General features: G+C 65.6%; 104 protein-coding genes, 2 tRNA genes and 1 pseudogene (1 of these 107 only partly in view). 57 read left to right on the plus strand and 50 right to left on the minus strand.

Annotated features, from left to right (window positions below; all coding sequences use genetic code 11):
* Positions 1 to 292: 292 nt before the first annotated feature.
* Complete coding sequence (chpT, locus tag C7G42_RS10360) at positions 293 to 946, minus strand: histidine phosphotransferase ChpT (RefSeq protein WP_162308381.1); 654 nt, start codon at positions 944 to 946, stop codon at positions 293 to 295.
* A 244-nt stretch (positions 947 to 1190) separates the two neighbouring features.
* Here chpT and C7G42_RS10365 point away from each other — a divergent pair, with 244 nt between their 5' ends.
* On the plus strand, positions 1191 to 1973 hold the full coding sequence (locus C7G42_RS10365; RefSeq protein ID WP_106949664.1) for a 3'(2'),5'-bisphosphate nucleotidase CysQ family protein: 783 nt from the start codon (positions 1191 to 1193) through the stop codon (positions 1971 to 1973).
* A gap of 6 nt (positions 1974 to 1979) precedes the next feature.
* Here the strand turns inward: C7G42_RS10365 and C7G42_RS10370 are convergent, their stop codons facing one another.
* Positions 1980 to 2465, minus strand: a complete 486-nt coding sequence (locus C7G42_RS10370) for a YHS domain-containing (seleno)protein (RefSeq protein WP_106948930.1) — start codon at positions 2463 to 2465, stop codon at positions 1980 to 1982.
* 139 nt (positions 2466 to 2604) lie between these two features.
* Between C7G42_RS10370 and C7G42_RS10375 the strand changes: the two genes are divergently transcribed.
* The 3 genes from C7G42_RS10375 (at position 2605) to C7G42_RS10385 (ending at position 4856) form a co-directional block, all read left to right on the plus strand.
* Complete coding sequence (locus tag C7G42_RS10375; protein ID WP_106948931.1) at positions 2605 to 3210, plus strand: DUF1134 domain-containing protein; 606 nt, start codon at positions 2605 to 2607, stop codon at positions 3208 to 3210.
* A gap of 119 nt (positions 3211 to 3329) precedes the next feature.
* Complete coding sequence (locus tag C7G42_RS10380) at positions 3330 to 4622, plus strand: coiled-coil domain-containing protein (RefSeq protein WP_106948932.1); 1293 nt, start codon at positions 3330 to 3332, stop codon at positions 4620 to 4622.
* Between the two features lie 159 nt (positions 4623 to 4781).
* Positions 4782 to 4856 (plus strand) — tRNA-Val (locus C7G42_RS10385).
* Positions 4857 to 5076: 220 nt separating this feature from the next.
* Here C7G42_RS10385 and C7G42_RS10390 read toward each other — a convergent pair.
* A complete protein-coding gene (locus C7G42_RS10390; RefSeq protein WP_106948933.1) occupies positions 5077 to 5409 on the minus strand; it encodes a hypothetical protein in 333 nt (110 codons plus the stop codon).
* A gap of 155 nt (positions 5410 to 5564) precedes the next feature.
* Here C7G42_RS10390 and C7G42_RS10395 point away from each other — a divergent pair, with 155 nt between their 5' ends.
* Positions 5565 to 6338, plus strand: a complete 774-nt coding sequence (locus C7G42_RS10395) for an SDR family NAD(P)-dependent oxidoreductase (protein WP_106948934.1) — start codon at positions 5565 to 5567, stop codon at positions 6336 to 6338.
* Between the two features lie 109 nt (positions 6339 to 6447).
* Here C7G42_RS10395 and C7G42_RS10400 read toward each other — a convergent pair whose 3' ends face one another.
* The 4 genes from C7G42_RS10400 to C7G42_RS10415 form a co-directional block, all read right to left on the minus strand.
* Positions 6448 to 7125 carry a hypothetical protein gene (locus C7G42_RS10400; RefSeq protein WP_106948935.1) on the minus strand — a complete coding sequence of 226 codons (678 nt, stop codon included), beginning with the start codon at positions 7123 to 7125 and terminating at the stop codon, positions 6448 to 6450.
* A gap of 124 nt (positions 7126 to 7249) precedes the next feature.
* Entirely contained in the window at positions 7250 to 7732 is a 483-nt protein-coding gene (gene greA / locus C7G42_RS10405; protein ID WP_106949665.1) for a transcription elongation factor GreA, read from the minus strand.
* A 60-nt stretch (positions 7733 to 7792) separates the two neighbouring features.
* A complete protein-coding gene (locus tag C7G42_RS10410) occupies positions 7793 to 8278 on the minus strand; it encodes a hypothetical protein (protein ID WP_106949666.1) in 486 nt (161 codons plus the stop codon).
* A gap of 144 nt (positions 8279 to 8422) precedes the next feature.
* Positions 8423 to 8758 (minus strand): hypothetical protein, encoded by a 336-nt coding sequence (locus C7G42_RS10415; protein WP_106949667.1) that lies wholly within the window; start codon positions 8756 to 8758, stop codon positions 8423 to 8425.
* 284 nt (positions 8759 to 9042) lie between these two features.
* On the opposite strand from C7G42_RS10415, the gene C7G42_RS10420 reads away from it, so the two are divergent.
* Both C7G42_RS10420 and C7G42_RS10425 read left to right on the plus strand, forming a co-directional pair.
* Complete coding sequence (locus C7G42_RS10420) at positions 9043 to 9276, plus strand: DUF3551 domain-containing protein (protein ID WP_106948936.1); 234 nt, start codon at positions 9043 to 9045, stop codon at positions 9274 to 9276.
* A gap of 229 nt (positions 9277 to 9505) precedes the next feature.
* The gene (locus C7G42_RS10425; protein WP_106948937.1) at positions 9506 to 10453 is read left to right on the plus strand and encodes a hypothetical protein; all 948 of its coding nucleotides are present in this window, start codon (positions 9506 to 9508) and stop codon (positions 10451 to 10453) included.
* Between the two features lie 51 nt (positions 10454 to 10504).
* Here C7G42_RS10425 and C7G42_RS10430 read toward each other — a convergent pair whose 3' ends face one another.
* Together C7G42_RS10430 and C7G42_RS10435 are read right to left on the minus strand one after the other, a co-directional pair.
* Complete coding sequence (locus C7G42_RS10430) at positions 10505 to 11023, minus strand: hypothetical protein (protein WP_106948938.1); 519 nt, start codon at positions 11021 to 11023, stop codon at positions 10505 to 10507.
* Between the two features lie 187 nt (positions 11024 to 11210).
* The gene (locus C7G42_RS10435; protein WP_106948939.1) at positions 11211 to 12758 is read right to left on the minus strand and encodes an acetolactate synthase large subunit; all 1548 of its coding nucleotides are present in this window, start codon (positions 12756 to 12758) and stop codon (positions 11211 to 11213) included.
* A gap of 246 nt (positions 12759 to 13004) precedes the next feature.
* Here C7G42_RS10435 and C7G42_RS10440 point away from each other — a divergent pair, with 246 nt between their 5' ends.
* Positions 13005 to 13583, plus strand: coding sequence for a L,D-transpeptidase (locus tag C7G42_RS10440; protein WP_106948940.1), 579 nt, complete (start codon positions 13005 to 13007; stop codon positions 13581 to 13583).
* A 255-nt stretch (positions 13584 to 13838) separates the two neighbouring features.
* Positions 13839 to 14654, plus strand: a complete 816-nt coding sequence (locus C7G42_RS10445; protein WP_106948941.1) for a DUF2927 domain-containing protein — start codon at positions 13839 to 13841, stop codon at positions 14652 to 14654.
* 8 nt (positions 14655 to 14662) lie between these two features.
* Here C7G42_RS10445 and C7G42_RS10450 read toward each other — a convergent pair whose 3' ends face one another.
* The 3 genes from C7G42_RS10450 to C7G42_RS10460 are packed head-to-tail and all read right to left on the minus strand — an operon-like array spanning position 14663 to position 17582.
* Positions 14663 to 15808 carry a DSD1 family PLP-dependent enzyme gene (locus C7G42_RS10450; protein WP_199580821.1) on the minus strand — a complete coding sequence of 382 codons (1146 nt, stop codon included), beginning with the start codon at positions 15806 to 15808 and terminating at the stop codon, positions 14663 to 14665.
* Positions 15792 to 16445, minus strand: a complete 654-nt coding sequence (locus C7G42_RS10455; RefSeq protein WP_106948942.1) for a helix-turn-helix transcriptional regulator — start codon at positions 16443 to 16445, stop codon at positions 15792 to 15794. The genes C7G42_RS10450 and C7G42_RS10455 overlap by 17 nt, the downstream gene beginning before the upstream one ends.
* A 9-nt stretch (positions 16446 to 16454) precedes the next feature.
* The gene (locus C7G42_RS10460) at positions 16455 to 17582 is read right to left on the minus strand and encodes a threonine synthase (protein ID WP_106948943.1); all 1128 of its coding nucleotides are present in this window, start codon (positions 17580 to 17582) and stop codon (positions 16455 to 16457) included.
* A gap of 143 nt (positions 17583 to 17725) precedes the next feature.
* On the opposite strand from C7G42_RS10460, the gene C7G42_RS10465 reads away from it, so the two are divergent.
* The 5 genes from C7G42_RS10465 (at position 17726) to C7G42_RS10485 (ending at position 22190) form a co-directional block, all read left to right on the plus strand.
* Positions 17726 to 18361 carry a VOC family protein gene (locus C7G42_RS10465; protein WP_106949669.1) on the plus strand — a complete coding sequence of 212 codons (636 nt, stop codon included), beginning with the start codon at positions 17726 to 17728 and terminating at the stop codon, positions 18359 to 18361.
* A 259-nt stretch (positions 18362 to 18620) separates the two neighbouring features.
* Positions 18621 to 19877, plus strand: a complete 1257-nt coding sequence (locus tag C7G42_RS10470) for a GTP cyclohydrolase II (RefSeq protein ID WP_106948944.1) — start codon at positions 18621 to 18623, stop codon at positions 19875 to 19877.
* Positions 19878 to 19884: 7 nt separating this feature from the next.
* The gene (locus C7G42_RS10475; protein WP_106948945.1) at positions 19885 to 21123 is read left to right on the plus strand and encodes a URC4/urg3 family protein; all 1239 of its coding nucleotides are present in this window, start codon (positions 19885 to 19887) and stop codon (positions 21121 to 21123) included.
* 161 nt (positions 21124 to 21284) lie between these two features.
* Positions 21285 to 21914: a uracil phosphoribosyltransferase gene (gene upp / locus C7G42_RS10480; protein ID WP_094972845.1), complete on the plus strand. Its 630-nt coding sequence runs from the start codon at positions 21285 to 21287 to the stop codon at positions 21912 to 21914.
* A 63-nt stretch (positions 21915 to 21977) separates the two neighbouring features.
* Positions 21978 to 22190, plus strand: a complete 213-nt coding sequence (locus tag C7G42_RS10485; protein ID WP_106949670.1) for a hypothetical protein — start codon at positions 21978 to 21980, stop codon at positions 22188 to 22190.
* 18 nt (positions 22191 to 22208) lie between these two features.
* Here C7G42_RS10485 and C7G42_RS10490 read toward each other — a convergent pair whose 3' ends face one another.
* Together C7G42_RS10490 and C7G42_RS10495 are read right to left on the minus strand one after the other, a co-directional pair.
* A complete protein-coding gene (locus C7G42_RS10490) occupies positions 22209 to 23321 on the minus strand; it encodes a M48 family metallopeptidase (RefSeq protein ID WP_106948946.1) in 1113 nt (370 codons plus the stop codon).
* 3 nt (positions 23322 to 23324) lie between these two features.
* Entirely contained in the window at positions 23325 to 24470 is a 1146-nt protein-coding gene (locus tag C7G42_RS10495; protein ID WP_245427714.1) for a DUF898 family protein, read from the minus strand.
* 379 nt (positions 24471 to 24849) lie between these two features.
* Here C7G42_RS10495 and C7G42_RS10500 point away from each other — a divergent pair, with 379 nt between their 5' ends.
* Positions 24850 to 26115, plus strand: a complete 1266-nt coding sequence (locus C7G42_RS10500) for a cytochrome P450 (RefSeq protein ID WP_106948948.1) — start codon at positions 24850 to 24852, stop codon at positions 26113 to 26115.
* Between the two features lie 183 nt (positions 26116 to 26298).
* A complete protein-coding gene (locus C7G42_RS10505; protein ID WP_106948949.1) occupies positions 26299 to 27573 on the plus strand; it encodes a cytochrome P450 in 1275 nt (424 codons plus the stop codon).
* A gap of 218 nt (positions 27574 to 27791) precedes the next feature.
* Here the strand turns inward: C7G42_RS10505 and C7G42_RS10510 are convergent, their stop codons facing one another.
* Positions 27792 to 28712 carry a LysR substrate-binding domain-containing protein gene (locus tag C7G42_RS10510; protein WP_094972852.1) on the minus strand — a complete coding sequence of 307 codons (921 nt, stop codon included), beginning with the start codon at positions 28710 to 28712 and terminating at the stop codon, positions 27792 to 27794.
* A gap of 126 nt (positions 28713 to 28838) precedes the next feature.
* Between C7G42_RS10510 and C7G42_RS10515 the strand changes: the two genes are divergently transcribed.
* The 4 genes from C7G42_RS10515 (at position 28839) to mdlC (ending at position 33784) form a co-directional block, all read left to right on the plus strand.
* Positions 28839 to 30008, plus strand: coding sequence for an acyl-CoA dehydrogenase family protein (locus C7G42_RS10515; protein WP_106948950.1), 1170 nt, complete (start codon positions 28839 to 28841; stop codon positions 30006 to 30008).
* 10 nt (positions 30009 to 30018) lie between these two features.
* A complete protein-coding gene (locus C7G42_RS10520; protein ID WP_106948951.1) occupies positions 30019 to 31119 on the plus strand; it encodes a CaiB/BaiF CoA transferase family protein in 1101 nt (366 codons plus the stop codon).
* A gap of 14 nt (positions 31120 to 31133) precedes the next feature.
* A complete protein-coding gene (locus tag C7G42_RS10525; RefSeq protein ID WP_106948952.1) occupies positions 31134 to 31985 on the plus strand; it encodes an HTD2 family dehydratase in 852 nt (283 codons plus the stop codon).
* Positions 31986 to 32161: 176 nt separating this feature from the next.
* The gene (mdlC, locus tag C7G42_RS10530; protein WP_106948953.1) at positions 32162 to 33784 is read left to right on the plus strand and encodes a benzoylformate decarboxylase; all 1623 of its coding nucleotides are present in this window, start codon (positions 32162 to 32164) and stop codon (positions 33782 to 33784) included.
* A gap of 84 nt (positions 33785 to 33868) precedes the next feature.
* Here the strand turns inward: mdlC and C7G42_RS10535 are convergent, their stop codons facing one another.
* Positions 33869 to 34645 (minus strand): SDR family NAD(P)-dependent oxidoreductase, encoded by a 777-nt coding sequence (locus C7G42_RS10535; RefSeq protein WP_106948954.1) that lies wholly within the window; start codon positions 34643 to 34645, stop codon positions 33869 to 33871.
* A gap of 74 nt (positions 34646 to 34719) precedes the next feature.
* Between C7G42_RS10535 and C7G42_RS10540 the strand changes: the two genes are divergently transcribed.
* Positions 34720 to 35181 (plus strand): MarR family winged helix-turn-helix transcriptional regulator, encoded by a 462-nt coding sequence (locus C7G42_RS10540; RefSeq protein ID WP_199580823.1) that lies wholly within the window; start codon positions 34720 to 34722, stop codon positions 35179 to 35181.
* Between the two features lie 124 nt (positions 35182 to 35305).
* Here C7G42_RS10540 and C7G42_RS10545 read toward each other — a convergent pair whose 3' ends face one another.
* Both C7G42_RS10545 and trhA read right to left on the minus strand, forming a co-directional pair.
* Positions 35306 to 36100: an SDR family oxidoreductase gene (locus tag C7G42_RS10545; RefSeq protein WP_106948956.1), complete on the minus strand. Its 795-nt coding sequence runs from the start codon at positions 36098 to 36100 to the stop codon at positions 35306 to 35308.
* A gap of 60 nt (positions 36101 to 36160) precedes the next feature.
* Positions 36161 to 36856 (minus strand): PAQR family membrane homeostasis protein TrhA, encoded by a 696-nt coding sequence (trhA, locus tag C7G42_RS10550; protein ID WP_106948957.1) that lies wholly within the window; start codon positions 36854 to 36856, stop codon positions 36161 to 36163.
* Positions 36857 to 37034: 178 nt separating this feature from the next.
* Between trhA and C7G42_RS10555 the strand changes: the two genes are divergently transcribed.
* Positions 37035 to 38504, plus strand: coding sequence for a YcjX family GTP-binding protein (locus C7G42_RS10555; RefSeq protein WP_106948958.1), 1470 nt, complete (start codon positions 37035 to 37037; stop codon positions 38502 to 38504).
* On the plus strand, positions 38501 to 39529 hold the full coding sequence (locus tag C7G42_RS10560; protein ID WP_106948959.1) for a YcjF family protein: 1029 nt from the start codon (positions 38501 to 38503) through the stop codon (positions 39527 to 39529). The genes C7G42_RS10555 and C7G42_RS10560 overlap by 4 nt, the downstream gene beginning before the upstream one ends.
* A 201-nt stretch (positions 39530 to 39730) precedes the next feature.
* On the opposite strand, the gene C7G42_RS10565 is transcribed toward C7G42_RS10560, so the two are convergent.
* Complete coding sequence (locus tag C7G42_RS10565) at positions 39731 to 41236, minus strand: glycosyltransferase family 39 protein (RefSeq protein ID WP_106949671.1); 1506 nt, start codon at positions 41234 to 41236, stop codon at positions 39731 to 39733.
* Between the two features lie 367 nt (positions 41237 to 41603).
* Between C7G42_RS10565 and C7G42_RS10570 the strand changes: the two genes are divergently transcribed.
* From C7G42_RS10570 to C7G42_RS10590, 4 genes are all read left to right on the plus strand, one after another.
* Positions 41604 to 43337, plus strand: coding sequence for an adenylate/guanylate cyclase domain-containing protein (locus C7G42_RS10570; protein WP_106948960.1), 1734 nt, complete (start codon positions 41604 to 41606; stop codon positions 43335 to 43337).
* A gap of 332 nt (positions 43338 to 43669) precedes the next feature.
* A complete protein-coding gene (sorA, locus tag C7G42_RS10580) occupies positions 43670 to 44869 on the plus strand; it encodes a SorA family sulfite dehydrogenase catalytic subunit (RefSeq protein ID WP_106948961.1) in 1200 nt (399 codons plus the stop codon).
* A gap of 11 nt (positions 44870 to 44880) precedes the next feature.
* The gene (gene sorB, locus C7G42_RS10585) at positions 44881 to 45189 is read left to right on the plus strand and encodes a SorB family sulfite dehydrogenase c-type cytochrome subunit (protein ID WP_199580825.1); all 309 of its coding nucleotides are present in this window, start codon (positions 44881 to 44883) and stop codon (positions 45187 to 45189) included.
* 208 nt (positions 45190 to 45397) lie between these two features.
* Positions 45398 to 45598 (plus strand): cold-shock protein, encoded by a 201-nt coding sequence (locus C7G42_RS10590; RefSeq protein WP_008134691.1) that lies wholly within the window; start codon positions 45398 to 45400, stop codon positions 45596 to 45598.
* A gap of 169 nt (positions 45599 to 45767) precedes the next feature.
* Here the strand turns inward: C7G42_RS10590 and C7G42_RS10595 are convergent, their stop codons facing one another.
* Positions 45768 to 46229 carry an Lrp/AsnC ligand binding domain-containing protein gene (locus tag C7G42_RS10595; RefSeq protein WP_106948963.1) on the minus strand — a complete coding sequence of 154 codons (462 nt, stop codon included), beginning with the start codon at positions 46227 to 46229 and terminating at the stop codon, positions 45768 to 45770.
* A 114-nt stretch (positions 46230 to 46343) separates the two neighbouring features.
* Between C7G42_RS10595 and putA the strand changes: the two genes are divergently transcribed.
* Positions 46344 to 49343, plus strand: coding sequence for a bifunctional proline dehydrogenase/L-glutamate gamma-semialdehyde dehydrogenase PutA (putA, locus tag C7G42_RS10600; protein ID WP_106948964.1), 3000 nt, complete (start codon positions 46344 to 46346; stop codon positions 49341 to 49343).
* Positions 49344 to 49458: 115 nt separating this feature from the next.
* Positions 49459 to 50664, plus strand: a complete 1206-nt coding sequence (locus C7G42_RS10605; RefSeq protein ID WP_106948965.1) for a CaiB/BaiF CoA transferase family protein — start codon at positions 49459 to 49461, stop codon at positions 50662 to 50664.
* A 9-nt stretch (positions 50665 to 50673) separates the two neighbouring features.
* Here C7G42_RS10605 and C7G42_RS10610 read toward each other — a convergent pair whose 3' ends face one another.
* Positions 50674 to 51264 carry a TetR/AcrR family transcriptional regulator gene (locus C7G42_RS10610; protein WP_283809847.1) on the minus strand — a complete coding sequence of 197 codons (591 nt, stop codon included), beginning with the start codon at positions 51262 to 51264 and terminating at the stop codon, positions 50674 to 50676.
* A 96-nt stretch (positions 51265 to 51360) separates the two neighbouring features.
* Here C7G42_RS10610 and C7G42_RS10615 point away from each other — a divergent pair, with 96 nt between their 5' ends.
* Entirely contained in the window at positions 51361 to 52008 is a 648-nt protein-coding gene (locus C7G42_RS10615; RefSeq protein ID WP_106948967.1) for a glutathione S-transferase family protein, read from the plus strand.
* A gap of 10 nt (positions 52009 to 52018) precedes the next feature.
* Here the strand turns inward: C7G42_RS10615 and C7G42_RS35230 are convergent, their stop codons facing one another.
* From C7G42_RS35230 to C7G42_RS10645, 6 genes are all read right to left on the minus strand, one after another.
* Entirely contained in the window at positions 52019 to 52183 is a 165-nt protein-coding gene (locus tag C7G42_RS35230; protein ID WP_199580827.1) for a hypothetical protein, read from the minus strand.
* 35 nt (positions 52184 to 52218) lie between these two features.
* Positions 52219 to 53754 (minus strand): hypothetical protein, encoded by a 1536-nt coding sequence (locus tag C7G42_RS10620; RefSeq protein ID WP_106948968.1) that lies wholly within the window; start codon positions 53752 to 53754, stop codon positions 52219 to 52221.
* Between the two features lie 92 nt (positions 53755 to 53846).
* Complete coding sequence (locus C7G42_RS10625) at positions 53847 to 54848, minus strand: hypothetical protein (RefSeq protein WP_199580905.1); 1002 nt, start codon at positions 54846 to 54848, stop codon at positions 53847 to 53849.
* Between the two features lie 332 nt (positions 54849 to 55180).
* A complete protein-coding gene (locus C7G42_RS10630) occupies positions 55181 to 55678 on the minus strand; it encodes a TPM domain-containing protein (protein ID WP_106948970.1) in 498 nt (165 codons plus the stop codon).
* A 5-nt stretch (positions 55679 to 55683) separates the two neighbouring features.
* A complete protein-coding gene (locus C7G42_RS10635; RefSeq protein WP_199580829.1) occupies positions 55684 to 56574 on the minus strand; it encodes a TPM domain-containing protein in 891 nt (296 codons plus the stop codon).
* A gap of 132 nt (positions 56575 to 56706) precedes the next feature.
* Positions 56707 to 57315: a LemA family protein gene (locus tag C7G42_RS10645; protein ID WP_106948972.1), complete on the minus strand. Its 609-nt coding sequence runs from the start codon at positions 57313 to 57315 to the stop codon at positions 56707 to 56709.
* 180 nt (positions 57316 to 57495) lie between these two features.
* On the opposite strand from C7G42_RS10645, the gene C7G42_RS10650 reads away from it, so the two are divergent.
* The 3 genes from C7G42_RS10650 to C7G42_RS10660 are packed head-to-tail and all read left to right on the plus strand — an operon-like array spanning position 57496 to position 60706.
* A complete protein-coding gene (locus C7G42_RS10650) occupies positions 57496 to 58350 on the plus strand; it encodes an enoyl-CoA hydratase (RefSeq protein ID WP_106948973.1) in 855 nt (284 codons plus the stop codon).
* Between the two features lie 4 nt (positions 58351 to 58354).
* A complete protein-coding gene (locus C7G42_RS10655; RefSeq protein ID WP_106948974.1) occupies positions 58355 to 59494 on the plus strand; it encodes an acyl-CoA dehydrogenase family protein in 1140 nt (379 codons plus the stop codon).
* Positions 59495 to 59509: 15 nt separating this feature from the next.
* On the plus strand, positions 59510 to 60706 hold the full coding sequence (locus tag C7G42_RS10660; protein ID WP_106948975.1) for an acyl-CoA dehydrogenase family protein: 1197 nt from the start codon (positions 59510 to 59512) through the stop codon (positions 60704 to 60706).
* A gap of 165 nt (positions 60707 to 60871) precedes the next feature.
* Here C7G42_RS10660 and C7G42_RS10665 read toward each other — a convergent pair whose 3' ends face one another.
* Together C7G42_RS10665 and C7G42_RS10670 are read right to left on the minus strand one after the other, a co-directional pair.
* A complete protein-coding gene (locus tag C7G42_RS10665) occupies positions 60872 to 63196 on the minus strand; it encodes a xanthine dehydrogenase family protein molybdopterin-binding subunit (RefSeq protein WP_106948976.1) in 2325 nt (774 codons plus the stop codon).
* Positions 63197 to 63309: 113 nt separating this feature from the next.
* Complete coding sequence (locus C7G42_RS10670) at positions 63310 to 64185, minus strand: dihydrodipicolinate synthase family protein (RefSeq protein WP_106948977.1); 876 nt, start codon at positions 64183 to 64185, stop codon at positions 63310 to 63312.
* A 177-nt stretch (positions 64186 to 64362) separates the two neighbouring features.
* On the opposite strand from C7G42_RS10670, the gene C7G42_RS10675 reads away from it, so the two are divergent.
* Complete coding sequence (locus C7G42_RS10675; RefSeq protein WP_106948978.1) at positions 64363 to 65499, plus strand: GGDEF domain-containing protein; 1137 nt, start codon at positions 64363 to 64365, stop codon at positions 65497 to 65499.
* A gap of 16 nt (positions 65500 to 65515) precedes the next feature.
* Here the strand turns inward: C7G42_RS10675 and C7G42_RS10680 are convergent, their stop codons facing one another.
* Positions 65516 to 66481 carry a VOC family protein gene (locus C7G42_RS10680; RefSeq protein WP_106948979.1) on the minus strand — a complete coding sequence of 322 codons (966 nt, stop codon included), beginning with the start codon at positions 66479 to 66481 and terminating at the stop codon, positions 65516 to 65518.
* Positions 66482 to 66674: 193 nt separating this feature from the next.
* Here C7G42_RS10680 and C7G42_RS10685 point away from each other — a divergent pair, with 193 nt between their 5' ends.
* Both C7G42_RS10685 and C7G42_RS10690 read left to right on the plus strand, forming a co-directional pair.
* Entirely contained in the window at positions 66675 to 67532 is an 858-nt protein-coding gene (locus C7G42_RS10685) for a S1C family serine protease (RefSeq protein WP_106948980.1), read from the plus strand.
* Entirely contained in the window at positions 67529 to 67900 is a 372-nt protein-coding gene (locus tag C7G42_RS10690) for a response regulator transcription factor (protein ID WP_106948981.1), read from the plus strand. The genes C7G42_RS10685 and C7G42_RS10690 overlap by 4 nt, the downstream gene beginning before the upstream one ends.
* Positions 67901 to 67910: 10 nt before the next feature.
* Here the strand turns inward: C7G42_RS10690 and C7G42_RS10695 are convergent, their stop codons facing one another.
* Positions 67911 to 70250 (minus strand): Tex family protein, encoded by a 2340-nt coding sequence (locus C7G42_RS10695; RefSeq protein WP_106948982.1) that lies wholly within the window; start codon positions 70248 to 70250, stop codon positions 67911 to 67913.
* Positions 70251 to 70898: 648 nt separating this feature from the next.
* Between C7G42_RS10695 and atzD the strand changes: the two genes are divergently transcribed.
* Entirely contained in the window at positions 70899 to 72002 is a 1104-nt protein-coding gene (atzD, locus tag C7G42_RS10705) for a cyanuric acid amidohydrolase (protein WP_106948984.1), read from the plus strand.
* 107 nt (positions 72003 to 72109) lie between these two features.
* Positions 72110 to 73579: an amidase gene (locus tag C7G42_RS10710; protein ID WP_199580831.1), complete on the plus strand. Its 1470-nt coding sequence runs from the start codon at positions 72110 to 72112 to the stop codon at positions 73577 to 73579.
* A gap of 130 nt (positions 73580 to 73709) precedes the next feature.
* On the opposite strand, the gene C7G42_RS35235 is transcribed toward C7G42_RS10710, so the two are convergent.
* A complete protein-coding gene (locus tag C7G42_RS35235; protein ID WP_199580833.1) occupies positions 73710 to 74030 on the minus strand; it encodes a hypothetical protein in 321 nt (106 codons plus the stop codon).
* 135 nt (positions 74031 to 74165) lie between these two features.
* Between C7G42_RS35235 and C7G42_RS10720 the strand changes: the two genes are divergently transcribed.
* Both C7G42_RS10720 and C7G42_RS10725 read left to right on the plus strand, forming a co-directional pair.
* Positions 74166 to 75074, plus strand: coding sequence for a PaaI family thioesterase (locus tag C7G42_RS10720; protein WP_106948985.1), 909 nt, complete (start codon positions 74166 to 74168; stop codon positions 75072 to 75074).
* 67 nt (positions 75075 to 75141) lie between these two features.
* On the plus strand, positions 75142 to 75510 hold the full coding sequence (locus C7G42_RS10725; protein ID WP_199580834.1) for a hypothetical protein: 369 nt from the start codon (positions 75142 to 75144) through the stop codon (positions 75508 to 75510).
* Here the strand turns inward: C7G42_RS10725 and poxB are convergent.
* From poxB to C7G42_RS10740, 3 genes are all read right to left on the minus strand, one after another.
* Positions 75507 to 77243, minus strand: coding sequence for a ubiquinone-dependent pyruvate dehydrogenase (gene poxB / locus C7G42_RS10730; RefSeq protein WP_106948986.1), 1737 nt, complete (start codon positions 77241 to 77243; stop codon positions 75507 to 75509). The genes C7G42_RS10725 and poxB overlap by 4 nt on opposite strands.
* 107 nt (positions 77244 to 77350) lie before the next feature.
* The gene (locus C7G42_RS10735) at positions 77351 to 77983 is read right to left on the minus strand and encodes a 2-dehydro-3-deoxy-6-phosphogalactonate aldolase (RefSeq protein ID WP_106948987.1); all 633 of its coding nucleotides are present in this window, start codon (positions 77981 to 77983) and stop codon (positions 77351 to 77353) included.
* Position 77984: 1 nt separating this feature from the next.
* The gene (locus tag C7G42_RS10740; RefSeq protein WP_106948988.1) at positions 77985 to 78917 is read right to left on the minus strand and encodes a 2-dehydro-3-deoxygalactonokinase; all 933 of its coding nucleotides are present in this window, start codon (positions 78915 to 78917) and stop codon (positions 77985 to 77987) included.
* Between the two features lie 209 nt (positions 78918 to 79126).
* Here C7G42_RS10740 and C7G42_RS10745 point away from each other — a divergent pair, with 209 nt between their 5' ends.
* Together C7G42_RS10745 and C7G42_RS10750 are read left to right on the plus strand one after the other, a co-directional pair.
* Positions 79127 to 80224 carry an LLM class flavin-dependent oxidoreductase gene (locus tag C7G42_RS10745; protein ID WP_106948989.1) on the plus strand — a complete coding sequence of 366 codons (1098 nt, stop codon included), beginning with the start codon at positions 79127 to 79129 and terminating at the stop codon, positions 80222 to 80224.
* A gap of 58 nt (positions 80225 to 80282) precedes the next feature.
* Entirely contained in the window at positions 80283 to 80852 is a 570-nt protein-coding gene (locus C7G42_RS10750) for a flavin reductase family protein (RefSeq protein ID WP_162407037.1), read from the plus strand.
* Positions 80853 to 81057: 205 nt separating this feature from the next.
* Here the strand turns inward: C7G42_RS10750 and C7G42_RS10760 are convergent, their stop codons facing one another.
* The 4 genes from C7G42_RS10760 to C7G42_RS10775 form a co-directional block, all read right to left on the minus strand.
* A complete protein-coding gene (locus C7G42_RS10760; RefSeq protein WP_199580835.1) occupies positions 81058 to 82923 on the minus strand; it encodes a sigma-54-dependent Fis family transcriptional regulator in 1866 nt (621 codons plus the stop codon).
* A 97-nt stretch (positions 82924 to 83020) separates the two neighbouring features.
* The gene (locus C7G42_RS10765; protein WP_106948991.1) at positions 83021 to 86326 is read right to left on the minus strand and encodes an acetyl-CoA carboxylase family protein; all 3306 of its coding nucleotides are present in this window, start codon (positions 86324 to 86326) and stop codon (positions 83021 to 83023) included.
* A 124-nt stretch (positions 86327 to 86450) separates the two neighbouring features.
* Entirely contained in the window at positions 86451 to 87119 is a 669-nt protein-coding gene (locus C7G42_RS10770; protein ID WP_106948992.1) for an aspartate/glutamate racemase family protein, read from the minus strand.
* 1 nt (position 87120) lies between these two features.
* Complete coding sequence (locus tag C7G42_RS10775) at positions 87121 to 87891, minus strand: GntR family transcriptional regulator (protein WP_106948993.1); 771 nt, start codon at positions 87889 to 87891, stop codon at positions 87121 to 87123.
* A 200-nt stretch (positions 87892 to 88091) separates the two neighbouring features.
* Here C7G42_RS10775 and C7G42_RS10780 point away from each other — a divergent pair, with 200 nt between their 5' ends.
* The 7 genes from C7G42_RS10780 to C7G42_RS10810 all read left to right on the plus strand — a co-directional run bounded on the left by C7G42_RS10780 (position 88092) and on the right by C7G42_RS10810 (position 94033).
* A complete protein-coding gene (locus C7G42_RS10780; RefSeq protein WP_106948994.1) occupies positions 88092 to 89216 on the plus strand; it encodes an ABC transporter ATP-binding protein in 1125 nt (374 codons plus the stop codon).
* Position 89217: 1 nt separating this feature from the next.
* On the plus strand, positions 89218 to 90267 hold the full coding sequence (locus C7G42_RS10785) for an extracellular solute-binding protein (protein ID WP_106948995.1): 1050 nt from the start codon (positions 89218 to 89220) through the stop codon (positions 90265 to 90267).
* Complete coding sequence (locus C7G42_RS10790; RefSeq protein ID WP_106948996.1) at positions 90268 to 91125, plus strand: ABC transporter permease; 858 nt, start codon at positions 90268 to 90270, stop codon at positions 91123 to 91125.
* Positions 91115 to 91924: an ABC transporter permease gene (locus C7G42_RS10795; RefSeq protein ID WP_106948997.1), complete on the plus strand. Its 810-nt coding sequence runs from the start codon at positions 91115 to 91117 to the stop codon at positions 91922 to 91924. Before C7G42_RS10790 ends, C7G42_RS10795 begins: the two co-directional genes overlap by 11 nt.
* 2 nt (positions 91925 to 91926) lie before the next feature.
* The gene (locus tag C7G42_RS10800) at positions 91927 to 92826 is read left to right on the plus strand and encodes a polysaccharide deacetylase family protein (protein ID WP_106948998.1); all 900 of its coding nucleotides are present in this window, start codon (positions 91927 to 91929) and stop codon (positions 92824 to 92826) included.
* A gap of 227 nt (positions 92827 to 93053) precedes the next feature.
* The gene (locus C7G42_RS10805) at positions 93054 to 93554 is read left to right on the plus strand and encodes a hypothetical protein (RefSeq protein ID WP_106948999.1); all 501 of its coding nucleotides are present in this window, start codon (positions 93054 to 93056) and stop codon (positions 93552 to 93554) included.
* An 11-nt stretch (positions 93555 to 93565) separates the two neighbouring features.
* The gene (locus C7G42_RS10810; protein ID WP_106949000.1) at positions 93566 to 94033 is read left to right on the plus strand and encodes a hypothetical protein; all 468 of its coding nucleotides are present in this window, start codon (positions 93566 to 93568) and stop codon (positions 94031 to 94033) included.
* A gap of 34 nt (positions 94034 to 94067) precedes the next feature.
* Here the strand turns inward: C7G42_RS10810 and C7G42_RS10815 are convergent, their stop codons facing one another.
* From C7G42_RS10815 to C7G42_RS10825, 3 genes and pseudogenes are all read right to left on the minus strand, one after another.
* Entirely contained in the window at positions 94068 to 94997 is a 930-nt protein-coding gene (locus C7G42_RS10815; protein ID WP_106949001.1) for a CobW family GTP-binding protein, read from the minus strand.
* 3 nt (positions 94998 to 95000) lie between these two features.
* Positions 95001 to 96536 (minus strand): amidohydrolase family protein, encoded by a 1536-nt coding sequence (locus tag C7G42_RS10820; RefSeq protein ID WP_502694205.1) that lies wholly within the window; start codon positions 96534 to 96536, stop codon positions 95001 to 95003.
* A 119-nt stretch (positions 96537 to 96655) separates the two neighbouring features.
* Positions 96656 to 97773: pseudogene (locus C7G42_RS10825) on the minus strand (alpha/beta hydrolase family protein).
* A 1043-nt stretch (positions 97774 to 98816) separates the two neighbouring features.
* Between C7G42_RS10825 and C7G42_RS10830 the strand changes: the two are divergent.
* Positions 98817 to 99842, plus strand: coding sequence for an alpha/beta hydrolase (locus tag C7G42_RS10830; RefSeq protein WP_106949003.1), 1026 nt, complete (start codon positions 98817 to 98819; stop codon positions 99840 to 99842).
* Positions 99843 to 99858: 16 nt separating this feature from the next.
* On the opposite strand, the gene C7G42_RS10835 is transcribed toward C7G42_RS10830, so the two are convergent.
* The 3 genes from C7G42_RS10835 to C7G42_RS10845 form a co-directional block, all read right to left on the minus strand.
* On the minus strand, positions 99859 to 101676 hold the full coding sequence (locus tag C7G42_RS10835) for a UvrD-helicase domain-containing protein (RefSeq protein WP_106949004.1): 1818 nt from the start codon (positions 101674 to 101676) through the stop codon (positions 99859 to 99861).
* A 916-nt stretch (positions 101677 to 102592) separates the two neighbouring features.
* A tRNA-Glu gene (locus C7G42_RS10840) sits at positions 102593 to 102667 on the minus strand.
* A gap of 57 nt (positions 102668 to 102724) precedes the next feature.
* Complete coding sequence (locus C7G42_RS10845) at positions 102725 to 103069, minus strand: hypothetical protein (RefSeq protein ID WP_106949005.1); 345 nt, start codon at positions 103067 to 103069, stop codon at positions 102725 to 102727.
* On the opposite strand from C7G42_RS10845, the gene C7G42_RS10850 reads away from it, so the two are divergent.
* From C7G42_RS10850 to C7G42_RS10860, 3 genes are all read left to right on the plus strand, one after another.
* On the plus strand, positions 102960 to 104090 hold the full coding sequence (locus C7G42_RS10850) for an RluA family pseudouridine synthase (protein WP_502694206.1): 1131 nt from the start codon (positions 102960 to 102962) through the stop codon (positions 104088 to 104090). The genes C7G42_RS10845 and C7G42_RS10850 overlap by 110 nt on opposite strands.
* 219 nt (positions 104091 to 104309) lie before the next feature.
* Positions 104310 to 105209, plus strand: a complete 900-nt coding sequence (gene rpoH / locus C7G42_RS10855; RefSeq protein WP_106949007.1) for an RNA polymerase sigma factor RpoH — start codon at positions 104310 to 104312, stop codon at positions 105207 to 105209.
* Between the two features lie 184 nt (positions 105210 to 105393).
* Positions 105394 to 105735 (plus strand): hypothetical protein, encoded by a 342-nt coding sequence (locus C7G42_RS10860; RefSeq protein ID WP_106949008.1) that lies wholly within the window; start codon positions 105394 to 105396, stop codon positions 105733 to 105735.
* 9 nt (positions 105736 to 105744) lie between these two features.
* Here C7G42_RS10860 and C7G42_RS10865 read toward each other — a convergent pair whose 3' ends face one another.
* The 4 genes from C7G42_RS10865 to C7G42_RS10880 all read right to left on the minus strand — a co-directional run bounded on the left by C7G42_RS10865 (position 105745) and on the right by C7G42_RS10880 (position 109261).
* A complete protein-coding gene (locus C7G42_RS10865) occupies positions 105745 to 106371 on the minus strand; it encodes a peptidoglycan recognition protein family protein (RefSeq protein WP_106949009.1) in 627 nt (208 codons plus the stop codon).
* Positions 106372 to 106404: 33 nt separating this feature from the next.
* Positions 106405 to 107616, minus strand: a complete 1212-nt coding sequence (locus C7G42_RS10870) for a GGDEF domain-containing protein (protein ID WP_199580906.1) — start codon at positions 107614 to 107616, stop codon at positions 106405 to 106407.
* A gap of 592 nt (positions 107617 to 108208) precedes the next feature.
* Positions 108209 to 108820 (minus strand): LysE family translocator, encoded by a 612-nt coding sequence (locus C7G42_RS10875; protein ID WP_106949011.1) that lies wholly within the window; start codon positions 108818 to 108820, stop codon positions 108209 to 108211.
* A gap of 36 nt (positions 108821 to 108856) precedes the next feature.
* Entirely contained in the window at positions 108857 to 109261 is a 405-nt protein-coding gene (locus C7G42_RS10880; protein ID WP_106949012.1) for a response regulator, read from the minus strand.
* 120 nt (positions 109262 to 109381) lie between these two features.
* On the opposite strand from C7G42_RS10880, the gene C7G42_RS10885 reads away from it, so the two are divergent.
* Complete coding sequence (locus C7G42_RS10885; protein ID WP_106949013.1) at positions 109382 to 110212, plus strand: SDR family NAD(P)-dependent oxidoreductase; 831 nt, start codon at positions 109382 to 109384, stop codon at positions 110210 to 110212.
* A 121-nt stretch (positions 110213 to 110333) separates the two neighbouring features.
* Here C7G42_RS10885 and C7G42_RS10890 read toward each other — a convergent pair whose 3' ends face one another.
* A complete protein-coding gene (locus C7G42_RS10890; RefSeq protein ID WP_106949014.1) occupies positions 110334 to 111140 on the minus strand; it encodes a lytic murein transglycosylase in 807 nt (268 codons plus the stop codon).
* Between the two features lie 158 nt (positions 111141 to 111298).
* Here C7G42_RS10890 and C7G42_RS10895 point away from each other — a divergent pair, with 158 nt between their 5' ends.
* From C7G42_RS10895 to C7G42_RS10905, 3 genes are all read left to right on the plus strand, one after another.
* Positions 111299 to 111829, plus strand: a complete 531-nt coding sequence (locus tag C7G42_RS10895) for a hypothetical protein (RefSeq protein ID WP_106949015.1) — start codon at positions 111299 to 111301, stop codon at positions 111827 to 111829.
* Between the two features lie 202 nt (positions 111830 to 112031).
* A complete protein-coding gene (locus C7G42_RS10900) occupies positions 112032 to 112391 on the plus strand; it encodes a hypothetical protein (RefSeq protein WP_245427642.1) in 360 nt (119 codons plus the stop codon).
* A 465-nt stretch (positions 112392 to 112856) separates the two neighbouring features.
* Positions 112857 to 113013, plus strand: the 5' portion of a protein-coding gene (locus tag C7G42_RS10905) for a hypothetical protein (RefSeq protein ID WP_106949017.1). It continues 80 nt past the right edge of the window; only the first 157 of its 237 coding nucleotides appear in the window; it begins with the start codon at positions 112857 to 112859; the stop codon falls past the right edge of the window.

The following is a 113013-nucleotide window of genomic DNA, read 5'->3' on the forward strand; positions in this document are numbered from 1 at the left end:
CGTTGTTCGGCTCCTGCTCGAACTTCACCAACTGATTGTCCACGGTGTCCAGGCTCTCGCTGGTCTCCGTCAAAAACTCCCGCAACAGATCATCCATGAAAACAGGCCTTCATACAGCGAGGGCGCGCACGAATTGTGATGCGCCTATTCGGAATGGGGCCAGCTTCACCGCAAAGCGTTTAATATTGGTTGAGTATGTGCAAAAGAACGGAACCAACAAAAAGACAAGGCGCTCCGGACAAACCGAAGCGCCCCGTAAAGATTTGATTAAGATGCCGAGCGGTGCGCGCGTTTACGAAGCGGTAATGATGATGGCTTCGCCCTCCGGCTTGAGCGTCACGGTGAGACCGCAGGCCTGTGCCAGCAGCCGCGTATAATAAGGCTGGATCGCATGCGCGTCCGCGGCAGGGCCGCGCTCGCCGCTCAAGAGCTCGGAGATGTTCTGCGGCAGGCGCGCGTTATGTCCGGTCGCGGTGATGCGAAAGCTCATCGTTTCGCCCTCGCCGATCGGGTCGATCGTCAGCGTGCCGCCGCGCGGGATGGTATGCTGGGACACGACCAGCATGTTGAGCAGCAGCTTGACGCGGTTCTTCGGCAGCAGGAGCCGTGGCAGATTCCAGGTGATCGAGCACTTGCCGTCCTCGATGTGGCCGCGCGCCATGGTCTGGGCATCGCCGAGATCGATCTGCGCGCCGGAGGAACCGGCAGCGCCGAAGGCGAGACGGCAGAACTGGAGCCGGGCGGAGGCGGTCTTGGCGCTCTTGCGAATCAGGTCGAGCGCGAATTCGCGATCTTCCGGCTTGGGATCGTCGTCGAGCACTTCGAGCCCGTTGACGATGGCGCCGACGGGGCTGATGAGATCGTGACAGACCCGCGAGCACAGCAGCGCTGCGAGTTCGAGCATATCGGGAGCAGTGGCGGTCGCGGGCGACGAGGCGTCAGACATATAAAGGGGTCCTGGAGGGTTCCTGAAATTGCACGGCGCTGGACGCCGCGAATCACGCATGCTTGACGGATGCTGCGGGTTCTAACATTCGCCAGCCCGTGGCAGCTAGCTTGCGATAGGTTCGAAGCGGCCATAAAGCGCTGCGGGCGAATCAACCGAGGAGGCGAGACTTGCAGATTCCAGACTTGCTGACGAATGAGGCAAACGGGTGAGGATCATCGACGCCGAGGCCGCATCCCGATTGATGGAGCCGCTCACCGCGCTGGTGGTGAAGGCGGGCGAGGCGATCCTCGGCGTCAACCGCGCGGCGATGCGGATCGACGGCAAGCAGGACGGCTCGCCGGTAACCGAGGCGGACCTTGCCGCCGACCGCATCATCGCGGAGGGCCTCGCCCAGTTCGCGAGCGATATCCCGACGCTGTCGGAAGAGCGAACTGAGCTTGCCGCCCCGCCGTTCGAGGGCAGCTTCTTCCTGATCGACCCGCTCGACGGCACCAAGGAATTCGTCGCCGGTCGCGACGAATTCACCGTCAACCTCGCTCTGGTGACATCAGGCGTGCCGCTGCTGGGCATCGTCGCCGCGCCTGCGCTCGGCCTGCTCTGGCGCGGCATCGTCGGCCGCGGCGCCGAGCGGGTGAGTTTTGAAGGCGCTAACATCGGCGCGGCCGAGCCGATCCACACCCGCAAGCTGCCGGCGCAAGGGGAGCCCTGGATCGCGGCGGTGAGCCGCTCGCACGGCGATCCCAGGAGCGAAGCGTTCATCGACAACAGGCCCAACGCCGCCAGACGAACGGTCGGCTCGGCCGTGAAATTCGGTCGGATCGCGGAAGGCAGCGCCGACATCTACCCCCGCTTCGGGCCCACTTGTGAATGGGACGTGGGGGCCGGCGCCGCGGTCGTGACCGCGGCCGGCGGCCGGGTGACCGACGGCAAGGGCGGCGAGCTCCGTTTCGGCGAGCGATATGCCAGCGGCTTCATCATCCCGGAGTTCATCGCCTGGGGCGACCCGGAGGCGGCCAGACTCTGACGGCTGCTACCGACCCAGCTGTTCGTAAAGCGCCGGCCAGCGCTTGCCGACCTCATAGAGGAACCGCTCGGCGTTGGCAGCGAAGGCGTCGCGATTGGCTTCCCGGCTGAACAGGTAAAGCCGCTGCGCCACGATGGCGAAGAAGCGGGGATTGCCGGCGATGGTCACCCCGCGAGCGATATCGGCGGGATCGTAGCCGCCGAATTGCGGACCGTAGATTTCGGGGTGGGCCAGGAAGGAGGCGCGGTTGCCCTCGTTGCGGAAGCGCCAGACCGCGCCCCACAGGTTCGCCTCGAACTCCGCCGTGCCCTGCATGGCGGTGCCCTCGACGAAATAGGCGACGGGATCAAAACCCTCGATGGCAATGCCGGAGAAGCGGTTGACGACGACCCGCTCGGTGGTGGCGGCCCCGGCCGGCCGCACCGGGCCGGCGACCCCTATGCCCGACAGCAGGCAGACGAGGAGGCCGATCAAGGCGATTCCGGGGCGCAAAGGGCTATCTTCCTGCCGTTGTGCCGTCATAGTTGCTGCGGATAACATCCGAGTCGAGGGGACATCCGGCGCAACCTAGAGCCGCGCCTGTTGGCGTCAGGTTAAGGAAGCGACCGGTTTCGGTACCAGGGGTTCTTTTATGACTTTCGCATCACGCCTTGCTGCGCTCGCGCTTGCCGCGATGGTCGGCTGGATCGTGCCGGCCTCGGCCCAGACGGCGCCGCCCCCCGATCTGCCGCCGCCGCAGCGGACCCCGACGCCCAGCACCTACGGGCCGGACGAGTTGGTCGGCGCCGGGCACCGCTTCTTCGGCAACGTCTCGCGCGGCCTCGCCTCGATCATCGAGAAGGCGGTCAGCCAATGGGGCCTGCCGAACGGCTACATCCTGGGTGAGGAAGGCTCCGGCGCGTTCGTCGCCGGCCTGCGCTATGGCGAGGGCACGCTCTACACCAAGAACGCCGGCGACCTCCGTGTCTACTGGCAAGGTCCCTCGCTCGGCTTCGACTGGGGTGGCGACGGCGCGCGCACGATGACGCTCGTCTACAACCTGCCCGCCACCAACGCGATCTACCAGCGCTTCGCCGGCCTCGACGGCTCGGCCTACATCATCGGCGGCTTCGGCATGACGGCGCTCACGGCCAACAACATCGTGCTGGTGCCGATCCGCTCCGGGCTCGGCCTGCGGCTGGGCGCCAATATCGGCTATCTCAAATTCACGCCGCGAGCGACCTGGAACCCATTCTAGGCTGCTCTCCTGCCACCCGGGTACGATCAAGGTTAACGACAGAGCGGGGCTGGCTTTTTGCCGGCCCGCCATGGCATGGTCGTTGGTGAATTTTTCCTTAAGCTTGGGAGTTCTGGCCCATGGTCGAACCGATCATGTACCTGGCGATCGGTTTCCTGCTGTCGATGCTGTGCGGGCTCGCGATCGTGCCGCTGGTGCATAACCGCGCTGTGCGCCTGACCACGCGTCGGCTCGAGGCCGCAACGCCGCTGTCGATGGCGGAGATCCAGGCCGACAAGGACCAGCTTCGCGCCGAGTTCGCCATGTCGGCGCGGCGGCTCGAGATGAGCGTCGACCAGCTCAAGAACAAGACCACGAGCCAGCTGGCCGAGCTCGGCAAGAAGAGCGACGCCATCAACCGCATGAAGATCGAACTCGGCGAGAAGAACGCCACGATCTTCGCGCTGGAGGCGCGCGAGAAGGCGGTGAAGGAGCAGCTCCGCGCCACCGAAGAGGAATTCAACGCCAAGACGGAAGCCTTGCGCGCCGCCGAGAACGCGCTGACCGACAAGGAGAACGAGCTCGCCAAGATCAACACCGAACTGTCCGACCGCTCGATGATGGCGGAGAGCCGCCAGGTCGAATTGGTCGCCGTGCGCGCCCAGATCGAGGAATTGAAGAACCGCGTCGGCGACGCCGAGAAGGAATTTGCCGCCACCCAGGCGCGGCTGGCGCAGGAGCGGACCGAATCCGAGACCGCCTCGCGCGAGCTCGGCGATGCCCGCGGCCGGGTCGAGAATCTCAGCCAGCGCGTCACTGAGCTCGATCGCCAGCTGATCGGACAGGTGAAGGAGGCCGAGATGCTGTCCGGCCGCGTCGCCGACCTCGAGGGACGGCTCGCCACGCAGGGCAAGCTGCTGGCCGAGCGCGAGTACGAGAACAACCAGCTCCGCCAGCTCCATGAGGGCGACGAGCGCACCATCAAGCAGCTGCGCGTCGAGATCGCGGGCTTGAGCGGCGGCAAATCGTCGGCCGCCGCGGAGGCGCTGCGCGCGGAAAAGAGCACGCTGGAGGAACAGCTGCGCACCACCCGCGACGAGCGCGCCAAGCTGCAGCGCGACCTCAATGCGATCCAGCAGCAGGCGGAAAGCTCCTGGGCGACCGAGCGCATGGAGAATGCGCTCCTGCGCGAGCGCATCAACGACATCGCCGCCGAGGTGGCAAAGCTCGCGATGCAGCTCGAAGGCCCGAACTCGCCGATCGAGGCGCTGCTGGCGGCCGAGGCCGGCCAGCCGCCGAAGCCGGCGCCGCGCCCGGCCAACGACGCCGCGAGCAATGGCACGCCGAGCCTGCCCGAGGGCGGCGGAACGCTGGCCGAGCGGATCCGGGCGCTGCAAGCCCACGCCTCCCGCGCCCGCCAGCAGGGCGCGTAAGCGGCCCGAAATCCGGCCGGGCCACCGAATTGCGCCACCGGGGCCAAGGTTTTCCAGCCCCGCCGCGCCTGAAAACTTGACACCTCAAGCCCGCACTTCTAAATCGCGGGCTCCAATGCGCCGGCCGGCCGAAAGTCCGGCCGTCGGCATGATGGTCCCGGGCGCATAGCTCAGCGGGAGAGCGTTCCCTTCACACGGGAGAGGTCCAAGGTTCGATCCCTTGTGCGCCCACCACGCTTCGCCAAGAGGTTTCGCGTGGCGCAGCCACATCCAATCATGGCGAAGCTTGTCCGGCGTAGCTCGAAGAGCGAGGACGGATCGGGGCGTCTTGCTCCCGCTCAGGCAAAATTCTCGAAAACAACCCCATGCACAGTAGTCGACGTCAGTGGGATCAATGGGTTACGGCCTTGCCGAGATCATCGCTCTTCAGTGTCAGCGCATCATTGAGAGCGGCCTAATCGAAAGCCGGCTCGCTCCTCCGCCGACGCAATCGCCGTGCGACGACTTCGCCTAGCGGACGGTCCGGCGATTTGCGAAAGGCGCTGAGCTTCTTGATCCGACCTGTGCGCAAGACTTGCGAGTGGGCCTCGTCGGCGATTTTAACACGAACATCCCCTTGTGCAGGGATCAGAGCCTGGCGCACTGCGCGGCGCTCCTCCTGATGCGAGAGCTGCTTGCTGCGCGGAATGTTCTTCCGGCTGCTCTTCTGATTTTCTCCATAGGTGTTGCGCCGATCGCGCTCGTAGCTCAGCCGCTTCTTATCCTTGGGAGTTTTGACCTTGCTCACGGATGCCTCCAGATTTGGGCTGCGAACGCGGCGCGCTTCGCGGAACGCAGCGCAACACTAAGTGTTGAGCGCGGTGACCTTGGTTCGATAGGCCGTGTCAGACGTGACGAGCGGACGCACGGAATGGTACTCAGACATTCGCGAGGGAATAGCGCATGGCGACCATTTTCATCACCGGCAGCACCGATGGCCTTGGCCGGGCGGCGGCGCAATCTCTGCTCGATCAGGGACACCGCGTGGTGCTGCATGCGCGGTCGGCCGATCGTAGCAACGCGCTCGGCGAGCTGAGAGCACGAGCCCAGGGGATCGTGGTCGGCGATCTCAGCAGTGCCGTCGAGACCAAGGCGATCGCCGATCAGGTCAACGCGATCGGGCGCATGGACGCGATCATCCACAACGCCGGCGTCTACACCCGGCCCGGCCGCGGCGCGACGGCAGAAGGCCATGCCGAGACGCTCGCCATCAACACGCTTGCGCCGTACATGCTGACGGCGCTGATCGAGCGGCCCGGCCGCCTGGTGTATCTCAGCAGCGGATTGCACCGGGGCGGAGAAGGCTCGCTCGACGACATCGACTGGACCAGGCGTCCCTGGGATTCAGCCAAGGCCTATGCCGAGAGCAAGCTGCACGTGGTCGCGTTGGCCTTCGCAGTGGCGCGGCGGTGGCCCAATGTTCTCTGCAACGCTGTCGATCCCGGCTGGGTGCGCACGAAGATGGGCGGCGCGGGTGCGCCGGTCGATATCGAGACGGGAGCGCGGACACAGACATGGCTTGCCGCGAGCAAGGATCCTGCGGCCTTGGTCAGCGGGCGCTATTGGCATCATCTCAAGCAGCAGCAGCCGGCCCGCGAAGCAACGGACCCGAAATTTCAGGCCGAGCTCATCGACAGATTGAGCAAGCTGACGGGCGTTGAACTGCCGGAGGCGTGATTCTTCGTCATTGCGAGCGCAGCGAAGCAATCCAGAATCTTTCCACGGTGGCAGCCTGGATTGCTTCGTCGCAAGAGCTCCTCGCAATGACGGTGAAGAGGGCGCCGCGTCACGCCACCCGCCTCGTTCTCCACACCGTGTAGAGACCAGCAAGCGTGCCGATCGCCATCAGCGCTGCCGCGAGCAACAGTTGCAATTCCCCATCGTCAGTGGGGCCGACGGACGACACCAGCCTGGTCACGATGACGAACAATATCCCGACGGCGGCCGCAGCGCCCCCGCAGAGATAAGCGAGCTCTCGCGTCAAATTGCCGCCGAGCAGTCCGAGCGCGGTGAAGTACATCGCACTGGCGTTGGGATGAACGAACAGCGCAATGCGCGCGTAAGCGCCATAGGCGTCGAACAGGGACTCGCATCGGCGCAGGGCCGCCTTCGAGGCGACCCGCTGCAGGAACGGCCGGAAGAAACGCGCCTGTCCGTAGCTGAGGACGGCACCCACGATGATGGCGAGCCACGCCGCGACGAAGACGGAGCCATCCACGGCCTTCGGACTGAGCGCCACCGACATCAGGATCAGGGCCGTGCCGGGAAAATAGCCGAAATAGGGGAATACGGCTTCCAGCAGCACGCAGACGAACATGAAGGCCGGAAACCATGGCGACCCGGTCGCGCCATGGACGATGGCGTTCAGGTCGAAAAGGCTCGTCCTGTAAAGGACGAGGTACATGCACATGGCAAGGCCAGCCAGCGCGTAGAACGGCAACGCTCCAGTGAGAAACCGTCTCATCCAACCATCAGGCTTTGTTTGGCGGAGACGACGGCCTCGCGCTTGTCCGGATCATGCATTAGGCGAATGACACTGCTCCTGTCGATAGCGCCCTTTGCCACGCAATCCTCGCCGCCCCCGGCCATTACCCGATCGACAGGATCTCGATCTCCTGCGCGCCCGCGCCGACGACGTCACCCACAGCCTTCCCCATCAAAGACCGCGCCACCGGCGCGACGAACGAGATGGTCCCGGCCTTGGGGTCGGCTTCGTCCTCGCCGACGATGCGATATGTCTGCACGCGGCCATCGGCGCGGCTGAAGGTCACGGTGCTGCCGAAGGCGACGCTGTCGTTCGACGCCGGGCTGGGAACGAGCTGCGCGGTGCGCAAGCGTTCGGTGAGGTAGCGAGCGTCGCGCAACGGCACCGCCGATTGCCGGCGCTTTTCGTTGACGTCCTCGATCGCCTGCGCGGCTTCATAGGCCTCGCGGGCCTGCTGAAGCTGTGCCTGCAAGGCCTGCAGGCCGGCTTCCGTCACGAGGTTCGGATGCGGCGAGATCGGGCGATCCGGCAACAACGTCTCGGACGCGGTCTCGGCGCTTTCTTCCTTGGTAAAGGCGACGCTCACTTCAAAGATCCTGTCGAACTGTCCAAAAGGCAACGCCGCACGCCGCCGATTTGGTCCAGACTATATCTCAAGTTCGACGAAACGACGGAGCTTGAAGACAATATCCGGCATGGCCTGGCGGAATCGCGTCGCGTTCTGGAAATTGGTCGAGAACGGCGCGAAGGTGATCATGGCGTTCCAGTGCCGGTAACCGTAGACCGTGACCGAGGCCCCGGTCGCCGGAAAATCCTCCAGCTTGCGCAGCTCGCCAAGCACGAGATCGGCGATCGCTTCCGCCGGCAGCAGCTGTTTGCCATCCCGCGTCGTGACGACCTTTGCAGGCTGCTCCACCGGCTCCACGGCGGCCGGCGCAGCGTCGGAGGTTTCCTCCAGCTTGATCGCTTTCGGCTGGGCGGCAGGCGCCGCCTCCGCTTCCGCTCCGTTCGACGGCACCGTCGGCGGCCCCTCGGTGAGCGGCGGCGGTGCAACACTGTCTGCGCGCTTGTTGCCTCCAAGGATGCTGCTGATCATGGCCACGAGGCCAGCATCCTTCACGTCGTCACTCATCATTTCCCCCGGATTCGGCCCACTCTAGCATTGCATTCGCAGACCGCCACCGGGGATGTGACATCGGCAGCCGACCGGCCAGGGCCCGGTTCGGCAGGCGCCGGCGGCGCAACGGCTGATCGCGTCGCACCGCCGTGCGATCGGCTACTGCTTATCGAACGGGATGTATTGCTGGTACTGCTTGGGCACCGAACTGCGATAGCGCGCGGGCACGGTGCCGCTGTCGACCGAGTGGTCGATTTCCTGCTGCCGCGTCATCTTCTTCTTCGCCGGCTTCTTCGACGCGCTCTTCTTGGAGTCGGTCGGCTGGCTGGACGTGTCGGTGGTCGCAGCCGGCGCCGTCGTGGCGGCCGGCACAGCATTTGTCGCCGCGGGCGCGGCGGTTCCGCCGGCAGCCGGCGCGGTCTGGGCCGGCGCGAGCGATGTTTGCATGATGAGCGCCAGCGCCGCTGTCGCGGCCAGCAAATATGATTTTTGCATCAGAACCTCCAAAAATGACCTGACCCGAATGAGGAAAGCGTGAGCCTCAGGGAAAGCAACGCGGGCGAGTTCGATCACGATAGGCCAAGGGCCCTTCGCGAACTGTGGCCGAGATCACATTGCTCGCCGCGGCTTGGCGCATCATAGACGCATGTCGAACGCAATGCCCACTACGGACACCAAGACATATACGACAAAGTGTTGGGCACATTCCGGAACCCGCACATTGCGCTGCGTGTTCCCTCGTCAACTGCTCTTCCAACCGTCCTTGTATGGAGACTGAAATGCGTCGCACCATCCTCACCCTCGCCTCGTTCGCGGCCGTGATGGCCGCATTGGCCCCGACGGCCCAGGCTCACGCCACAAACGACAGGTACTGCCTGCAGGGCCGCATGTGGGGCTATCCCGGCAACTGCCAGTTCGCGAGCTATCAGCAGTGTCAGGCCTCCGCCTCCGGCACGTCGGCCTATTGCGGCATCAATCCGCGCTACGCCTATTCCCAGCAGCGCGCCTACTGACGAGACGACGGCTGAAGACCTGCGGCGTGGGTGAAGACGCACGCCGTGCGCCAGGCGGACCAAGCCTCAGGCTTGGGCCGTCGCGTGTGGTGCTCACTTGCCACAACTCGTCGCGAACAGGCTGCACGTTCGAGGCTTGCGATTGCCCCGTTTCGGCAAGTCATGACAATTGGCGCCAGGATGCCTATTCCGATTCGCAGGGCATCGTGACAGGCAGGCCGGGGACGTCGTGCACAAGGCAGCATTCATCGCATCCGGCCTTTTCATGCTCGCCGGTCCGGCAATCGCCGCCGATTTGCCTATCAAGGCCGTCAGGCCTGCCGAGCCGTTCAATCTCTGGCAGATCGAGGTCGGCGCAAGATACTGGTACAGCATCGGCCGCACTGCTTACGACTTGCACACCAGCGGCGCGCGATCCTCTCCGGTCATTTCGCGGCTCGACTATCACAACATGAGCACGCATTCGGGAGAGGTTTTCTTCCGGATCGACAGCCCCATGAAGTTTTTCGTGAAGGGCTATGGAGGCTTTGGAGGCATCACCGGCGGCACCATGAACGACGAGGATTTTCCGCCGTTCTTCAACGGGCCGTACACGAAGACGGAGAGCCAGACGCGCGGCTTCCTGGGTTACGCCAATCTCGATGTCGGCTATTCATTTTACGAGTCCCATCCCGTCAATGCGGAGCCGCGCCTTCGTCTGGGTGGTTTCGTCGGCTACCATTACCGCGGCGAACTGGCCGACGCATGGGGCTGCCGGCAGACCGTGACCGGCGGCCAGATCTGCGAAGGTGCCGGCGCCCTCGCCGGCAACGTCAAGGTCATCACCGAGCGCGACATCCTGCACACGGTGCGCGCGGGCGCCGTGGCCGATCTCTGGTTTACGCCGGCCCTCAAGCTGACCGTCGATGCCGCCTACACCTATTCCGACGTGAGAGCTTTCGACACGCACTACTTCACCTTCGGCACCGAGCCCTCTCGCGGGTACGGCCATGGCTTTCAGCTCGAGACGGTGATGTCCTACGCCGTTACGCCCAACGCAAATGTCGGAATCGGCGCCCGGTATTGGCACACCGGAATCAACGACTTCACGGAGCCTGCGAGCGGCGCAGCGGGGCAGGCGCAGACCTATCAGGTCGACCGATACGGCACTTTCATCCAGAGCAGCTTCAGGTTCTGAGCGAGGAACCTTCGCCAGGGCCGCTCGGGGAACCGCCGTTCGCCAGTGCCCTCACGACTTCCCGGCAAGGTCTGCCTCGTTCAGCCGATCGGCAAACCACATCGCCAAGACCCGGTCGGGAATGCCGCCGAAATAAACGTCCGACAACACGACGCCGGCTTTATCCAGCACCAGCAGCACGCCGATCGTGTAGGCGAACCAGACATGCGGATCGGTGAGCGCCCTCAGCTTGTGCTCGTCGTGCTCCAACGGTGTATGATTGCTGGCCTTGCGGATCTCCACGGTGAGCAGATTGTTCGGGATCTCCCGCTGGTGCACGGCGACGTCGGGATAGATCGACTTGCCGAGATGGTCGTCGGTCGAGATGATGGTGCCGTGCGGCAGATGCAGCGTGCGTTCGCCGAGCCGGTCGTAATTGCAGTCGACCGACCAGCCGGCGAACTGCTTCTCGAGATGCACGGCGAAGCGGTGCGTGACCGCGCGCTCGCCGACGTCCTTTTCGAACAGGAAGCCTTCGTGGGCATAGAAGTCCCGCAGCGCCGCGATCACCTTGTTCAGCTCGGTCTGCATGATGCCTCCGGGCTCACCACGCGCACGCCAAAGTCAGTAGCCCGGATGGAGCGTAGCGCAATCCGGGTTCTCGCAAAACGGCGTCCCGGATTACGCGGAGCCTGTCATCGGGCGGCGCTTTGCACCGACCCGTTGGCTCCATCCGGGCGACAAGAGGGCCTGAATTCGCGGCGCGATCGGCCAGACCTTACATCTGCACTTCGATCAGCCGCGGACCCGGCTCGGCGACGGCCTCGGCCAGCGCCTTGTTGAACTCGTCGGCATTGGTGACGGCGCGGCCGGGCACGCCCATGCCCTTGGCCAGTGCTACGAAATCCAGCGTCGGACGGTCGAGCCGGAGCATGTCGTTGGCGCGCTGGCCGGGTTCGCCGGCGCCGACATTGTCGAACTCGCCGCGCAGGATCTGGTAGATGCGGTTGGCGAACACGATGGTGACGATGTTGAGGTTCTCGCGGGCCTGCGTCCACAGCGACTGGATCGTGTACATCGCGCTGCCGTCGCCGACCATGCAGATCACCTTGCGGTCCGGGCAGGCGATCGCGGCGCCGATCGACAGTGGGGTCGAGAAGCCGATCGAGCCGCCCATGTTCTGCAGCCAGTCGTGCGGGGCGGCAGCGGCGGTCGGCGGGAAGAAGGCGCGGCCGGTGGTCAGGGATTCGTCGACCAGGATCGCATTCTCCGGGATCGCGTACGCAATCGACTGCGCGATCGAAGCGTGGGTCAGCGCGCCGGTCGGCTTGACCAGTTCCTGCAGCGCCTGCGGCTTGACGTCCTTGGCGCTGGCCTTCACCGCGCCGGCGAGCGCTTCGAGCGCGGCGACCGAGTTCTCGCCCCAGGCGGTCATGCGATGCACGTCGCAACCTTCGGGCCGCAGCACGCTCGGCTTGTTCGGATAGGCGAAGAACGCCACGGGATCGTCGGACTCGACCAGCACGATGTGACGGAACTTGGCCAGCATCGGCAGGGCCTGATCGATGACATAGTGGATGCGGTCGATCGAGTAACGGCCGCGGCCGCGCGCCATCCTGGGCCGGAAGGTCGGGCCCATCACGGTGCAGCCGGTCTTGGCGGCGATGCGCTCGGCCAGCGCCAGGCCCTGCTCGGAGAGCGCGCTGCCGGTCATCAGCAAGAGCGTGCCCTCGCCGTCGCCATGCAGGATCTTTGCGGCCTGCTCGACCGCCTGCGGCGAATAGCTCGCACGCTGCTGCTCGGCGGGCACCTCGGCGATGCCGTCGGCCTCGTTCCAGGCGGTGTCGGCCGGCAGGATCAGGGTCGCGATCTGCGGCGGCGCGCTCTTGGCGGCGGCGATCGCGGCGGCGCCGTCGGCGGCAACCGATTTGGCATCCGGCGAGGTGCGGACCCAGGACGACATCGGCCGGGCCAGGCCCTCGATGTCGGAGGTCAACGGCGCGTTGAAGCCGATGTGGTAGACGGCGTGCTGGCCGACGATGTTGACGATGCCGGAATTGGCCTTCTTGGCGTTATGCAGATTGGCAAGGCCGTTGGCGAGGCCGGGGCCGAGATGCAGCAGCGTCGAGGCGGGCGTGCCCTTCATGCGGAAATAGCCGTCGGCGGCGCCGGTCACCACGCCCTCGAACAGGCCGAGCACGCAGCGCATGCCGGGCACGCGGTCGAGGGCTGCGACAAAATGCATCTCGGAGGTACCTGGATTGGTGAAGCAGACATCCACCCCACCCTTGACCATCGTCCGCACCAGGCTTTCCGCACCGTTCATCCGCAAGCTCCCGCAACCGCCATATCCAGAGTTCCGTTTGATCAATCATTGTTCGCTCGTCCCGTCAAAGCAATAGGCGGCATCGCGGCCCTGCCCCGCGCGGGTTTGGCTAACGCTTTTCGGCAAATGCATGGTTGCGATTTGATAACGCCTGTGCCGGATGATCCCTCACGGGGCCGTGGCTTGCGAAAAGCCCGCAAATATGGCCTGTGGCCCTTGTTGAATCGATTTTTGCTGGGGGAAACAATGATCCGGTTTTTTGCCGCTCCGATTGCCGCCATCGCACTGCTGTCGGCCATGGCGGGCGGCGCACGCGCCGAGGAGTTCGACTCGCGTGACATCATGGGCGGCGGCCCGAATTTCTTCCGCGGCGGTTCCAGCCCGATCCCCCGCACCACCGTCATGTACAACGGCAATTACGCTCCCGGCACCATTGTCGTGAACACCACGGAGCGCCGGCTCTATTTGGTGCTCCAGAATGGCCAGGCCTTGCGCTACGGCATCGGCGTCGGCCGCGACGGCTTCCGCTGGGGCGGGGTCCACAAGATCACCGCCAAGAAGGAATGGCCGGACTGGACGCCGCCGTCGCAGATGCTGGCCCGCCGCCCCGATTTGCCGCGCCACATGAAGGGCGGCATCGACAATCCGCTCGGGGCGCGCGCGATGTATCTGGGCTCGACGCTGTACCGCATCCACGGCTCCAACGAGCCGGAGACGATCGGCCAGGCGGTCTCCTCCGGCTGTTTCCGCATGACCAATGACGACGTCAGCGATCTCTACGGCCGTGTCGGGGTCGGCACCACGGTGGTGGTGCTGAACAACTAGGGCGCACCGGCGGTGCGCTCCCTCTCCCGCTTGCGGGAGAGGGTCTGGGAGAGGGTGTCTCAGCAGTGGGACTCCCCAAGAGGAGAGAGCCCTCACCCCCGCCTTCGGCGCGACCTCTCCCGCAAGCGGGAGAGGTTTGAGCAAGACCGCGGCTCCAGCTGGATCACGACAAATCACGCTGCATGCCGGAACCCGCAGGCCGCGTGAATCTGCGGTCTTGTGCGCGCGATGTGAATACGGCAGCGTCGCACGACGATGAGCGCATTGAATCCGCCCTCGGCTTCCCTTCGCATCGCGCTGCTGGCGTTCGCCGCGCTCGCATGCGCGCCTGCCCCCGCAACCCCGGCGGCGGCGGGCGAATTGCCCGCGGTCGCCTCGCGCCAGCGCGTCGAGAAGAAGAATTTTACCGACGGCGAGATCGTGGAGGGCTTCCTGAAGACGGCATTCGGCGCCGAATATCATCTCGCCGGCCGCGTCGACCGCATCCGCAAATTCGACGGACCGGTGCGCGTGTTCGCCGAGAGCGACCGCGCCGACCGCAAGACGCAGCTCGCCAAGGTCGTGGCCGACATCGGCAAGCGCGTGCAGCATCTCGACATCGCCATGATCGACAGCAACGAAGCGGCCAACGTGCGGGTGAAGCTGGTGCGCGACCGCGACCTGTTCCGCACCCTCACCAGCTTCTACGGTGCCGAGAAGGCGCGCGAGATCCGCACCTCGCTCGACCCCCAATGCCTGTCCGGCTTCCGCAAGAACGACAATTTCGAGATCGAGCATTCCGACGTCATCCTCACCGTCGACAACGGCGATTTCGTCTTCCTCGACTGCGCCTATGAGGAGCTGTTGCAATCGCTCGGGCCCATCAACGACACCGCGAGCGTGCCCTGGACCATGTTCAACGACAACGTCTCGATGGGTTATTTCGACGTCTACGACCAGTACATCCTCAATCTTCTGTACGACCCCCGCATCAAGGCGGGCATGACCGTCACCGAGGTCAAGGCGGTGCTGCCCACCGTGCTCGCCGACGTGCGCAGCTGGGTGAAGCAGGTGAATGATTTGAAGGAGTGAGGTGCCTGCTACCAGCCGTTGACGCGCGGCCAGACTGCGCTGACGGCGCCGGCAGCATCGAGCACGTGATAGCGATCATATTGCGCGCCGGTGGCGCAGGCGTGGTTGGTGAGGATGCGGATCCGTGTGCCGATCGGCAGGTCGGGCAGCCCGGCCGTCGCGCCTTTGCGCAACGCCACGATGCCGTGCTCCTGATTGGCGTCGGCCACGACGAGATCGGGATAGGGCTGCCCGGCGAGATCGCAGACCAGCCCATAGCCCTGATCGACCGCCTGCTTTGCCGTGCCGCGATCGCGCGACAGCGCCATCCAGCCGGCATCGACGATGATCCAGCCTTTCGCCTTCTGGTGTCCGATCACGGTGGCCAGCACCGACAGCGCGATGTCGCCGACATCGACCGAGCTGACGCCGGCCTGATAGAGATCGCCGAACATGAAGACGCCGGCGCGCACCTCGGTGACTCCCGTGAGATCGCGCGCGTAGCGCGCGGTCGGTGTCGAGCCGACGCTGACGATCGGGCACGGCAGGCCCGCGCTGCGCAGCGCATTGGCCGCGGTCACGGCCGCGATGCGTTCGGCCTCGGCGGCATCCGCAATCGCCGGGGGATCGCTCAGCGCATAGCTGTCGCCGGCATGGAGCAGCACGCCGCGCAGGGCCGCACCGCCCGCGACGAGACGCCGGCCGATGGCGGCGAGCGTTGCCGCATCGGCTGGCGCGACACCGGAGCGGTGGCCGTCCGCATCGACCTCGATCAAGGCCGGGATGGCATCGCCGGTGCGTGTCGCATGTGCGGCGACGGCATCGGCCTGCTCGATGCTGTCGAGGATCACGGCGAGGTCGGCGCCGGCGGCTCGGATGGAAGAGACGCGCGGCAGCTTGGCGGGGGCGATGCCGACGGCGTAGATCATGTCGCGCACGCCGCCGGCGGCAAAGTATTCCGCCTCGCGCAAGGTCGAGACCGTTGCCGGCCCTGCCGGCGAACTCATCGCGATCCGCGCGACGTCGAGCGATTTCGCGGTCTTCAGGTGCGGACGGAAGGCGACGCCGAGCTGGCCGAGATGCACCTTCATCCGCGCGACATTGGCGCGGAGCCGCGCCTCGTCGAGCAGCAGGCAGGGCGTTTCGAGCTCCATCACATCAGCGGGCATCGGCATACACCGTGGCACGCGACACCCCGAGATGGGCGGCGATGATGTCCGAGGCGCGGCGCACCTCCATGCAGCCGGCCTCGCGCAGCTCGCGCAGGAGAACGCGGCGATCTTCCGTGGCCAGCGCGCGCGGCGTGGTGGCGCGGCGCGCGGCGAACTGGTCGATCTGGGCGCGGATGGCCTCGGCGCCGACGGGATTGATCGACTCGCGCGGGGTGCTTTGCGTATCGACGCTGACGAACTGGCCGATGGCGCTCTGCAGACCCTGGAAAAGGGTGAGATCGACGTTGAGGCAGAGCGCGGCGACGTAAGCCCCGTCCGCGCCCTTGATGCCGATCGACGTGCTCTTGGCCTGCCGGCCGTCGGCAAAGCTGTTGGCGTAGTTCGAGATCACCTGCGCATAGTCGGGATCAGCGATGCGGGCGAGGCCAAGCTCGGTCGCGGGCTGGCCAACCTTGCGGCCCGAGAGGTTGTTGTGAATGGCGACGATCGCCTGCCGGGGATCAGTGAGATCGTGAAGCACGACCTCGCAGAACGGCGCGAAAGTTTCGCCGAGGCCCTGCGCGACCTGCCGAAGCTGATCGAACAGCAGCTTCTGCTCGGGGGTGGTCTTGCGCGCTACGGCGCTCTTGCTGCGGCTCATCGCGCGGCCCTAGTGCACGAGATCGGCGACGGTGGTTGCCGCCTTGAGGCCAGTGCCGGTGAGGACCGCCACACTGGTCTCGTTCGCCTTGATGGCGCCGGAGGCCGAGAGCTTGTCGAGTGCCGCAGCCGCGCTGGCGCTGGTCGGCTCGGCAAACAAGCCTTGTCGCGCCAGGCGGCGCAGGGCGGCGACGATCTCGTCCTCGGCAAGCGCGACGGTGCCGCCGCCGCTCTCGCGCAGGGCCGCGATGATCTCGCGCAGGCGCAGGGGATTCTTGATCGCCGTACCCTCGGCGATGGTCTTGCTCACCTCGCGCGCCACGGGCGTATCGACGCCGGCCTTGAAGCTTGCATCGATCGGCGAGCAGTTCAGTGGCTGCGCCGCGAACAGCCGCGGCAGCTTTGTGATCTGGCCGGCCTTCCTGAGCTCGCGGAAGCCGAAGGCGCAGCCGAGCAGGCTCGAGCCGGCGCCGACGGGAACGATGACGTTGTCGGGCGCGCGGAAACCAAGATCCTCCCAGATTTCATAGGCGAGCGATTTGGTGCCCTCCAGAAACAAGGGCTGCCAGTTGTGGCTGGCGTAAAAAGTCCGGCTCGACTGTCGAATGGCCTCGGCCTCCGACTCCTCACGCGGCCCCTCCACGAGTTGAACCGTCGCCCCATAGGCTCGCACCTGCGCGATCTTGGCCGGCGACGTCGAGGCCGGCGCCAGGATCTTGACGCGCATGCCGCCGGCAGCGCCGATGCCGGCCATCGAAGAGCCGCCATTGCCGGAGGAGTCTTCCAGAATGGCGTCGACGCCGATCTGGCGCAGGAACGACAGCATCACCGCCGAGCCGCGATCCTTGAAGCTGCCGGTCGGGTTGAACCATTCGAGCTTGAAGAACGGCCGCAAATCACCCCACGCCTGCTGGACCAGCGGCGTACAACCCTCGCCGAGCGTGATCGGGCTCTCGATCTCGACCGGCAGCGCCGCGCGGTAGCGCCAGAGCGATCGCGCGCGACCGTCGATGTCCTCGCGCGAAATGCCCGCCCCCGGCGTCACCAGCAACGGCGTGCGCTCGTCCGAGCACCAGCGCGGCTGGTCGAGGGGATAGAGCCTTCCATTGCGGGGATCGAAATAGCTGGCGGCGGACATGGCGTTCTCCTGCGGTCTATACGATATGTCTGAACATATACAATTTGTCCAGCCATCCGATTGGAGGCAGCCAGGCCGAGCCGAATGCGCTAACGGAGATTGTGCTTCGCTGAAGCGCGCAGGAATGAATTGGGTTGCTCGTCATGCTTCGTCTCGACCACATTACCGTCGCCGCCAACGACCTCGCCGAGGGCGTTGCCTATGTCGAGCAGGCACTCGGCATTGCGCCGCCTGCCGGCGGGGCGCATCCGCTGATGGGAACGCATAATCACCTGCTGCGGCTGAGCGAGACCTCGTTCCTCGAAGTCATCGCGCCGAACCCGTCAGCGCCGGCACCAACCCGGCCGCGCTGGTTCGCGCTGGACGATCAGCGCGCGCATGCGGCGCTGGAGTTGTCACCCCGGCTCGTGACGTGGGTTGCGAACACGTCGGACATCAAATCCGCGCTCGCAACCATGCCGCATGCCGCCAGACCGGCAATCACGGTGACGCGCGGCACTCTCGAATGGCTGATCTCCGTCCCGCCGGATGGTTCGATGCCGTTTGGCGGCGCGTTCCCGACCATCATCGAGTGGCCAGCAGGTCCCCATCCGGCCTCGCGCATGGCCGAACTCGGCTGTTCGCTGGTGGCGTTCGAGATCCGGCATCCCGAGGCGGACACGATCGAAGCGGCGCTTTCGGGCTTCCTGGATGATCCGCGCATCCGCTTCAGTCACGATCCCGCGCCTTCGTTTCGCGCGGTGATCCGGACGCCGAAGGGCGACCGCGAGCTGGTCTAGCCGCCTCCGGAACGCCGCCCCTTCAAAAATACGAACAATTACATAGATATAGCTCACGAAACGTCGCCGGCGCCGTTCGGCCGGGCACGCATGGGCCTGCCTGAACGGCATCGGCGGCGAAGGCCTGCCCGGACACCATTAACTTGTCTGTCGTCACCGGCCGCTACAATATGTTGGATTGATCTTGCGTCGCCGGTGGCGCCGCGACCAAGCCAGGCCCGTCCGAGCGGCGGGCCGTTGGCTTTTTGGGAGTTTGGTCATGAGCCGCGCGAACCGTACCGACCACATCCGCCTGACCTCCCATCCGGAGCCGGGCCGGGCAGCCGCCTTCCCGATCCATTGGGGTGCCGCGGACGCGCGAGCCCGCGGGCCGATCATCGGCACGGTGTCGCGCGCCGGGGATCGCAACGTGATCGGCAGCCATGGCGGGTCCTATGCGATGTACCGTGCGCTCGCAGTGTCCGCCGGCGCGCTCGATCCGATCAGGAGGCCCGACCTCACCAACACCTTTCCGGCCGCGACCATCGGCCCGTTCGAGCAATGGCGCGATCCCGCCAAGATCGTCGCGCTCGATCCGTGGGGGCATCTGGTCGCCGAGAATTTCGGCAAGGAAATCGCCGAGGGATCCGACATCAGGCCCAGCATCGCGGTGACCCGCGCGCGGCTCGACCTGCCGGAGATCCGCGAGGCGCTGGCCGCAAAACGCTTACGCGCCGACGGCGAGGTCGTGCACGCCAATGGCAGCGTCTCCGTGGTGAAGATCGCGATTGATCCGGTCTGGTACCTGCCCGGCCTTGCGGAGCGCTTCGGCACCGGCGAGACCGAGCTGCGGCGCACGCTGTTCGAACAGACCGCCGGCATGTTCCCCGAACTCGTCACGCGTCCGGACATGAAGGTGTTCCTGCCGCCGATCGGCGGCACCACCGTCTACATGTTCGGCGATGTGACGAAACTGCCGGACCATCGCACCAAGATCACCTGCCGCGTGCATGACGAGTGCAACGGCTCCGACGTGTTCGGCTCCGACATCTGCACCTGCCGGCCCTATCTCATCCACGGCATCGAGGAATCCGCGCGCGGCGCGCAGGAGGGCGGGCTCGGGCTCGTGATCTACAACCGCAAGGAAGGCCGCGCGCTCGGCGAGGTCACGAAATTCCTGGTCTACAATGCGCGCAAGCGCCAGGAGGACGGCGATGCGGCCGCCGCTTATTTCGAGCGCACCGAATGCGTCGCGGGCGTCCAGGATGCCCGCTTCCAGCAATTGATGCCGGACACGATCCATTGGCTCGGCCTGAAGCGCATCGACCGCTTCCTGTCGATGAGCGACATGAAGCACGATGCGCTGACCTCGCAGGGCATCGACATCGTCGAGCGCGTGCCGATCCCGCTGGAGCTGATTCCCGCCGACGCCCATGTCGAGATCGCCGCGAAGAAGGCCGCCGGCTATTACTCGACCGACATCGCGCCGGAGAAGGACGTGAACGGCGTGGTCGGGCGTTCGCTGGAAAAATACTGATCGCGCGATGGCGAACGCTTTGGAATTGCACGCACGCTCGCTACTCACCGCAGATGCGGTGCGCGCGCGGGCCGGGCAGATGCTGGAGATTGGCCTTGCCGGCGGCTTGAGCCACTTCACGATTGATCTCGACCGCATGGATGGCGTCGCGGAGGCCGTGCTCGCGGTGACGCGCAAAGCCTATCCGACGCCGGAGATTCCGTTCCACGCGCGCTGGCGGCACTTTGTGATCGGCGGCACCGATCGCTGGGCGAGGCTAGCCGACGCGGCCTCGTGGCCGGATCGCGCCGCGCGGGCGCGCGCGGAGTTCGACCTCGCCATCGTCAGCGTGCTGCTCGATGCCGGCGCGGGCGCGGTGTGGCGATATCGCGATGCCCCGACGGGCGGGAGCATCGGCCGGTCCGAGGGGCTCGCTATCGCGAGCCTCGACATGTTCGCGAGTGGTCTTTTCTCGGGTGATGCGCGCAGCCCCTTCAGGGCCGATGCCGAGGTGTTGGCAAAGCTGCCGCTCGCCGCACTCACGTCAGCCTTTCAGGTGAGCGATGCCAATCCGCTGGTCGGGCTCGACGGGCGCACCGATCTGTTGCGGCGTCTGGGCCGGCACGTCGCCGAGCGCGCCGACGTCTTCGGCCTGTGCGATACGCCGCGTCCGGGCGGCCTGTTCGACCACATCGCGGCGCAGGCGAATAGCGGCGCCGTTGCCGCGCCCGCGATCCTGTCGGCGGTGCTGAACCAGCTCGGACCGATCTGGCCGTCGCGGCTCGAACTCGCGGGCGTCCCGCTCGGCGATTGCTGGCGGCACCCGGCGATCAAGGCGGACGACGGAACGGCCGGCCTCGTGCCGCTGCACAAGCTGTCGCAATGGCTGAGCTATTCGCTGATCGAGCCGCTGCAGCGCGCCGGCCTCGACGTCACCGACATCGACGGCCTGACCGGGCTTGCCGAATATCGCAACGGCGGGCTGTTCGTCGATCACGAGGTGCTGCGGTTACGCGACGCCGCGGATGCCGAGCGCGCGCATGCGGTGGATTCGCTGCTGGTCGTGGAATGGCGTGCGTTGACGGTGGCGCTGCTGGACCGGCTGGCCGAACTGGTTCGCGCAAAGCTCGGCCGCACGCCGGAGTCCCTGCCGCTTGCCAGCATATTGGAAGGCGGCACCTGGGCCGCCGGCCGTGCCATTGCGTTTGCGCGCCGGCCCGACGGTTCACCGCCCATCAAGGTGATCAGCGACGGCACGGTTTTCTAGCCCTCTCCCCTTGTGGGAGAGGGTGCCTCGCGAAAGCGAGGCGGGTGAGGGGTCTGCCTCCACGGACATATCTCTCGCTTGAGTTCGTGGAAGCAGACCCCTCATCCGGCGCTTCGCGCCACCTTCTCCCACAGGGGGAGAAGGGAAGAAGAGAGCATCCCATGGAAGGCGTCACGATCGTCGATCATCCGCTGGTGCAGCACAAGCTGACGCTGGTGCGGGACAAATCCATCTCGACAAAGTCGTTCCGCGAGCTGATCAAGGAGATCGGCATGCTGCTTTGCTACGAGGTGACGCGGGATCTGCCGCTCGCCGACACCGTGATCGAGACACCGCTGGCGACGATGCACTCGGCCAAGATCGCGGGCAAGAAGCTGGTGTTCGTGCCGATGCTGCGCGCCGGCACCACCTTCGTCGACGGCATGATGGATCTGGTGCCGACCGCGCGCGTCGCCCATATCGGGCTCTACCGCGAGCCGCACAGCTTTGCCGCGGTCGAGTATTTCTTCAAATCGCCGTCCGACCTCAGCGAGCGCCTGGCCATCGTGGTGACGCCTGTCGTCGCCACCGCCAACACGACTGTGGCCGCCATCGACCGGCTCAAGGAGCGCGGCGCAAAGGACATCCGCCTCGCCTGCCTGATTGCGGCACCTGAAGGGCTCGAACGGCTGCGCGGCCTGCATCCGGACGTGCCGATCTGGACCGCGGCGGTGGACGAGGGCCTGGACGACAACGGCTTCATCCTGCCGGGCCTCGGCGATGCCGGCGACCGCGCCTACGGAACGCGATGAGTATCCCCATTTAGGAACCGCGACCCCGGCACGAGGTTCTCCTGCTCAAGCATGGAGACACCGATGCCCCTTCAGAACGATAATCCCGGAACCAACCGAGCACGTCACAACAGCCCGGTGGGCTGGGCCATTGGCGCGATGTTCGTGATTGCCGTGATCGCCACCGTGTTCTTCTACAATGGCCGCCAGCTTGGCCCACAGACCACGACCGCGAACCCGAACACGGCGCCGAACGTCACGACCGGGTCGAACCCGCCTGCCGCGCCGACGAAGTAACACGCTGAGGGCGCGCCCTCACACCTTCCCGCTGCCGCAGATCAGCTTCAGGGATTGCCACTCCTTGTCGGTCAGCAGCGGCGGGCCGGAGGCCGGGCGATCCTCCCTCGTCATGCGCGCGAGGCGGTCCTCGGTCAGCGGGTGGCTGGCGAGGATCGTCGTCAGCGTGGAGCCGCCCTCCTTGCCGGTGATGCGGTACATCAGTTCAAAAGCGGGCTTCGGCGAGCGGCCGAGCTTGTGCATGACCTCGATCGCGAACGTATCGGCAGCGGTCTCTGCCTCGCGCGAATAGGAGGCTTCGACCACGCTACGCGAGGCGAAGATCACGGCGGATGAGCCGGTGACGTCGCCGAACAACAGGCCGATCAGGAACGAGGTGCCGCCGTTGTAGATCAGGCCGCGCATGTTGTCGTAATGCTTGAGATGGCCGAGCTCGTGGGCGAGGATGCCGGCGAGTTCGTCGGGGTTCTGCGCCTTGTCGAGCAGGCCCCTCAACACATAGACCTTGCCGCCGGGCAGCGCGAACGCGTTCGGCACCGGGGTCGGCAGCACGCCCGCCGTCATGGAATCGTCGTCGAGGCCGGCGGCATCGCGCAGGCGGTTGACCAGCTTCGTGAACGCGGCCTTGCCGGCGGGGTCTTCGCACACGCTGCGGCCGAAGATGGTCTTCACCTGGACTTCGGAGGCATCGCCGATGCGCCGCTCGATCGGTTTCGGGACCAGCGGCGCTAGACGGTCGGCGGCGAGCGGCACGCCGAACAGCACGACGCAGACGATGGAGACGGCAGCGGCCACCGACCAGCCGACGATCTTTGCGACGCCGCGGCGCGAGGTCCCGTGCTCGTCGAGGTGAGTGCAGCGGACCGTCACGTCAGCGGCCAGCGCCGCGTCGCGGATCTCGAGCCGCGCCAGCGGCGGCGCCGTGGTGCACGCCAGGCGCAAGATCCCGGCCGGACTGTCGGCGCGGCGGATGTCGGCATAGGCCCAGCGAACCAGTGCACCGCCCTCCTCGAGGATTTCGAGCGCATCGGCGAACGTCAGTATCACCTGCCGTCTTCGGCTCGACGTGCCGTCGAAGAAGATGGTCGGCTTGGCGGACTGCGCCGGCGCCTCGGCAAACACGTCACTCACAGCTCAGAATCCCGCGACATCGAGCCCGTCGGCAAAACCTTCGCCGAGCGCGCTGGCAAGCTGACCGCTGCCGCGCACGTCCGCCGCGGCCGCGATGTCGTGCACCTCGACGGTCTCCAGCACCTTGGCCCAGAGATCACGCTGAAGATAGACCCGCATGACGATGTTGATCGCCAGCGCCAGGGCGAGATAGCCAATCACCATCATCAGCATCAACGGGATGCTCCTGGCGGCATTGTCGGAGCCGAACACCTGATCCGCCGGAACGCCGCTCAGCTGGACGACCAGCAAGGCGCTGCCGCCGAGATAGGCGGAGAAAGCCATCGAGAGCAGCGTCCACCAGCCGATCACCTTCCAATACAGGCCGTAGAAGGCGTCGTGCGGCAGGTCCGAGGACAGGCTGACGCCGCCGATGCGGATGCCGTCGAGCCACCAGCGCCATTCGCGCGCCTTGAACTCGGCATAGAAGAACGGTGCGAGCGGGAAAATCAGCAGCGCGATCGGGCTGAGCAGCCATAGCCACCAGGCGCGCTTGAAGAGGGTCCAGCCGTCGCCCTCGAAATCGCCGCGTAAATCGCCGTAATGGCTGTGCTGCATCTTGTAGCGTTCGAGCGCGGCCGCGCGCCAGGGGAGCGCCAGGCCGAGCGTCAGCAACGTGAGCAAGCCCCACGCCATGGCGCGGAACGAATAGGCCCAGCCCGAGCCGTCCATCCAAAAGCGAACGCCGCGCCAGACCGTGCGCGTCAGCCGGTAGCGCCGCGCGCGAAAAATCGCGAACTGGCCGAAGGCGTAGAAGCCGATGAACAGCGGCGTCGAGGCAAAGCCCTGCCAGCGCTCGAATTCGATGCCGATCAGGAAGTAGGCGAGGTAGATCGGCACCAGGATCGCGAGCGCGAACAGGAAGCCGACCAAAAGCTCCTTGGCGCGGCCGGTATATTCGGCAGCATCGCCATCGATCGCGGTGTTCGCCCACAGATGACGGCGAATGTCGGTGACCAGCCAGAACCGGTAGAAGCCGAAGGTGACGAGCTCCAGCATGGCACCCTTGGTGACCATTTTCCGGAATTCGGTGCGGTCACCGCTGAAATCGACCCGCGTGGGCGGCAGCGGCGGCGGCAGGGGCTCGAAGCCGATCGGGGTCCATTGCATGTCGTTCACGGTGGCAACCTCGGGATGCGGTCTTGGTCGGGTCAAACTATAGATCAGAGGTTAGTCGCCCCTGAGATGGCGGGGTTCGATTTGCCTCGATTCCAGTCGGTTTCTGGCACGAATTCACGACAAACGGTGTGCGGAGGGTCACGCTGGCCAGGTCCTGTAGCCCGGGTGAGGGGAGCGATACCCTGGACCGCGCGAGCAAAGTCCCGGATGTCGCTTCGCTCATCCAGACTACGCATCCAACCCTCTCGCAAAGGTCGGTTGTGACAAAACTCGCCCTTGCTCCGGCGGGGACAACCGGCTGTAATTGCAAATCAAATACCGCAGCGCAGAATTCAACGAGAACGCGCGGTACGTGCCAGGGAGAACGGTCATGCATGGGACCATTGAGAGCGCGGCCAAGCTCGACGCATTGCGCGAGCGTGCGTCGACACTGCCGCTGGAGCAATTCGATCCGGGCGATCCGGAATTGTTCAGGACCGATACGTTCTGGCCGTATTTCGATCGGCTGCGCCGGGAAGATCCCGTGCACTATTGCAAGGACTCGATGTTCGGACCCTATTGGTCGGTGACGCGCTACAACGACATCATGGAGATCGAGACCAACCACGCCGTGTTCTCCTCGGCCTCCTCGCTCGGCGGCATTACCATCCGCGATATCGACCCCGACCTGCGCCGCGAGAGCTTCATCTCGATGGACCCGCCGCGCCATGCCGCGCAGCGCAAGACCGTGGCACCGATGTTCACGCCGACGCATCTGGACAATCTCGCGCTCAACATCCGCAAGCGCTCGGCGGAGTGCCTCGACAATCTGCCGCGCGGTGAAGTGTTCGACTGGGTCGATCGCGTCTCGATCGAACTCACCACGCAGATGCTGGCCGTGCTGTTCGATTTCCCCTGGGAGGACCGTCGCAAGCTGACGCGCTGGTCCGATATCGCCACCACGATTCCCGGCCCTGACGGGCTCGTCGCAACCGAAGACGAGCGGCAGGCCGAGCTGGCCGAATGCGCCGGCTATTTCGCGAGGCTGTGGAAGGAGCGCATCGCGCAGCCGCCGAAGAGCGATCTGCTCTCGATGATGGCGCATGGCGCCGCGACACGCGACATGGACGCCAAGAACTTCCTCGGCAATCTCGTGCTGTTGATCGTCGGCGGCAACGACACCACGCGCAACACGATGTCGGGCTCTCTGCTCGCGCTGAGCCAGCATCCGGAGCAATATCGCAAGCTGCGCGAAAACCCCGCATTGCTCGACAGTTTCGTTCCTGAGGTAATCCGCTGGCAGACGCCGCTGGCGCATATGCGGCGCACCGCACTCGCCGACTTCGAGTTCCGCGGCAAGCAGATCAAGAAAGGTGACAAGGTCGTGATGTGGTACGTCTCGGGCAACCGGGACGAGGAGGCGATCGAGAAGCCCTACGACTTCATCATCGACCGCGCCCGCCCGCGCACGCATCTGTCCTTCGGCTTCGGCATCCACCGCTGCGTGGGTCTCAGGCTTGCTGAACTCCAGCTCAAGATAATTTGGGAAGAAATCCTTAGACGTTTCGACCATATTGATGTGGTCGGCGAGCCGAAGCGGGTCTATTCCAGCTTCGTGAAGGGTCTGGAAGAGCTGCCGGTGAAGATTGCGGCGTGAATGGAAGACCCCCTCGCCGCGCTTTCGGGGAGAGCGTTGGGGTGAGTGGGAGTCTCCACGAGGAAGGTAACAGCCGAATCGCGGAGAGTCCCCCTCACCCGGAATCCGCGCTTTCAGCGCGAATTCCGGCCTCTCCCCGCAAGCGGGGAGAGGCGAAGGAAGAGAAACACTGGAGCCACGACGATGAACATTCAAGCGCCGGTTAAACTGGACAAGGCCGAACGCATGCGCAGGGCTCGCGAGGAGGCCTATGCGACGCCGCTGGCGCAATTCCATCCCGGCGCGCCCCGGCTGTTCCAGGACGACACGCTGTGGCCGTGGTTCGAGCGGCTGCGCAAGGAAGAGCCGGTGCACTACTGCACCAACGCGCCGATCGAGCCCTATTGGTCGGTGGTGAAATATGACGACATCATGCATGTCGACACCAATCACGGCCTCTTCTCCTCAGACTCCAAGCTCGGCGGCATCTCGATCCGCGACGTGCCGGAAGGCTATGACTGGCCGAGCTTCATCGCGATGGACCAGCCGAAACACTCGTCGCAGCGCAAGACTGTGTCGCCGATGTTCACCCCGACACATCTCGACGAGCTCGCCAAACTGATCCGACAGCGCTCGCAGGCCGTGCTCGACAATCTGCCGCGCAACGAGACCTTCAACTTCGTCGAGCGCGTCTCGATCGAGCTGACGACGCAGATGCTGGCGACTCTGTTCGACTTCCCCTGGGAGGAGCGGCGCAAGCTGACGCGCTGGTCGGACGTTTCGACCGCGCTGCCCAAGAGCGGCATCGTCGCCTCCGCCGAAGAGCGGCGCCGCGAGATGGACGAGTGCTACGCCTACATGTCGAAACTGTGGAACGAGCGCGTCAACTCGGCGCCGCGCAACGATTTGCTGTCGCTGATGGCGCACAACGACGCCACCCGCCACATGGACCCCGACAACCTCATGGGCAACATCATCCTGCTCATCGTCGGCGGCAACGACACCACGCGCAACACCATGACCGGCTCGGTGCTGGCGCTGAACGAGAACCCCGAGCAATACGACAGACTGCGCGCCAATCCGGAGCTGATCGATTCCATGGTGCCCGAGGTGATCCGCTGGCAGACGCCGCTGGCGCATATGCGCCGCACGGCGTTGCAGGACACCGAGATCGGCGGCAAGCAGATCAAGAAGGGCGACCGCGTCGTGATGTGGTACGTCTCCGGCAACCGCGATGAGGAGATGTTCGACAAGCCGAACGAGTTCATCATCGACCGCCCGCGCCCGCGCACCCACCTCTCCTTCGGCTTCGGCATCCACCGCTGCGTCGGCATGCGCCTCGCCGAGCTGCAGCTCAAGATCGTCTGGGAAGAGATGCTGAAGCGGTTCGACCGCATCGAGGTGGTCGGCGAGCCCAAGCGGATCTATTCGAGCTTCATCAAGGGCTACGAGACGCTGCCGGTTCGGATTCCGGGGTAGGCTCTATCCTCCGTCATTGCGAGGAGCTCTTGCGACGAAGCAATCCAGACTGTCACCGCGGAAGGATTCTGGATTGCTTCGCTGCGCTCGCAATGACCAAGTCTGGGATGCACTTGCCCCACACGCGAAAGTGAGCGCCGCCCCAGCTATAAAATTCCGGCATGACAGCTCGCGCCAGATGCGAAGGCATGATGACGCGCAGCTGTTCTACGACACGGCTAACTCAGCTTGATGTCCCACACGCCGTCCTTGCGGCAGGCGGCGACCTCGTCGCGCAGAAGCGCCGTGACGGCGAGCGAAGCGATCGAGACCGGGCGGTCGATCGGAGAAGCGAAAATGAGCTCGCGTGTCATCGGCTTCGAGACCACGGCGGTTTCCAGCCGCCCGTCCGCGACCTCGCCGTGGACCGACGATGGCGGCAGCAGCGCGAAGCCGAGCCCCTCCTCGACCAGGCTCGTCAGCACGCGAAATGAATCCGCTTCGAGCTGGACGTCGAGCTTGATCTTGCGCTGGGCGGCGGCGTGCTCGATCAGGGCGCGGAGGCCGTGCGAATGAGAGGGCAACACCAGCCGTTGCCGCAGCAGCCAGCCGATGTCGACGCTTTTCTTGCGCGCGAGGCCGCAGCCGCGCGGGCCGACTGCGACGATATTGTCGCGGCCGAGGCTCTCCACGTTGAGATGCAGATCGGCCGAGCGGCCGTAAAGGATGCCGAGATCCATCTCGCCGCGATGCAGCCATTCGACCAGATGACCGCTATAGCTCTCGACGATGCGCAGCGAGATGCCGGGAAACTTCTCGACGCAGCGCCGCGCAAAGCGCGCCGACAGCACGCAGCTCACGGTTGGAACGAGGCCGAGGACGACCTGGCCGGACGGCGGCCCCTTGGACGACTGGATGTCGTCGCGGATCTGGTCGATCTGCCGCACGATGCCGGAGGTTCGCGCCAGCAGCAGCCGACCGGCTTCGGTCAGCACCATGCCGCGGCCGTTGCGGGTGAACAGCTCGGTGCGCAGCTCGTGTTCCAGGAGCTTGATCTGCCTGGAGAGCGCCGGCTGCGCCACGCGCAGCGTGTCGGAGGCCTTGGACAGGCTGCCGAGCTCGGCTACGCAACTGAAGGTCCTGAGCTGACGAAAATCCATGCTTGCCAATCCTGGAAGGCTATTCCATACGCTATAACAAATAAGCATAGGGGGCTGGCGTTGTTTCCACAACGCCTCGGGATCGGCCGGCGTTATCTTGACTGCCGCTAGAGAATTGGAAACGCCATGAGTGAAGAACACCACACCGAAGATTACGCCGACATCCGCGACGCCGTGGCGAAACTCTGCGCGCAGTTTCCCGGCGAATATTGGCGCAAGCTCGATCGCGAGATGGCCTACCCGAAGGCGTTCGTCGATGCGCTGACTGAGGCCGGTTACCTTTCGGTGCTGATCCCCGAGGAATATGGCGGCGCGGGCCTGAAGCTGTCGGCAGCAGCCGCGATCCTGGAAGAGATCCAGCGCGCGGGCTGCAACGGCGGCGGCTGCCATGCCCAGATGTACACGATGGGCACGGTGCTGCGGCACGGCAACGACGAGCAGAAGGCGAAGTATCTGCCGAAGATCGCGAGCGGCGAATTGCGCCTGCAGGCCTTCGGCGTCACCGAGCCGACCAGCGGCACCGACACCTCCTCGCTGAAGACCTTCGCGCGCAAGGACGGCAACGACAGCTACATCGTCAACGGCCAGAAGATCTGGACCAGCCGCGCCGAGCATTCCGACCTGATGGTGCTGCTGGCGCGCACCACGCCGAAGGAACAAGCGAAGAAGCGCACCGACGGCCTCTCCGTGTTTATCGTCGACATGCGCGAGGCCAAGAACAACGGCCTCGAGATCCGCCCGATCCGCACCATGATGAACCATGCCACCACCGAAGTGTTCTTTACCGACATGAAGGTGCCGGCGGAGAACCTGATCGGCGAGGAGGGCAAGGGCTTTCGCTACATCCTCTCCGGCATGAATGCCGAGCGCATTTTGATCGCCGCCGAATGCGTCGGCGACGCCAAATGGTTCATCGCCAAGGCGACCAACTATGCCAAGGAGCGCAGCGTGTTCGGCCGCCCGATCGGCCAGAACCAGGGCATCCAGTTCCCGATCGCCAAGGCCTATGCCGCGATGCGCGCGGCCGAGCTGATGGTGAAGGAAGCCACGCGCAAATACGAGGCTGGGCTCGACTGCGGCGCCGAGGCCAACATGGCCAAGATGCTGGCGGCGGACGCGTCCTGGGAAGCGGCGAACGCCTGCATCCAGACCCATGGCGGTTTTGGCTTTGCCGAGGAATACGACGTCGAGCGCAAGTTCCGGGAGACGCGGCTGTATCAGGTCGCGCCGATCTCGACCAACCTCGTGCTGTCCTTCGTCGCCGAGCACGTGCTCGGCATGCCGCGCTCGTATTGAGGCCGCCATCATGGGAGCACTGGACGGGATCCGGGTGATTGCGGTCGAGCAGGCGGTGGCGGCGCCGTTCTGCTCCTCGCGGCTGGCGGATGCCGGCGCGGAGGTGATCAAGATCGAGCGGCCGGAGGGCGATTTCGCCCGCGGCTATGATGCGGCGGCCAAGGGGCAGAGCAGCTATTTCGTCTGGCTCAACCGTGGCAAGCAATCGGCCGTGGTCGATCTCGCGACCAAGGAAGGCTGCGCCGAGCTGGAGAGGTTGATCGCGAGCGCGGACGTGCTGATCCAGAACCTCAAGCCCGGCTCGATGGACAAGCTCGGCTTCTCGCGCGAGCGGCTGCTGAAGGACTATCCGAAGCTGATCTCGTGCACGATCACCGGCTATGGCGACGAGGGCCCCTACGCGCATCGCAAGGCCTATGATCTGCTGATCCAGGCCGAGAGCGGCCTTGCCTCGATCACAGGCAACCCCGACGGCGCCTCGCGCGTCGGCATGTCGATCGTGGATGTCGCCACCGGCGCCACCGCGCATGCGGCGATCCTGGAAGCACTGATCGGACGTGGGCGCACCGGCAAGGGCTGTGACATCCGCATCTCCATGTTCGACGTGATGGCGGACTGGTGCACCGTACCGCTGCTCAATTCCGAGGCCGGCAATCCGCCCAAGCGCATGGGCCTGCGCCACCCCTCGATCGCGCCCTATGGCGTGTTCACCTCGAAGGACGGCAAGGACATCCTGATCTCGATCCAGAGCGAGCGCGAATGGAAGACGCTGTGCGCCAGGGTGCTGGACCAGCCCGACCTTCCCACCGATCCCCGTGTCGCCAACATGGTCGAGCGCGTGCGCAACCGCGACTTCACCGACACGACGGTTGCGGAGGCCTTCGGCAAGATGACGCGCGACGAGCTGCTCAAGCGGCTGTCGGACGCCGACATCGCCTTCGCCGAGGTCAACACCATGGCCGATCTCACCAAGCATCCGCATTTGCGCCGCATCGAGGTCGATACGCCGAACGGACGCGTCAGCTATCCCGCGCCGGCGCCGATCATCGTCGGCGAGAGCCGCAGCTACGGCGCTGTGCCCGCCATCGGCGAAAAGCCCCAGAAGAAGTAACAGAGCGAGGCGTCATGACCGAGAGGCTCGACATCGATCACTTGCGGCAATGGATCGGCCGCAGCACGGAAGCCACCGACATCGTCACCGCGCAGCTCGTCATGGGCCTGCGTGCGACGCTGTTTCAGGAGGTCGGCGAGCCCAAAAAGGGTGACGCCGCACCGTTCACGGTGCATTGGTGCCTGGCGCAGCCGGTGTTTCCGATGTCGATGCTCGGTCCCGACGGTCATCCGACCCGCGGCGGCTTCCTGCCGCCGGTGCCTCTGCCGCGCCGGATGTGGGCCGGCGGCGAGATCGAGTTCCTGCAGCCGCTGCAGGTCGGCGATGAATCGACGCGGACTTCGCGCATTGCCGACGTGCAGGTGAAGACGGGCTCGACCGGGACGCTGTGCTTCGTTTCGGTCGAGCACAGCATCTCCTCGCCGCGCGGCACCGCGATCCGCGAGCGCCAAGACATCGTCTATCGCGAGATGACGAGCAATGCGCCGGCGAGCGCGAAGGCCCCGCCTGCGCCGCCCAAGGCGCAGCACCGCGAGACCCATGTCTCGGATCCCGTGCTGCTGTTTCGTTATTCCGCGCTGACCTTCAATGGCCATCGCATCCATTACGATCGCGACTACGTCACCAAGGTCGAGGGCTATCCGGGGCTGATCTTCCACGGGCCGTTGCAGGCCGCGCTGATCATCGAGATGGCGGCGAAGCTGCATGGCGGCAAGGCGCCGAAGAAGTTCACCTATCGCGGGCTGCAGCCGCTGTTCGAGGGCAGCGAGTTCTCGGTCAACGCCAACGAGACCGCTGATGGCATGGAGCTGTGGACCGCGAATGCGGAGGGGCAGCCGACGATGAAGGGCACGGCGGTGTGGTGAGCCACCGCTCTCGCCTCGTCGTTGCGAGCGCAGCGACTTGTCCTCAGAAGCTTTAGCGACGGCGGAAGCAATCCAGAAACCCTCCGCGGAGATGGTCTGGATTGCTTCGTCGCTTCGCTCCTCGCAGTGACGGCCGGGGCTGGTAGCGCGGCAATCAAAAACAGGGAACGGAAACCATGGCCAAGAACGGCAAGAGCGGCAGCAAGTCCGTCACCGTCAAGCAGGCGACGCTCGACCTGCTCCGCTCGTTCGGCATCAAAAAGGTATTCGGCAATCCCGGCTCGACCGAGCTGCCATTCCTGAGCGACTGGCCCGATGACATCGACTACGTGCTGGCGCTGCAGGAAGCGAGCGCGGTCGGCATGGCCGATGGCTACGCACAGGCGACGCGCAATGCGGGCTTCGTCAATCTGCATTCGGCCGCCGGCGTCGGCAATGCGCTTGGCAACATCTACACCGCGCATCGCAACCAGACGCCGCTGGTGATCACCGCCGGCCAGCAGGCGCGCTCGATCCTGCCGCTGCAGGCGTTCCTCTATGCCGAGCGTGCCTCGGAGTTCCCGCGGCCTTACGTGAAATACAGCGTCGAGCCGGCGCGGCCCGAGGACGTGCCGGCCGCGATCGCACGCGCCTATTACACCGCGATGCAGCCGCCCTGCGGGCCGACCTTCGTGTCGATCCCGGTCGACGACTGGACGCACGCCTGCGCGCCGGTCGAGGCGCGCACGGTCAGCCGCGAGATCGGGCCCGAGCTCGATGCGATGAAGGCGCTGGTCGCAGCGCTCGGTTCGGCAAAGCGCCCTGCCCTCGTGGTCGGGCCCGGAATCGATCGCGCCGGCGCGGTCGATCTGATGGTGCGCGTCGCCGAGAAGGCCAAGGCGAGCGTCTGGGTCAGTCCGTTCTCGGCGCGCTGCTCGTTTCCCGAGCGGCACCCGCAATTCGCCGGCTTCCTGCACGCTTCGCCCGCACAACTCTCCGACGCGCTGCGCGAGCACGACCTCGTCGTCGTCATCGGCGCGCCGGTGTTCACCTTCCACGTCGAGGGCCATGCCGCGATCTTCGATGGCGGCGCGACGATCTTCCAGATCACGGACGATCCGGATGCGGCAGCGGTGACACCCATCGGCACCAGCATCATCGCCACCATGAAGCCGGCGCTGAACCTGCTGCTCGACCTGCTGCCGGAGAGCAAGCGCGCCGCGCCAAACGGCCGCATGCTGCCACAGGCGCCGCAAGCCTCCGATCCGCTGCCGGTCGAATTCCTGCTGCATGCGCTGTCGCAGACGATGCCGGACGGCGCATTGCTGGTCGAAGAAGTGCCCTCGCACCGGCCGGCGATGCAGAGGTTCATGCCGATGCGCGGCCAGGACAGCTTTTACACCATGGCGAGCGGCGGCCTCGGCTACTCCCTGCCCGCCGCCGTCGGCATGGCGCTCGGCAAGCCGAACAGCCGGACCGTGTGCCTGATCGGCGACGGCTCGGCGATGTATTCGATCCAGGCACTGTGGACTGCCGCCCAACGCAAGCTGCCACTTACCATCGTCGTCATCAATAATTCCGGCTACGGCGCGATGCGCTCGTTCAGCCAGGTGATGCAGGTGAGGAACGTGCCTGGGCTGGAACTGCCGGGTATCGATTTCGTCCGGCTGGCCGAAGGCATGGGGTGTCATGCGGTGCGGGTAAGCAAGGCGGCGGAGCTGGGCGAAGCGCTCAAGCGCGGGATGACGTTCGAGGGGACGAGCCTGGTGGAAGTCGTCGTGGATTCGGCAGTGCCGGTGCTGTACGGGCAGAAGCATTGATGGTGCAGTAGCCCGGATGAGCGCAGCGATAGCCGGGATTCGCCACAAGCGAGTCGGCCCCGGATATCGCTCCGCTCATCCGGGCTACGACGCCAGAAATCCTCCATCCGCCGCCAGCACATGGCCGACGACATACGACGACGCATCCGACGACAGCCACACCACGGCTTCCGCCACCTCTTCCGGGCTCCCCATCCGCCGCAGCGGCAGGCCAGCGCTCACCGTCGCGATATCACCGACGCCGGCACGGAGCATCATGTCGGTGACGACACGGCCCGGCGCGATCGCGTTGATGCGGATGCCGCGCGGAGCGTTCTCCAGCGCCGCCGAGCGCGTCAGCGAGATCGCGGCGGCCTTCGAGGCCGAGTAGAGCGAGAAGCCGGGATTGGGATTGCGCACGCCGCTGACGGAGGCGTTGACGACGATGCTGCCGCGGCCCTGCGCCAGCATCGCCGGCAATTGATGGCGCAGGCACAGGAACAGCGCGCGGACATTGGTGTCGAACACGCTGTCGTAAGTTTCGGTGCCCTGCTCCTCCAGCGGCGCGCGGCTCTCCTGGAAGCCGGCATTGTTGAAGGCGACGTCGAGCCGGCCGCAGCGCTCGATCGCCGTGCCGACCATGCGCGCGACCTCGTCCTCGCGCGTGATGTCGGTCTTGAGCGCGATCGCCTCGGCACCGAGCTCGCGACATGAAGCGGCGGTCGCCTCGATCTCGGTTTGACGCCGTCCAGCTACGATGACCGCCGCCGCGCCTTCGGTCGCCATCCGCAACGCGGTGGCGCGGCCGATGCCGCTGCCGCCGCCGGTCACCAGGCAGACCTTGCCCGTCATCCGCGTTCCCGCCGGCAATGCTCCGCTCATGGCTACTCCAAAACGCTTGCGCACGCCGCTGCGCGCATATAGTTGTATGATACAACTATATGCAGAGAGTCAAGATGGCCGAGCTTGCCTTGATCGACGACATTCGCGCCGCCTCGCGGCTGATGGTGCGCGAACTCGGCTTCATGGAGGCGACGGTGGCAGCCTCGGACTATCCGCCGTCGGCCGTGCACACGATCCTGGAGATCGGCATCCGCGGGCCCATGAATTCGGGCGAGCTCGGCGATTTCCTGCGGCTGGAGAAGTCCAGCGTCAGCCGCCTGGTGCGCAAGCTGATCGATTGCGGCGAACTCAGGGAGGCGCCGGATGAGAGCGATGCACGCAGCAAGCTGCTGTCGCTGACCGCGAAGGGCCGGCGCACGCTGGACGCGCTGCACGCGTTCGGCCGGCAGCAGGTGCGCGGCGCGCTGGCGGCGTTGACGCCGGCCGAACAGCGGACCGTGCGCGAGGGAATGACGCTCTATGCACGGGCGCTGCGGGCGAGCCGGGTGGGGGACGAGGTGGAATCGGCGGCGTAGCTGGGTGTCATCGCCCGGCTTGACCGGGCGATCCAGTACGCCGAGAGGGCTGTGGTTCAATCGAGAAGCCGCGGCGTACTGGATTCCCCGCTTTCGCGGGGAATGACGGCGGTGGGTGTGGCGACTACTTCCCGAACTCCTCCCGCATCCTGGCCTGGATCTTGGCCATGCCGCCAAGCCAGCGGTCGTAATTCTCGGTCTTCTTGCGCATGTAGCCGAGCACCTGGGGGTGCGGCAGGATCAGGAAGGTCTCCTGCTCGAGGCCGGCGAGCACGTCTTTCGCGACCTGCTCCGGCGTGAGGTCGCCGTCGCCGGATTGCGGGCCCTTGGGGATCGAGCGCAACATGTTGGTGTCGACGCCCTGCGGGCAGAGGATCGAGACCTTGATGTTGTCGGCCTTGTGCGAGATCGCGAGATTCTCGGCAAAGCCGACCGCCGCGTGTTTGGTCGTCGAATAGGCCGGGCTGCCGACCTGCGACAACAGGCCCGCGGCCGAGATTGTGTTGAGGAAATAGCCGCCGCCGCGCGCCTTCATGCGCGGGATCAGATGCCGCGCGGCATAGACATGGGCCATGACGTGGATCGCCCAGCTGCGCTGCCAGGGCTCGTCGGAGGCGCCGCCGGCATTGACCGACATCGGATCGAAGCCGCCGCCGATGCCCGCGTTGGAGCAGAACAGCCCGATCGGACCGAACTGCCGCTCGGTCTCCTCGATGACATGCGAGATGTCCTTTTCCTGCGCGACGTCGCATTTGAAGGCTGCGCCGTCCACCGTGGCCGCGACCGCCCTAGCATTGTCGGCATCCATGTCGGCAACGACGACCTTGGCCGCGCCCGCCTTGTGAAACGCCTCGCACAGCGCCTTGCCGATGCCGTTGGCGCCGCCCGTGACGACTACGACCTTGCCGGTCACCTGCATGCGACGTCTCCTCTTGTACCGCTTGAGATCGCGCCGCTTATTCCGCGCCGCGGATCCTGCTCAGCTCAACATGAGGTCGAGCACCGCCGTATAATGGCATGCCGCGCCGGCCAAGACAAAGCCGTGCCAGATCGCATTCTGGAAGCGCAGCCGCCGCCAGGCGTGGAAGATCACGCCGAAGCTGTAGAGCAGGCCACCCGCGAGGATGAAGCCCAGCACCACCGCGGGCAGCGCCCTGACCACGGCGTCGTAGAGCATCACGCCGCTCCAGCCCATCGCGAGATAGATGCCGACGGCGACGCGGTCGAAGCGGCCGGGATAGAACAGCTTGAGCAGGATCCCGAGGATCGCGACGCACCAGACGCCGGCGAGCAGCACCAGCGCGAACCCGCTGTCCTTCACCTCGAGGATGAACGGCGTATAGGTCGCCGCGATCAAGAGATAGATCGCGGAATGGTCGAACCGCCGCAACAGCCATTTCGCCGGCGACACCGGCCAGAGGTTATAGGTCGCCGACAGCAGCAGCATCGAGAGCAGGCCGGCGACGTAGATCGAGACGCCGACAATGTCGGTGGCGTCGGCATAGACGGCCGTTAGCACCACCAGCACGGTCGCGGCAACGAGGCCGGAGAGGACGCCGATCGCGTGGATGATTCCGTCGGCGATGAGCTCGGCGCGGTCGTAGTTCCAGCCCATCGCGTCGGCTGCGGCGTGAACGGAGGTGGATGCGAAGTGTTTCAGTTGGAAGACGGTCATGGCAATCCGCAAGGTGAGGTAAAGCCCTCTTCTATGGGTCTTTCGGGATCGGCGCGTCGTTCAAACGGCTGACTCGCCGACAAAGGCGGTGGAAGTATGGAGCTTGATTTTCCCAAGGCAATTGCCACTTTTGTGATCGGTCACACAGTCCCGCCGCCCCCGGTCCATTAACGTTCATATGGCATTCAGTTTCCAGGACATGGTCGAAGAAGCGCGCTTGTCCGCGCAGGCGCTGATCGACTATGGCGAGCACTTCTTCAACCCGACGGTGCGGCTAGGGGTTACCGGCCTGTCGCGGGCCGGTAAGACCGTGTTCATCACCGCGCTGATCCACGGCCTCACCCGCGGCGGCCGGTTTCCCGTGTTCGACGCCTATGCCTCGGGCCGGATCGCGCGGGCGCATCTGGCGCCGCAGCCCGACGATGCCGTGCCGCGGTTCGCCTATGAGAGCCATTTGCGCGCGTTGGTCGAGGAGCGGCATTGGCCGAGCTCGACCGTCGACATCAGCGAGCTCAGGCTCGTCATCGACTATCAGCGCTCGAATGGCGCCGACCGCACGCTGACGCTCGACATCGTCGACTATCCCGGCGAGTGGCTGCTCGACCTGCCGCTGCTGCAGAAGAGTTTCGAGCAATGGTCAGCGGAGAGCCTGGCCTTGTCGCGCGAGGCGCCGCGCGCGCATCTCGCGAGCGAATGGCACGCGCATCTCGCAACGCTCAGGCCCGAGGCGCGCGAGGACGAGCAGGCGACGCTGACGGCCGCAAAGCTCTTCACCGATTATTTGCGCGCCTGCCGCGACGAACGGTTCGCGATGAGCCTGCTGCCGCCCGGCCGTTTCCTGATGCCAGGTAATCTCGCGGGCTCGCCCGCGCTGACCTTCGCGCCGCTCGACGTACCCATTGGCGGACAGGCACCGGAGGGATCGCTGTGGGCGATGATGGTGCGCCGCTTCGAGGCCTACAAGGACGTCGTGGTGCGACCGTTCTTCAGGGATCATTTCGCCCGGCTCGATCGCCAGATCGTGCTGGCCGATGCGCTGTCGGCGTTCAACTCCGGCCCCGAGGCGCTGCACGATCTCGAAGCAGCCCTCGCCGGCATTCTCGATTGCTTCAACATCGGTCGCAGCACGATCCTCTCAAGCCTGTTCCGCCCGCGCATCGACCGCATCCTGTTCGCGGCGACCAAGGCGGACCATCTGCATCATTCCAGCCACGACCGGCTCGAGGCCGTGCTGCGCCGCGCCGTCTCCGGCGCCGTTGCACGCGCGGAAAACACGGGCGCGGCGATCGACGTGGTGGCGCTTGCCGCGGTGCGTGCGACAAGGGAAGCTCAGGTCGCGCACGGCCGCGACAAATTGCCGTCGATCCTGGGAACACCGGCGGCGGGCGAAAGCGCCGGCGGCGAGTTCTTTGATGGCAACACGGAAGTGGCGACCTTTCCGGGCGACTTGCCGCTGGATCCCGAGCCGCTGTTCAACGGCAATGATGCATTCCGCGGCCTCTCGACGCTGGCCGCGGAGAAGAGCGACTTCCGCTTCCTGCGCTTCCGTCCACCGAAGCTCGAACGTGAGGGAACGAACGAGCCGACGCTGCCTCACATCCGCCTCGACCGTGCCTTGCAGTTCCTGATCGGAGACAAGCTCGCATGAACGACCGATCGAAGCCACGGCGGCCGGCGACGTTCCGGCTCGACGATCCCGGCGTCGTCGTCACCGAAGCCGACGAGACGGCCCGGCTCAGCCGCGCCACCATCCAGATCACTCCGGAGCCGGATCCGGCGATGCTGCCGGTGCCGATCGCGGTCGCGCTGCCGGCGCGGCGCAGTTTTCCCTGGGGCACGCTATTCTGGTCCGGCCTCGGCGGATTGACCCTGCTCGGCGTCGGGCTCGGCGTTGTCCATCTGATCGAGGACCTGTTCGCGCGCAGCGAGACACTCGGCTACGTCGGCCTCGCTTTTGCTTTCGTCACCGCGCTCGCGCTGGCCGTCGTGATCGGACGCGAGGCGTTCGGCCTCGTGCGCCTTGCGACGATCGAGAAACTGCACGAGCGCGCGGCATCCGTGCTTGCCAGCGACGACCGCGGGGAAAGCCGCGTCATCGTGCAGGAACTACTCAAGATCGCGCACCAGAACCCGCAGCTCGCGCGCGCCCGCGCGGCATTGGAGAGCCACACCGGCGAGATCATCGACGGCGCCGACATGATCCGCCTCGCCGAGCGCGAGCTGATGTCGCCGCTGGATGCGGAAGCACGGCGGCTGGTGTCGTCGGCGGCGCAAAAGGTTTCGATCGTGACCGCGGTGAGCCCGCGTGCCGCGATCGACGTGCTGTTCGTGTTGGTCGCCGCGCTGCGCCTGATCCGCCAGCTCGCTTTTCTCTATGGCGGCCGGCCCGGCGCGCTCGGCATGTTCCGCCTGCTGCGTCACGTCATCGCCCATCTCGCCATCACCGGCGGCATGGCCGCGAGCGACAGCCTGGTGCAGCAGATGCTCGGCCACGGCATCGCAGCAAAGCTGTCGCAGCGGCTCGGCGAAGGCGTTCTGAACGGATTGCTGACGGCACGGCTGGGTCTCGCCGCGATCGACGTCACAAGGCCGCTGCCGTTCGCGGCGCTGCCGCCGCCGAAGCTGTCGGATCTCGCGACAGATCTGCTGAGGAAGAAGGACGGGGAAGACTAGCGGCGCGATTTGCGCCACGCGAACGGCGCACCCTCGCCCCTTGTGGGAGAGGGTGGCTCGCCGCGATAGTGGCGAGACGGGTGAGGGGTTTCTCTCCGCGAGTCCAACGCTCATTTGAATTTGCGGAGAGAAACCCCTCATCCGGCGCTTCGCGCCACCTTCTCCCACAAGGGAGAAGGGACAAGGTTGGAGCTTGCCGCGCTAGGCGCGCGCTCGCTGTTCTAATTCCCCCGCCAGCACCTTCCACCAGAACAGCGGCGAGTCCTTTGGCGGCGACAGCTCGGGGGTCCAGCCGGTGAGCTTCTCGATCACATAAGTATCCGAGCGAATGCCGCGCCAACGGCGTTCGACTTCGCCGAGTTGCTCGCGCTTCGCCGGGATGTTCTCCCACAGCGACGAACGATCGTCCGGCTCGCGCCCGACATAGATGCCGGCGTGGCCCATGATCCGGTCCATGCCGGGATCGCGGAAATCCTGAAAGCGGCCGCGCTCGTTGATCTCGATGACCGGCACGCGGCCCCTGAACAGCCAGCGCAGCATGGCGTAGGTGCGGTAGTCCGTGGTCGCGATCCAGGTCGCGCCTGTTTCGTCGAGCGCGGCCTGCGCGCGCGCGGCGACCTGCTCGTAGCCGGCCTCGGCGCCAATCGGATCGATCTTGCCGAGCAGATTCCAGGGCGCGGCGACGTAGTAGAGGAACACGATCACGACGAAGGCGATGCCGGAGCCGACCGCTGTCCTCGCCCAGAACAGCGACGAACTCAACATCCGTGCCGACCAATCCTCCTTCATCATCGTCGCGAGGTTCACGGCGGTGGCGGCAAAGCCGACGGGCCACATGAACATCGGCCAGGTGTCGCCAACCCGAAGCGTGGTCGACTTCGCGAGGAAATACAGAAACGGCACCAGCACCGCAGCCGACAGCAGGATCGCCACCGGCTCGCGGGTGCGAGCGCCGCGCCATGCCGTCAGCACCAGCCCGGTCAGAACCACCGGCAACATGACGAAGCCGACCAGGCCGAACTGCAGGCCGATGAAGTCGCCGAGGGTGCGGAACGAGATGCCGTAATTGGCGGTGGCGCGCACGCCCTGGAAACGGAACGAGGCCCAATCGTGCTGCGCGTTCCAGACCAGCACCGGCGAGAAGACTGCGATCGCGACCAGCACCGCGAGATAAGGATACGGGCTGCGCAGCCAGCGCCAGCGCCAATCCGGCACCAGCAGAAAGGCGGCAACCGCGGGGGCGAACATGATCGCGGTGAACTTCGACAGCATCGACAGACCGGCGAACAGACCGGCCGCAAGCCACCAGCGTCCGTCGCCGCTCTGCGCCAGCCGCACCAGCGACCACATCATCGCCATGGCGAACGGGATCATGGCGACATCCGGCGCGACCTTGGCCATCAGCAGGCCGTAATAGAGCGCAGCTTCCGGCATCAGCACGGCGAACACGACAGCGCGCGCATCATGGGTGAGGCGGCGGACGATGTCGGCCAGCAGGCACTGTGTCACCAGCATCGCGACGATGCCGCCGAAGCGGACCCCGAGCGTGGTGTCGGCGAAGATCGCGGTGCCGAAACGGATCAGCCAGGCGATAGCAGGGGGATGATCGAGGAAGCTGAGCGCGCCCTCCTTCGACCAGGTCCAGTAGTAGGCCTCGTCGGTGCGCAGCTCGATTGCGGACGCGTAGACGATGCGCAGCAGCGTCATCGCGGCGATGACGAGCAGGGCAACAAGGATGAGACGGCGTTCGGCGCCGTCCGGCTTCGCGGAAATGTCGGGATTGATCGTCACGGCCGCTTTTCCCCAACTTGGGAGGGGGAGTCAATGTGGGCGATGGTGCTCCAGGCTTCTCCCGTCGCCCTGGACGAGAGATCGTAGGGTGGGCAAGGCGAAAGCGTGCCCACCATCAAGGGCTGCGATGCGAAACGGTGGGCACGGCGCCAAGGCGCCTTTGCCCACCCTACGATAGCTACGATTTCGTAACCTTGCCGCGCATGTGATCCCGCCAGCTGTCCACGCCGGGAATTAAACGCTACGCTGGCTGTTCTCCTTGGTGAACTGATACAAGCGAATCATGGCCAGCGCTCCCGCACAGATGTCCGAACTCGTCCGCGCCACCAGCGTGCGGCAGGTGCGGCTCATCTGCGGCGTTATCCTGTTCTGTTATGTGATCAGCCATTTCCTCAACCACGCGCTCGGCAATATCTCGGTCGAGGCCATGGAGGCCGGGGTCTACTACCATACCCTGTTCTGGCAGTTCCTCCCCGTCGCGATCGTGTTCTACACCACCGCACTCACCCATATGGGGCTCGGCATCTACGCGTTGTATCAACGCCGGCAGTTCCGCTGGCGGACGATCGAGCCGCTGCAGCTCGTGCTGGGTCTGAGCATCCCCGCACTGATCATGGCGCACGTGGTCGGCGTGCGGCTCGGCTATACGCTGTACGATCACCAGAAGCTCTATCCGCAGGAGCTCTATCTATTCTTCGTCGCCGCGCCGGGCCGGCTCTGGCAGATGACGATCCTGCTTCTCATCGCCTGGGTGCATGGTTGCATCGGCATCTTCTTCTGGCTCCGCCTCAAACCGTTCTTCACGCGCGCCGCCCCCTATCTGCTCGCCGCCGCCGTGCTGGTCCCGACATTGTCGCTGCTCGGTATCTACCAGGGCGGCCGCAGCGTCGCGATCGAGGCCGATGACGGGGAATGGCGTACGCACAATCTCACGCGACGCCAGGTCGGCACGGTCGCGGAAGGCAACACGCTCGACCGCATCACCGGCATCCTCACCCTCGGTTATTTCGGTCTGCTGGGATTGGCACTGGCGGCACGCGGCGTGCGCGCCTGGCGCGAGCGGCGCGGCGGCATGATCGCGCTGTCCTACGGCAACGGCAAGACGGTGCGGGTCCCCAAGGGGCTCTCCGTGCTGGAAGCAAGCCTGCGCCACAATGTACCGCATGCCAGCGTCTGCGGCGGCCGCGCCCGCTGCTCGACCTGCCGCATCCGTGTCATCGGCGATCATGGCGTCCTGCCCGAGCCGTCGCAGCGCGAGGCCTTCGTCCTCACCCGTGTCGGCACCAACGACCCCTCGATCAGGCTGGCCTGCCAGCTGCGACCGATGTCCGATCTCTCCTTCTTCCAGCTCTTCACACCTCACACGCATTCGACGGACGGGCAGGCTTCGACACCGGCCAGAATCGGCCAGGAGCGCTATCTCGTCAGCCTGTTCGTGGACATGCGCGGCTCGACCCAGCTCGCCGAGAAGCGGCTGCCATTTGACACCGTCTTCATCGTCAACCGTTTCCTCGGCGCGGTCTCGCAGGCCGTGATCGAGAATGGCGGCCAGCCGAACCAGTTCGTCGGCGACGGCATGCTGGCGCTGTTCGGGCTCACGGCCGATCCGCAAACCGCCTGCCGGCAGGCGCTGAAGGCGGCCTCCGGCATCGCCACGCATATCGACGAACTGAACCAGCTCCTGAGCCACGATCTACGCCAGCCGATCCGCTTCGGCATCGGCATTCACGGCGGCGAGGTCATCATCGGCGACATCGGCTATCGCGATCACATCGTCTTCACGGCACTGGGCGATGCCGTCAACGTCGCCGCCCGCCTCCAGGACATGACCAAGACGCTGGCCTGCGAGGCGATCGTCTCGGACGAAATCCGCAACACGGCGGGCCTCGCTGACGATACGCTGCCGCAACAGGAGGTCGCGATCCGCGGTCGCGACGAGCCGATGGCCGTGCGCATCGTCGCGGATGCGCGGGAGCTGGCGGCGCTGGTCGATCAAGGCGAGCGGGTCGCGGCGTAAGGTAGGTGCGAGCCAAGCGAGAGGTGCACTCCCTCTCCCGCTTGCGGGAGAGGGCTGGGGAGAGGGTGTCTCCGCAACGGGACAATCCCCTAGAGGAGAAAGCCCTCACCCGCGCCTGCGGCGCGACCTCTCCCGCAAGCGGGAGAGGTGCGCCACCGCCGCGGCTACAATTCAGTTCAATTCACTCCAGGCGTAACACCGGCCTGCTGCAACGCAGCGGCATGGGCCTGCTGCGAAAGCACGAATTGACTTCGCCTCGCGGGTTGCGACAGATGAGCGCGGGCTCGCGGTGATGACCGTAGCCCGAAGAAAAGCTCCCGGGAGGGGACCAGATGTTCGATCGACGCGACCTGCTCAAAGGAGCGGGCTTCACCGCACTCGCGGCCACGCTGAATTCCAGCAAGGCGCTGGCACTCGACACCGTTACGCTGCCCTTCGCCAATGGCGAGCGGCCGCTGGTGAAATACCCGCAGAAGCGGCCGATGATCGGCCTCACCAGCCGGCCGCCGCAGCTCGAGACCCCGTTCGCGATCTTCAACGACGGCCCGATCACGCCGAACAATGCGTTCTTCGTGCGCTATCACCTCTCTGACCTCCCCTACAATCTCGACCCCGACAAGTTCACGCTCGAGGTCAAGGGCAAGGTCGACAAGCCGCTCAAGCTGTCGCTGAAGGACATCAGGAAGATGAAGGCGACCGAGATCGTCGCCGTCAACCAATGCTCCGGCAACAGCCGCGGCTTCTTCGAGCCGCGCGTGGCCGGCGGCCAGCTTGCCAACGGCGCGATGGGCTGCGCGCGCTGGCGCGGCGTGCCGCTGAAGGCCGTGCTTGACATGGCCGGCGTGCAGGCCGGCGCCAAGCAGGTCACGTTTGGCGGCATGGACGGGCCGGTCAGCGACAAGACGCCCGATTTCGTCAAGGCGCTCGATCTCGATCATGCCAGCGACGGCGAGGTGATGCTGGCCTATGGCATGAACGGCGAGGATTTGCCGTTCCTCAACGGCTTCCCGCTGCGCCTGATCGTGCCCGGCTATTACGGTACCTACTGGGTCAAGCACCTCAACGAGATCACCGTCGTCGACAACGTCTATGACGGCTTCTGGATGAAGTCGGCCTATCGCATTCCGGATACTCCGAACAATTCGGTCGAGCCCGGCACCGCACCGAAAGCGACAATCCCGATCAACCGCTTTACCATCCGCTCCTTCATCACCAGCGTGCCTGATGGTGCCAAGCTGAAAGCCGGACGCACCACTCTGCGCGGCATCGCCTTCGACGGCGGCAAGGGCATCAAGCAGGTCGAAATCTCCACCGACGGCGGCAAGACCTGGACCAGCGCCAAGCTCGGCAAGGAACTCGGCAAATATTCGTTCCGCGAATGGATGCTGCCGGTGAAGCTCGCTTCCGGCCAGGTCGAGCTGAAGGTCCGCGCCACCGGCAATGGCGGCGAGACGCAGCCGGACACGCCGCGCTGGAACCCGGCGGGTTATCTGCGCAACGTCGTCGAAACCGTCCGCGTCACCGTGGCCTGAGGAGAATGACCATGCAGCGCACTGTCTTCCTCGCCATCACGCTTGCCCTCGCCACCGGGCTGACGGCCGTGACCGCGGCGCCCGTCAACTACAAGCTTCCGGACGAGGTCGCGGCCTTCAAGGCCGGGCCCAATCTCGAAGTCGTCCAGGGCAATTGCAGCGCCTGCCACTCGGCGGACTACATCAAGACGCAGCCGCCGATGAAGGACAAGAAAGGCTTCTGGCAGGCCGAGGTGACCAAGATGATCAAGGTCTATGGTGCACCGATCGACGATGCCGATGTCGGCAAGATCGTCGATTACCTGGCCGCGACGTATTGACGGATCACGCACGGCGCTCAGGCCAAGTGACCGCGAAACGGGCAAAACCGGTAAAAGCGCCGCGAAGTTGAGCGGAATTCGGCGAAAGGCGGATGTGGTTTGAGCTACCAAGCCCGCCACATTCCGCGTATCCTGTTAGGACCGAACCGGCCGGTTGGCGGGGATTGGCGGTTCGAGATCTCGGAGGAAGACCCGCGGAGAAGTCGTGATGGCTAAAGGTACGGTCAAGTGGTTCAACCCGACGAAGGGTTATGGATTTATCCAGCCTGCGTCGGGCGGCAAGGATGTGTTCGTGCATATCTCGGCAGTGCAGAAAGCCGGTCTGTCGTCCCTGAACGAAGGACAGACGGTGGAATACGAAGAGATCGCAAACCGGGGCAAGACTTCCGCAGAGAACCTCAAAGTATAAGCCCGCCAGCTTTTGCTGCCTTCCGGAACGATCCGGGAGCCGGGCCAAGAAAATTTTTGAAGACGGCCAGTGCATTCGACGACAGGCGTTGCGACTGCACACGGAGAGCTATTTCCCGCGAGGACCGCTCGTTCGACGCCTCAGCAATGACAATCGCGACGGCACTTCGTCAGCCCACCGGTAACGGTGCGTCGCGCTTGATCTCCTCCATCACCGCATAGGTCCGCGTCTCGCGCACACCCGGCATCGACAGCAGGGTCTCGCCGAGAAAGCGTCGATACGCCGCCATGTCGGCAAGCCGCGCCTTCACAAGATAGTCGAAGCCGCCAGCAACCATGTGACACTCCAGAACCTCAGGTGCGAGTTTCACCGCACGGGCAAACCGCTCGAAATTGTCCGGCGTGGTCTTGTCGAGCAGCACTTCGACGAACACCAGAAGACCGAGACCGAGCCGGTGCGGGTTGAGCCGTGCGCCATAACCTTCGACGAAGCCCTCACGCTGCAAGCGCTTCAGCCGCTCGCCGATCGAGGTCGGCGACAAGCCGATGCGCTCGGCGAGCTCGACATTGGCGATGCGCCCATCCTCCTGCAAAATCGAGAGGATTTTCCGGTCGATTCGATCAAGGTCCATATCTTATAAGGCCAATTAGCCACTGATCTTCATTTTCTAAGGCAAAGTGGCTAGATTGTCTATCGAACTACGGTCACGCAGGTTTTATCCTGAGTCTAAGCTACAGGACACGCCATGCCGAACATCCCGCCACCTTTCACCGCCGCCTACGCCCCCGACGATGCCGAGGTCGCGGCGGAGCTGTTGCCGAGGTCGCATCTGTCGCCGCCGCAGGAGGCCCGGATCGACCGCACCGCGACCCGGCTGATCGAGGCGATCCGCAAGCGCGATGACCGGTTGGGTGGGGTCGAGGACATGCTGCGAGAGTTCGCGCTCTCGACCAAGGAAGGGCTCGCCCTGATGGTGCTGGCCGAAGCACTGCTGCGCGTGCCCGATGCGCGCACCGCCGACCAGTTCATCGAGGACAAGCTCGGCGAGGGCGACTTCATCCATCACGAGACCAGGTCCACTGCCTTCCTGGTCAACGCTTCGGCCTGGGCGCTCGGCCTGTCGGCGCGGGTGATCCAGCCCGGCGAGACGCCAGACGGCACCATCGGCCGCCTGGTGAAGCGGCTCGGCGCGCCTGCGGTGCGCACCGCCACGCGTCAGGCGATGCGGCTGATGGGTAATCATTTCGTGCTGGGCGAGACCATCGCGCAGGCGCTGGAGCGGGGCAGGCCGCGCTCCGGTGAGAGGCCGCGCTATTCCTTCGACATGCTTGGCGAAGGCGCGCGCACGGCGGCGGACGCCAGGCGCTATTTCGATGCCTATGCCAGCGCGATCGAGACCATCGGCAAGACGGCGGGGAGCAATGCCCTGCCCGACCGGCCCGGCATTTCCGTCAAGCTCTCGGCATTGCATCCGCGCTTCGAGGCGATCAGCCGCGCACGCGTGATGGGAGAACTGGTGCCGCTGCTTCTCGACCTCGCGCAGCGCGCCAGGGCCCATGACCTGAACTTCACCGTCGATGCCGAGGAAGCCGACCGGCTGGAGCTGTCGCTCGATGTGATCGCGGCAACGCTCGCCGATCCCTCGCTGAGAGGTTGGGACGGATTTGGCCTCGCGATCCAGGCCTACCAGAAGCGCGCAAGCGCGGTGATCGACCATGTCGATGCGCTCGCGCGCGCGCATGACCGCAAGCTGATGGTGCGGCTGGTCAAGGGCGCCTATTGGGACACCGAGATCAAGCGCGCGCAGGAGCGCGGGCTGGACGGCTATCCCGTGTTCACGCGCAAGGCGATGACGGATCTGAACTACGTCGCCTGCGCGACCAAGCTGCTGGCCCTGCGGCCGCGCATCTTCCCGCAATTCGCCACCCACAACGCGCTGACGGTCGCGACCGTACTGGAGTTTGCCGGGGATGGCGGCGGCTTCGAATTCCAGCGCCTGCACGGCATGGGCGAAGCGCTCTATGAGCAATTGGCAAAAGATCATCCTGAGATCGCCACCCGCACCTACGCGCCGGTCGGCAGCCATCGCGACCTGCTTGCCTATCTGGTGCGGCGGCTGCTGGAGAACGGCGCCAATTCCTCGTTCGTGGCGCAGGCCGCGGATGATCGCGTGCCTGTCACGGCGCTGTTGCAGCGCCCGGCGGACGCCGTCGTCCGGCCGCAAGCGGCGGCCCATTCCAAAATTCCCCTGCCGGGCGATCTCTACGCGCCGGAGCGGCGCAATTCGCGCGGCGTTGAATTCGGCGCACGTATGGCGCTCGACCGGTTGCTGACCGACGTCAAGGCCGAGACGGGCGATCTCGGGCCGATCGCGGATGCGACGGCAGAGCAGATTAACGCGGCAGTTGTCGCGGCGAGGACGGGCTTTGCGGCCTGGAGCCGGACACCGGCGACCACGCGTGCGGCGGCGCTGGAGCAGGCCGCACATCTCCTGGAGAGCCGCAGCGCCCGCTTCATCGCACTGCTGCAGGCCGAGGGCGGCAAGACCCTCGACGATGCGCTGTCGGAGCTGCGCGAAGCCGCCGACTTCTGCCGCTATTATGCCGCCGAGGGCCGCAAATTATTCGGCGGCGAGACGGCGATGCCGGGCCCGACCGGCGAGAGCAATGCGCTCGCGATGCGGGGCCGCGGCGTCTTCGTCGCGATCTCGCCGTGGAATTTTCCGCTGGCGATCTTCCTCGGCCAAGTCACGGCGGCGCTGATGTCCGGCAACAGCGTGGTGGCAAAGCCTGCCGAACAGACGCCGCGCATCGCGCGCGAGGCCGTCACCCTGCTGCATGAGGCGGGCATTCCGAAAGATGCGCTGCATCTGGTTGTCGGCGACGGCCGCATAGGCGCCGCCCTCACCGCACACGCCGATATTGCCGGCGTCGTCTTCACCGGTTCGACCGAGGTGGCGCGCTTGATCAACCGGACGCTCGCCGCCAAGGACGGACCGATCGTGCCGCTGATCGCGGAGACCGGCGGCATCAACGCCATGATCGCGGATGCCACCGCGCTGCCCGAGCAGGTCGCCGACGACGTCGTGACCTCCGCGTTCCGGTCCGCCGGCCAGCGCTGCTCGGCGCTGCGGCTCTTGTTCGTGCAGGAGGACGTCGCCGACCGCATGATCGAGATGATCGCGGGCGCGGCGCGCGAGTTGAGGATCGGCGATCCCTGCGACGTCGCAACCCATGTCGGCCCGGTGATCGACATGGAGGCCAAGCAGCGGCTCGATGCGCATGTCGCGCGGATGACGCGCGAGGCGCGGCTGCACTTTGCAGGTCACGCGCCGCAAGGCTGCTTCGTCGCACCGCATATCTTCGAGCTCAGGGACGCCGGCCAGCTCACCGAGGAAGTGTTCGGCCCGATCCTCCATGTCGTGCGCTACCGCGCCGAAAACCTCGAGCGCGTGCTTGCTGCGATCGAGCGCAACGGTTACGGCCTCACGCTCGGCATCCATTCCCGCATCGACGACACCGTCGAAGCCATCATCGACCGCCTCCAAATCGGCAACATCTATGTCAATCGCAACATGATCGGGGCCGTGGTCGGCGTTCAGCCGTTCGGCGGCAACGGCCTGTCCGGAACCGGCCCCAAGGCCGGCGGCCCGAACTACCTCGCCCGCTTTGCGACTGAGCAGACCGTGACGATCAACACGGCCGCAGCCGGGGATAATGCGGCGTTGCTTGCGGGGGGGGAGTGAGGCCCTGCGCCGGGCGCCGTTGCATCCCGACAAAACATCAGTCTAATTGCTCCATCACCTGCCCGCGTCAATTCCAGCGCGCGGGAAACGACAAGAGCGAGGGAGCTACGCCGCGATGGAAAAGGGCATCTTTTCGGGCCTGAAGGTTCTGGACTGCGCGAGCTTCATCGCAGCGCCCGCGGCCGCGACCGTGCTGTCGGATTTCGGCGCCGATGTCATCAAGATCGAGCCGCCCGGCGCCGGCGATCCCTATCGCAACCTGCCCAACCTGCCGGGCTATCCCACCGGCGAGCATAATTTCGCCTGGCTGCTGGAAGCGCGCAACAAGAAGAGCATCGCGCTCGACCTCGCCAAGCCCGAGGCGCAGGCCGTGCTCTACAAGCTCGTGGCAGAAGCCGACGTCTTCATCACCAACATGCCGCCGCCGGTGCGCGCCAAGCTCGGCATCACCTACGACCACCTCGCCCATCTCAACGACCGGCTGATCTACGCCTCCTTCACCGGCTATGGCGAGAAGGGCGAGGAAGCCAACAAGCCCGGCTTCGACAGCAACGCCTATTGGGCGAGGTCGGGCCTGATGGACCTGGTCCGTGCCGACACCGACACCACGCCGGCCCGCTCCGTCGCGGGCATGGGCGACCATCCCTGCGCCATGGCGTTCTACGGCGCCATCGTCACCGCGCTGTATCAGCGCGAGAAGACCGGCAAGGGCTCGCACGTCTCCTCCAATCTGATGGCGAACGGCGTGTGGGCCGCGAGCGTGTTGGCGCAGGCAAAGCTCTGCGGCGCCACATTCGGCGAGCGGCGTCCGCGCGAACGCGCGCTGAATGCAGTCGCCAACCATTATCAATGCAAGGACGGCCGCTGGCTGATCCTGTCGCTGCTGAGCGAGGAGAAACAGTTTCCCGCGCTGGCGAAGTGCCTGGGGCGCGAGGACCTCATCAACGATCCGCGCTTCGCCACCAAGGCCGACCGTCACGCCCGCTCGGTGGAGCTGATCAAGATCTTCGACGAGACCTTCGCCACCCGGGATCTCGCCGAATGGCGCAAGATCCTCGACGGCAACGGCCTCGTGTTCGGCGTCGTCGCCATTCTGGACGACATCCCGAACGACAAGCAGATGCTGGACAACGAGGTGCTGGTGCCGTTCGAGAACGACACCATGCTCACGATCTCCAGCCCGATCTGGATCGACGGAACCAAGAAAGTCCAACCGCGCAAGCCGCCCGGCGTCGGCGAGCACAGTGACGAAATTTTGCGCGAGGCGGGATACAACGAGGCGGCGATCAAGCAGCTTAAGTCGTCGGGGGCTGTGGGGTAAGCGCCACAGTTACTTCCGCGCGATCAGACCACCCACCAACTCCAACAGCTCCGCCTTCGCCTCGCGGCGAAAGCCGGCTTTGGGCGTGGCGAGTTGGCGAAACAGCAGGCCGATCAGCGCCGAGACGAACAGCTCGGCGTGGCGGCGTGGGTTTGGTGATCTCGCGGCCCTCAGCGCAAGCTCGGCACTCCGCCGCCATGTGTCAAACCACTCGGCGACCACCGGCCGATAGCGCTCTTGCCTCGCGGCGGCCAGGAAGGCCTCATAGCAGGCGATATGCGCCTCGGCCTCGGTGCTGAGCTCAACGACGTAGAAATCGACCAACGCGTCGATCCAGGCCTCGACCTCGAATGCCTTGTCCTGAAGGCTGAGGGCCAGCGCACGCAGCCGGCCAACCTCGCGTGCCAGCGCGAACTGAAGGGCCGCCGCAACCAGCGCATCACGGGTTCCGAAATGATGCGTGACCGCACCGAGCGAAACCCCGGCTTCGGCCGCGACCGCCCGGTGGGTCACGCCATCGAGGCCATTTCGCCCGATGATGCGCAAGGTTGCCTCCATCAGGGGCCGATCGGCCGAGTCTGCCCTTAAGTTTCTGCTCATCCAACCTGCGTCCAGCTCTTGACTGACAACAGAACAAATGTTCCGTTGTACGGATCATATGTGCCGTGCCCCGGCTTCAACGGCAAGGAGCGAACAATGCCCCTGTACCGCCTCCACTATTTCCCCGAGTCCGGCAACAGCTACAAGCTCGCGTTGATGCTGACGCTGTGCGGCGAGAGGTTCGAGCCGGTGTGGACCGACTTCGGTGGCGGCGTCACGCGCACGGCGGAATGGCGCAAGGCCGTGAACGAGATGGGCGAGATTCCCGTCCTTGAAGTCGACGGCGTGAAGATGACGCAGACTGCGCCGCTGCTCCTGAAGCTCGCTGAGCAATACGGCCGCTTCGGCGCCGAGACGGAAGACGAGAAGTTCGAGTTGCTGCGCTGGCTGTTCTGGGACAACCACAAGCTCACCGGCTACATGGCGACCTATCGCTTCATGCGCGCCTTCACCGAAAAGAACGACCCGCAGGTGTTGAAGTATTTTCGCCGCCGGCTGGAGGATTTCCTCGGCATCCTAGAGGGCCATCTCCAGCACAACGCCTTCGCGATCGGCGCGCGGCCGACGGTCGCCGACATCTCGATGATGGCCTATCTGCACTATCCCGGCGACGAGCACGGCTTCGATTTCGCCGCGAGCCATCCCGCCATCCACGCCTGGCTCGGCCGCATGGCCGCAATATCAGGCTGGAAGCCGGCCTACGAGTTGCTCCCGGGCAAGCGGATGACGAATTACGCGACGTGAGACGCGCCGGCTACCGCAGCCCTAGCCAGCCGAGCGTGAACAGAATCCCGCCGATGATGACGGCCACCCCGATCGCCCAGATGCTGACGCGGGCACTGCCGGTGACCTGCTTGGCTTCCTCATTGCGCGCGATCTCGCGATTGCGCGCCTTGTTGGCGTTGCTGCTATCCGTCATGGGTCATCCAAATCGCTTGCAGATCGCTCGTTGGCCTAACGCGTCTTGATGAAGCACATGCCGATGTGGCGCGAAGCCGCCGCGGCCTGACAGGTCAACCCTGTAGCACAGCCCCATGACGTAAAACTCTCATCTCGCGTTCCAGGTCCCGCCTCCTGCAAAGAACAATGCGCGCCCCAGCCGTCCTGATATTCGGTGCCGACGAGCTCCCGGCTGCCGCGCGTCTGCGGCCGGCTGGCAAATCCGCGCGAAAAATCAGGGCGTTTGCCCGCGGCGAACGTGGTCAGGATGTCGCGGCGGCGGGGCTGGTCACCGAGAAAGTGCGGCGAGGCCGGCACGATGGTGGAATTCGACGGCTTGTCCGCCAGCCAATCGACGCCCGGAAAATGGAAGCCGCCGATGCCGCGGGTCTGGTGACAGCCCGAGCAGGTGACGTCGTTGAGGCGGCGCTGGAAGCCCGCGGCCGAGCGGATGTTCTGGATGTCACCGCGCGCCGCGGCCTGCTTCAGCGCACTGACGACATCGCTGTCGGTAAAGACGGGCTCGCCTTTACCTTCCCCCTGCATCAAGCCGAACTCCGGCTGCAGCGCGGAGGCATCGAGGCCGGCGGGCGTCGGCACAACCGCGGCCCTGGCCAGAAACCTCTCGGGGATCAGCACGGTGCCGCGATCGAATGCGCGCAGATGATCGGGCGCAAGCAGCCAATCCTTGAAATCGCGCCGGAGGTCATTGTCGACCAAAATCCGGTCGCGGTCGATCTGATTCTCCAGCGTCGATTCCTCGAACGTCTTCGTAGCGGTGTTGTACTTGAAGACCTTGAGGAGATAGTCCGAACGAAAATCGTGCAGCGCCGATTTTGGCGCGATCGAGATCTGGATATTGGTCTCGATGCGGTCGAGCATGGCATCGCCAGGATGCGAGCTGGTGCCGATCAGCCCCTGCCAGTCGCCATTGTCCAGCCAGCGCCGCGCGACGTCGGCGCAACTCACGGGCTTGCCGTTCGAAGCGACCTGGCGAGTATCGCGGGCCTTCATCACCAGATTGAACGTCATCGGCAGACGCGTTGCCGTCCTGGTCCCATCCGGCCGGGCGTCGAAACGTGCCAGACGGTAGATCAGCCGGATCTCCCCGCAGGACTCTTCCGATACGTAAGCGCGGTCCATGCGATTGACGATACCCGCGAGCACGAAACGCGTGTCGGCGGATTTCAGGTTGGCGCGATCGAACAGCTGCACGTCAAAGCCCTCGCCGACGCCGATGGTCTCGGTCGGATAGGCCGCCTTCTGACGCGCGATGTAACGGTCGAACTCAGCGTCGATCGCAGGCGGGATATCCTTCAGCTGTTGCAACCAGGAGAACAGCTGGTCGGTTGTCAGCGGAAAGTTTGCGTTACGCTCCGGCCAGAGCAGCCGCGAAATCGTCAGTGTGTCGTTCTGGTCTAGCTTTCGCAGAATGTCGGGACCGGTAATCGCGGTACCGCGCGTCAGCTGTACGTTCTCCGCGGCCGATAGCGACATGGCGCCGCCCAGCACGACGACGACAGCAACGAGAATTCGCAACGCGCGGCTCATGCCTGAGGTAACACCGCGGTGGTCGGCCTATTCAAGCAAAAAGGCGCTTCACATGGTGGTGAAGCGCCTTTCGAAAGTCGTATCCGGGCCGCTCAGCGCGAGACGATCAACCCCTTGCTGGTGACGACCACCCAGCGGCCATCCTGGCGTCGGATCGCATCGACGCGGCCGAGGCCGGGGATGGGATCGCCGGGATAGACCTCGTAGAGCCCGTCGCGGCCCTCGATCAGCGCACCGCCATTGCCGGCGTTGCGCAGCCGCCAGCCGTCGACCGTCGGCAGGCGGCCGACATCGGCCTTGGGCGCGGCCGGCACCGGAGCCGGTGCGGCGGCGGCGGTCGCAACCTGGGCCGGCGCGATCGAGCCGGTGGTCTCCTTCGCAGGCGACGCGGCGGCCTGCGCGGGGGCGGCGGGCGGCGCGGCGCGGAGCTTGTCGACGGTCTCGGACAGTTTTACGATCCTGGCTATCGGCTCGGCCTGCGCCTTCTCGAGCTTGTCGAGACGGTCGTTGGCCCGGTTGAACTGGGTGATGCCGGTCTTCGAGCTGTGCTCGACATTGGCCTTGAGCGCGACGAGGTCGGCATCGATCCGGGCAACCGAAGCATCGAGCGCGCTGGTGTCGGCGACCTGCACCGGCGCCTGGGCCGGTGCGGCGAAATGCATCATGCCGGCAGTTGCGAGCGCGCCGCTGATCGCGCCGACGCCCGCCGCGATCGCCACCACCGCGGCCATCGCCGACAGGCGGCGCTTGCCGCCGGTCTCCCGCAGCTCTTCAGCCTTCACATGCGGAGCAAAATCCTCGCGGTCCCGAGAGCCGTTCCACGACCGCTCCGAGGGCGCCATGACGATGAGCTTGCCGGGCTTCGGCTCGGGCCTGGTCTCGGCTTTGGCTTCGAGCTTCGGAGCCTCAATCCGGGATGCTTCGATCTTTGACGGCTCGACCTTGATCGGATCAGGCTTGACTGGATCAGGTTTGGGCGGCGCCTCGTGGTCCGGCGCAATCGAGGGAGCCTCGATCCCGGCAGCCTCGACGGTCTGCGGCGCGGTCGCAGCAGCTTCGACGACGCCGGTGTCCTGGGCAGCCTGCTCGGGCATTGGTTCGCTCACGGCTCAAATACTCCAGTCTGGGTTGACCTTTTGGTAACTTTCATTGCTTGCGAAATCCTTACTTGCGGACCCGCTTACCGAAATTTTAGGAAGTCATCAGGGGCTGAATTGAGCCGGGAAGATGGAACCGGTGTGGCGGGCGTGAAACAATTTGTAACCGGGGCAAGATGAACGGCCGCGGAATAGGCCGGGCTCTCTCACCGTCATTGCGAGCGCAGCGAAGCAATCCGGGATCTTTCCGCAGAGGCAGTCTGGATTGCTCGTCGCAAGGGCTCCTCGCAATGACGGCGGAGGCAGCACCCAACTCACATCACACCCGCTCACATCACGACTGGCACATCCGGCAGCTCGTTGCTCTGCGGGCCCTGCGGCGGGAAGTGCCGCGTCAATTCGCGCGACACCGCTTCGATGCCGCCGATCACGCCGCGCTCGAACTGGCCGGCGGCGAACTCGGCCTCCATCGCGCGGCAGATGCGCTCCCAGCCCTCTGCACCGACCTTGGCATGAATGCCGCGGTCGGCGACGATCTCGACGTCGCGGTCGGCGAGCAGGAGATAGATCAGCACGCCGTTGTTATGCGCGGTGTCCCAGATGCGCAGATTGGAGAACACGTCGAGCGCGCGAGCGCGCGCCGGCTGGTTGCGGAACAGCGGCGCGCCGTCGAGTGCGCCTTCGACCACGAAGCGGACCTGGCCGGAATGGGTGGTCTCGCCCTGCTTGATCGCCTGTTCGATGCGGCCGAGCACGGCTGGCGGAAAGATCTGCTGTGCCCGCCAATGATGCTGCACGAGATGTCTGGCAATGCGCTTGATGCTCATGACCGCTACCAGCTCCCCGAGGCGCCGCCGCCGCCAAAACTGCCGCCACCGCCGCTAAAGCCGCCGCTGCTCGACGATCCGCTGCTCCAGCCACCCGACGACGAGCCGCTCGACCACGAGCCGCCGCGCGAGCGGCCGGTGCCGGGCGTGATCGCCGAAAACAGGTCAGCGATGAATCCGATGACGAAGCCGAGACCACCGAGAGCCATGGCGAGCGTAAAGGAGCCGAGAATGAGCCAGCTGAGCGCGGCGATGATTCCGCCGGTCGCCAACGATCCGACTAGCCGCCCGAGCATCGCCCGGAAGAAGCCACCGACCCCGATCGAAGCGAACAGCGTCACGATGAACAGCGGCGCAATATCGTCCAGATTGCCGAAATTCACGCTCGGCGACGGAACAGGCAGCGGCTCGCCGTCGATGACCCGGATCATGCGGTCGACGCCATCGGAGATGCCGCCGCCAAAATCGCCGCCCCTGAATTTCGGCGTGATGATTTCGTCGATGATCCGCCGCGAGGTGACGTCGGTGAGCGCGCCTTCGAGGCCGTACCCGACCTCGATACGCAGATGCCGGTCGTTCTTGGCGACGACGAGGATCGCGCCGTCGTCGACCTTCTTGCGGCCGATCTTCCAGGCCTCCGCGACGCGGATCGAGAATTGCTCGATCGTCTCCGGCTGCGTGGTCGGCACGATCAGGACGGCGATCTGGCTCCCCTTGCGCGTCTCGAAGTCGCGCAGCTTTTGTGACAGCGAGGCGACGTCGCTGCTGGAGAGCGTGCCGGTCTTATCGACCACGCGGCCGGTGAGCTCGGGGACGGCGACATCGGCGAGGGCGGGGAGCGCGAAGGCGAGAACGAGTGCCGCAACGAAAACCGCGCGCCACACACTCGTCGTCATCGCCCGGCTTGACCGGGCGATCCAGTATTCCAGAGACGCCTGCGAACTACGGAAACGCCGCGGCGTACTGGATTCCCCGCCTTCGCGGGGAATGACAGCTGAGTGTGTGTTAGGCATCGGGACTGAACGCGCCTACTTCGACGGCGCCGGCGCCGGGTTGAAGTCCACCTTCGGCGCGGTCGAAATCTCCTTCTCGTTTGCGACCGCGAAGTTCGGCTTCTCCTTGTAGCCGAACACCATCGCGGTGAGGTTGCTCGGGAACGAGCGGATGGTGACGTTGTAATCCTGTACCGCCTTGATGTAGCGGTTGCGCGCCACCGTGATGCGGTTCTCGGTACCCTCGAGCTGCGACATCAGGTCCTTGAACAAGGCGTCCGACTTGAGCTGAGGGTAGTTCTCGGTGACGACGAGCAGCCGCGACAGCGCGCTGGAGAGCTCACCCTGGGCGGCCTGGAACTTCTGGAAGGCGGCCGGATCGTTCAGCACCTCGGGCGTCGCCTGGATGCTGCCGACCTTGGCGCGGGCATTGGTGACGCCGAGCAGCACGTCCTTCTCCTGCTGGGCAAAGCCCTTCACGGAGTTGACGAGGTTGGGCACCAGATCGGCGCGGCGCTGATACTGGTTCACGACCTCGGACCAATTGGCCTTGATCTGCTCGTCCTCGCTCTGGATCGCGTTGTAGCCGCAATTGGTGAGGCTCAGCGAGGCCAGCGCCGCCAGCACGGTCAGGATCTTGCGCATTAAATTTCTCCCGGTGGAATCTGGCGCAAACTACCAGATTGAGCGCGCGTGGTGCCAGACATCTTGTGCCGGCGGCGCGAAAAGCAGCCGACTGACGCAAGCCTCTTGCCTATCCCCGGCCGACATAGTCAACTTGATGGAACAATAAGATCAAACTGGAAACGCTGAGGGGGAAGCGCGATGACCTCGTTCGAAACCATCCTCGTGGAGAGGCCCGAGCCTGGCATCACCCGGGTTGTGATGAACCGGCCGGAGGCGCGCAACGCGCAAAACCTGCAGATGACCTACGACCTCAACGCCGCCTTCGACGCGGCGGTGCAGGACGACGAGGTCAAGGTGATCATCCTCGCCGGCAACGGCCCCCACTTCTCATCCGGCCACGATCTGCGCCCGGGCGGCAAAAATACCGCCGGGGTCGATTTTCCACCTATCGGGAATTGGGGCGGCTTTGCCGAACCGAATGCCCATGGCCGCTTCGCGCGCGAGCAGGAAATTTATCTCCAGATCACCCGGCGCTGGCGCAACCTGGCAAAACCAACCATTGCCGAGGTGCACGGCAAGTGCATCGCCGGCGGGCTGATGCTGGCCTGGGCCTGCGACCTCATCATTGCCAGCGACGACGCGCAGTTCTGCGACCCGGTCGTGACCATGGGCGTCTGCGGCGTCGAATGGTTCGTGCATCCCTGGGAGGTCGGTGCGCGCAAGGCCAAGGAGTTCCTGTTCACCGCCGACAACTGGAGCGCCGAGGAGGCGCATCGGCTCGGCATGGTCAATCAGGTCGTGCCGCGCGCGGAGCTGACTGCGAGCACGCTGGCGCTGGCACGCAGGATCGCTGCAAAGCCATCCTTCGCGCTGAAGATGACCAAGGAAGCGGTGAACCGCTCGGTCGACGTGATGGGCCAGCCCGCCGCGATCGACCAGGCCTTTGCGCTGCATCAGCTCTGCCACGCGCATAATCTTCAGGAGTTCGGAATGATCGTCGATCCCGCAGGCCTGCATCCCTCGGTGCGCAAGCCGCCGGCAGCCGCGGAGTAGCGACATGGATCTCAATCTCAGTGACGAGCAAAGGCTGCTGCGTGAGAGCGCGGAGCGCTTCGTGGCCGGAAGCTACAATGCCGATCACCGCCGCAAGATGGCGAACGATCCGCTCGGCTTCAGCCCGGCCGTGTGGAAACAATTCGCCGAGCTCGGCTGGCTGGCGCTGCCGCTTCCCGAAGAGTTCGACGGGCTCGGCGGCGGCGCAGTCGAGATCGGCATCTTGATGGAAGCCTTCGGCCGAGGATTGGTGTCGGAGCCCTATGTCGCGACCGTGGTGCTGGGTGCCGCACTGATCGCCAGATGCGGCACCAATGAGCAAAAGCAGGCGAGCCTGCCGAAGATCGCCGATGGAACACTGAAGCTTGCGTTTGCGCATTCGGAGCGCGCGGCAAGGTTCGATCTTGCCAAGGTCGCGACATCGGCGACCAGGACGACGCAAGGCTGGCGCCTCGCCGGCAGCAAGATCGCGGTGCTCGATGGCCACGCCGCCGATGAGATCATCGTCTCCGCGCTCATGCACGACCATCATGGTCCTTCCGGGCGGATCGGCCTGTTCGTGGTCCCGGCAACAGCGCCGGGCCTCGCGATCTCAGACTATCCGCGCCTCGGCGGCGGACGCGCCTGCAACATCGAGCTCTCGGACGTGAATCTGCCCGAGGACGCGCTGCTCGGCGACGGCCACGACGCGCTGCCCGCGATCGAATGGGCCATCGACCGCGCCATGGCCGCGCTCGGCGCGGAGGCCGTCGGCATCATGCAGACGTTGCTCGACACGACGCTCGACTACACCAAGATCAGAAAACAGTTTGGCCGGCCGCTCTCGGCCAACCAGGTGATCCGCCACCGCCTCGCAGACATGGCAATGCAGGTCGACGAGGCGCGCTCGATGGCGCTGCGGGCTGCGTTGAAGGTGGATGCCGCGCCGACCGAGCGGGCCCGGGCGGCGTCGGGCGCGAAAGCCAAGATCGGCAAATGCGCGCGCTTCGTCGGCGAGCAGTCGATCCAGCTTCACGGGGGCATGGGCGTCACCGAGGAGCTCGAGGTCGGCGCCTATTTCAAGCGCCTCGTCGCCTCCGACACGCTATTCGGCGGCAGCGCGCATCATTATGCCCGTCACGCCGAACTCGGCCGCAAGGCCTGACACCGGGAGAGCCTCATGGACCTCAAGTTCAACGCCGAAGAGCGCGCCTTCCAGGACGAGGTGCGCAGCTTCATCGCAAAGAATCTCACCGACGAGATGAAGCGCGCGACCGCGCTGACCCCGTCAGTGTTCTCCGACCCCGATATCGGCATGGCCTGGCAGCGCGCGCTACATAAACAAGGCTGGGGCGCGCCGGGCTGGCCGGTGGAGCATGGTGGGCCGGCCTGGACGCCGGCGCAGCGCTGGATTTTCGAGACGGAGTCCGCACGCGCCGGCGTGCCCAATGTCAACGTGATGGGCGTGAAGATGGTCGGGCCCGTCATCATCGGCTTCGGCAGCCCCGAGCAGAAGAATTTTTATCTGCCGCGAATTCTCTCCGGCGAGGACTATTGGTGCCAGGGCTATTCCGAGCCGGGCTCCGGCTCCGATCTCTCTTCGCTGAAGACGCGCGCGGTTCGCGACGGCGACGACTACGTCATCAACGGCACCAAGATCTGGACCACGCACGCCCACCACGCCAACCGCATGTTCGCTCTGGTGCGCACCAGCGACGGGCCGCGGCAGCAGGACGGGATCAGCTTCATCCTGATCGACATGAAGACGCCGGGCATCACGACGCGTCCCATCCTCACGATCGGCGGCGACCATGAGGTCAACCAGGTGTTCTTCGACGACGTCCGCGTGCCCGTGGCCAACCGCGTCGGCGAGGAAGGCAAAGGCTGGACCTACGGAAAATATCTGCTTGAGTTCGAGCGCGGCTCCGGCATCGCCTCGGCCAAGCTGCGCGAGGGCCTGAAGGCGATCGCGGATCTTGCTGAATCGGACCTGACCGGCCGCGCCATCGACAGCCCCGATATCGCCTTTCGCATCTCCGAAGTCGAAGTCGACATCGACGCGCTGGAGATGACCGAGCTGCGTGTACTCTCGGCGCTGCAGACAGGTCAGAATCCCGGCGCGGTGTCCTCGATCCTGAAGCTGCGCAACAGCGAAATCCGCCAGGCCGTGACGCGGCTCGGGGTCGACGTCATCGGCCACGACGCCCTCGCCGTCGAGCCGATGCGCCCGCTCTACAAGCTCAATCACGAGCCGCCGACGCCTGAGGAGATGCTGACGGTGGTACCCGAATATCTCAACGGCCGGGCGTACACGATCTTCGGCGGCACCTCGGAGATCCAGCGCGATATCATCGCGAAGATGATGCTGGGGATTTGAGGGCTGCGACTCTCTCCTTCGTCATTGCGAGGTGCCCTTGCGACGAAGCAATCCAGAATCCTACCGCGGAGGGACTCTGGATTGCTTCGCTGCGCTCGCAATGACGTCGTGGCAACAACGCCGCCCTGTTGTCGCTGCGCCTGTCCGGGCGACGCGGCCGCAGCCCTATCCCGCCGCCTTCGCGTCCTTGATCGCCTTCCAGATCTTCTGCGGCGTCAGCGGCGTGTTCAGCTGGGTGATGCCGAGCTCGGCGAGCGCGTCCATCACGCCGTTGGTGACGCAAGGCGGGCCGCCGATGGCGCCGGATTCACCGCAGCCTTTGGCGCCGAGCGGATTGGTGCGGCAGGGCGCGGAATCATCCAGCGTCACCACGATCGGCGGCACGTCGTCGGCGCGCGGGATGCAGTAGTCCTGGTAGCTCGCGGTGAGGAGCTGGCCATCGGCATCATACGAAACGCCTTCATACAGGGCCTGGCCGATGCCTTGCGCGACGCCGCCATGGATCTGGCCGGTGACCAGCATCGGGTTCACGGCGACGCCGACGTCGTCGACTGTGGTGTAGCGCACCACCTTGGACACACCGGTCTCGGGGTCGATCTCGACCTCGCAGATATGCGTGCCGTTCGGCCAGCTCGGACCGTCGACCTCACCTTCGGAATCGACGCTGAGCTTGGCGCCGCCTTCCTTCTCGGCGAGATCGAACAGGCTGATGCGGCGGTCGGTGCCGACCACCGTGAGCATGCCGCCCTGGTACTCGATGTCCGCGATCGAGGTCTCGAGCACGTTCGCCGCCTTCTCGCGCGCCTTCTGGATTAGATCGTTCGAGGAGACCGCCACGGCCGTGCCACCGACGAACAGCGACCGCGAGCCGACGCTGCCAAAACCCTGCGCGAGATCGGTGTCGCCCTGGACGACGTCGATCTTGTCCATGGCAATGCCGAGCGTGTCGGAGATCATCTGGGTGTAGGTGGTCTGAAGTCCTTGCCCCATCGCCATGGTGCCGGAATGCAACACGACGCGCCCCTGCGAGGTCGCGTGCAGGCTGACCTTCTCGGTGTGGGCGCGGCCGCCGGTCCATTCGATGTAGGAGGTGAGGCCGCGGCCGTAGAGCAGGCCCTTCTTTTTCGCGGCCTTCTTGCGCGCGGCAAAGCCATCCCAGTCGGCGAGCTTCACGGCACGATCGAGCATATGCGCGAACGCGCCGGAATCGTAGACCTGCCCGGCCGCGTTGGTGTAGGGCAGCTGCGCCGGCTTGATGTAGTTCGCTTTGCGAATCGCGCGCGGATCCATGCCGATCTTTCGGGCCGCGGCGTCGAACAGGCGCTCGACGATGAACACCGCCTCGGGGCGACCGGCGCCGCGATAGGCGCCGACCGGTGCGGTGTGGGTCATCACCGACTTCACCTCGAAATGCACCAGCGGCAGATCGTAGACGCCGGTCTGCACGAACGGCCCGAGCACCAGCGGAATGATGTTCGCGGCCCCCGACGAGTAGGCGCCGGTGCAGCCGATCGAGGTGACGCGATAGGCCAGCACTTTGCCCTTCTCGTCCAGCGCAAACGACGCGGTCGAGGTGAGATCGCGGCCGTGGGTACCGCCCACGAATTCGTCGGTGCGGTCGCCACGCCAGCGGATCTTCTTGTTCAGCTTGATCGCGGCGTAGGCGACGATGCCGTCCTCGGGATAGAGATTGGTCTTCTGGCCGAAGCCACCGCCGATGTCGCCGACCAGCACGCGGATGCTGTCCTTAGGACGCTTGAGCACGGCTTCCGCCAGCACGTCGCGGGTCGAGGCCGGCGTCTGCGACTGCACGTGCAGCAGGAGGCGGCCGGTCTTCTTGTCGATCTCGGCAATGGTCGAGCGCGGCTCCATCGCAGACGGTACGAGGCGCTGGCTGACGATGTCGAGCTCGACGGTGTGGGCGGCCTTGGCAAAGGCTTCGTCCACCTTGGCGGCATCGCCGTAAGCCATCGCGCCGACGATGTTGTCGGGCGCCTCCGGCCACACCACGGGCGCTCCGGGCTTGACGGCCTCGACCGGGTCGACCACCGCGGGCTGCACGTCGTATTCGACCACGATCGCCTCGGCCGCGCTCTGCGCCTCGGCGCGCGAGGCCGCCACCACCGCGGCCACGGCTTCGCCGGCGTAGCGCACGATTTCATGGGCGAGCAGCCGGCGCGGGGGCACCGTCATCGGCTTGCCGTCGGGGCGCTTGAAGATGCTCAAGGTCGGAATGGTGCCGATGTCGTCCTTGACGAGGTCGGCGCCGATGTAGATCGCGGCAACGCCCGGCATCGATGCGGCGGCACTGGTGTCGATCGAGACGATCCTGGCGTGGGCATGCGGCGAGCGCAGCACGTACAACCACAGCGCGCCGTCGGCCGGCTTGTCGTCGATGAATTGCCCCTTCCCGGTCAGCAGTCGCTGGTCTTCCAAACGCTTGACGGGCTGGCCCGCTCCGAAACGCAAATTGCCGGGAAGGATGTTCATTCCGTGGGGTCCTCGAAGTCTCTTGAAATGCGGCAGCCTTTTAGCGGATCGAGGCATGCGAGGCCAGCCGCGGTTTTGGGCGGCGGGACCGTGGATTCGTCATGCCCGGGGTCTTAACCCAGCTCCCGCAGCGCCGCTTCCACCGTCTTGCGCGCATCGGCCGTCAGTGCGGCCTGCGGCGGGACGGGGTCGCCGACGTCGTAGCCCTGGATCGCGAGGCCGGCCTTGATGCAGGCGGCAAGGTTGAAGCGGGCGAAGGCCTCGTTGATGCGCCACAGGCGGCGCTGCAGCGTCATGGCCTCGTCCCAGCGGCCGGCCTTGCAGAGGTCGTAGAGCGCGACGCTCTGGCGCGGGATGATGCAGGCCGGGCCCGCCATCCAGCCGAGCCCGCCGATCAGCATCACCGCGGCCGGGATGTGGGCGGAGGCGGAGAACACCCGCAAGGAGTCTCCGCAACGGTTCATGATCGAGAGCAACCGGCCGGTGTTGGTCGAGGCGTCCTTGATGTAGCCGATGCGCGGATGCTCGGCGAGCCGCGCGATGACGTCAAGCGTGAGATCGGAGCGCTGGAACTGCGGGTTGGTGTAGATGACGACGGGAATGTCGACGGCATCCGCGATGGCGCGGAAATAGGATTCGATCTGGGCGTCGGTGAGCGGGAAATAGGCTTCCAGGATGGCCAGGATGCCGTCGGCGCCGAGCTTCTGGTACGCCCTCGCTTGCGCCACCGCATCCGCCGTCGAGGTCGAGGCGACGCCGGCCACCACGGGCACGCGCCCCCTCGCGGCCTCGATCGTGGTCTGCACGACCGCCGTCCTTTGTGCAACGTTGAGATAGGCAAACTCGCCGGTCGAGCCGAGCGGCGTCAGCCCGTGCACGCCGGCGTCGATCAGATCGTCGCAAAGCTTTGCGAGCACGCCCGTGCGCACCGTGCCGTCGGCATCGACGGGCGACACCAGATAGGGGAAGACACCGCGAAATTCCGACATGGCGGGCAAGATTCCCAGGGCATCGGGGCGCTGCAAGGCCCCGTTAACCGCTGCTAACATGCGAGGAAATCGTCGGCAAGCTCGCGCATTGACCACTCCTTAAGGACGTTGCGCGCCGGCCATCACGTCGCGTAGATCGCCTACCCCGTGTTAGGGAGTGACGGCGATGGTGCCGGCATGCCTCTCACAATGCTGTCCAGGTATTTGCATCCCGATCCGCGCATCCGGCGCGAGCTCGTCGATCTCCTGTACACGTCGCTGCCGCAGGTGTCCGCCATCGGCGTCACCTCGGTGACGGGTGCCGTGGCGCTCGCGGTCATGAGCGGCGATATCGGCTATGCCGCCATCTCAGCCTTCATCTTCGTCACGGCCGCGGCCCGCATCTATTCCCTGCTCCGTTACAGGTCGCGCTCGGCGCGATTCTCCGATGCCGACGTGATCAGCTGGGAACGGCTTTACGGCGCCGGCGCATCCGCCTTCGGCCTTGCGCTCGGCATGCTCTCCTATCGCGCGCTCGAGATCGACGACGACCCCGGCGCCTGGATCGCGTTCGGGCTCTCGATGTCGTTCTGCGTCGGCATGGTGTCGCGCGCAGCGATCCGTCCGTGGATCATCCTCAACACCGCGGCCATCCTGCTGATGCCGACCATCGTCGGCGGCCTGCTGCGGCCCGAATTCGCCTACAAGATCGGCGCGATCATGCTGGTGTTTTTCTGGCTGACCTTGCGCGAGGCCTCCAGGCATCTCAGCGCCGCCTTCGTGGAGCGCCTCGAAGCCAAGCACCGGCTGGCGCGGCAGGCCACCCACGACTTCCTCACCGGACTGCCGAACCGCGCCGCGTTCTTCCAGGCGCTGGCGGAGACACGGGACGACTTCGCCATCGTCGCCATCGATCTCGACGGCTTCAAGCCGGTCAACGACCGTCACGGCCATCAAGCCGGTGACGACCTGCTGCGTCAGGTTGCAGAGCGGCTGTCGTCCTGCGTCGGCAGCGCCGGCATCGCCGCACGCTTCGGCGGCGACGAGTTCCTGATGCTCAAGCCGGTTGCGGCGGGCGACGACGGCCGCGAGCAAGCGCTCGCGCTGGCGCGCCAGGCTATTCGCGATCTCTCGATGCCGTTCCTGCTGGCGGACATTCCGGTCCGCATCGCGGCAAGCGCCGGCATTCTCGTCAGCACCGGCCCGGTGACCGCAGCCAAGGCCTCGCAGCTGCTGGATCGTGTCGACCGCGCCCTCTACGCCGCCAAGCGCAGTGGAGGCGGACGCTGGAGCTGGTCGGACCAGGATGTCGTCGTCGAACGTGCCGCAGGCTGAAACAGCCCGCTCTCATTCAAGCCTTGAGCAGCCGCACCCGCGTTCCCCATGGATCGATCGCCTCCAGCCCGTCCGCCAGCACCGAGACTTTCACGCCACCCTTGCGCAGGCGCTGCTCCTGAGCGGCGAGAATGTCCGGCTTTTCCGTCACCAGCGAGAACCAGGCAAGGCCGGTCGTCTGGTCGTCGCGTTGGCCGGCGCCCTGGCTCTGCCAGTCGTTGAGGCCGAGGTGATGATGATAGCGGCCCGACGACAGGAACGCCGCGCCATTGCGGCTGCGGGTCGGATCGAGGCCGATCGCGTCATGATAGAAGCCTCCGGCCTGCGCGAGATCGCCGACGCGCAGATGCATGTGGCCGACGCGGAGTCCGTCCGGCGCCTTGGCATAATCTGGCACCCGCGTATTGGTCAGCGACAGGAGATCGGGAATGTTGAGTTCGTCGGAGGCCATCTTCACGCTGCCCTCGCTCCATTGCCATTGCGAGGGATCGCGATCGGCATAGACTTCGATGCCGTTGCCTTCGGGATCGTCGAGATAGACCGACTCACTGACGAGATGATCGGCAAAGCCCGACAGCTTCACCCGATGCGAGGCCGCGTGAACAAGCCAGCGCGCAAGGTCCTTGCGGGTCGGCATCAGGAAGGCGGTGTGGTAGAGGCCGGCGGCGTTGCGCGGCTCGATGGCCGCATCCGGGCGGGCCTCCAGCACCAGCAGCGTGAGACCTGATGTGCCGAGCCTTGCAGCAGCCGAAGAGCGCTCCATCACGGTGAGGCCGATCACATCGCGATAGTAGTCCGCGACCTTGTCGAGATTCTTCACCCGCAGCGTCACCACGCCGACCCGCATCGGCGTGCGGCTGGCATAGGTCGGCCCCGCGCCTTGCGGTGTCCCCTCGGCACGCGCCGCAGCCGCGGCCGCCATCGCAAGGGATGTGGCGCCGGCGAGTTGCAGCAGGGTGCGGCGGGTGAGATCGATGGTCATCAGTCGGGACTCGCTGAAATTGGTTGAGGCCGTGTGGCGCAATAGGCCGATTGCTACACGTTCCCGTGAGGCGCTCCCAATCACATGTTCGTCGGCCGTGATCCTACGGGAGCCGCTCCTTGTCCTGACCACCCGGCCAGTTTCGCAATCGCCCGTGACATCCCAGATTGAGGACAACTTACAGGAGCCAGCCATGACCGACCTTACCTCCCTGTCATCCGCGCTCGCGGAATTGGTGGCGCAGACCGCGCCCGCAATCGTCTCCGTGCATTCGCATCGCTCCCGCGCGACCGGCTTCGTCTGGAAGAACGGCCTGATCGTCACCGCCGACGAGGCGCTGGCCGACGAAGGCGCAGTCGAGATCGGCCTGCCCGACGGCAACAGGGTTGCCGCGACGATCGTGGGCCGCGACCACACCACCGATATCGCGCTGCTGCGCGCCGAGGTCGCGACGGCGCCGTTCAAGCTCGCCGCAACGGTCCCGCCACTCGGTGCGTTGGCGATCGTGGTCGCCACCCACCGCGACACGCCGAGTGCGGCACTCGGGATGGTGTCGGCGTCCGGCAGCGGCTGGCGCTCCTTGCGCGGCGGCGAGATCGATGCGCGGATCGAGCTCGACGTCCGCCTGCGCGGCAGCCAGCAGGGCGGGCTTGTGCTCAGCGCTTCGGGCGAAGCCTTCGGCATGGCCGTGCTCGGCCCGCGGCGCGTGCTGGTGATCCCGACCGCGACGATCGAGCGCGTCGCGGCGCAGTTGGAGACGCGCGGTCGCATCGCGCGCGGTTATCTCGGCCTCGGGCTGCAGCCGGTCCGGCTCGACGACGGCGTCGGCGCGATGGTGATGAATGTCGACAAGGCCGGACCTTCGGCCGCCGCCGGCATCCGCCAGGGCGACGTGATCGTCGCGGTCAACGACCAGAAACTGTCGGGCGTGCGCGCGCTGTCGCGGACGCTGGGTCCTTCCAGCGTCGGCGCGGTGGTCGATGTCGCCGCACGCCGCGGCGGCGAGCCGGTCAGCTTCAAGGTCACGGTCGGCGAGAGGCCGGAGGCGTGAGCGAGGACAACGCACCGGAGATCGTGCTCGCTCTGGAGATCGACGATCCCGCGCTCGCCGGTCGCCTCGAGGCCTTGCTCGCCGGCGTCGCCGGGCTTCGCCTCGCCGTGTCGGGCGAGACCGCCGCGGCGACGATCGTCGCCCGCGATCCACGCGTCATGCCCGACGACATCGCGTTGACGCAGCGTGAGCTCGACGTTCTGGCGCTGATGGCCGAAGGCGCCTCCAACAAGATGATCGCGCGCCAGCTCGGCATCTCCGTGCACACCGTGAAATTCCACGTCGGCTCGCTGCTCGACAAGCTGGACGCCACCGGCCGCACGGATGCGGTCGCGCATGCGGCGCGCCGCGGCGTGATCGAGCTTTAGGCAGCGCGCCTCACGCGCGTTTGCCGCCGTTCTTCTCGGCCGCCCTGCGCAGCGCTTCGGCGAGCGCGCCGCCACCACCGGAGGACTCCTGCTTGCGCGGGGCGGACGAAGTCATGCGTGACGGATTGCGCGTGCCGGCGTCGCGCTGCATGCCGGGGGCGTCCTTCTTAGGCCCGACCTCGTCGTCGAGGCGCAAGGTCAGCGAGATGCGCTTGCGGGCGACCTCGAAATCCAGCACCTTCACCTTGACGATGTCGCCGGGCTTCACCACTTCGCGTGGATCCTTGATGTAGGTCTTCGACATCGCGGAGATGTGCACGAGCCCGTCCTGGTGCACGCCGATATCGACGAAGGCGCCGAAGGCGGCGACGTTGGTCACGGTGCCCTCGAGGATCATGCCCTTCTTGAGATGCTTGATCTCCTCGACGCCCTCCATGAACACGGCGGCCTTGAAGGCCGGACGCGGGTCGCGGCCGGGCTTCTCCAATTCCTTCAAGATGTCGGTGACGGTCGGCAGACCGAAGGTCTCGTCGACGAAATCCTTCGGCTTCAAGGTGCGCACGATCTCGCTGGAGCCGATCAGCGCCTTGATGTCGCTCTTGGTCGCGGCGAGGATGCGGCGCACCACCGGATAGGCTTCCGGATGTACGCCGGACGCATCGAGCGGGTCCTCGCCGCCGAGGATGCGCAGGAAGCCGGCGCATTGCTCGAACGCCTTCGGCCCGAGCCGCGGCACCTCCTTGAGCGCCTTGCGCGATTTGAACGGGCCGTTGGCGTCGCGGTGCGCCACGATGCTCTGCGCGAGACCAGAGCCCACGCCCGACACGCGGGCGAGCAGCGGCGCGGACGCGGTGTTGACGTCGACGCCGACCGCGTTCACGCAGTCTTCGACCACGGCGTCGAGCGATTTGGCGAGCTTGGCCTGGCCGAGATCGTGCTGATACTGGCCGACGCCGATCGCCTTGGGCTCGATCTTGACGAGCTCGGCGAGCGGATCCTGCAGACGCCGCGCGATCGAGACCGCGCCGCGCAGGGTGACGTCGAGACCCGGCAATTCTTCCGAGGCGAAAGCCGAGGCCGAATAGACCGACGCGCCGGCCTCCGACACCACGATCTTGGTCATCTTCAACTCGGACAGACCCTTGACGAGATCGCCTGCGAGCTTGTCGGTCTCGCGCGAGGCGGTGCCGTTGCCGATCGCGATCAGCTCGACACGATGCTTCAATGCGAGCTTGCCGAGGATCGCGAGCGACTCGTTCCACTGCCGCTGCGGCTCGTGCGGATAGATCACGGCGGTATCGACCACCTTGCCGGTGGCATCGGTGACGGCGACCTTGACGCCGGTGCGATAGCCGGGATCCAGCCCCATGGTGACGCGGGTGCCGGCCGGCGCGGCCAGCAGCAGGTCGCGTAGATTGGAGGCGAACACGCGCACGGCCTCGGTCTCGGCGGCGTTCCACAGCCGCATTCGCAAATCGATGTTGAGATGCACCTGGATCTTGGTGCGCCAGGCCCAGCGCACGGTATCGATCAGCCAGCGGTCGCCGGCGCGCTTGAGGTCCGCGATGCCGAACCGCTTCATGATTTTGAGTTCATAGGCGCTGGGCACGCCCGGCGGCGGCGCCTCGGCTTCGGCCTGGATTTGCAGGTCGAGAATCTCCTCCTTCTCGCCGCGGAACATCGCCAGGATTCGGTGCGAGGGCAGCTTGGTCAGCGGCTCGGAGAAGTCGAAATAGTCGGCGAACTTCTCGCCCTCGGTCTTCTTGCCGTCGCGCACCTTGGAGGCCATGCGCGCATTGGTCCACATCTCCTCGCGAAGCGCGCCGATCAGATCGGCGTCCTCGTCGAAACGCTCGACCAGGATGGCGCGGGCGCCGTCGAGTGCGGCGGCAGTGTCCGCAACGCCCTTCTCGGCGTTGACGAAGGCTTCGGCCACCACCTTCGGATCGTTGGTGGGCTCCGCCATCAGCTGGTTGGCGAGCGGCTCGAGGCCGGCCTCCTTGGCGATCTCAGCCTTGGTGCGGCGCTTCGGCTTGAACGGCAGATAGATGTCTTCGAGGCGGGCCTTGCTGTCGGCGGCGAGAATGGAGGCTTCGAGCGCGGCATCGAGCTTGCCCTGCTCGCGGACTGATTCGAGGATGGCCTTGCGGCGGTCCTCGAGCTCACGCAGGTAACCCAGGCGCTCCTCCAGGGTGCGCAATTGCGCGTCGTCGAGCGCACCGGTCGCTTCCTTGCGGTAGCGGGCGATGAAGGGAACCGTGGCGCCGCCGTCGAGCAACGTCACCGTCGCCTCGACCTGCTCGGCCCGAACCCCAAGCTCCTGCGCAATTTTCTGGTTGATATTTGCCACGCGAGAATCCCTCTATTCCGATCACGCAAGGCGGCGGCGAACCACCGGCTGCGGGACGCCGCTTATGGACCAACCGGGGTTGATTCATCAAGGTACCGCAGAGGACCGTCGACAGGGGATTTTTTGTCGAACCGATGCGATCTCGCCACATTCGTGAGGACGCCGCTGCTCTTGTGTCCCCCGACGCGCTGCAGCGTTCTTACGCTGCTGCGCAGAGCCGGGACCCAAAGCGGCACGGCATGCGGCGAGATGGGCCCCGGCTCTGCAGCGCACCACCCGGACGATGCGCTGCGTCCGGGGCAAGAGCGGAGAGGTTTGGGCTCCGCTCGCTCCGCGTCATTGCGAGGAGCACTTGCGACAAAGCAATCCAGAATCCCTCCGCGGAGAGACTCTGATTGCTTCCGCCTTCGGTCGACATGACGGAGTATGAGGTCACAGCTTGCTTCTCCAAGTGACACTGTCATTCCCGGGCGAAGGCGGGGAATCCAGTACGCCGCGGCCTCTCGATTCGACAACCGCCGGCTCGCCGTACTGGATCGCCCGGTCAATTTCGCGCGCACCGGAATGACGCGGAGTGTTGCACTTGACAGACGCCTCGGTTCTACGCCTGTTTGATCCCGCCGGGACCACCGAACTCCGAGGATCAAAATGCGGACCACATCGGTCGGCGTCTTCAAGATCGCCACCAAGGGCCCCGGCGACGTGTCCGGCCTCGTCAGCCTGATCGTTTCAGGCGTGATCGATCCAGCCGCCATCCTGGCCGTTCTCGGCAAGACCGAGGGCAATGGCGGCGTCAACGACTTCACGCGGGAGTATGCGGTTGCGGCGCTGTGCACAGCGCTCGCGCCGAAGCTCGGCCTGACGCCACATGAGGTCGAGCAGCGCATTGCGTTCGTGATGTCGGGCGGCACCGAGGGCGTGCTCAGCCCGCACATCACGGTGTTTACGCGCGAGGAGATCGGGAGGCCGCCTGCCGGCATCTCCGGCAAGCGCCTGAGCATCGGCATGGCGCAGACCCGCGATTTCCTGCCTGAGGAGCTCGGCCGCTCGGCGCAGATCACCGAGACCGCCAAGGCCGTGCAGGCCGCGATGGCGGATGCCGGAATCACCGATGCCACGGACGTCCATTTCGTGCAGATCAAGTGCCCGCTGCTCACCAGCGAGCGCGTCGAGACGGCGGCCGCGCGCGGCAACAAAACCGCGACGATCAGCTCGTACAGCTCGATGGCCTATTCGCGCGGCGCCTCGGCGCTCGGGGTTGCGGCCGCGCTCGGCGAGGTCACATCCGACATTCGCGATGAGGACGTGCTGCGGCGCTACGATCTGTTCTCGAAGGTCGCCTCGACCTCGTCCGGAATCGAGCTGATGCATAACGTCGTCATCGTGCTCGGCAATTCGGACAGTTCAGCCAGCGAGTTCGTGATCGGGCATGCCGTGATGAACGACGCAATCGATGCGCCCGCAGTGGTGTCTGCGTTGCAGAGCGTCGGGCTTGGTGCAAATCCGCAGCCGGACCGCGAGCTCGTCAACATCTTCGCCAAGGCCGAGGCTTCGCCCGATGGCAGCGTGCGCGGCTCCCGCCACACCATGCTGGAAGATACCGACGTCAGTTCGACACGCCATGCCCGCGCGGCGGTCGGCGGCTTGATCGCAGGCCTTGCCGGCACGGGGGTGGTCTATGTTTCCGGCGGCGCCGAGCATCAGGGGCCGGCTGGCGGCGGACCGGTTGCGGCAATCGCACGACTGTTCTAATGCCCCGACCTGTCCGCCCGGCGCAACCCTGCCCCTCGTGCCGGCTCAGTTGATTCACGCGGTCCCTTGCTAAAAAGGTGACGCCGCACCTCAAGGGATTTGACTTCATGACTTTGCCGATGAGCTGGACTGAATGGGCGCAGCACGATGGCGTCGCGCTGGCGGGGCGTGTCCGCAAGGGCGAGCTGACGGCGAAAGATCTGGCGCGCCAGGCTGCAGCGGGTGTCGCCAAGGTCAATCCGGCGCTGTCCGGCGTGGTCGAGCTGTTCGAGGACGTGATCGCCGATCCCGCGAAGGACGGCGCCAATCTCGCAGGTCCGTTCGCCGGCCTGCCATTCCTGATGAAGGACCTCGGGCCGACCATGAAGGGCCGGCTGCAGGAAATGGGCTCGCTCTTGATGCGCGGCAACCGCGCCGCGGCCGATACGTTCCTCACCGGCAAATTCCGCCAGGCCGGCCTCAATCTGATTGGACGCACCACCACGCCGGAATTCGGCGTGTGCTCGTCTGCCGACAATCCCGCCGTCTACGTCACCCGCAATCCCTGGAATACCGATTATACCACTTGCGGCTCGTCGGCTGGCAGCGCTGCCATGGTCGCCGCCGGCGTGGTGCCGATCGCACATGCCACCGACGGCGGCGGATCGATCCGCATTCCCGCCGGTGTCAACGGCAATATCGGGCTGAAGGTCTCGCGCGGCGTGTTCTCGCTGGCGCCGCACATGTCCGACCTCACCGGCCTCGTCTCGATCCAGGGCTGCCAGTCGCGCTCGGTGCGGGACACCGCGGCCTTCGTCGATCACGCCCGCGGACCTGCGCCCGGCGAGTTCATGCCGTTCTGGACCACGGCGCAGCCTTATTCGGAGATGATCAAGCGCGATCCGGGCAAGCTGCGCATCGCGCTGTCGCACAGCTGGGGCGACTACACCGCGACACCCGAGCTCGCAGCCGAACTGGAGAAGACCGGCCGCTTCCTCGAAGGCCTCGGCCACCACGTCGACTACGCCCTGCCCGAGCTGGACTTCCGCGCCGCGTTCGAGGCGCAGACGATGTGCTACATCTCGAATTTCGCGGTGGTGATCTCCAACATGCTGGCCGCGCGCGGGCTGGAAAAGCCGCCGGAAGATCTGATCGAGCCGATGAACATCCGGATCTGGGAAGCCGGCCGGCACACCAGCTTCGCCGAGCGGGCGAAGATGCAGGGTGTGTTCAACACCACGTCACGCGGCTTCGGCGCCTTCTTCGAGCAGTGGGACGTGATCCTGACGCCGATCATCGCGCTGCCGACGCCGAAGGTCAGCACCAGGGAATATCTCACCATCTCCGACAATCCTGATGTGCTCGACTGGTTCGGCAATCTCTGGCGCTTCTTCGCCTTCACGCCGCTCGCCAATCTCTGCGGCATGCCCGCGATCTCGATGCCGATGGCGAGCCAGGACCACGGCCTGCCGCTCGGCATCCAGGCCATCGCCAAGCAGGCCAATGACGGCCTGCTGCTGCAACTCGCCGCCCAGATCGAGCGCGCGCTCGACGGCAAGTGGAACGGCGGCAGGAAGCCAAAGGTGCATGTGAGCTGAGGCGGAGCCGATCTACGTCGCCTCGTAGCCCGGATGGAGCGAAGCGCAATCCGGGGAGCGATGACAAAAACTCCCGGATTACGCTTTCGCTCCATCCGGGCTACACGCCCATCGTCAAAAGATGGCTAGCTCAATTCTTCACCGCCGGGATCTCCTCCGTCACCGGCTGCTGCTGGCCCTGCCGGAACATCGCCAGGGCCTTGTCGAGCGCTTCGCGCAGCGCAAGTGCCGCGGCCACGCTGCAACGCAGATGCGCGGTCTGGACCACGTCGACCCTGACGGCCGCGCCGACCGGCATCAGCAAATTCGCGGCGAGCTCGATCTGGATCGCGCCGTTGTGATGGCCGAAGCAGGACGCGCCGTCGAAATAGATGATCGGCGCCCGCTCCGAGCTGGAGCTCGAAATGGTGACGGGCCCCTGGTTGTTGGCGGGCGTTTCGGGGTCGGCCATGGGCACTCCTTGGGGCTGGTCGGCGAACGAAGCGCTCACCATCGGTGCTTCGGCCTGCTCTGTCGAGGCCAAACCGGCCCGCGCGGGGTCGATCCGGGTTTTGCGCGGCGCGCACAGCTGGTCTAGAACGTTGCCATGTCCACTTTGCCATCCACGCTCCCGTTCGAGGAACTCGCCGAAGCCATCAAGGGCCGCCGCTCCGATTACGGCCAGATCAGCGGGCTCCAGCTCGACCGTTTCGCGCCAAGCGAGGCCTGGTCCAGCCTGCCCTATCGTCCCGTCTTCGTCGGCGACACCGAAACCGGCGTGCTGCATGGCGGCGTCGTCACGGCGATGCTGGACGAGAGCTGCGGCATGGCGGTGCAACTTGCACTCGACGGTACGAGCGCGATCGCAACCCTCGATCTGCGCATCGACTACCAGAAGCCGGCCACGCCCGGTCTCGACATCAAGGCGCATTCGGTCTGCTACCGCACCACGCGCTCGATCGCCTTCGTGCGCTCCACCGCCTATCAGGAGTCCGAGGATGATCCGGTCGCGACCGCGACCGCCTGCTTCATGATCGGCGCCAACCGCACCAACATGCTGGCCGATCGCAGGATGGACTTGCGCAGCATTCCGACGCTGGAGGCACCGGACGATCCGGACGGTCCGTTCGCGAGCAGCCCGTTCGCGCGCGCCCTCGGCATTCGCGTCAATGACGACGGCACGCTGACGATGCCGTTCTCGCCGCAGATCATCGGCAATCCGATCCTGCCCGCGATCCATGGCGGCATGACCGGCGCCTTCCTCGAGACCACTGCGATCTTCGGCGTAAGGCGCGAGCTCGGCATCGCCGCGCTGCCCAAGCCGATCGGACTCACCATCAACTATCTTCGCTCCGGCCGCGCGCTCGACACCTTCGCCAACGTGTCGATCGTGAAGCAGGGCCGGCGCATCGTCGCCTTCGAGGCGCGCGCCTGGCAGGACGATGCGGACAAGCCGATCGCCACCGCCTTCGGTCATTTCATGCTGCGCCCGACGCCCGGACGCGACGAGGAATAGACGCATTTTGACTTGACGGCCGCAGTTCCGGCCACAACGATGGGACGTCCCCGCGAGAGGTATTGGATTGCGGCATCCGCTCGACATCATCGCCATGTTCGCCGCACTCTGGCTGCTGGCCTCGATGATGCTCGACGCGTTGACGCCGAAGGAACTGACCGCGATCATGATCGGCGTGGCGATCGGGCCTGCGATCGTCATCACGGCCGTATTCTACTACCTGCGCTGCCCGCGAACGGACTTCGCGGTGATGTTCGCAGCACTTTGGCTGATCTCGGACATCGCGATCGCCTTCGTCTCGCCGACGCACCTGCCGCATTTCCTGATCGTGCTCGGCTTCGTGCCGGCACTGACGGTCGGCAGCGTGCTGCACTGGCAACGCTTCCAGCGCCGCCACGAGCAGCCGCTGCCCGCGCCATTGGTGAAGCGGGGCTAGCGCGGCAGGAGATTCGTCTTGGCGAGGTCGAGCACCTCGTCGCCGCGGCCGTTCATCACCGCGCGCAGCACCCAGAGGCTGAAGCCCTTGATCTGCTCGGGCGTGATGGTGGGCGGCATTGACAGCTCCTGCTTGGCGGTGACGACGTCGAGCAGCGCCGGCCCGTCATGGGCGAGCATCTCCTTGACGGCACCGGGCAGTTCGCCGGGGTCCTCGACACGCTTGGCAAAGATGCCCATGGCGCGCGCCATCGCTGCGAAGTCCGGATTCTTCAGATCGACATTGGTATCGACGAAGCCCGCCGCCTTCATCTCCAGCGCGACGAAGCCGAGCACGCCGTTATTGAAGACGACCACCTTCACCGGCAGCTTCTCCTGCGTCAGCGTGATCAGATCGCCCATCAGCATGGTGAAGCCGCCGTCGCCGGACAGCGAGATCACCTGGCGGCCGGGCTGGGCGGCCTGCGCGCCGACCGCCTGCGGCATCGCGTTGGCCATCGAGCCGTGCACGAAGGAGCCGATCAGCCGGCGGCGGCCGTTCATGTCGAGATAGCGCGCGGCCCACACCGTGGGTGTGCCGACATCGGCGGTGAAGACCGCATCGTCAGACGCGTGGTCGCTGATGACCTTTGCGAGATATTGCGGATGGATCGGCTTGCTGCCGGGTGTGCCTTTGGCGAGCGAGTCCAGCCCCTCGCGCGCCTTCTTGTAGTGCGCGACGGCGTCGTCGAGATGCTTGCGCTGCGTTTTCGCTATTAACAGCGGCAGCAGCGCCTCGATGGTGAGTTTGACGTCGCCGACGAGGCCGAGATCGATCTTGCAGCGACGTCCGAGATTTTCCGGACGGATGTCGATCTGCGCGACCTTCGCATCATCAGGGAAGAACTGCTTGTAGGGAAAGTCCGTGCCGAGCATCACCAGCGTGTCGCAGGCATGCATGGCGGCGTAGCCCGAGGAGAAGCCGATGAAGCCGGTCATGCCGACGTCGTAGGGGTTGTCGTATTCGACATGCTCCTTGCCGCCGAGCGCATGCACGATCGGGCTCTTCAGCGCTTCCGCCAGCTGCATCAAGGGCGCATGCGCGCCGGCGCAGCCGCGGCCGCAGAACAGGGTGACGCGCTCGGCGCCGTTGAGGAGATCCGCCAGCGCCTGCAGCTCGTCCGCCTGCGGCACCACCTTCGGCGCCGCCACGCTGAGGCCGCGCGTGGTCGACAGCGCCCGCTTCGGCGGGCTACGAAAGGCGACGTCGCCGGGCATGGCGACGACGGCGACGCCGCGCAGGCCAACGGCCGCGCGGATCGCGTTCTCCAGCACGAAGGGAAGCTGGCTCGGGTCGGAGACCAGCTCGCAATAATGGCTGCATTCGCGAAACAGGTTCTGCGGATGCGTCTCCTGGAAATAGCCGCCGCCGATCTCGGCCGAGGGGATCTGCGCGGCGATCGCCAGCACGGGAACGCGGCTGCGATGCGCGTCGAACAGGCCGTTGATCAGATGCAGATTGCCGGGACCGCAGGAGCCCGCGCACACCGCGAGGCTTCCGGTCATCTCGGCTTCGCCGGCGGCGGCGAAGGCGGCGACCTCCTCGTGGCGGACATGGATCCATTCGATGGTGCCGCGGCGGCGCAATGATTCGGTCAGGGCGTTCAGGCTGTCGCCGACGATGCCGTAGATGCGCTTGACGCCGGCCTGCTCGAGCGTTGCCACGAACAGATCGGCCACGTTGTTGATCGCCATGTCGGTCTCCTGCTGTCGCCAGTCACACTGCGCGATACGTCACGTCAGCATCGCGGCAATATGAGGCACAATAGGTTATGCCGGGTTCACGGCTAGTTTATTGTCCGTCAATCTTTCTGAATTGCCCGATCGTAAGCCGTGATCGTCGCCTTGGCGCGCGCGGCGACGTCGGCCGCGCTCATGCCGGGCGTGTAGAGGCTGGAGCCGAGCCCGAAGGCGGTGACGCCGCCCTTGATGTATTCCGCAAAGTTCTGATCGGAGACGCCGCCGACGGCGGCGATCATCACACCCGACGGCAGCACGGCGCGGATCGCGGCGATGCCGGCCGCGCCCAACACGCTGGCCGGGAAGAATTTCAGACCCGATGCGCCCGAGCGCGCCGCAAGCAGCGCCTCGGTCGGAGAGAACACGCCGGGCAGCGTGACCATGGCGTATTGATGCGCACGCACCAGCACCTGCGTATCCACATTCGGCGAGACCATCAGCCTGCCGCCGACGTCGTTGAGACGATCGACATCCGCGGTGGCCAGCACCGTGCCTGCGCCGATCAGCACGTCCGCAGGCGCCTGCTTCACCGCCGTTGCGATGGAGCGGAACGGATCGGGCGAGTTCAGGGGGATCTCGATCGCTGTCATGCCGGCTTCGATCAGCACGCCGACGATCGCCTCGGTCTCCTCGGGCTTGACGCCGCGCAGGATCGCAACGAGCGGCCGCTTCATCGGGGGAAAGGGAATGCTCATCTCAAAGATCCTTTGATTTCGTCCAGATCGCGGCAGCCGCCATCGAGAGGCCGCGGCGAGCGGCTTCATCCGCATCGACCGGATCAACGTTGACCGACAGCGCCTCGAACGCCAGCCGGTACAGCACCGCGAGCCGCCCCGCGGCAATCAACCTGACACCGGCTTGCGGCACGGAGCCGGAGAGCCCGGCCGCCAGCTCGACGCCGATCAACGTGCCCGACAGCGTCTCGCGCGCCGCAGCCGGCGTGCCGCCGAACAGCAACTGGCGCGACCGCGCGCCGAACAAATGATTGGCGACGAAGGCCGGCGCGTCATGGGCGGCTCTCACCGCGGCCTTGAAGCTCGCGATATCGTGGGCCTCGTCCTCGTCCGCGCCCGCGACCGCGAGCGACAGGATGGTCTCGCGCGAGATGACGCTGAACAGCTCGCCGGTCATGAAGGTGGAGAAGCGTTCGACGACGCCGTCCTTCACCCGCACCCATTTCGAATGCGTGCCGGGCATGCAGACCAGCGCCTCGCCGGCGGCCTTGAGGCCGAGCGCGCCGAGCAGCTGCGTTTCCTCGCCGCGCATGACGTCGGGGGCGCTTGCGTCGCGCTGCGCGATACCCGGCAGGATGCGGATGTCGCGCGCTTCGCCGGGGACGCGCACGGCCTGCTTCAGGACGGCCGCAAGCGGTGCCGGCGTGTCGACATAGCCGGCCTCGACCCAGCCGGTCTTGGCGCCGGCCATGCCGCAGACCAGAACCGGCAGATGATCCGGCGCTTCGATCGCCGCGAGATGCGATTGCAGCACGGCCGGAAAGCCGGCCTTGGCGGCCGCCAGCATGCCCTCACCGCTGCGGCGCTCGGCCAGCACCTGGCCGGCACGATCGACCAACCACAGCCGGAAACTGCTGGTGCCCCAGTCCATCGCGACATAAGCGGGTTCGGTCATTCTGTCCTCGTCTCACGGCCGGGACGCCGTCTCGCGACAATGAGACGACGTCTTGGGGTCTGACGCCGGGATACCGGCTATTGCACGGGCAAACCAGCCCTTTCTCTGCGATTTGAAGCCACCCCGCACTGGCACAGCGCTTGCTGAACCGTCCCCGCTCAACTCCGTCAACGCGCGACAAGACGCGTCAACATCAGATGAGGAAACCCATGGAGATCGGCTATTTCACGATGCCTTCGCATCCGCCGGAGTGCGGCCTGAAGGAAGGACACGATTGGGACCTACAGGTCCTGCGCTGGCTCGACGAGCTCGGCTACCAGGAAGCCTGGATCGGCGAGCACCACACCGCGCCCTGGGAACCCAATCCCACGCCGGACCTGCTGATCGCGCAGGCGCTGATGCAGACCAAGAACATCCGCATCGGGCCGGGCGGATTCCTGTTGCCTTATCACCACCCGGCCGAGCTCGCCAACCGCGTCGCGATGCTCGACCATCTCTCCGAGGGCCGGCTCAATTTCGGCGTCGCCGCATCCGGCCTGCCGAGCGACTGGGCGATGTTCAACGTCGACGGCATGAGCGGCCAGAACCGCGACATGACCCGCGAGGCGCTCGAGATCATCCTGAAGATGTGGAGCGATCCCGCGCCCTGGACCTACAAGGGCAAGTTCTGGACGGTGACCAAGCCGGACACGATGTTCGACTTCCTCAAGCCGCACATCAAGCCGTTGCAGACGCCGCATCCGCCGATCGGCGTCGCCGGGCTTTCCAAGAACTCGGACACGCTGAAGCTTGCCGGTGAGCGCGGCTTCATTCCGATGAGCCTCAACCTCAACCCGGCCTATGTCGGCAGCCACTGGGACTCGGTCGAGATCGGCGCCGCCAAGACCGGGCGCAAGCCGAACCGCGCCGATTGGCGCCTCGTGCGCGAGGTGTTCGTCGCCGACACCGACGAGGAGGCCTGGAAACTCTCGACCGGCGACATGATGGGCCGGATGATGGGCGAGTACTTCCTGCCGCTGCTCGGCCATTTCGGCTTCAAGGACTATCTGAAGCACGCGCCGGACGTGCCCGACAGCGACGTCACCGTCGAATATTGCGCCAAGCGGAACTGGATCGTTGGCTCGCCGGCGACGGTCGCCGAGAAGATCGAAAAGATCTACGACGAGGTCGGCGGCTTCGGCGTGCTCTGCGTGTTCGGCTTCGACTACAAGCACAAGCCGGAAGCCTGGCACCACTCGCTCTCGCTGCTCAAGAACGAGGTGATGCCGCGCCTGAAGCATCTCGGCTCCGCGAAGAAGGCGGCTTGACGATCAGCGGGTGCGGCGCGATCGTGACGCACCCGCTTTTATTTTCGGAGATGTCCGCGTGACGGTCGACGCCAGTCCTCTCGACGCAAAGGATTTCAAGCAGGCGATGCGCCAATGTGCCGGAGCCGTTGCGCTGGTCACGGTCGGTGCCGAGCACGGCAAGCGCACGGGATTGACGGTGACATCGGCCTGCTCGCTGTCGGATAGCCCGCCTTCGCTGATCGTCTGCGTCAACCGCAATGCCAGCGCGCATGCGCGCATCCGCGAAGAAGGCGCCTTCGCGATCAACTTCCTGCACGAGGACCACGCGGCGCTGGCGCTGACCTTCAGCGGGCAGAAGGGCGTCAACGGCGACGACCGCTTTGCGTTCGGACAGTGGACGCGTGGGGCCACGGGTGCGCCGGTGCTGACGGACGCGGTCGCCGCCTTCGACTGCGTGCTGGCGCAGGAATTCGAGACGACGACGCATTCGATCTTCGTCGGCGAGGTGCGCGGCGTGTCGCACGGCGCGGAAGCGACCCCGCTGATCTATCTCCGCAGCAGCTTCCACACGCCGCGCGAGATGCGCGGCACCGTCACGGTTGGCGACCTCGACTCGCGGCATCTGAGTTGGAGCGATTTTTCGTAAGGAACGGCGCTCTCTTTCCTCCTCCCCTTGTGGGAGAAGGTGGCGCGATGCGCCGGATGAGGGGTACCCATCACAAGCGCAGAAATCGTAGGGTGGGCAAAGCGAAGCGTGCCCACGCCTTCTGTCGTGGTTCGGACAGATGGTGGGCACGGCGCAAGCGCGCCTTTGCCCACCCTACGACGTCCGTGGTCTGGGACAGAGATCGCTACTGCGCCGTCTCGATCTTCAGCTGCTTGATCTTCCGATAGAGCGTCGCGCGGCCAAGCTTCAGCGCGCGGGCTGCCTCGGTGACGCGGCCGCCATGCTTGCGCAAGGCCTCGACGATCGTCGCACGCTCGGCCGCTGCGAGATCAGGCTCTGCTCTCCCGCCGAACGGAGGCAGATCGAGATCGGCATCGGTGATCACCCCACCCTCCGCGGTGCAGCCGGCGAGCCGCAGCACGTGGCGGAGCTGGCGCATGTTGCCGGGATAGGAATAGGCGGAGAGCCGCGACCACGCTTCGTCCGAGACGCGGCAATTCGGCGCCTCTTCGCGCGCGATCTGGCGGATGACGTCGTCCCGATCCGCGCGCTCGCGCAGGGCGGGCAGCCGCACCTCCAGGCCGCGTAGACGGAAATAGAGATCTGCCCGGAATGCGCCCTCCTCCGCCATGCGGCCCAGGTCGCGGTGGGTGGCACTGATCAGCCGGATGTCGACGGCGACGGGCTTGAGCGCACCGAGCGGCCAGACCTCGCGGTTCTCCAGCACCCGCAGCAAGCGCGTCTGCAGCGCGATCGGCATGTCGCCGATCTCGTCGAGGAACAGCGTGCCGCCGTCGGCCTGCACGATCAGCCCCTTCGAGCCGTCGCGCCGCGCGCCGGTGAAAGCGCCGGCCTCGTAGCCGAACAGTTCGGCGTCGATCAGGCTCTCCGGCATCGCCGCGCAGTTCAGCGCGACATAATTGCTGCGCGCGCGGTTGCTGCCAGCGTGAATGGCGCGCGCGAACAAATCCTTGCCGACGCCGGTTTCCCCGCACAGCAGCACCGGCAGATTGTGATCGCCTATGCTGCGGAGCCGCTTGACGCTTCTGATCAGCCCGGGATCGCGGCCGGCGAGCCGATGGAGCGCGTCGAAACGGTCGACAGGCGCGTCGCGGCGCGGCGCAAGCGGGCTCGTAGAGGATCTCGCGCGCAGCGGCGGCGCGACATGACCTTGGCCCAGCGCGCTGCCGTCGGCGCGGCGGAATTGGACAAGCTGGTCCGCGCCGCGGCCTGCATGATGATCGAACTTGACGTAGCGCGACAGGTCGATGCCCGAGGCGATCAGACCATCGGTGAGACCCAGCAATGCGCGCGCAGAACGGCAGGCGCCGACGATGCGGCGATCGTCGTCATAGGCAAGCAGACCGCTGCCGCCGTTATCAGGCACGGTCGCGATCCAGGCGTTGCGGAAATGATCGCGGAAGATCGCACCCTCCATCCGCCGCGTTGCCTCCATCGTCACCGCGAGCGCGAGCTGATGCGCAGCGCGCTCGAGATCCTCTCGGCAAGAGGTGATGTTGATGGCTCCGGCGAGGTGGCCGGCATGGTCGAACAGCGGCGCGACCGCGCAGGAGAACATGTGCCACTGCGCGCGAAAATGCTCGTCGCGATGCACCAGGATTGGCTTCTGCTCGGCGAGGCAGGTCCCCAGACCGTTGGTCCCCTCGCATGCCTCGGCAAAATTCGAGCCGGTGTAGATCTTCCAGTCCATGAACAGTCGCGCGTCCGCCTCGCCCGGCAATCGGCTGAACAGCATGGTCGCGTTGGCGTCAGCGAGATTGACGCAATACCCGGCGTCACGCAGCACGCGGGCGAGGTCATCGAGTTCGGGCGAGACCAACCGGATCGTCTCCTCCATCGGCTCGGCGACGTGGCGGATCTCGGCTTCGGTCAGCGTCTGCGGCGGCCCCTGCCGGGCGGGATCGAGCTTGTGGCTGATCAGGCATCGTCGCCAAGAGCTGGCGATCCGCGACGAGGCATCGACCTCGGCCACATGATTGGCGACGGACAAGACACGGGCGACATGGTTCGAGGCCGAAAGGCTGGCCATCGCGGACGTCTCCACCCTGTATTATTGTGCAAAGTCTGGCACCACGGATGGAGATGTCAATCGGGAACCGGAAACGGGGATTATTGCTGCACCGCCCTCACCACGTATCGATGCACGGCCGCTTCTTCGCCGTCCGCGCCGGCGGCTTCGGCACGGACCGCAGGCCGGCCATGATCCAGCGGCGGGTCTCGGCGGGGTCGATGACGTTGTCGATCTCGAACACCGAGGCGATCGAGACCGCCTTGCCATTGGCATAGAGCTCAGCGACTTTGTTGCGGTAATAGGTCTCGCGCTCCTCGGGATCGGCGATCGCCTCCATCTCCTTGCGGAAGCCGAGCCGGACATAGCCCTCCAGCCCCATGCCGCCGAACTCGCCGGTCGGCCAGGCCGCCGTGAAGAACGAGGCGTGGAAGCCGCCGCCGATCATCGACTGCGCGCCGAGACCGTAGCCCTTGCGCAGCACGATGCCGAATAGCGGCACGGTGAGGCTCGCGCCCGTCACGAACATGCGCGAGACGTGGCGCACGATCGCGGTCTTCTCCGCTTCCGGGCCGACCATGAAGCCGGGGGTATCGCACAGCGAGACGATCGGCAGATCGAAGGCATCGCAGAGCTGGAGGAAGCGCGCGGCCTTGTCGCCGGCATCGGCATCGATGGCGCCACCGAGGTGGCGCGGATTGTTGGCGATCAGGCCGAACGGTTTGCCCTCAATGCGGATCAGCGCGGTGATCATGCCGACGCCGTAGTCGCGGCGCAACTCCAGCACGCTGCCCTTGTCGGCGACGAGATCGATCACGCTGCGGATATCGTAGACGCGCAGCCGGTTCTCGGGGATGGCCCGGCGCAGCAGGCGCTGATCGGCGGCCTGCCACTCCGTCACCGCGCCCTGGAAATAGGACAGGTATTGTTGGGCGACCCTCGTTGCCTCCTCCTCGTCCTCGACCAGGATGTCGATGACGCCGTTCGGAGACTGGAACGAGACAGGGCCGACTTCGGCCGGATGATAGACGCCGAGCCCGCCGCCCTCGATCATCGCGGGGCCGCCCATGCCGATCGAGGCGTTCTTGGTCGCGATGATGACGTCGCAGCAGCCGAGCATCGCGGCGTTGCCGGCGAAGCAATAGCCGGAGACGACACCGATCACCGGCACCAGGCCGGAGAGCCTTGCGAACTGCACGAAGGAGGGGCCGTCGAGACCGGTCATGCCGAGCCGGTCGGTGTCGCCTGGCCGGCCGCCGCCGCCCTCGGCATAAAACACCAGCGGCACGCGCCAGTCTTCCGCCAAGGTCAGCATCCGGTCGATCTTCTTGTGGTTCATGTGGCCCTGCGTGCCCGCGAGCACGGTGTAGTCGTAGGCCACGACGATGCAGCGCGCGCCTTCGGGTCCGAACTTGTCGCCATTGACGGTGGCGACGCCCATCACGAGGCCGTCGGCCGGCGTGTTCTTGATGAGATCGTCGAGCTTGCGGCGACGGCGCTGCGCCGCGATCGCGAGGCTGCCATACTCCATGAACGAGCCGTCATCGACGAGCTGCGCGACGTTCTCGCGCGCGGTGCGCTGGTTGGTGTTGCGGCGGCGCTCGACCGAGGCCGGACGGTTCGCATCCTGCGTGTTGGCCTGACGCGCGATCAGCTCGGCCAGGTCAGGGCGGATGTGATCGAGATCGATATCGGCCTCGGCCGTCGCGCTGTCAGCCGCGACGTCGAGCGGCTCGAGATAGAGGATCGCCTCGCCATGCAGCAGCGTGACGCCGCCGCCGGCAGCAAGCTTCATGACCCGGCCGCCCTGCTCGGCCATGACCAGATGCTCCATCTTCATCGACTCGATCACGGCGAGCTGCTGGCCGGGGCGCACGATCTCGCCCTCCTTCACCTGAATGGTGACGATGGTGCCTTGCAGCGGTGCTGCGACCATCACCGTGCCTTCAGGCACCACTTGTGCGACGTGCGTCTCGGCACCGTGCGCGCCGCCCCTCTCGGACGGGGCGAAGTAGAGCGGCTTGGCAGCACCATCGGCGGCATCGACGAGCTTGGCGATGTTGCGATCGATGAAATCGGTCGCGATACGGTTTGTCCGGAAATCGGGATGCGCCAGCACCGCTTGGAGGAAGGCGATATTGGTAACCACGCCGTCGATCCGGAACTCGCGCAGGGCACGCGATGCCTTTGCGACCACGTCGTGCCAGGCCTCGCTCGGCGTATGCACGATGACCTTTGCAAGCAGCGAGTCGAAGGCCGCGCTGGTCTTGTAGCCGGCATAACCAAAGCTATCGACGCGCACGCCGGGCCCCGAGGGCGGCTCGAACAATGCGAGCACGCCGCCGGTCGGGTGCGTCGCGCCCGTTACATCCAGCGTCTCCATGTTGACGCGGAGCTGCATGGCATAGCCACGCGGCTTCGGGATCGAGCCTTGCGCCAGGCCGAGCGAGGCCAGCGTCGCGCCTGATGCGACCGCGAGCTGGGCGCGGACGAGGTCGAGCCCGAGCACTTCTTCGGTCACGGTGTGCTCGACCTGGAGCCGCGGATTGGCTTCGATGAAGGCAAAACTGTCCTCGGCCGTGCCGTCGACCAGGAACTCGAACGTGCCGAGATTGTCGTAACTCGCCGCCGTCGCGAGCTGCTTCGCTGCCTCGATGATGCGGCCACGCAGGGAATCGCTCAGCGACGGGCTCGGCGCCACCTCGATCAGCTTCTGGTGCCGGCGCTGGATGGTGCATTCGCGCTCCCAGAGGTGGGAGATCGCGCCATGGCGGTCGCCGATGATTTGCACCTCGATATGACGCGCCTGCCGGATCAGCCGCTCGGCATAGACGCCGTCGAAGCCGAACGCCGCCTTGGCCTCCGACTGGCAACGCGCATAGGCTTCCGCAAGATCGATCGCGCTCTCCACGACCCGCATGCCGCGACCGCCGCCGCCGGCCATGGCCTTGATCACGATCGCCGCATTGCTACCGAGCGAGGTGAAGAACGCCGTGATCTCCTCCAGCGAGGACGGTCCGCTGGTGCCGGCGATGATCGGCACGCCGCAACGTTTTGCCAGTTGCCGAGCCGCGACCTTGTCGCCGAATAGTTCGAGCGCGGCCGGCTTCGGACCGACGAACGTCATGCCTGCGCCCGCGCACGCTGTGGCGAACGCGGCGTTCTCGCTGAGGAAGCCGTAGCCGGGATGCACGGCATCGCAGCCGACGCTCGTCGCGGCCTTCACCACCGCCTGGATATCGAGATAGGCCCGCGCGCCGCGGCCGGGGATTTCGACGGCTTCGTCGGCCACCCGCACATGCAGCGAAAGCGCATCATCGGCGGGATGGATCGCAACGGTCGCGATGCCGGCATCGGCCGCCGCGCGCGCAATGCGGATGGCAATCTCGCCGCGATTGGCGATCAGCAGCTTCTTGAACGACATGCAGCGGTCTCCGTGCCCGCAAGCATGCGGGTTGGCCAATTCGATGATCCTGCTTCATCACTTTAGCCGCTGGCGTCAAGACTGGGGAGGCCGGTTGCGACCACCGCTCCCGCAGGCCGGAATATCAGCCGGCCGCACGCGCTGTGATGAGACCAATAATCCGTGCCACGGCAGACGAAATCGGTGCGATGATCGGCACGGTGAACATCGGCTGAAGTTGTCGCGCAGCCTCGCCGAGCGGCCCACCTCCGATGATCACAGCCTCGGCTCCGTCCTGCACGATGCAGGCTTCGACCGCGCCGGCAAGGGCAGCGAGCAGCCGTTCCGGATCGCGCATCAGTTCGTGCGGATCGCCATCGGCGAAGCGCGTGCCCGTATAGCGATGTCCCAATCCCAATGCTTGCGGCAAGGCGTCGATCTTCGCGCCGAGCCGCGGCGTCGTGGTCGCCACGCCGAAGCGGCGGCCGGCTTCAGCCGCTTCAAGCATCGCGGACTCGCCGATACCGACAGCAGGCAAATCCGTACTGGCCTTGATCCCCGCCAGGCCGGGATCGCCAAACGCAGAAACGATGATGCCAGCGCAGGCGCCTCTCGCGGCCAGCGCGATCTCCTCGACCTCGGGCGCAGCCGCGTCAAGCGCATCCGCCGAAACGATCATTGGGGGAGCGCGTGTTGCCGTGGCGCCGACGATCTCGAAGCCGTCGGGAATTTCCGACCTCGCGATGGCCACCATCATCGCTGTGGTCGCCTCGAGGCTGTTCGGATTGATCAGGAGGATGCGACGACCCGACATGTCAGGCGCCGGCTCGTGAGCGCGCACCAATCTCCTTGAAGATCGCGGTGAGTTCGTCGACCTCGTCTGCGCCCTCCTTCGGCTGAATCCGCTGTTCCATCTCCTCAATGTGATGACGCATCGCATGGATCGCGCCGGCCTTGTCCCGGGCGAGGATCAACGCCCCGATGTCCGGGTGCGCGTCCGGCGAGCAATCCGGCTCGCCCGGTTGCTCGAACGTCGCGATCGCCAGCGACGTTCGCAGCATCAGCTCGCGCGACAGGTCCAGCAGAACGCGGTTGCCCGCAAGCTTGGCGACCAGGATATGGAACTCCGCGGTGAGCGACAGCGAGGCCCAACGATCGTTGCGATCGTGGCGCGCCTCCAGCTCCATGTGCGCCTTCAGCGCGGCTTTGCCGGACTTGTCCAACCGGTCGACCGCCGCGTCGACCGCGGCGACCTCGATGACGCGGCGCGCGGCGAAGATGTCCTGCGCCTCTTCCCAACTCGGCCGATACACGAAGGCGCCGCGGTTGGGGATCTGCATCACCACCTTGCGCGAGGCGAGATGGGCGAGCGCCTGCCGGATGTGAATCCGCGTCGTGCCGAAGGCGGAAGCGAGCTTGTCCTCGCCGAGCTTGGCGCCAGGCTTCAGCCGCTTCTGGCTGACCGCGGTCAGAATGCCCTGGACCACCGGATCATCGTCGATGCTGCGCGGATCGACGGCATCCGGCTCAACGCGCTTCGGCTCGACAGGCTTGGTCTTGCGCTTGAGAGGACGGCTTCGCTTCATGTCCCGCTTTTACAGGATTCCCGGTTCTTGCCGCAGCCCATTTTTTGCACAAGGTAACTGCCATACTGTTTACAATATATGCAGTGAATTGGCGCCAATTTTTGGCGCCTCAAAATTAGCGCAGCGTTCGCAACACTTTAGAAAGCAGCTTGCACTGGCACGGCGATTGCTAATCCTCCTTCCGCAGGACAATGCGAGGGATGGAGCTGACGTTGAGTGACGTGCGCGGACATTCGCTGGATCTGAAGGGCATCGGCCACGCTTTCGGCGCGACCGTCGCGCTCGACGAGATCGAGCTTGCCGTCGCGGCCGGAGAGCTGATCGCGCTCCTCGGGCCGTCAGGCTGCGGCAAGACCACGATGCTCCAGATCATCGCCGGCTTCCTGCGCCCGTCCAAAGGGGAGGTTCGCTTCGATGGCGCGCGGGTCGAGCACATTCCCGCCAATCGCCGCCGCATCGGCATGGTGTTCCAGAATTACGCGCTGTTTCCGCATCTCACCGTGTTCGAGAACGTCGCCTATGGATTGCGGGCGCGCAAACGGCCGAATGCTGAAGTCGCCGCGAAAGTCGAGCAGATGCTCGAGCTTGCCCAGATGGCGCAGTTTGCGCGCCGGCTGCCAGGCGAGCTCTCGGGCGGACAGCAGCAGCGCGTGGCGCTGGCACGCGCGCTTGCGATCGATCCGGGCCTCGTCCTGCTCGACGAGCCGTTCTCGGCGCTCGACAAAAATCTGCGTCTCGACATGCAAATCGAGATCAAGAGCCTGCTGAAGACCTTCGGCGTCACCTCCATCATCGTCACGCACGACCAGGAGGAGGCGCTGTCGATGGCCGACCGCATCGTCGTGCTCAACAAGGGACGCATCGAGCAAATCGACAGTCCGGATGCGCTCTACGACCGGCCGGCCAGCCTCTTCATATCGAGCTTCATCGGTCACACCAATCTGCTGCGCGGCACCGTGACAGAGACCGATCGCGTGCTGCTGGAGGCCGGTCCCGAGATCGACCTTGGGCGCTCCGCGCAACGCCGGCGCGGCACGCCGGTGACGATCTCGGTGCGGCCCGAGAACATCGTATTCGGCGCTGCCGACCGACCCGGCGCCATTCCCGTCACGATCCGCGCCACGGTCCCCCTCGGCGCGGTCAGCGTCACCGAGGGCCTGACGACTAGCGGCGAGGCCGTGAAGATCAGTCAGGCGCGCGCCGCGACGACCACGCAGGCGCAAGCCGGAGAGACGGCCTGGCTCGCGATTACCGACACCTCGCGCATCAGCATTTTCAGCACGCCGGCCGACGGCGTCCAGGACCATCAGCAAAGGAGTGTTTGACATGAGCCTATCCCGGAGATCGCTGCTCACCTCGGGTTCGGCCGCGCTCGCGGCGGCAAGCCTGGGATGGCCGACATCGTCTCGCGCCGCGACCTCGATCGTGGCGACAACCTATCCAGGCAGCTTCGACGAAGCCTTCCGCGCCGTGGTCGGGCCTGCCTTCAAGAGAACCAGCGACAGCAGCGTCACCTTTACGCCCCTGCTCGGTGTCGACCAGATCGGCAAGATCCAGGCCTCGCGCAATGCGCCGCCCTTCGACGTGGTGCTGTTCGACGAGGGCCCGCTGATCCCGGCGATCGCGAGCGGCGTGCTGGAAAAATTCCCGGCGGAACAGTCGAAATCCCTAGCCGACATTCCGAGCGCGTTCCGCCATCCCGACGGTTACGCCCCTGTCATCACCTGTCAGTTGATCGGCATCGCCTACAATCCGAAGAAGATCACGACGCCGCCGACCTCCTGGGAAGACCTTTGGAAGCCCGAGTACAAGGGTCGCGTCGGTATCACCGGGCTCGGCTCGAGCCTCGGCACCGCCTTCATGGTCGAGATCGCCAAACTCAACGGCGGCTCGGAGACCAATATCGAGCCGGCCTTCGACGCCATCAAGAAGCTGCTGCCGAACGTCGGCGCGATCGCGGCCTCGCCCGGCGCGCTGGCGGCGCTGTTCCAGCAGGGCGAGATCGATATCGCCTTCAATTTCTGGAACAACGTCGCACTGCTGGCCGCAAAGGGCGTGGACATCGCCTTTGCCAAGCCGAAGTCGGGTGCCGTCGTGATCCGCACCAGCGCGCAGATCGTCAAGAACAACCAGGACCCGAAGCTGGTGCTCGACTATCTCGACACCGTGATGTCGGTCGCCGCGCAAAAGGGGCTCGAGGCCGCGCCCTGGGTGATGATGCCGACCAACGGCAAGGTGGCGCTGACCGGCGCGAACCTCACGGTGGCCAAGAGCGTCGACGACCTCGTCGCCAACAACGTGCTGCTCGACTGGACCAAGTTCCAGGCGATGCGCGGCGAATGGATCACCCGCTTCAGCAAGGAAGTGAAGATCTAGATGTCGCGGGCCGACACGACCGCGTCCAGACAGTTGCTGCCGGTGGTCCCGCTGGCAGCGCTGTTCTTCGCAGCCTTCGTGCTGCCGCTGGCCGCACTCGTGCTGGTCAGCCTGTTTCGGGACCCGCAATTCACCGGCCTCTCGCTGGTCCAATATGTGCGATTCCTGTCCGATCCGTTCAGCCTCAAGGTGCTGTCGGACACGCTTTGGTTGGGAGCGGAGGTCGCGTTCGCGACGCTGATCCTCGCCTATCCGCTCGCGCTCGTCTATGTCGCGAGCGGTCAGTTCATGCGCACGCTGATCACCTTCCTGATCATGCTGCCGCTGCTGACAAGCACGGTGGTGCGCACCTTCGCCTGGATCGTCATCCTCGGCCGCGACGGCATCGTCAACTCGGCGATGCTGTCGCTGGGGTTCTGGCAGGCGCCCACCCGTCTGCTCTACACCTGGGAGGGCATGGTGCTGGCGCTGACCCAGATCCAGCTTCCGCTGATGGCGCTGCCTGTCATCAACAGCCTGCTGCGGCTCGACGGCAATCTGACGCGGGCTGCCGAGGGATTGGGTGCAAGCCGCGCCCGCATCTTCATCACCATCATCCTGCCGTTGACGCTCCCGGGCGCCATCGCCGGCTGGCTGCTCGTCTTCGCTGCCGGCGCAACCGCCTTCATCACCCAGACGCTGGTCGGCGGCGGGCGCATCATCCTGATGCCGTCCTATATCTACCAGCAGGCCGTCGGCGTGCAGGACTGGCCGTTCGCGGCGGCGCTATCCCTGATCTTCACCCTGGCCGTCACCGGCATCGTCCTTGCGATCGGCGCGTTGTCCCGCCGCTTCATGCGAGGCGTCGATGCAGCGTAACCTCGTCGACCGGGTCTATTCCGCCGTCGTCGGTACGATCACCGGCTTCGGCATGCTCCTGCTGCTGGCGCCGACGCTGGTCGTGCTCGTCATATCCTTCACCGGCGGCATCACGCTGAAATTCCCGCCGCCGAGCTGGTCGCTGCGCTGGTATGTCGAGCTGCTGCAATCGCAGGAGATCATGGAGCCAGCATTGACGAGCCTGAAAATTGCCGCTGCGGCGACAATCCTCTCCGCGGTACTAGGCGGCGCCGCCGCGCTCGGGCTCGCACGGAGCAAGTTGAAGATCGCACGCGCGCTGGATGCGCTGTTCATGTCGCCTATGGTCCTGCCCGCGATGGCCTTCGGCCTGTCGCTGCTGCTGGTCTTCAACCTGCTCGGCATCCGCCTGTCCGCGGCGACGCTCGTGCTTGGCCACACCGTCATCTGTGTTCCCTTCGTGATCCGGATGGTCGGAGCCTCCGTGCAGCAGCTCAATCCGGTGCTGATCACCTGCTCGCTCAGCCTCGGCGCCAGCCGTTGGTACACGTTCCGCCGTATCACGCTGCCATTGATCCGCCGCGGCATCGTCGCGAGCTGCTTCGTCGCGTTCCTGACCTCGTTCGACAACGTGCCGGTGTCACTGTTCCTGGCCGATGCCCGCACCGAGGTCCTGCCGATCAAGCTGTGGGCGATCCTCGAAGGCAGCCTCGACGTCCGGGTCGCCGCCGTCTCGGGCGTGATCGTGCTGGTGACGCTCGCCGGCCTCGTCTGTGCCGAACTCTTCGGCGGCGTCAGTCGCCAGATCGGAAATCGCTGATCATGCCGATCGAACGCGATCTACGAGGATACGGAAGGGCGCGGCCGGATATCATCTGGCCCAACGGCGCCCGCGTCGCGGTGTCGCTCGTGGTGAATTTCGAAGAGGGCGCCGAGCTCGCCGTCGAGCAGGGCGACGCCGAGACCGAGCGCTACGGCGAGGTCGCCTCGACATCGCCGCCCGGCGTTCGCGATCTCGTGCAGGAGCAGGTGTTCGACTACGGCATGCGGGCCGGCCTGTGGCGTTTCCTCGACGCCTTTGCCTACGCGAATGTCCGCTCGACCTTCATGATGTGCGGCCGCGCGGTCGAGCGTGTGCCCGAGCTTGCGCGCGCCGTGATCGAAGCGGGACACGAGCCGGCGGTGCACGGCTGGCGCTGGTTGCCGCACGCGCGCTACGGCGATCCCGAGACCGAGCGTGGCGACATCGAGCGGACGCGCGACGTCATTGCCCACGCCACCGGCGTCACGCCGGCCGGCTTCATGTCGCGCGGCAGCCAGAGCACCTGGACACGCGACCTCCTCATCGATCTCGGTTTCGCCTATGACTCCAACGCACTCGACGACGACCTGCCCTATTGGAGCCGTTCGCCGCGAGGGTCGATGCTGATCCTGCCTTACGGCTTCGACACCAACGACATGAAGTTCTTCCATCCGAATGGTTTCGTGCAGCCCGAAGATTTCTCGGACTATGTCGGTGCCGCGCTTGCGACGCTGGTCGAGGAGGCCGACCGCGGCCGCTCCGCGATGCTGTCGATCGGCTTCCACCTGCGCATTTGCGGCCGGCCCGCACGTTTCCGCGCCGTAAAGGCCATTCTCGCGGAACTGGCGCGGCTCGAGGGCCGCGTCTGGGTGGCGACACGTGCCGACATCGCGGCCCATTTCCGCAACGCCGTGCGCTAGGCCGCCCGCACGCCCGCGATGAAGGCAATGACCTCGTTGTCGCGTGAACAGCTTCTGCGTCCAGCGGCCGCCGAAGCGGAGCCGCCTCCCCGAATCTAAACCTCTTCAAATCTAGAAGCCCTCGATATCGCCTCTGCGAGCGTTGACTTGGAGAGAGCTCCGGCAGAACGATCAATGCCAACGATCAGCGCCAGCGGTGGCGCGAGCAGCGAAGGTCCAGAGGCTTCATGCATCCATCGACATCATCAGGGTCTCTCGAGCTTCCCACGCTCAGCGCCGCGGAGCGGCTCTTCATCTGGGGATTCCGCGCCAAGGCACGCAGTGGAGGCGCCGTTCCGACCGCAGCCGACATCCAGGAGGTGTACGACCATTTCCGCGTCGGCGATGCCGTGCTTTCGCTGGAATCCATCATCGAGATCTTCGCCTGCACGGCCCACACCGCGATCGAAGTGCACTGCCCGACCTGTCCGCGCATGTCGGACAGCGAGCAAGGGATCCTGCACGCCATCGCCGCGGCACAGCAGGATCGCATCGACATCGTGCGCGAACGGTTCGAGAGCTGGCTGCCGCCGGTCGGTGCCGATTGGGCGCTGGCGCCGGTGCGGGGGCTCGCCACGATCTTTCGCATGGCGGGTCTCATCCTGCCCGACCGGCACGTGCGGTCATTCGACCAGGGCCGCACCATGGCGATGAAGAGTTGGCTGGTCGGAAGTCCGACACTGCACTGACGAGACCGTTCATGCCCCCAGATATTTGCGGTTCTGTGCCGGACGCCGGCAAATCGCGGCTCTGTCCGCTCCAGGCCGCGCTTGGCGCGCGCCCCTGCGTCGACAATTACGATGATTTCTGCCGCCTCGCGCTGTCGCTGTTCCGCTTCATCGGGGCGGCCTATTCGACCGGCGCCTCCGATTGCTGGGAAGCCGCCTATCGCTTTGCCGACGAGGCGCCCGATATTGCCGACAGTCCGCTGCTGGTCGCGCGCGTTGCCGCGCTGGTCAGAATCCTTCGTAGCGGCCGGCCCTGCGAGCTGTGCTTCATGCCGCCGTCCTGTCGTCGACTGTCGAAGGACGAGACTGAACTGATGCGATTGCTGGCGGTCGCGCGCCGCAAGCAACCGGGCGAACTCGACTCCATCGTCTGCGGCTTCGTCGGCTCGGGCCAGGAAGCTGCCGCGACGCGGGCAGTCACCGCGCTTGCGTCGTGCTGAGGCCTTAGTGGGTTCTGGGCGGCTCCACATCTGATCACTCGCCCGCAACGCAAGCCTCCATGATCGCGTCGAGCTCGGCTTTCGACAACACGCCGAGCTCGGCGATGAAGACGATCCGCGTCCGCGGTACGCCCGGCGCGGGTGCATCGCCCGGAGCCAGCGTGGCTCGGCCGGCGGCGAATTGAAACACCATCTGGCGGCCGGGCTGCTCGACGGTCTCGAACAGGCCCTTGGCGCGCGCGAGTTTCGGCGCCAGTCTGCCGATGGCCTGCTGCAAACGCGGCAGCGAGATCGGGCGGTCCGAGGTCCAGCTCAGCGTCTCGAAACGCTGCTCTGCCGGGCGTTTCGGGCCCGGATCGCGCGGCGCGGGTGCACGCTCGACGTTCGCGGGAAACAGCAGCGCGGACGGAATCTCGCCATGTCGCGCATCGACCACCACGGCAGGAAGGCGCAACGCGCGGATGGCCTGACGCATCCGCGCACCCGCGCCTTCGTCCGCAAGATCCAGCTTGGTCAAGGCCACGATATCGGCAACGCGCAATTGCGAACGCTGGAGGGCGTCGTCCAGCGCGGCCGGCGGTGTCGCGGCGTCGATCACGCACAGCACCGTCTCCAGCGGCGCCTCGCGCAGGATCACGGGGTCCATCAGATTGCGGACGATGTCGGCGGGATCGGCGACGCCGCTGGTCTCGATGACGATATGCTCGGGTTTCGGATCCCGCCGCAACAGCGTCGAGAGCGTGCGCAAGAGATCGCCTTCGAGCGTGCAGCAGATGCAGCCGTTGGCGAGGCTGACCACGCCGTCGCTGGCGCCCGCGATCAGCTCCGCATCGATGTTGATGGCGCCGAAATCGTTGACCACAGCGGCGATCCGTCGTCCCTCCGCATGCGCGAGAAGGTGGTTCACCACCGTGGTCTTGCCCGCCCCCAGAAAGCCCGTCACCAGGAGAATGGGGACCGGCATGGATCAGCCTCCGACGACGGGGCGGCGCACCGGCTTGCCCGGCCGCTCCGTCACATCCAGCACGCCATCCGTGATCAGCGGCTGGCCGCTGACGACGAGATGCCGCACGCCCTCGGAGGGACGGTTCATCGCCGTGAAGGTGGCGCGGTCCGAGAGTTTTTCGTAGTCGAACACGACGATGTCGGCGTCCGCGTCCTTCGTGAGCCGGCCCTTGGCACGCATCGCCGGCGTGCTCTGCGACAGGATTTCCGCCGGGATCAGCGCGCATTTGCGCACGCCTTCCAGCAGCGACACGGTCTTGCGCTCGCGCACCCATTCGCGGATGAAGCGGGTGAAGCAGCCGGCCGAGCGCGGATGCGAGGTGGCATCGTCAGGCAGCGGCCAGGCATCGCCGGTGTAGGTCTTGCCGTCCGACGTCGTCCACGGCATCGCGTCGGACGCGATCGCGCCGCCGGGATACAGCACCGACATGTCGAGCAGGTCGCGGTGATGCGAATTGTTCTCGATGTCGAGGATGTGCCAGAGCACCAGCGAGGACGGCTCTTCGGCCTGCGCCTTCAGGAGCTCCTCGCGGTCGTGGAAGCGATAGCCGTCGGTCACGCGCTGCACCGAATCGTAGCCGGTGCCGTTGCGCTCGACGAATTCGGGGTCGCTGAAAAAGGCGGCGGCCAGCACGGTCGAGCCGGTGCCGTAAGGATAGGCCTCGACCGTGATGGGAAGGCCCTGCGCCTGCGCTTTTGCGATCAGCACGCGGCAACGCTCGACGTCGGTCTTGCTCGACGAGTTGAAATGGCAGATGTGCATGTGCGCGCCGGTAGCGCCGGCATAGCCGATCAGGCGGATATAGGCTTCCACCGCGCTCTCGGGGTCGATGCGCGACATGAAGGCGACATGGGTAAACGTCGGCACGTTCTGGACTGCGGCGAGCTGGCAGACCGCGGTCAGCTCCTGCACGCCGGCGCCCGGCGCGTAGGCATTGAGAATGCCGATGCCGATGCCGCCTTCGTCGAGGCCACGCGCGAGACGCTCGAGAACGCCGGCGACTTCCGCGTCGGTCGCGACGTTGTCCATCCAGCGGCGGTCGCGCATGGCGTTGCCGAACGCCTCCAGCGAACTCTCGGCGTTCGAGCCCGTCATCGCGCCGATGCGCGCAAACGCCCAGTTGGTGGCGGCGCCGTAGTTCAGCACGCGGCCCTTCCTGGCCTGTCGCTCGTACCAGGACCCGACCGGCAGCACGCCGGCCTCGAGATCGAGCGTCGTCGTGACGCCGTCGAACGCCTGCATGCGGTCGGCCGGAATGGACTGGCCATGGGCGTGCAGGTCGATGAAGCCGGGGGCGACCACGAGCCCGGTGGCGTCGATCACCCGCTCGGCGCCGCCGAGGTCCGTGCCGACGGCCGCGATCTTGCCGTCCACTACCGCCACATCGCCAACGGCGTCCATCCCGCTCGCGGGATCCACCACCCGGCCGCCGCTGATCACCAAACCGCTCATATCGTCACTCCGAAAGCTATTGCCAAACCTCCAAAGGCCCGGCAGCAGCTTTGGAAGCGAAGACCGGCCGCATCGCGCACCGTCCCGGCGCGCATAGAGGCAGATTTTCGGGCGAACGACTACCGCCGCCGATGCCGACGCATCATGCGAAATCGCGCGCGCCGTCAGAGCCCGTCAAACCAGGATTTCCACTTCGGCACGGCCGTCGCGAAGGTGCCGCGATGGCTGGTGCTGCCGGTCGAGACGGCGTCGACCGCCGTGTTGCCGCTGCCGATCGCGCGCTGGTAGGTCATGGCGAGCTGGCCGAGCCCGACGCTGATGGCTTCGTCGGTCTCTCCGTAATAGTTGCGCACCGGGCTCTTGACGATCCAGCGATAGGCCTGTGTCTGCGCGACAAGCCGCCCGTAGGCCGAAGTTCGAAGAACTGCGGATCGAAATAGTCGGCACGGATCAGCTTGTGCAGATCGGTCGGCACGTCCGCGGCGTTGAAAGGCTCGCGCATGTAGGCCTTGCGCGACACGTCGTAATAGGCATCCGCGATCAGCGAGCGCGCGAGCCCTGGCACGCCGTAATAATTCTCGAAGGAGAACGCCGTCAGGATGAACAGCGAATTCACCCAGCTCGCATCGTTCTTGCGCGGGAAGCTGAGAAAGCCGTTCAGCGCCACGAACGCGTCGACCGGCGCACTCGCGGTGGCGGCGGCGTCGACCTTGACGCCCGCTTGCTCGAGCTTCTCGAGCATGGCCATGGTCACGAACCCGCCTTGCGACCAGCCGGCGAGAAACAGTTTCGTCGTGGTGAGCTTGAGATGATCGAGCACTGCGCGGCTCGCGATCAGCATGTCGTAGGTCGCCTGCTGGTGGCTCGCCTTGACCATGTAGCCTTCCGGCTCCGACGACGTGCCCAGCCCGAAATAGTCGGCGCCGATCACGGCGTACCCTTGGCCGGCGAACTGGGCGATCATCAATTGCGTTTCCGGTGATTGCAGCGGAAACGAGGGGACCTCCTGCTTCCCGTAGACGGTGCCGTGCTGATACGACACCATCGGGAACGAGGTGCCACTGTCCTCGGGGATCGCGAGCAGCCCGGAGGCGATCGTCGGCTTGTTGCCGCGCTCGGGCACGACGGACGAATAGGTCACGCGATAGAGCCGGACGGCGTTGCGCGCCGGGCTGTAGGTTGTGGTGATCCCGGCGAAGGCGGGCGTGTCGACCTGCAGGATCTTGTTGAGCTGATCGGCATCCCAGCGCGCGATGCGCTGATATTCGATGCTGGCCGACAATTTGACGACCTGGCCTTCCTGCGCGTGGGCGGAAACCCCCGCGAGGAGCTGGACGAGAAGCAGGAGAGAGAGACGCCAAGCCGATGTCATGCGGGAGACTCGTCACAAGAGACTTTGGAATGAGCAAGTGACAGGCCTAAGCGGGTTCGGTTGAGATTGTGTTGACCTCTCCTCGCGCCAGGCTGGAACCGCACTGTCGAACCGTGCGCGATTGTCGCAGGCTGGTCGGGCACGCGTTCGCGGTCTCGCGGCAATGATTTGCCCGAGCTGTGCTCCTCTTCACACCCTCTCGAAAGAAAGGGTGCAGGGAAGGCCGGGCGCCGGCTGGCACCCGTAAAGACCCCCGTGCTGAACAGATGCACACGCCGTGCACAGGCGAGACACAGGGCAGCCGATACCAGGCCTTCCCTGCGCGATGGTCTGACGGCCAATATGCCGCGCTCTCCCGGGAGCCGAACTTTCCTTTTGGCCTCCCTCGCCATTCGAATTGACGATGCCGTTCGCCCGGTTGAGCTTGCGCGCATCTTCGAACAGCTTGACCGTGGCAACGACGGCCAGGACGACGCGGTTTTGCCGTACGCAGGAGCGCCGTTCGTCTTCGCGGGTCACGCGCGCTCACGAGGTTCTCTCGCCCTGCCCGCGCAAGCTCCGCCTTGACGCCGCCCGCGTCCACCGCAACTCCCAGCCCGCATTCGAAACGACGTACGACCGCCCCTTATGTGGGCTGGAATGGCCGACACATACGACAAAACCGAATTTCGGTAAAGTGGAATATTTTAAGGAAGAGGGGTTGACAGCCGATCAGCTGTTTTGCCCGACGAGGCGCGGCCGATTACTGGCTCGTTTTCGAGGATGACGCGACAAAGCAGGCGCTTCGCGCGTGGTGCGCGCTTCATTCGATCGACATCACGGACTGATCCGACGCCCGTCCGAACGCCGTGACGAACCGAGCGCGACGCCGCTCCGCCGTCTTCTCGCCTGCATTGTCATTCAGGGACTGGGCGGGGCGTTGTTTTTGGTGGGCAAGTTCCCAAAGGTTCCATGTGATCGTTAGATCTCTTCTGCAACGCGGCTCCCGCCATGCTGTTTCGCGCCGCGCCGTCCTGGGCGGACTTCTGTCGGCAGGGAGCGCCGTTGCTCTCGGCGGATGCTCCGGGCTGGGTGCGACCGGCGCGCGCTATGACGCGTCATCGCTGTCAGCTGATCCCACAGTGCTCGTCGCCACCACGCGCAAGCCTGCTGGTGGCGGCCGCGCGAAACCCTGGTTCGGGCCGGAGCGTGGGACGGGCATGACGATCGCGCGAGCGAGGCTGGTGGCGCCGGACGAGAGCCGTCTGTCTCTCGCCTCGGTCGGAATCGGCGACTGGCGCCTCGACCGGGTCGAACCGGCGTCGGCCGATGCCGGCGAGCTCGCTGCCGAGACCGGCGGAGGCGACGTGCTGATCTATGTGCACGGCTTCAAGCAGACCTTCGAGACGGCGGTGCTGGATGCCGCCCATCTCTCGGACGGAATCCGGTTCCGCGGCCGGACCATCGCGTTCTCCTGGCCCTCCAGGGCAGGATTGTTCGACTATGCCTATGACCGCGACAGCGCGATGTGGTCCCGCGACGAGTTCGAACGCGTGCTTTCCGCGCTGGTGTCGGCGCCAAGCGCCGGCCGCGTGCACATCGTTGCCCACAGCATGGGAACCATGCTGACGCTCGAAAGCCTGCGTCAGCTCTATGCGAAATACGGCGACACGGTCACGGGCAAGATCGGCGCGGTGGTGTTTGCCGCGCCCGACATCGACATGGACGTGTTCTCTTCGGCGATCCAGCGCATTGGCCCGCTGGCCGGCAAGATCACCGTGATCGCCTCGACCAACGACCGCGCGCTGGCGCTGTCGGGACAGCTCGCCGGCGGAATGACCCGGGTCGGCGCAGCGGAAAAAGCCGCCATCTCCCGCCTCGGCGTCCGCGTCGTCGATGCGTCAGCGGAAGGCTGGGGCATCGTCAACCACGACCTGTTCCTGTCGAACGCGGAAGTGCAGAAGGTGATCCGGCGGTCGATCGATGGGACGACGGCTTAGAGGGGGCGGCCCAAGCTTACGCGATCAAACGCTGCACCAAGGCGGACTCGGTCGAATACGTCAGCAGCGCTTCGTGAGTCGCGCGGGTCACCCCGACATAGGTCAGGCGGACGCACTCCTCGACGGTCTCGCCGTGGCGGCCGAGCAAGCCCATGCCGGCGATGGCGACGCATGGAAACTCCAGCCCCTTCGCGGAGTGCATGCTCAGGAACCGCACGGCCACCCGCTTGACCGAAACCCTGTTGCGATTGTCCTTGGTCATATCGATCGGCACGCCGTGCTTGACCAGGATCTGCGCGACTTTCCCTCCGATCCAGTGTTCCGGATAGAGACAGGCCAGCTGGGACCACTCGTAGCCGGCCTTTCTCCGGTCGAGAAACCATTCGGCAACACAGTGAGCTTCTGCGTCGACGCTCACGCACCGTCGGACGTCCGGCTCCAGTCCTTGCCGGCCGGCATCTTCGGGCAACAGGATGGCATGCTCATCGTCGGCCGTAACGCCCGGAGCGCCTATCACGTCCGCAGCGAAGCGCCGCGCGAAGGCAACGATTTGCGCCGTGTTGCGGTAATTGACCTTCAGTACGGTCGTTCTGCCCTTGGCTTCAATTCCGAGCTGACTCCACACCGGGCGTTCACGCCCCCTATAGATGGCCTGAATGTCGTCGTAGACGACCATCAGCGCCTTGGTGCGCGGGTTCACCATCTTGGCCGCAAGCGCGAGCCATTGTGGCTCGAAGTCGTGGGCCTCGTCGATGAGGACGGCGTCATACTGCTCCGCTGGAATATGCCCCTGATCCACCGCCTTCATGACCTCCGCGACGCTCGCGGCCAACCGTTCTGCATAGTCCGGATAGTCACGCTCTGACGGAGGTGCGATCGCGTAAGTCCGCAGCATCCGGTAGCACCATGAATGAAAGGTGAGGACCTGCACACGATTCTCGACACCTCTGTTTTGCATCGCGTCCTCGAGCCGCCCGGCGATGCCATTGGCGTAACAGAGGATGAGGACGGGCTTTGCCGCCGCACGCGCCAGATATTCGGCTCGAAAGGCAAGGATCAGCGTCTTGCCCGATCCGGCGACGCCGCGAATGATGCGATGGCCTTCTCCCAGACTGCGCGCGAACTGCTCCTGGTGCAGGTCCATCACCGCAAGCGTACGGTCCGAGGGATCTGCGGCCGGCGCGTCGTCCAAGGGCAAAGCAATCTGTCGGATGCGAATCTCCGGAAAGAGCAGCGCGCGAAGCCGATCGAACTGCGGCATCGACAGCGGTTCTCCAAGACGCGGATGAACCATGTTCCACAATCTGGATCTGAATTCCTCAGGAGGTGCGCCCTCGGTCATTTCATCCTTGAACAGACAGAGATGCTCGGCCATCACCTCCTTGAGATTGGTCTGCTCGAATTGCTTGCGCGTGATGTTGGTGAAGACGGCCCCGAAGCCGAACGGTACGATGGGCTTACCCATGAAGCGATGACCGGGCGGAAACAGCAACTGCCCGTCCCGGTCCAGCGTGCGCACGACATCGAACGCATATCTGCGCGCCTGCTCGAGCGGATTGCTCTCCCGCACGACCCCGCGGCTCGTCAACAGCTCGACCTTCGTCTTGTCCGCCGAAACGATCGTCTCCAGACGCCAGTCCTTCACCTCAAGCACGAGCAGGCCGTTCGCGGGATGAACGATGATGAAATCCGGATGGCGGTTGAGCGGACCGACAGGGAGGTTGTGCCAGACGACGGCGTTCTCTTCGAGAAAGTCCTTGAGACGCTCCGCAAGCCGCAGTTCGCCGCGGGTGTCGAAGCGTGCGAAGCCGAGGCTGGGGATCAGGATTGCCATGTCACGACCGATGCGAAACGCCGGGAGAGCTACGCCAGTCACAGGCGATCACCCCAGGCTCATGGTTGCCCAGAGCATGCAGGTTTTCAATGGCTTGGGATGAGCCTGGGGCGACATGCCGTTGGATGCTGGCTTCCTCGGGGCTGCTGCGGGGATTGCCCGAGCGCCGCCACGTGCTCCGGAGCGCGCTTCAGGACCACCCCATATCCTGCTGCGCATCCGCCCCGGAGCCTCCATGACCAACAGGCCGCCCGTGCCGCCGCAGCGGTGGCACACCCACTCCTCGCTCAATGGCTGGATCACGACCAGTTCCGGGGCGCGGCTGGCCGCTTCCGCAAGCCGCGCGCGCCGCTTCTCGGACAGTTCGGGCGAGACCCAATGGGTCTCATAGAAGGCTTCGATTTCGGGGTTTCCGCTTCGGTTGAAGCGGAGCGCTCGCCGATCCGGCGTCCGACTGGGTATATGCCGTCGGACTTGGCAGTGCCGGTAATATAGCAAGATTTGACATGATCGCGAGAACGGCCAGAACTTCTGGCGGAAGACGGAGCATCCTTCGTTCTGATCCAGGCGCAGGCCTGGTCGGAACGATTGTTTGAATTGCGGCTGGGGTGTTGTCCTCTTGCGAACCAATCTGCAACGTCGGTGGTGCCGAGCGACGGCAGCTTACCCCGGAGAGTTCCGTGGGCCTTCTTCTCGTCCAATAGCTAACGCTCTTCCCTCTCGGCGACGACACGCCTGCGGCGCGCAAGGTGAGCCGTGTCGCCGACGACCGGCGCTTCGCCGAAGCGGCCTATAAGGTCGCGCTCGCGGGCGGTGTCATGGAACGAGTGGCCTTTCTCGATTCTCGAGACGACACATGGAGCGCCGGCTTTCGCCCGGCTTCATGCGAGATCGTGATACGGGCCTACTTAGTGGCTGGCGCTCCCTAGGGGAATCGAACCCCTGTTTCAGCCTTGAGAGGGCCGCGTCCTAACCGCTAGACGAAGGGAGCGTAAGGGCTAGCCAATAACCTCGAAATTTGTCCGCCGCAAGGACCCCGACGGGCCTTTTACGGCTCATTGGCGAATTTCAGCTTTCCGGCGGGCTTCAGGGTATGGGCGTCGAAGGTGCGGATCTCGATGACGCCGCCGACGTCCAGCGTAACCACGAGGCGGTCGCCGGCGAGGCCGGTGGAGACGATTTTGGCGCCCTTCGGCAGGATGGCGGTGACGTCGCCGGCCGGCTCGGCCGCCCTTCCCTCCGACTTGAAAAGGCGGTAGCCCACCGCGATCAGCACGGCGCAGATCGCCAGCGCCGTGGTCAACCCCGCGATCAGCATCATCCGCCGCACCCGCGCGAACAGCGCGGCCTGCTCGGGGCTCGGTTCGGGAACAGCGGTATCAGACGTCGTCATGGAAAAACTTGATCCTAAGGGTCTTGGCTCTGCGCAGAGGTTGGAGGTTGTCGTCGAAGGCAGCGAGGGCTCGGCCCGGCTCGACCGCGTGCTGGCGGCACACCTCACCGACCTGTCGCGATCGCGGCTGAAAGCCCTGATCCTGGCGGGCGCGGTGAGCCTAAAGGCCGCCGCGATCCGCGACCCCGCTTATCACGTCACATCCGGCGATACGATCACAATCGACGTGCCGGAAGCGGCCCCACCGGAGCCCAAGGGGGAGGATATCGCCCTCGATATCGTGTTCGAGGACGACGACATCGTCGTTCTCAACAAGCCGAAGGGGCTGGTGGTGCATCCCGCGGCCGGCCACGAGACCGGCACGCTGGTGAACGCGCTGATCGCCCATTGCGGCTCCTCGCTGTCGGGCATCGGCGGGGTGCGCCGGCCCGGCATCGTGCACCGGCTCGACAAGGACACCACGGGGCTGATGGTGGTCGCCAAGAACGACCTCGCCCATGCCTCGCTGACCGCCCAATTCGCCGACCACGGCCGCACCGGTGCGATGCGCCGCGGCTACATGGCCTTCGCCTGGGGCGTGCCCGGCCGGCATCGCGGCACCGTCGACGCGCCGATCGACCGCCATCCGCATGCGCGCGAGAAGATGGCGGTGCGCCAAGGCGGCCGCGAGGCGGTGACGCATTGGGAGATCCTGGAGAGCTTCAACGGGCGCGACGGCAAGCCGATCGCGACGCTGCTGGCCTGCGAGCTCGAGACCGGGCGTACCCACCAGATCCGCGTCCACCTCGCCCATATCGGGCACCCCCTGATGGGGGATGCCGTCTATGGCCCGCATTTCAAGACCAAGGCGAACCAGCTCGGCACCGAGGCGCAAGGAGCCCTCGCCGCGCTTGGACGGCAGGCCTTGCATGCTTATCTGCTGGTATTGGAACACCCGAGAAGTGGAGAATTACTCCACTGGGAGGCGCCTCTGCCGGAGGATTTGCTTCTCCTTCAGGGCGCCCTGAAAGCGGCGCTATGACGCAGGAGCTTTAAGAAAAGCGTTACATTACAAAAAGTTATAGCTGCCACACGGGGACGTGACGTCAGCAATCCTTCCCTTTTTGCCCTCCGATGAGGTATATTGCGCCTGCGTTGGAAATGACCAACGTGGAACATCGCAGCTACGGCCGGCTTTAACAAAGCGGTCGTCTGCCTGGCCCGCCGCTATCGGGGGCCTGAACCTTGGAGGGCTCAACATATGGCCCGTACCGCTGCTTTGCCGGTCCTCAATGGGGAATCCGGCCTCTCTCGCTACCTCGCCGAGATCCGCAAGTTCCCGATGCTGGAACCGCAGCAGGAGTACATGCTCGCCAAGCGTTGGCGCGAGCATGACGATCGCGACGCGGCGCATCAACTCGTCACCAGCCATCTCCGTCTCGTGGCCAAGATCGCCATGGGCTATCGCGGCTACGGCCTGCCGATCTCCGAGGTCGTCTCGGAAGGCAATGTCGGCCTGATGCAGGCGGTGAAGCGTTTCGAGCCCGAGAAGGGCTTCCGTCTCGCTACATACGCCATGTGGTGGATCAAGGCGTCGATTCAAGAGTACATCCTGCGTTCCTGGTCGCTCGTGAAGATGGGCACCACTGCGAACCAGAAGAAGCTGTTCTTCAACCTGCGCAAGGCGAAGAGCAAGATCAACGCGCTGGACGAGGGCGATCTGCGCCCCGACCAGGTCAAGATCATTGCCAAGCGCCTCGGCGTCACGGCCCAGGACGTGATCGACATGAACCGCCGCCTCGGTGGCGACGCGTCGCTCAACGCACCGATCCGCGACGACGGCGAAGCCGGCGAATGGCAGGACTGGCTGGTCGACAATTCGCCCAACCAGGAAGCCATGCTGGCCGAGCACGAGGAATATGACGAACGCCGTGACGCGCTGAACGGCGCCATGGGCGTGCTCAACCCGCGCGAACGCCGCATCTTCGAGGCTCGCCGCCTCGCCGATGAGCCGATGACGCTGGAAGACCTCGCTGCCGAGTTCGGCGTGTCGCGCGAGCGCGTCCGCCAGATCGAGGTCCGCGCCTTCGAGAAGGTGCAGTCCGCGGTCAAGGGCACGATCGCAAGGGCCGAACAGGCCGCGCTGGAAGCCGCGCACTGAGCGGGGCGTTTCCGCGGAGAGAAATTGGCGGATCGAAGAAGACAAAAAGCCGGCGGCAACGCCGGCTTTTTTGCGTGTGATGTCCAGCATGTTCGGACAGAGGCGGGCGAGGCATCTTGAACCCGCCCCGCCGGTCAACCGACCACATTAAGAGTGGTCAGCATCAAGCAAACGGGCACTTGCCGTGTCGATCATCCTGCAATCCACCGTCGGCGGCTTCTCCGCCCAGTTCATGCGCAAGCTGCCGCTGGTCGAGCAGGCGATGCGCGAGCATGGGCTGGAGCCGTCGGAGTTCGTGATCTCCAAGGACTATGCGTCGACCGCGACGATCCCGATCATGGGGCCGTTCTTCTTCAGCTACAGCGTGTTCTTCGGCGAGGAGACATTCACCGTCACCGAGCCAAACGACATGGTGTTCCTGGATTACTTCTTCAAACGCGTGCTCGCCGTCGATGATCCACCCGAATTGCCGCAGCGGCCGGGATTGATGCGACGGTTCTTCGGCTGGATGGCGCAGGCGGTTTAACGCCTCCCGTCACTCCCCCCACATCCTCGCCAGCGTCGCGAGCCAGCAGCCTTCGCAATAGCGCGAATCCTTGTAGTCGCTCCAGTTGTGGGCATAGACGTGATCGAGGGGAATGTCGTAGCGCGCGCGCAGCAGCTTCACGAGCACGCGCCACGCCGCGACCTGAGCGTCGGTCGGACCGGTCGTCACATCAGGGTAATTGCCGGCGAACTCGACGCCGATCGAATTGTCGCGCACGACCCGGCGATAGGTCGCGCTGTTGTCGATGTACTTGTTGTCGTTGCGGTTGGCGCCGTCGCCATGGGTCGGCACCAGGTTTTCGGCGACCGCCCAATAGACCGTGCCGTCGGTCTCGACCCACACGGTGACGCCGCGCCGCGTCGGGTTCTTCGACTGCTCCGCCGCGCCGCCGCGCGCCGAGCCCGCCGGCCCCTCGGTCTGGTGCACGATGATGTTGCGCCAGGGTCTCGCGTTGCGGACGTCACCCCAGGGCGCCAGCCAGACGATCTTCAGGCCGGGAATGTCGGGTGTACCGGAGGCGCGTGCGAGCTTTGCGAGCTCGGCATCCCCGGCAGCGGCAGGCGCGATCAGAAAGAAGGCGGCGAGAGCGACCGCGAGCAGGCGAGCAATCATCATACGGGTCCAACGGAGACCCAACCTAGCATGGCCTCAGGCGAAAATGCGCGCGGCCTCGCCCCGTCCGATCGGCTCAGGCGACAGCGGCGGCGAGGGATCATAGACCGCAAAATCGTTCTTGCCGTTCTTCTTGGCGGCATAGAGGGCGTGGTCGGCATTGGCCATCAGGCGATCCGGGAATTCGCCGATGCCGCGATCCCATTGCGCGACGCCGATCGAGATCGCGATCGGGATCTCGCTGCCGGTGCAGGCCTCGGCATCCTGGCGGCAGACCTCGAGCACGCGGCGGGCGATCGTCGCGGCCTCGCGCAAGGACGATGACGGCAGCACGACGCAGAACTCGTCCCCGCCGGTGCGGGCCAGCATGTCGCCGGGCCGCAACCGCGTCTGCGCCATCAGGGTGAAGTGCTGCAGGCAGGCATCGCCGGCGGCATGACCGTGAGTGTCGTTGATGGTCTTGAAGCCGTCGAGATCGATCACCAGCAGCGAGAACGGCGCGCCGCTGCGCTCCGAACGGGCGCATTCCTCGGTCAGGCGCTGCAACAGATGCCGCCGGTTGGCGACGCCGGTGAGATCGTCGAGCAGCGCGAGGTCGGCGACCTCGGCCCGCAGCCGGTCCATCGCCATCAGCAGGAAGCCGAAATTGAGCGTCATCGACAGGAACAGAAGCCCCAGCACCATGACGGCATGGGTCTGGCCGCCGGCCTTTGCCGAGAGATCCTGGCCGAGCAGATTGCCGATGGTGCGGGCCACGAGGATCGCGATGATGGTGAGGATGACGATGCCGGACAGCCGCGCGCCTGGGCTGACGCGCCCTTCCTGCGGCGACAGCAGCAGACGCAGCGCCAGGACCAGCGGCAGGGCCTGACCGAGCGTGTAGCTGAGCATGCGCAGCTGCATGTTCTCGAAGCCGACCATGAAGACCCCGACGCCGGCGAGGCTCAGGCCACCCGTAACCGTCATCAGGCGCCATGAGACGGGACGGCCATAGAAGCGCTGAATGCCCATGGCGGCGAGGCAGCTCGCGGCGATGACGCCGGCCGCGCCGAAGATGAGCGGGAGGGGAGAGGAGACGAACAGTCGGATCAGCGCCGTCATCGCCCCGATCGCGCCGACAAAGGACGACGCCATCCAGAACCGCGCGGCGGCGAATTTCGGATAGGAGCGCGTCACGTAGGCCCAGATTACGCCGAGCGCCAGGAAGTTGACGACGAAGACGGTCCAGAGCGTCGGTATGTTCAGCATGGCGCGTGCGGCATGCGCAGCGTCGCGCTCCCCGTCCCTGGTAGCCGTCTGTCCATGACCCATCCCCGTTTTCTTGCGGGGAGAATGCGGCCGTTGCGCTTAATGGAGTCTCACCGCGATCCGGCAAATCGCGCCTTTGGTTTTGGATTCATGAACGGGGCTCTCCCCGTTGGCGGATCGTTAGGGATGCTGGCGACGACGCAGCCTCGATGCCGCAATGCGGATTCGCGCACCAAAATCACCCGAAAATGCATCTGAGCTGTGGATAACGCGATGACACAGATGTGACAGCGCGGGGCAGCGAGCTGCGAATCTGCTGAGCTTACGCCTGAGGATGTTGCGAGGCTGGCCCTCCGCCGAGCATCCCTCGTGTCGCGTTTCACCATTAACCCTGAAGAGGATCCTATGGCTAAGAAAGCGAAGAAGGCTGTGAAGAAGAAGGCGAAGAAGGCCAAGAAGGCGGCGAAGAAGAAGTAACGAGGCTTCTTTTTCTTTGCCCGGGTGGAGCCTCGCTCCGCCCGGGCGTCGGGTCAGCGTTGAGAGTGTGTGAAGGTGGCGGGCGCGAGGCCCGCTTTTTTATTGGGCGGAGAGCCTACCTCTCCGCGAACGCCAGCTTGGCGCCGAGCGCGGCGAAACCGGCGGCGAAGCTGCGGCGCAGCCAGGCCATGACGCGCGGGCGGGAGATGACATGCTCGCGCACCGAGGCGGCGCAGAGGCCGTAGACGACGAACACCGCAAGGGTCATCGCCATGAAGGCCCCGCTCAATTCCAGCATGCGCGCCAGCACATGGGCTTCGTCCGCGGCGATGAACTGCGGCAGGAAGGCGAGGAAGAAGATCGACAGTTTCGGATTGAGGATGTTGATGAGAAAGCCGGTGACGATGACGCGGCCGACCGAACGCTCGCCGATGTCGCCCTCCACCGCCAGCGCCCCTTGTTCGCGCAGCGCCTGCCAGGACATGTAGAGCAGATAAAGCACCCCGCCCCATTTCAGCGCGGCAAAGGCGAGCGCGCTGGTGTGGAGCACGGCGGCGAGCCCGAGCATGGCCGCCATCATGTGCGGCACGATCCCGAGCGTACAGCCGAAGGCCGCCGCGAGGCTGGCGCGGGAGCCGCGCGTCAGCGCAGCAGCCAGCGTGTAGAGCACGCCGGTGCCGGGGGATGCGACGACGATGAGCGAGGTGAGCAGGAAGGACCAGGACATGGCCGGACCATATCAGCCCACCTCGCGGTGGAAAAGCTAGCTCGGGCGCAACGGGCCGCGAACGCTCACGCCCAGCTGCGCGAGTTCGGCTTCACGCAGCACGTCGAGCGGCGCCCAGGGTTTGGCCCAGAACTTCGCGCCGTCGGGCAAGGGCTGCATCAGCGGACGGCCGGAGGTGACGACGACGTCGAGCCCGGGATTGCGGTGCTTGGCGACATGGGCAAGTTCGACGCCGGTCATGCGCCCCGCGAGCTGGACGTCGGTCATCATCAGGCATAGCGCGCCTGCGCTCTTGTCGAGCACGAGCTCGGCGGCCTCGGCGCTCTCGCACTGAATGACCTGATAGCCGCTTTCTTCCAGCAGCAGGCTCAGCATCTCCCGCTGCATGGCGTCGTCTTCAACGATCAGTGCAGTTGCGCAAAATGGCTGTGCCTGTCCCATGACCGTCTCCAGTTCTTGTTTGTGTAAGGTATGTTAAGGGGCGAATTCGCCTGGGGTTCGGTTCCATTCTGAAAAAATCTAAAGCATAGTTCCACTATCGGGGCTTGACCGGGGACGGACATGACTGCAATTCGCGGCGCTGCCGCCATTACGGGTGCTGCGAGCGGCATCGGCCGCGCACTGGCCCTCGAGCTTGCGCAGCGCGGCTGCGATCTCGCGCTGGCCGATCGCGACGAAGCCGGGTTGAAGACGCTGGCCGCGGAGATCGGGTCGACGTGCAAGGTCAGCATCCACCGCGTCGACGTCGGCGAGCCCGACGACATCGCCCGGTTCGCGAATGAAGCGACCTCCGCGCATCCCGCGCTCGGCATCGTCGTCAACAATGCCGGCGTGGCGCTGATGGGCTCGTTCGAGGAGATCGACCAGGCGCAGATGGACTGGCTGTTCGACATCAATTTCTGGGGCGTGGTGCACGGCACGCGCGCCTTCCTGCCGCATCTGAAGACGAGGAGCGAGGCGCATATCGTCAACCTCTCCTCGATCTTCGGCATCATCGCGCCGCCGGGTCAATCGGCCTATGCGGCGGCGAAATTCGCGGTGCGCGGCTTCTCCGAGAGCGTGCGGCACGAGCTCGCGGTGGCGGGCAGTCCGGTCAGGCTGTCGGTCGTGCATCCCGGCGGCGTCGCCACCGCGATTGCGCGCAACTCGCGCACCGGGGTCGGCGTCACCGACAACGCCCGCCGCGCGCAATCGATCGAGCGGTTCGAGAACGCGGCAAGGACCACGCCGAAGGATGCCGCGCTGCGCATCATCAGGGGTATCGAGAAGAACGAGCCCCGCATCCTGATCGGCAACGACGCCCGCTTCATGGACCTGCTGCAGCGCTTCCGCCCGGCAACGTATTGGGCGCCGCTGCAGCGGCGCCTGGAGAAGATGGCGAAGGGGACGTGATCAACGCGATGGCGTTGCCTCGCGCTCCGCAGTCGTAGGGTGGGCAAAGCGTAGCGTGCCCACGACTTCCAAGAACGTGGGCACGGCGCAAGTGCGCCTTTGCCCCCCTAGATCAGCGCTCTCACTGCCCCGCCAGCCGATCGGCGAAATAGCCGATCGTCTTGCGATACACCACCGCCCTGTTCCACTCGCGCATCGCTTCGAAATTGGCGGTGCCTTCGCCGTAGGGCTGGCCCATCTTGAAGCCGTTGGTGTGGAGCAGATTCGCGGTCGAGGCGAGCACGTCGGGGACGCTGTGGCGGAGGTCAACATGGCCGTCGCCGTCGAAATCGACGCCATACTTGATGTAGGACGACGGCAGGAACTGGGTCTGGCCGATCTCGCCGGCGAAGGCGCCGATCAGGTCGCGCAGCGGCAGATCGCCGCGCTGCACGATCTTCAGCGCGGCGAGCAGCTCGCCCTGGAACAGATCGGTGCGGCGGCAATCATGCGCGAGCGTCGCCAGCGTGCGGACCACCGGCATCTTGCCGATGTCGCCCTTGCCGAAGTCGCTTTCCAGCCCCCAGATCGCGACCAGGATGTAACGGGGCACGCCGAACTGCTGCTCGATGCGCGAGAGCAGCGCGGCGTGGCGTTGCAAGAGCGCGCGGCCGCCATTGATGCGGCCAGGGCCGACGCGGGTCGAGACATACTGCTCGAAGCTCTTGTTGAAGGTGTGGCGCTGGCGCCGGTCGAAGGCGAGCACCGCGGCATCGGGGGTCACGCCGCTGAGCGCGGTGTTGGTCACGCTTGCAGAGACGCCGGCTGCCTGTGCCTCCTGCGCCATGCTGGCGACGAAAGCGTTGAAGTCGCCGCCGCAGCGCGCGGCCTGAGCCGACCCGCCGGCCAGACAAAGCACGGACGCGGCGGCGAGAAGCAGTCTCAGCATGTGGAGCAATCCTATGAGGGAAAATCGTGGCTGCGAAGCAGCGCGCGATCATGCCCGGGAAAGCAGCGAGCGTCAAAGCACCAGACTTGATCCGCATCAAACTGTCTCAGTTCCTGCTTTCTAAACTGAAACGACAGAAGCCGCCCAGGAGCACGCACATGACCGGAATTACCTTGACCACCGAGCAGATCCGCAATGCCCCCGCAGCCGTGCGGCAATGGATCGAGCAGGAGGTGATCAATTCGCTCGGCCTTGCGGCGCCCCGCGCGGCCGTGACCATCCCGCCTCAGGCGTCCCATCTCGTCGCCTGCAGCGTGGAGGACGTCGCCGGCGTGCTTGAGCACATCAGGGGCGTGCTGCCGGCCGTCAACGTGCTGTTCGAGCTCGGCCGTCCCGGCATCAGCTTCGGCCAGCCCGCGGTGATGACCTTCCGCCTGATGGACATCCTGCATCACACCCGCCTGCACGATGTCGGCGAGGCCATCACCTGCCTGGAGATGATCAACCAGGCGCTGGTCGAGGTGAAGAAGGACCCGTCGGTGCGGTTCTGCGGCTTCGACAATGAAGGCCACTGCCTGATCGCGCCGCCGACGCAAGCGAGCATCGCAACGCTCTGGCAGACCATGATGGAGCGTCAGCAGGCAGCGCAGGCGCGCGACGCTGCCGAGCGCGCGGCGCCGGCGGCGTGAGATCTCCCACCGCTCGTCATTCCGGGGCGCGACGAAGTCGCGAGCTATGATGCGCAATTGCGCATCCGAGAATCCATCGGGCGTCAGAGATGGTCGATGAATGGATAGCCCGCGCTTCGCGCGTCCCGGAATGACGGACGAGCGAGCTGGCGTTGTGATATCGTTGCTTGCGCCGCAGCGCCGCGCGCTATGTTGAGCCAACATGAAGCGATCAGCCATGTCCAACTATCAGCGTCCTCGCCGGCCAACGCACTCTCTCCTCCGCATCCCGCTGTTCCGCCTGCTCGCCATCAACCTCGCGATCGGCGCCTGCGCCGCCGCGCTGCTCGTCGGTGGCCTGCTCTGGCTCAACCCCGGGCATCTGCGCGAGCTGATCTTCGCCGACAGCTCGCCCGGCATTGCGCTCACGCTGCTGCTCGCCTCCTTCCTCATCACCTTCGGCTCGGCCGCGATGGGCAGCGCGATCATGGCGCAGGGACGCAACGAGGGCGGCGGCCAGAGCGGCGGACACGGGTCGCGGCTCGCCATGCAGGAGGTGGCGCAGCGCACGCGGCCAAAATGATGCGCATGCCGAGAAGCGTGAGGCCGGTTTACCTATGTCAGCTCGCATCATCTGCACGCAAAAGGGAAGGTGTGCAGGCAGATGCAACTTCCGACACAACACGCCATGCACGTTGCATTGCGAGGCTCGGCAAGATGAACAAATTGATTTGGTGGTCTAAACAATTGCTTCGATGTGAATGGAAACCGCAGGTCGCGGCCAACGCATATCTGATCCGCTCACTGCGACATCGACGCCGCCATGATTTGCTTGCCATCGCAGGGCGGCTTCTATAGTCTTCTATTTTAGGTTGTCGCCCCGCCAGCCCCGGGTGACGCTGAAGACCAAAATAGACGGCGGGCTTCGGCCCGCCGTTTATTGAAGCGAGGGTCTCTCATGCAGCGGATCCGCGGCCACGGCTCCGCGCCGACCCCGGCAACGCGCAAAGTCATTTGACTGCGGCCCGCCAATCGACGACAAGCCGCCATGGCCAAGAAACCCGGAACCAACCCCAAAGGCGAATTCGCCTTCTTCAACGTCTTCTATGAAGACGATTCCCAGCGCTCCAACCGCCGCGTTCCCTCGGAACTGCTCGGCGGCCTCGACGGCGACGAACCCGCCCGCGCCTTCATCATGGAGCAGG

Origin of the sequence: Bradyrhizobium sp. MOS003, assembly GCF_003020125.1 — a bacterium.
Taxonomy (GTDB): Bacteria; Pseudomonadota; Alphaproteobacteria; order Rhizobiales; family Xanthobacteraceae; genus Bradyrhizobium.

Coding starts and splice junctions, on each gene's coding strand:
- chpT (WP_162308381.1), bottom strand. CDS start 946: ATGTCTGACGCCTCGTCGCCCGCGACCGCCACTGCTCCCGATATGCTC.
- C7G42_RS10365 (WP_106949664.1), top strand. CDS start 1,191: ATGGAGCCGCTCACCGCGCTGGTGGTGAAGGCGGGCGAGGCGATCCTC.
- C7G42_RS10375 (WP_106948931.1), top strand. CDS start 2,605: ATGACTTTCGCATCACGCCTTGCTGCGCTCGCGCTTGCCGCGATGGTC.
- C7G42_RS10380 (WP_106948932.1), top strand. CDS start 3,330: ATGGTCGAACCGATCATGTACCTGGCGATCGGTTTCCTGCTGTCGATG.
- C7G42_RS10395 (WP_106948934.1), top strand. CDS start 5,565: ATGGCGACCATTTTCATCACCGGCAGCACCGATGGCCTTGGCCGGGCG.
- C7G42_RS10400 (WP_106948935.1), bottom strand. CDS start 7,125: ATGAGACGGTTTCTCACTGGAGCGTTGCCGTTCTACGCGCTGGCTGGC.
- C7G42_RS10410 (WP_106949666.1), bottom strand. CDS start 8,278: ATGAGTGACGACGTGAAGGATGCTGGCCTCGTGGCCATGATCAGCAGC.
- C7G42_RS10415 (WP_106949667.1), bottom strand. CDS start 8,758: ATGCAAAAATCATATTTGCTGGCCGCGACAGCGGCGCTGGCGCTCATC.
- C7G42_RS10420 (WP_106948936.1), top strand. CDS start 9,043: ATGCGTCGCACCATCCTCACCCTCGCCTCGTTCGCGGCCGTGATGGCC.
- C7G42_RS10430 (WP_106948938.1), bottom strand. CDS start 11,023: ATGCAGACCGAGCTGAACAAGGTGATCGCGGCGCTGCGGGACTTCTAT.
- C7G42_RS10435 (WP_106948939.1), bottom strand. CDS start 12,758: ATGAACGGTGCGGAAAGCCTGGTGCGGACGATGGTCAAGGGTGGGGTG.
- C7G42_RS10440 (WP_106948940.1), top strand. CDS start 13,005: ATGATCCGGTTTTTTGCCGCTCCGATTGCCGCCATCGCACTGCTGTCG.
- C7G42_RS10445 (WP_106948941.1), top strand. CDS start 13,839: ATGAGCGCATTGAATCCGCCCTCGGCTTCCCTTCGCATCGCGCTGCTG.
- C7G42_RS10450 (WP_199580821.1), bottom strand. CDS start 15,808: ATGCCGATGCCCGCTGATGTGATGGAGCTCGAAACGCCCTGCCTGCTG.
- C7G42_RS10455 (WP_106948942.1), bottom strand. CDS start 16,445: ATGAGCCGCAGCAAGAGCGCCGTAGCGCGCAAGACCACCCCCGAGCAG.
- C7G42_RS10460 (WP_106948943.1), bottom strand. CDS start 17,582: ATGTCCGCCGCCAGCTATTTCGATCCCCGCAATGGAAGGCTCTATCCC.
- C7G42_RS10465 (WP_106949669.1), top strand. CDS start 17,726: ATGCTTCGTCTCGACCACATTACCGTCGCCGCCAACGACCTCGCCGAG.
- C7G42_RS10470 (WP_106948944.1), top strand. CDS start 18,621: ATGAGCCGCGCGAACCGTACCGACCACATCCGCCTGACCTCCCATCCG.
- C7G42_RS10475 (WP_106948945.1), top strand. CDS start 19,885: ATGGCGAACGCTTTGGAATTGCACGCACGCTCGCTACTCACCGCAGAT.
- upp (WP_094972845.1), top strand. CDS start 21,285: ATGGAAGGCGTCACGATCGTCGATCATCCGCTGGTGCAGCACAAGCTG.
- C7G42_RS10485 (WP_106949670.1), top strand. CDS start 21,978: ATGCCCCTTCAGAACGATAATCCCGGAACCAACCGAGCACGTCACAAC.
- C7G42_RS10495 (WP_245427714.1), bottom strand. CDS start 24,470: ATGCAATGGACCCCGATCGGCTTCGAGCCCCTGCCGCCGCCGCTGCCG.
- C7G42_RS10500 (WP_106948948.1), top strand. CDS start 24,850: ATGCATGGGACCATTGAGAGCGCGGCCAAGCTCGACGCATTGCGCGAG.
- C7G42_RS10505 (WP_106948949.1), top strand. CDS start 26,299: ATGAACATTCAAGCGCCGGTTAAACTGGACAAGGCCGAACGCATGCGC.
- C7G42_RS10510 (WP_094972852.1), bottom strand. CDS start 28,712: ATGGATTTTCGTCAGCTCAGGACCTTCAGTTGCGTAGCCGAGCTCGGC.
- C7G42_RS10515 (WP_106948950.1), top strand. CDS start 28,839: ATGAGTGAAGAACACCACACCGAAGATTACGCCGACATCCGCGACGCC.
- C7G42_RS10520 (WP_106948951.1), top strand. CDS start 30,019: ATGGGAGCACTGGACGGGATCCGGGTGATTGCGGTCGAGCAGGCGGTG.
- C7G42_RS10525 (WP_106948952.1), top strand. CDS start 31,134: ATGACCGAGAGGCTCGACATCGATCACTTGCGGCAATGGATCGGCCGC.
- mdlC (WP_106948953.1), top strand. CDS start 32,162: ATGGCCAAGAACGGCAAGAGCGGCAGCAAGTCCGTCACCGTCAAGCAG.
- C7G42_RS10535 (WP_106948954.1), bottom strand. CDS start 34,645: ATGAGCGGAGCATTGCCGGCGGGAACGCGGATGACGGGCAAGGTCTGC.
- C7G42_RS10540 (WP_199580823.1), top strand. CDS start 34,720: ATGGCCGAGCTTGCCTTGATCGACGACATTCGCGCCGCCTCGCGGCTG.
- C7G42_RS10545 (WP_106948956.1), bottom strand. CDS start 36,100: ATGCAGGTGACCGGCAAGGTCGTAGTCGTCACGGGCGGCGCCAACGGC.
- trhA (WP_106948957.1), bottom strand. CDS start 36,856: ATGACCGTCTTCCAACTGAAACACTTCGCATCCACCTCCGTTCACGCC.
- C7G42_RS10555 (WP_106948958.1), top strand. CDS start 37,035: ATGGCATTCAGTTTCCAGGACATGGTCGAAGAAGCGCGCTTGTCCGCG.
- C7G42_RS10560 (WP_106948959.1), top strand. CDS start 38,501: ATGAACGACCGATCGAAGCCACGGCGGCCGGCGACGTTCCGGCTCGAC.
- C7G42_RS10565 (WP_106949671.1), bottom strand. CDS start 41,236: ATGACGCTGCTGCGCATCGTCTACGCGTCCGCAATCGAGCTGCGCACC.
- C7G42_RS10570 (WP_106948960.1), top strand. CDS start 41,604: ATGGCCAGCGCTCCCGCACAGATGTCCGAACTCGTCCGCGCCACCAGC.
- sorA (WP_106948961.1), top strand. CDS start 43,670: ATGTTCGATCGACGCGACCTGCTCAAAGGAGCGGGCTTCACCGCACTC.
- sorB (WP_199580825.1), top strand. CDS start 44,881: ATGCAGCGCACTGTCTTCCTCGCCATCACGCTTGCCCTCGCCACCGGG.
- C7G42_RS10590 (WP_008134691.1), top strand. CDS start 45,398: ATGGCTAAAGGTACGGTCAAGTGGTTCAACCCGACGAAGGGTTATGGA.
- C7G42_RS10595 (WP_106948963.1), bottom strand. CDS start 46,229: ATGGACCTTGATCGAATCGACCGGAAAATCCTCTCGATTTTGCAGGAG.
- putA (WP_106948964.1), top strand. CDS start 46,344: ATGCCGAACATCCCGCCACCTTTCACCGCCGCCTACGCCCCCGACGAT.
- C7G42_RS10605 (WP_106948965.1), top strand. CDS start 49,459: ATGGAAAAGGGCATCTTTTCGGGCCTGAAGGTTCTGGACTGCGCGAGC.
- C7G42_RS10610 (WP_283809847.1), bottom strand. CDS start 51,264: ATGAGCAGAAACTTAAGGGCAGACTCGGCCGATCGGCCCCTGATGGAG.
- C7G42_RS10615 (WP_106948967.1), top strand. CDS start 51,361: ATGCCCCTGTACCGCCTCCACTATTTCCCCGAGTCCGGCAACAGCTAC.
- C7G42_RS35230 (WP_199580827.1), bottom strand. CDS start 52,183: ATGACGGATAGCAGCAACGCCAACAAGGCGCGCAATCGCGAGATCGCG.
- C7G42_RS10620 (WP_106948968.1), bottom strand. CDS start 53,754: ATGAGCCGCGCGTTGCGAATTCTCGTTGCTGTCGTCGTCGTGCTGGGC.
- C7G42_RS10625 (WP_199580905.1), bottom strand. CDS start 54,848: ATGCCCGAGCAGGCTGCCCAGGACACCGGCGTCGTCGAAGCTGCTGCG.
- C7G42_RS10630 (WP_106948970.1), bottom strand. CDS start 55,678: ATGAGCATCAAGCGCATTGCCAGACATCTCGTGCAGCATCATTGGCGG.
- C7G42_RS10635 (WP_199580829.1), bottom strand. CDS start 56,574: ATGACGACGAGTGTGTGGCGCGCGGTTTTCGTTGCGGCACTCGTTCTC.
- C7G42_RS10645 (WP_106948972.1), bottom strand. CDS start 57,315: ATGCGCAAGATCCTGACCGTGCTGGCGGCGCTGGCCTCGCTGAGCCTC.
- C7G42_RS10650 (WP_106948973.1), top strand. CDS start 57,496: ATGACCTCGTTCGAAACCATCCTCGTGGAGAGGCCCGAGCCTGGCATC.
- C7G42_RS10655 (WP_106948974.1), top strand. CDS start 58,355: ATGGATCTCAATCTCAGTGACGAGCAAAGGCTGCTGCGTGAGAGCGCG.
- C7G42_RS10660 (WP_106948975.1), top strand. CDS start 59,510: ATGGACCTCAAGTTCAACGCCGAAGAGCGCGCCTTCCAGGACGAGGTG.
- C7G42_RS10665 (WP_106948976.1), bottom strand. CDS start 63,196: ATGAACATCCTTCCCGGCAATTTGCGTTTCGGAGCGGGCCAGCCCGTC.
- C7G42_RS10670 (WP_106948977.1), bottom strand. CDS start 64,185: ATGTCGGAATTTCGCGGTGTCTTCCCCTATCTGGTGTCGCCCGTCGAT.
- C7G42_RS10675 (WP_106948978.1), top strand. CDS start 64,363: ATGCCTCTCACAATGCTGTCCAGGTATTTGCATCCCGATCCGCGCATC.
- C7G42_RS10680 (WP_106948979.1), bottom strand. CDS start 66,481: ATGACCATCGATCTCACCCGCCGCACCCTGCTGCAACTCGCCGGCGCC.
- C7G42_RS10685 (WP_106948980.1), top strand. CDS start 66,675: ATGACCGACCTTACCTCCCTGTCATCCGCGCTCGCGGAATTGGTGGCG.
- atzD (WP_106948984.1), top strand. CDS start 70,899: ATGCGGACCACATCGGTCGGCGTCTTCAAGATCGCCACCAAGGGCCCC.
- C7G42_RS10710 (WP_199580831.1), top strand. CDS start 72,110: ATGACTTTGCCGATGAGCTGGACTGAATGGGCGCAGCACGATGGCGTC.
- C7G42_RS35235 (WP_199580833.1), bottom strand. CDS start 74,030: ATGGCCGACCCCGAAACGCCCGCCAACAACCAGGGGCCCGTCACCATT.
- C7G42_RS10720 (WP_106948985.1), top strand. CDS start 74,166: ATGTCCACTTTGCCATCCACGCTCCCGTTCGAGGAACTCGCCGAAGCC.
- poxB (WP_106948986.1), bottom strand. CDS start 77,243: ATGGCGATCAACAACGTGGCCGATCTGTTCGTGGCAACGCTCGAGCAG.
- C7G42_RS10735 (WP_106948987.1), bottom strand. CDS start 77,983: ATGAGCATTCCCTTTCCCCCGATGAAGCGGCCGCTCGTTGCGATCCTG.
- C7G42_RS10740 (WP_106948988.1), bottom strand. CDS start 78,917: ATGACCGAACCCGCTTATGTCGCGATGGACTGGGGCACCAGCAGTTTC.
- C7G42_RS10745 (WP_106948989.1), top strand. CDS start 79,127: ATGGAGATCGGCTATTTCACGATGCCTTCGCATCCGCCGGAGTGCGGC.
- C7G42_RS10760 (WP_199580835.1), bottom strand. CDS start 82,923: ATGGCCAGCCTTTCGGCCTCGAACCATGTCGCCCGTGTCTTGTCCGTC.
- C7G42_RS10765 (WP_106948991.1), bottom strand. CDS start 86,326: ATGTCGTTCAAGAAGCTGCTGATCGCCAATCGCGGCGAGATTGCCATC.
- C7G42_RS10770 (WP_106948992.1), bottom strand. CDS start 87,119: ATGTCGGGTCGTCGCATCCTCCTGATCAATCCGAACAGCCTCGAGGCG.
- C7G42_RS10775 (WP_106948993.1), bottom strand. CDS start 87,891: ATGAAGCGAAGCCGTCCTCTCAAGCGCAAGACCAAGCCTGTCGAGCCG.
- C7G42_RS10780 (WP_106948994.1), top strand. CDS start 88,092: ATGGAGCTGACGTTGAGTGACGTGCGCGGACATTCGCTGGATCTGAAG.
- C7G42_RS10785 (WP_106948995.1), top strand. CDS start 89,218: ATGAGCCTATCCCGGAGATCGCTGCTCACCTCGGGTTCGGCCGCGCTC.
- C7G42_RS10790 (WP_106948996.1), top strand. CDS start 90,268: ATGTCGCGGGCCGACACGACCGCGTCCAGACAGTTGCTGCCGGTGGTC.
- C7G42_RS10795 (WP_106948997.1), top strand. CDS start 91,115: ATGCAGCGTAACCTCGTCGACCGGGTCTATTCCGCCGTCGTCGGTACG.
- C7G42_RS10800 (WP_106948998.1), top strand. CDS start 91,927: ATGCCGATCGAACGCGATCTACGAGGATACGGAAGGGCGCGGCCGGAT.
- C7G42_RS10805 (WP_106948999.1), top strand. CDS start 93,054: ATGCATCCATCGACATCATCAGGGTCTCTCGAGCTTCCCACGCTCAGC.
- C7G42_RS10810 (WP_106949000.1), top strand. CDS start 93,566: ATGCCCCCAGATATTTGCGGTTCTGTGCCGGACGCCGGCAAATCGCGG.
- C7G42_RS10815 (WP_106949001.1), bottom strand. CDS start 94,997: ATGCCGGTCCCCATTCTCCTGGTGACGGGCTTTCTGGGGGCGGGCAAG.
- C7G42_RS10835 (WP_106949004.1), bottom strand. CDS start 101,676: ATGGCAATCCTGATCCCCAGCCTCGGCTTCGCACGCTTCGACACCCGC.
- C7G42_RS10845 (WP_106949005.1), bottom strand. CDS start 103,069: ATGACGACGTCTGATACCGCTGTTCCCGAACCGAGCCCCGAGCAGGCC.
- rpoH (WP_106949007.1), top strand. CDS start 104,310: ATGGCCCGTACCGCTGCTTTGCCGGTCCTCAATGGGGAATCCGGCCTC.
- C7G42_RS10865 (WP_106949009.1), bottom strand. CDS start 106,371: ATGATGATTGCTCGCCTGCTCGCGGTCGCTCTCGCCGCCTTCTTTCTG.
- C7G42_RS10870 (WP_199580906.1), bottom strand. CDS start 107,616: ATGCTGAACATACCGACGCTCTGGACCGTCTTCGTCGTCAACTTCCTG.
- C7G42_RS10875 (WP_106949011.1), bottom strand. CDS start 108,820: ATGTCCTGGTCCTTCCTGCTCACCTCGCTCATCGTCGTCGCATCCCCC.
- C7G42_RS10880 (WP_106949012.1), bottom strand. CDS start 109,261: ATGGGACAGGCACAGCCATTTTGCGCAACTGCACTGATCGTTGAAGAC.
- C7G42_RS10885 (WP_106949013.1), top strand. CDS start 109,382: ATGACTGCAATTCGCGGCGCTGCCGCCATTACGGGTGCTGCGAGCGGC.
- C7G42_RS10890 (WP_106949014.1), bottom strand. CDS start 111,140: ATGCTGAGACTGCTTCTCGCCGCCGCGTCCGTGCTTTGTCTGGCCGGC.
- C7G42_RS10895 (WP_106949015.1), top strand. CDS start 111,299: ATGACCGGAATTACCTTGACCACCGAGCAGATCCGCAATGCCCCCGCA.
- C7G42_RS10900 (WP_245427642.1), top strand. CDS start 112,032: ATGAAGCGATCAGCCATGTCCAACTATCAGCGTCCTCGCCGGCCAACG.